The sequence below is a fragment of the Flavobacterium sp. B114r genome, from assembly GCF_056824125.1.
The window spans coordinates 3,806,313-3,921,655 of sequence record NZ_CP124858.1; the positions used below are offsets into that span (position 1 = coordinate 3,806,313).

A 115,343-nucleotide genomic window follows, 5' to 3' on the forward strand; every position below is an offset into this window, starting at 1 on the left:
CGATCGCAAAACAGGGCAGCCTAAATGGATAGCAACAAGAGCAGATCTTGTTTTTGGTTCTAATGCAGAATTAAGAGCAATTGCCGAAGTATATGCAAGTACTGACTCACATGAAAAATTTATAAATGACTTTGTCGCCATTTGGAACAAAGTAATGAATCTGGACAGGTTTGATTTAAAAAGATAAAATTTAAATAAAAAACAATTGAAAAAGAGATGCAATCTAATCAGCATCTCTTTTTTTTTGTCATAGGCAGAACTTTCTAAACTGATGTTTTTTTGACTGCATATACCAGCTATTTTTTTTAGTCGTTATATAAAATAAATTATTCAAATAAAATGCGAATTTGCATATATTTGCATGATTCCAAAAAAATTTTGGAGTATCATAATTTAAATCAAAGGTTTTGTTTAAGAAAAGTATAATCTCCATTTTATTAATTTTATTTGTCACTCTTTGTTTTGGAAATGTAAACGATTCATTACGTCTTAAACTTGACTTTGCCATACAGCATAAAGCGGATTATTCTGCCCTTAAAGACAAAAGAACATCGAAATTAAGAAAAGCTCTAAAAGAAAACAATTCACTCGAGAATCAGTATTTGCTGAATCAAAAATTGTACACAGAATACCGGAAATATAAAATTGATTCTGCTTTATATTTTGTTATGAAAAATGTAAAGCTCTCTGATTCCTTTAATGAAGCAGATTTTAGGACAAATGCTGTCCTGCACCTAGCCAATGTATATTCTGCAAGCGGACGTTTTTTAGAATCTGAGAAACTGCTTAAATCAATTCAAACCAGTACGCTTTCAAAGGATCAAAAAAAGACTTATTTCGAATTTTATATTGAATTTTTTGAGCAATACGCTACTAATAATCCCAGTAAATACTACACTAAACAAATAGATGTTTATAGAGATTCATTACTCTCTGTTTTAGATTCTCAATCCTCAGAATACAAAGTAAATTTAGCCCTGCGTTCAATTAATAAACAGGATTATAGTGCAGCCAAACAGAATCTGGAAGAATTGTTTTATTCTCAGGACCTTAAAAAATCTCAGTATGCAATGTGTGCCTATATTCTGGGCAATATCAGTATGCGCAATAAACAATACGCAGAAGGAATCGATTATTATACGCTGGCAGCAATAACAGATATAGAAACAGCAACAAAAGATCAGGGAGCGATCCAGAATCTTGCGATATACAATTACTATAATGGCAAAATTGATTTGGCTTATAAGTATGCAAAATCAGCTCTTGAAGATGCAGTATTCTGCAATGTAAAATTTAGAACACTAATGATGTCAGAGTTTTATTCGATTATTAATGCGGCATATCAGAAAAAAGCAGAGAAAAATAAAAAGCAGCTTCAAATTTATATTGCCTCTGTAAGTGTTCTCAGTGTTTTTTTAATTGGTTTAATTTTTTACATCTACCGTCAGATGAGACGTTTGTCGAGAGTAAAAAAAGCACTTTCAGACTCGGCACAAGAACTTCAGGAGCTTAATTCTGAATTTCAGGCTGCAAATGAGCAACTCAAAGTATTCAATGAGCAGCTCAACGAATCCAATAATATAAAAGAAGAATATATAGCACAGTTTTTTGATATCTGCTCGTCTTATATTAACAAAATGGAAGATTACAGACGCAAACTTTATAAAAAAGCTGTTAGCAGGCAATTTGTTGATTTGACTAATATTTTAAAATCAAATGATACAATAGATCAGGAACTTCTTGAATTGTATCAAAAATTTGACAGTGTTTTTATTAAGCTTTACCCTGAATTTACCATAGATTTTAATGCACTCCTTGCAGACGGAGAGAAAATTACTCTTAAAGAAGGAGAAATACTTACTACAGAACTCCGCATTTTTGCTCTTGAAAGACTTGGTATTAAAGACAGCGATAAAATTGCTTCCTTTTTAAGGCTTTCTATGAGTACTATTTATAATTACCGAACTAAAATTCGCAATAAAACGAGCTATTCGAAAGAAGAGTTCACTAAAAGACTGGAGAAAACCGGCAGCAGGTCGAATGGGCTTTAAGACCAATCTTTATCTCGCGACATTCCTGTCTTTTCAATACCTAACAAAACCTAAGTCTAAACCTGTATAGGGAATGATGTAGTATTTTGACCGCGTTTTTTTTCTTTTTTCAACTACATTTTTAAGGCGTGGCGACTACTTTTTAAAACATGATACATTGTTTAGTTTATTGATAATGAGTATTTTGAGTGTTTTTGATTTCTACATTTTTATTTTACAATGCCGCATGCGTACTATATCGTTATAGTTTTACAACATCAAGGTTTATCACTATTAAAAATAAACCTGAAGTCGATAAATTATAAATAGATATGAAAAAAAAATTAGCAGCAGTGTTGTTTCTGGCAGCAGCATTTCAAATGAATGCCCAGCAGCAAAAAGATCAAAAAATGGAGGCGTTCGTCAGCGAATTGATGAACCGGATGACCTTAGAAGAAAAAATAGGACAAATGAACCTGCCTAGTGAGGGAGATATAATAACAGGATTGGGCAGCAATACCAATATTGCAGCAAAGATTCGTAAAGGTCTTGTAGGAGGAATGTTCAACATCAAGGGAGTTAAGAAAATCAAAGAGATTCAGAAAATTGCTGTTGAAGAAAGCAGAATGAAAATACCGCTGCTTTTTGGTATGGATGTTATTCATGGTTACGAAACCGTTTTTCCAATTCCTCTTGGATTGGCTTGTACCTGGGATATGAAAATTATAGAGGAATCTGCAAGAATTGCTGCCAAAGAAGCCAGTGCCGATGGTATTAGCTGGACATTTAGCCCTATGGTTGATATTGCCAGAGATCCAAGATGGGGACGTGTTTCTGAAGGAAGTGGTGAAGATCCGTACTTAGGCGGACAAATTGCAAAGGCAATGATCAGAGGATATCAGGGAAAGGATAATACATTTTCAGAAAAATTTAATATTCTGGCCTGCGTTAAACATTTTGCATTGTATGGAGCGGGAGAAGCCGGAAGAGATTACAACACTGCAGACATGAGCCATATTCGTATGTATAATGAATATTTTTATCCCTACAAAGCTGCAGTAGAGCAAGGAGTGGCAAGTGTTATGGCATCTTTTAATGTGGTAGATGCTGTTCCTGCCCATGCTAATAAATGGCTGTTGACCGATGTACTTCGTACACAATGGGGGTTTGATGGGTTTACAGTAGCTGATTATGGGGGAGTAGGTGAAATTGTGAATCACGGACTTGGCAATTTAAAAAACGTATCAGCCGCTGCACTCAATGCGGGACTGGATATGGATATGGTTTCAGAAGGATTCTTAAATACACTTCCTGCTTCAATAAAAGAAGGAAAGGTTGATGTTGCAAAAATAAATCAGGCTTGCAAACGTGTTCTTGAAGCCAAGTATAAATTGGGATTATTTAAAGATCCTTATAAGTTTTGTGATACTAAAAGAGCGCAGAAAGAAATATATACAAATGAAAACAGGGCAGCAGCGCGCAAAACGGCTTCTGAAAGTTTTGTTCTTTTAAAAAATCAAGGAAATATTCTGCCTTTATCCAAAGCAAAAACAATTGCAGTAGTTGGACCAATGGGAGACACAAAGTCAAATATGGTAGGTACCTGGAGTGTTGCCGCGAAACTTGATCAACCGCTTAGTCTGGTTGAAGGATTGCGCGAGACTGTGGGTAATAAAGCTACTGTTTTATATGCGAAAGGTTCTAATCTATTAAGTGATAAGGGAATGCAAAAAGATGCCACAATGTTTGGCAGAGACATTCCGTGGGACAACAGAACAGAAGATGAGCTTATTGCAGAGGCACTTAATGCGGCTTCAAAAGCAGATGTAATTATAGCAGCAATGGGTGAGTCGTCTGAAATGAGCGGAGAATCAAGCAGCCGCACAGATATTGGAATTCCAGCTGTACAAAAAAGAGTTTTGGAGAAACTTTTAGCGACAGGAAAACCGGTAGTGCTGGTTTTATTTGCCGGAAGACCTATGACACTTGTTTGGGAACAGGAAAATGTGCCTGCAATTTTGAATGTTTGGTTTGGCGGAAGCGAATCGGCCAAAGCGATAGGTGATGTACTTTTTGGTGATGTAAACCCGAGCGGAAAATTGGTATCGACTTTTCCAAGAAGTGTGGCTCAAATTCCACTTTATTATAATCATTTAAATACTGGAAGACCAGCATCTGATAAGGGCTTTGAGAAATTTAGGAGCAATTATATGGACGAAAAGAATGCTCCCTTGTATCCATTTGGTTTCGGATTAAGTTATACTACATTTCAATACAGTCCCATAACGTTGAGCGCAACTGAAATGAGCGCTGACGGAACACTTACAGCTTCAGTAAATGTAAAGAACACCGGAGTAAAGGATGGAGCAGAAACTGTACAGCTCTACATCAGAGATATGGAAGCCAGTATCTCAAGACCTGTAAAAGAGCTTAAAGGATTTGATAAAATTTTTCTTAAAGCCGGAGAGTCAAAAATAGTGAAGTTTATAATCACTCAGGAGATGCTTAAATTCTATAACAGCGCACTTGACTTTGTAAGCGAACCTGGTGAGTTTCAAATCATGATAGGAACCAGCAGTAATGATGTACAAACTGCTTCGATTACTTTAAAATAAAAAACCACAATCCGAAAAACTAAAAAACTATGTTATATAAATTATTTACTGCTTTTATAATGCTGTCCGTTTTGAATGTCACGGCCCAGAAGGCATTACCAATATATCTTGATGATTCAAAACCTGTAGAACAGCGTATTGAAGATGCGCTTTCGAAGATGACATTAGAAGAAAAAATTGCCATGGTGCATGCACAATCTAAATTTAGTTCTCCCGGAGTACCTCGTCTAGGAATTCCGGAGAATTGGATGACTGATGGTCCTCACGGAATTCGTCCTGAAGTAAAATGGGATGAATGGCAGCAGGCAGAATGGACTAATGATTCTTGTATTGCTTTTCCGGCTCTTACTGCATTATCTGCTACCTGGAATAGAAATATGTCGCTTTTGTATGGAAAAAGTCTTGGAGAAGAAGCACGTTACAGAAATAAAAATGTAATTCTGGGTCCCGGAATTAATATTTATCGCAGCCCTCTAAACGGAAGAAATTTCGAGTACATGGGCGAAGATCCTTTTCTTGCCGGCCAAATGGTTGTACCTTACATTCGCGGGGTTCAGTCAAATGGAGTAGCGGCTTGTGTGAAGCATTTTGCATTAAACAATCAGGAAACCAATCGCCATGGGGTAAATGTAATTGTAGATGACCGTGCACTTTATGAAATCTATCTTCCGGCTTTTAAAGCAGCCGTTCAGGAAGGAGATGTTTGGGCAGTTATGGGATCATACAATAAATACAAAGGATTGCAAGGATGTCATAATAATTTTTTGCTGCAGGATATCCTTAGAAAAGAGTGGTCTTTTGATGGCGCTGTAGTGGCAGACTGGGGAGGTGTTCACAATACCAAAGAATCTATTTATAATGGTCTTGATATGGAATTTGGAACCTGGACAGATGGCCTTACATGGGGTGCAAGTAATGCTTATGATAATTATTATCTGGCAAAACCTTATCTTGATTTGATAAAGTCCGGCGAAGTTGGTACTAAAGAACTTGATGAAAAAATTAGAAACATAATGCGTCTTATCTTCAGGACCAATATGGACAGGAACAGACCGTGGGGATCTTTTGGTACACCAGAACATGCCGCTGCAGCACGAAGTATTGCAGAAGAAGGGATTGTACTTTTGAAAAATAAGGGAGCAATATTGCCTCTGGATATAAAAAAATATAAAAAAATAGCGGTTATTGGAGAAAATGCTATCAAGATGATGACAGTAGGAGGAGGAAGCTCTTCGCTTAAAGCCAAATACGAGATTTCGCCTCTTAAAGGACTTCAGGCAAGAATTGGCAATGAAGCTCAGGTAACGTATGCAAGAGGATATGTAGGAGATGCCAGCGGAAATTATAATGGCGTAGTTTCCGGACAAAACCTTACAGAAAACCGAAGTGCCGAAGAACTTAAAAATGAAGCGCTGAAATTAGCAAAAGAAGCTGATGTAGTTCTATTTATGGGAGGTCTGAATAAAAGTGATTTCCAAGATAGTGAAGGCAATGATCGAAAAGAACTCGAACTTCCATATGGTCAGAATGAACTAATAAGTGCACTGGCAAAAGTCAATCCAAATTTAATTTATATCAATATTTCCGGTAATGCTGTAGCGATGCCTTGGGAGAAAGAGGTTCCGGCTATTGTTCAGGGATGGTTTCTTGGATCTGAATCTGGTACTGCTTTGGCGGCAGTATTGCTAGGTGATGTCAATCCATCAGGGAAACTAACATTTACTTTTCCCGTTGCATTAAAAGATAATGCTGCACACGCTTTTAACTCATATCCTGGTGGAGACGAGGTTACTTACAAAGAAAGTATTTTTGTGGGGTACAGATGGCATGAGAAAGAAAAAATAAAACCACTTTTCCCTTTTGGATACGGACTTAGTTATACTTCATTTCAATATAGCGACATAAAAGCTGACAAAATAAATATTACTCAGGATGATAAAATTTCTTTCTCTGTTAAGGTAAAAAATACAGGTAAACGTGATGGGGCAGAGGTTGTTCAGTTATACATTTCTGATATTAAGTCTTCACTACCAAGACCTGTAAAAGAACTTAAAGGTTTTGATAAAGTTTTTCTAAAAGCGGGTGAAGAAAAAACAATCACTTTCACGATCGAAAAAGACGCTTTGAGTTTTTTCAATGACAAAGAACATCAATGGATAGCAGAACCTGGAGATTTTCAGGCATTGATTGGAGCTTCATCAGCAGATATTAGAGCTAAAATTAATTTCCGTTTAAAATAATTCAATTAATATAAATCAAAAACAAAAAATAAATGGAAGTTATTTCTTCACAGGGAACCGTTTTCAAGGATTCTAAAAAACATTATGAGATTCTTGACGGGCTTCGGGGTGTAGCCGCTATTCTTGTGGTTGCCTTTCATATTCTTGAGGTTTTCTCAGGTGGCGATCATACTAAACAGCTTATCAATCACGGCTATCTTGCAGTTGATTTTTTCTTTCTTCTTTCTGGTTTTGTAATAGCACACGCTTATGATGACAGATGGAATACAATGTCTCTTACAGGATTTTTAAAAAGAAGACTCATACGTTTGCACCCCATGATAATTGTAGGGATGACACTCGGGGCAGTGTGTTTTTACTTTGCAGCCGGTGCAATGTTTCCCGCAATAGAAGGAACCCCTTTTTGGAAACTTATTTTGGTAATGGTGTTCGGTTGGTTTCTAATACCTGTACCTGGGTCATTAGATATTAGAGGTTGGTCAGAAATGTATCCTTTAAATGGCCCTGCATGGTCTTTGTTCTTTGAATATATTGCCAATATTTTTTATGCACTGATACTACGCAAGGTTTCAAATACAATAATGTGGATTTTGGTTGTTATTGCAGCAATTGCGTTGATACATTTAGCCGTATTTAGTCCGCATGGAGATATTATTGGAGGCTGGTCACTTGATTTTGAGCAATTGCGTATTGGATTTACCAGATTAGCTTTTCCTTTTCTGGCGGGAATACTGCTTCGAAGATTATTTAAATCCGGAAACATTAAAAATGCATTTTTATGGAGTAGTCTTCTTATTGTTGCAATTATGTCATTCCCAAGAGTAGGAGGTTCTGAACACTTATGGTGGAATGGTATTTATGATTCGCTTACAATTATAGTATTGTTTCCTTTAGTTGTATATATAGGTGCCAGCGGAAGTATTAAGAGTGCAGTATCAAAACGTTTGTGCAGTTTTCTGGGCGATATATCTTATCCTATCTACATTACGCACTTTCCAATTTTGTATGTATATTATGCATGGGTATCCAATAACAATATTCAATTAGAAAATTCGCTTGGAGTTGCGTTAGCAGTTTTGATATTCTGCATCATAATTTCTTATGTTTTTCTCAAATTATATGATATACCAGTTAGAAAATGGCTTTCAAAAAAACATCAATAATATATTATAATCCCTTGTTCAATGAGGTTGTCTGAAAAGACGACCTCTTTCTTTTATTATACTAGTAAATTTACAGAGTGTTTCTTGAAAAATGTAAATTTGGGCTAAAATGGTCTTCTATAAACTTTTCTAAAGCTTCTACGAGATCAAAAATGAGGTTAAAATTGCCCAAACGGATTTTAGCGATCCATTTAGAAAAGTTGTGAGCAATAGCAATCAGGCCAAATTCAGTATTTACTTTGGCTGTTTTGGTAAGTGTAAATCTTTTAAATCCTTTGTTTTGCTTGATGTTACCAAAAACCGGCTCTGGTTCAATACATCTTTTACTATAAATTTCCCTGCCCAATTCACTTTCTAAATTCTCTCTTGCCTTGAATTTCAGTCTTTGAAGATTGTGATTAATTTCTATCCGTCTGTTCCCCTTAGCTTTAAAGCATTGCCCCCGCAGAGGACATCCTGCGCAATTTAAAGCCTCATATACCGAATGATACTGTTCAAAACCAGTTGTAGTTTTTGATTTCTTAGTAAAGATACGAGGCATTTGCTGCCCCATTGGACAAACCAAAAAGTCTTGCTCATTATTATGAAACAGGTTTTGTGCGTGGAATAAATTGTTTTTATGCTTACGGGTCTCTTCGATACGGTACATGTTGTAGGGAACAAAAAAATCAATTTCTTTGTCTTCAAGGAGTTGATAATTTTCCTCACTTCCATAGCCCGCATCGGCTATAACTTTTGCAGATTGTTTGCCGTAGTTGCTTTTGAATCCTTCTAAGTGAGTCTTTAATGTGGTAAAATCAGTAGAAGTCTGGTGGGTGGAGTAATGTGTAATAATTTGATTTTCTGTAGAAATCTGAATATTATAACCCGCTTTTAATTGTCCGTTGCCCATATGATCTTCTTTCATGCGCATAAAAGTAGCATCGGTATCGGTTTTCGAATAACTGTTTCTATCCCCCAGAATTTCGAGATGTTTCTCATATTCTTTAAGTTTTACAAGCTGTTCTTTCTCGAGTTTTTGAAGTGATTTGTTCTGCTGTTTACTCAGCTTCTGCTTTTTTTCACTTTGGTTGATCTCGTGTATTTTTTCTTCTAATTTCTTACTATCTACCTTGGTATCAGTTTGGTTATCAGTATGCATAATGTCTGACTCGATAGCCTGACCAATATCTGCCAGAACAGCATCGATTTTTCCCTGAAGCCTGTCTTTATGTTTTTCAACTGCTTTCTTCCACACAAAGCTGTATTTATGTGCGTTGGCTTCTATTTTAGTACCATCAATAAATTGTCTCTCCAGGCTAATGAGCTCTAAATCTACCATCATCAGAACGACCTGGCTGAAAAGTTTTTCGATATTCCCTTTTAATTTTTTTCCTCTAAAGTCATTGATAGTTCTAAAATCCGGCTGAAGTCCTCCCGAGAGCCACATAAAATATATATTCTCCTTCACGGCTCTAGCCAGCTTTCGGCTGGAATAGGTATTATTGAGATATCCGTAAAACAATATTTTCAATAACATCTTAGGATGGTAGCTGGATCTTCCACCGCCTTTAAACTGTGATATAATCTCGGAAATTTCCAACTGTTCAACAACACTGTCTATTAATCGGGCAGAATGATTCTCTGGGATCAGATCATTTAAATTCAATGGAAAAAGATCTTGCTGGTGAACCGAATGAGGCTTAAAAACTGGCTGCATAATCATTGATTTTAGTACTTAAATATAAGAAAAATCAATGTGTAAAACAAAAAAAAACTGCCCGAAATTACTTTTCGGACAGCCTCATTTTTTATATGATTATTTTATACTTAAAAAAATTATACAATTTTAATCCCGCTATTTCTGTACGAATTTAATTTAGAATCAGTACTGGGAAGTTCTGTGATTAATACCGCTACTTCATCCATAGAACAAATTCGAAAAGTCTCTGATGTATTTAGTTTTTCTTCCACAGCAAGAGCCAGCGTTTTTTTTGCAAATTTATGCATGGCTGTTTTTACATCAGCATCACCAGGAAAAGTTGCAGTAACACCAAATGTACTGTCAATTGCGCAGGTTCCCAGAAAATAGCTGTCTGCAATATAAGTACTGATTTCATTACAGGCTTTTGCACCTTCGGTAGTATGAGTTTGAGTATTATATAAACCTCCTAAAAGTATGAGTTTTATATTTTTATGGTTTTCTAAGACCGGAATAAGTGATGTATTATTGGTTATAATAGTAAGTTTTGATTTAATGGGCAGTTTTGCCGCAATACTGCAGTTGGTAGTTCCTCCATCCATAAATATGGTTTGGCCATCCTCAATAAACTGCTGTGCTTTTAATGCAATAACTTCTTTCTTGCCTGTTACATAAGCAGCTCTGTCTACAAAACTCAAAGGGTTTTTGATCACCGGAATAGCGCCTCCGCGAACCTTAGAAAGAAGCCCGTTATTATGCAGTGCTTCAATATCTCTGCGAATCGTATCTTCAGAGACTTCCAATAATATTGCGAGAGCATCAAAGTGAACCCTGCCATCTTTTGAGAGTGTTTCCAGAATCTTTGCAAAACGTTCTTCTTTCAACATAAATGATAATATATGACTGCAAAGATACATTTTTTACCTAAACGATATATTCTATAGAAAGCCCTGTATACCGATCAGATTGATACAGTAGTGCAATAAAATATCTCTTTGGTATAACGTATGCTTTGTACGATTCTTTTTTTAAGTTATCTTCGCCTCTTATATATTTTTGAGTACATATTTACTCAGTTAAAATTCTAATTTGTGAAAAAAAACCATGAAGACGTAGAAGAGAATCAGCTTAAACGTGGGCTGACTAACCGTCACATTCAGTTAATTGCCTTAGGCGGATCAATAGGAACAGGTCTTTTTCTGGGCATTGGTCCAGCGGCTGTATTAGCAGGGCCATCTGTTATTTTAGGATATGCTGTTGCCGGAATTATCGCTTTTTTTATTATGAGACAACTTGGCGAAATGGTTGTCGAAGAGCCTGTATCAGGAAGCTTTAGTCACTTTGCCTATAAATATTGTGGTTCTTTTGCAGGTTTTGCATCTGGTTGGAATTATTGGATATTATATATTTTAGTTTCTATGGCTGAGCTTACAGCCATTGGTGTTTATGTACAGTTTTGGTGGCCTGAAATTCCGCTTTGGGCATCCAGTTTATTTTTCTTCCTGATTGTTAATGCTTTAAATTTTGCCTCGGTAAAAGTGTACGGAGAAACTGAATTTTGGTTTTCGATCATAAAAGTGGTTGCAATTATTGCAATGATCCTCTTTGGTACTTACTTGCTAATAAGTGGTACAGGAGGTGAACACGCTACAATTCATAATTTATATAACGATGGAGGATTTTTTCCTAAAGGTTTCTTCGAAAAAACTACAACTGGTAATTTTCAGGGTTTATTAGCTGCAATGGCGCTAATTATGTTTTCCTTTGGTGGTTTAGAACTAATTGGTATTACAGCTGCCGAAGCAGAAAACCCGGAAAAAAACATTCCAAAAGCAACCAATCAGGTCATCTATAGAATCCTTATCTTTTATGTTGGTGCATTGGTAATTTTATTTGCTTTGTCGCCATGGCAACTAATTACAACAGATAGTAGTCCGTTTGTAATGGTTTTTCAAAACTTAAACGGAATGGAATTTGAGTTGTTTGGCAAAAAAATATTTTTCACAAGCCTTATTGCTAATGTGCTTAATTTAATTGTATTAACTGCAGCTTTATCAGTTTATAATAGTAGCGTATACAGCAACTCCCGTATGTTATATGGTTTAGCAGATCAGGGCAATGCGCCTAAGTTTTTAATGAAGCTAAACAAACAATCAGTACCAATTAATGCCATTTTAATATCTTCCTGTTTTGCAGCGATTTGTATTTTAATAAATAAGATAATTCCAAAAGAGGCTTTTAGTATTTTAATGTCTTTAGTAGTGTCTTGTCTAGTTATTAACTGGGTTATGATTTCTTATACGCATCTAAAATTTAGGCGCGCGAAAGACAAGGAAAACACAAAAACTAAATTTCCTTCGATATTTTATCCACTAAGTAATTACATCTGTTTCCTGTTTTTGTTGGGTATTTTATGCATCATGTGGATCACTAATATGAAGTTATCCGTAGAATTAATTCCTATTTGGCTGGGTATTCTTTTTGTATGTTATAAAGTTTTAAAAACAAAAAAATAACTGGATTTTACTGCATCGTTCTATTTTATAACCCGTTGCGTGTAATTAATTCAAGTTGCTGTTTGTTTGGTATCAAGAGCAAATGTTTTGGAGAAAACGAATTTTTAACGCAGATTTTGATGATTATGCAGATTTAATTTTGATTATAAATAAATCCGCGTACATATCTAAAATCTTTTAAAATCTGCTTGAAACAAAACTAAGCTCTTCTAAATTTGAAGGTTTTCAGCTTATTAAATCCGCAACTTGAATTAATAAAAAATCGTTTAACACATAGAAATATAGAATATAACTTCTCGAAAAAAGGCTTTTTACTTAGTTAAAATACATCGCGAAGCTTCGGGGAAATGGCACTAAGTTATCGAATTAGTAAATAGATAAATAAGTAACCACAAAGTTTGTCATCTCGATGCTGGAGAGATCACACTAGTATTTTAGTTCAAATATTTGCTAATCTTGGTCGAGTTCTTATGTGATCTCTCCTGCGTCGAGATGATAAGATTACAGATTCTGATAGCGTTACTGATACAACAAGTTAATCCACATTCAAAAAACGCTTAATTTAATGACATTGAGCTTCGGGACTTGCTATGTGAGAGAAATGGGTTTCTATGTGTTTAAAAAATAATTTACAATTAATCGTTTATTACATAATTTTGTAAAACATGAAGCAAGTCGCTTCTTACTATTATACTATGAGCAATACATTTTCTGACAACAGCCAAATAGGAGTGGTAGCTACTTTCTCTGATCTTATACATACCAGTTTCAAGGAAGAAATGAATGCACTGTGTTGGTTCAGAAATTTAGATGGCGATTTTAATGAGATTGTATCTCAATTATCATTAAAAGAAAACATAACCGAAGTTTTTCCTGAAGATCTACTCGCACTAAAACTATCAGAAAAGGGAAATATTGCAAGGGAAACAATCCTAAATGATGTACAATTATTAACTGATTTTGGTGCTTCTCCGGCTCTTAATTTATTGAAGTGTTATGATCGTGATGATGAATTTGATTTCATCTCGACAGATGTGTATTCGTTTCATGTTGATCGTTCGCCCATTGCAACAGATGCTTTTTTATGTACGTATCACGGAGCGGCAAGTGATATTATTGCTAATTCGCAAGCCGAGCAAAAAATCCTGATTCCGGAAATCCGAGCCAAGCTAAAAGACCTGCATGAAGGACCAGAAGAAGAATTCGAAGACTTTCTGAAGGAAAATTATTTTGATTTGCATTATCAGGTAAATCCCGATGCAAAACCTGTTAATCTAGGATTAGGACATCTGTGGCGCCTTGCCGTAGATCATCCAAAACAACAAGTATTGCCTTGTATTCATAGAGCACCAATAGAAAATGAAGGCGAATATAGGTTGTTGCTGATTTGTTGAGTGTAAAGAAGTTAATCTAGTTGCAGATAACTTTGTTATTTACCAAAATTAGCCCTTTTAAACTTATTGTACTTTCATCAGAACTTGAATTTAAAAAGATATACCCCTCGTTATTCAAAAGTAGTAAAGCATCTAATACTCTTGCTTGTTTTTCCTTCTCATGAGATATAGTGTCTCTCGCTGGCGTATAAGCATTAAAAACAGTAGTTAAGAGACTTGTCAGTTCTTCTAAAGTGCAACTCATGCCATATCTTTCGGCAAGCACCTGCAAAATTTTTATAAGAAATATTGGTAATGTTTCCATGACAGCAGCTTTTACTTATATATACGAAAACAGACTCAAAATAGATTTTGTAAAAGATTTAAATTGTTATAAGTGTTTGATTAATAATATTTACTAATTGATCTCCCGCTGTGCGAATAATTTTCATGAGAAGCTGTGCAAATGTTTGTGACTTTGCGCAATTTTTTTGTTCCTTAGAAATTATAAACCTGATAGAAGTCTCTCGACTCTTTATCAGATGAACAAAAAGAATTCTGTTTTATGGAAAGTCGTAATTTTTATGTTTTTTTTTGCGTAGTATTGTTAAATATTATTTTACATTATGTAGCGCATATCCTCGCTGGCGCGAGCGCAATGTCATTAAGTTAAGCTTTTTTAAGGACAATTATGGCTAAAAAAATTCGCGCAAAGTCGCAAAGAAAACGGATGTAAACTTGGCGGCTTTGCGACTTTGCGCGAGATCAATTAGACAAAAGCATTATAGATTTTCCTTAACTTAATGACATTGCGCTCGCGCCAGCGTGGGAAAATTATTTCGACTTGCATTATCAGGTTTATCCGGATACAGCGCCTGTTAATTTAGGGTTGGGCCATCTTTGGCGACTGGCTGTAGATCATCCAAAACAGCAAGTATTGCCATGTATTCACAGAGCGCCAATAGAAAATGAAGGCGAATATAGATTGCTGCTGATTTGTTAAGGAATTTTTCGCAAGATTAACTTAGCAGAACATACAAATCACTCATATTAGAATAGTGTATAAAGTTTGAATTAGATAATAATTATATAGCTATAAAATCAATACTTTTATAAAAAAATATTCGATAATCTAATCAATTCCACATAAAAAAAACAACCGTTTAAAACTATGAAAAATAGATTCCTTTTAATTCTTTTATTATCCTCTATCTTTTGCCTGGCTCAGAGCTCACAAGCAGAAACCATTAATATTAAAACCTTAATCGATAGTGCAGCAAATAGAATGATTAAAAAACCTTTAATTCATTCTACTTCAATCGCAATAGTTTATCAGGGAAAAGAATTCATAGGTCATTATGGAGAATTAGAAGAAGGAAAAAATAATTGCCCTGATAATGAAACAATTTATGAAATAGGTTCTTTAAGTAAAACATTTGCAGGAACACTTGCAGCAAAAGCAGTCTGCGAAAAGAAATTGAATATTGCAGATGAAGTCCAGAAGTATTTACCGGAAAATTATCCAAATCTAAAGTATGGAAAACAGCCTATTCTTATAAAACACTTGCTTTCACATACAAGCGGATTTTCAAATATGCTGCCATTTGAAGCAAATATAATTCTGCAGAATTTCATAAATCACGATACTCCTGCAAAAATCAATGAACTTTATAAAAACTATGAACAAAAAGATTTTTTAAGAGATCTTCATAAAGTCAAAATTGATACCGTTCCAGGGTATAAATATTCTTATTCGAGTGCAGGCAGCGAACTTATAGCTTTTATTTTAGAGAAAGTTTATAAAAAAAAGTATGAAAAACTATTAACAGATTACTTGACTAAAAACATTGCAATGCAGAACACAAAAATCACCCTTTCTAATCAGGAAGCCAAAAAGCTTGCAGTAGGTTATCACAGTGATAATAGTGTAATCACGCCGCCAATGCCGAAACTGCCTTGGGGGGGCATCCGGTAATATGAAATCAATAATACCAGATATGGTTAAGTATATTAAGTTTCAGTTGAAAAATAATGAAATCGTTGCTGAATCACATAAAACAATTGTAAAATTTGACAATGAGTTTAGTATTGGTTATTTTTGGAATATCGCTACAGATGATAAAAAGTTGGGCACTTTTTATATACATCACGGTGGAGTGCCACGTTCTCAATGTTATATTTATATAGTTCCAAAATACGATCTAGGTGCGTTTATTATTACTAATCAAAGTGGCACGGATACAGCCAAAGTTATGGAAGATGCACTAAATGAAATATTCGAAAAAATAACAATACTTTAAAAAAGGGACTAAAATTGTTACTGTCTTAAGCCATAATAGATTAAAACTTTTTGTTTCAATGTAGTTGTAACCCACGAAGAATCTTTTTATGCTATTTAACCACTTAAGCAGAAAATTAAACTATAAATTATGACAATGAAATATTTAACCATTATTTTATTTTTTGCATTACTCGGGTGTAAAAGTCCTCAGCAAATCAATAAACAAAATGTTGAAAACGCGATTACAAAAAATGCTCTTCAATTATTAGAAGACAAAAGATTTCATTCGGTTTCGGTTGTAGTGTTTAAAGATGGAGAATCTACAATAAAACATTTTGGAGAATTAACTATTGAACAAGGAAACAAACCAAACGATTCTACACTTTATGAATTAGCTTCTGTAACCAAAACTTTTACAGGTTATGTAGCCGCTAAAGCAGTACTTGATAAAAAAATAAATTTAGATGATGATATTAGAATCTATCTTGACGAACCTTATCCCAATTTAGAATTTAAGGGCGAACCTATTAAAATCAAACACCTCATTACACATACAAGTGGATTCCCTAATTTTCCTATAAAAAGTGAAAATAAAAAGGCCTTTTTTGAAGGATTAAAACTAATCAAAATCGAAACGAAACCGGGAGAAATATATTCCTATTCAAACACAGCTCCGGAGTTGACAGCTTATATACTTGAAAAAGTGTATGAAAAACCTTTTGAAGAATTGGTAATTGAATTTGTTTTGAAGCCAAATAAAATGAACCAAACTAAGTTTACACTAAATGAAAATGATAAAACAAAATTGGTAAAAGGCTATAACGATAAAAATGAGTTAATGCCTAATTTCAATAGAACTTTATGGGGTGGAATTTCAGGATTGCACTCTACAACTACAGATTTAGTGAAATATATGAAATTGCAACTTGACAAGTCAAATCCTGTTGTAAAAGAATCTCATAAAAAATTATATAAAGAAGGTTCTGATTTTTGGGAAGGCTATCATTGGTATATAATAGAAAATGATAACGAATTAATTTACAGACATCACGGAGGTATATACGGAATGCAGAATTGGTTTGTGATTTATCCTAAACAAAATATGGGGATATCGATATTGACAAACACGAGCTTTAATGAAACAGGAGAAATTTTAGAAAAAGTAGTTGATAACTTGTATGATGATATAAACAGGAATAACAAATAAAGCCGATCATCGATGAGTTCTTGTAGAAAGCTGTTGCTAATATCTTCTGACTTCGCGTCCAAAGTCAAAAAGAACATATAAAAATCCCATTTCGTTAGAAATGGGATTTTGATTTTGTGAACTCGAAAGTATAAGTTTTACCTATCGAATAGCAAACCTTAACTTAAGACCATAAGAAACCAATGTCATTTTATTTGTATTGGCAGCATTAAGAACGGTATTGTATTGCAATTTCACAGGTAAAATTTCGTTGTTATATTGAATAATGTTCTGATCTTTTTTATCATAAATATTATTCAGTCCATAATCAAAATAAGCACCAAGATATAAAGCACTTTTTTTGCCAATAAGCTGTTTTACACCAGTTTCAAAGGTAGCGGAGTAAGATATTTTGGTATCAAGATCCTGTTTGTTTTCTTTGACATTGTCTGCGCTTGCAAATCCTGCAAATGCAGGAGTGGGTAATTCGATATTATATTGCGGATAATAACCTGTTGTAGTAAGATTACCAATTTTAGCTTCATAAGATCCGCTGGCTGCAAATCCTATTTTGGCGCCGGCAGCAAGGTATAGTTTTGTCGTTCCTGGAGTTTCGAATTGAATTGCAATGGGAATATTAATATAGGCTATTTTTTGTTCCTCTCTCAAGTCTGTTGCTCTGTATTTAAATTCAAATGATTCATCTTCAATATCAGTAGTTGTATATTGACCTGAAACAGATTCAAAAGAAACGGCAGATTTATACAATTGATATTCGGCACCAATGCCAAGACTCAATCCTTCATTTAAATAATAAGAATAACGTATTCCTGCACTAAATCCATTTCCCGGGGTTAGTTGCCCTGCAGGTAAATCGTACTGCATAAAAGAAGATACGCCACCAAGTACAAAAGAAAATTCATGTTTTCTTTCCTGACTATAACTACTAAGGCTTAGCCCTAAAAATGTTACAATAAAAGGTATAGATGCTATAGAATTGGTTATATGTTTTTTCATCTTTAATTTTATTTAATGCCAGTATTATTTAAGGATAATACTGGCAGTTTTTTATTTTTATTTATTTACAATTACTTTGAATGATTTCTTAGTATCGCTAGTTTCGAGAATCACAATATAGGTTCCGTTTTGTAAGGAAGGAGGTAATTGCATTTGAGTTTTTGCAGTAGATGACTCTATTGTTTGTATTAAACTTCCTGAAATAGAGTAGATGCTTATGTGCATTTTTTCCAATTCCTGTACAGAATAATCGGCATCAATAGTGATAGTTTGTCCTGCCTGAATTGGATTTGGATAAAGTTTGGCCTGAAATGAATTAAGTTTTTGAATTACAGCACTGCAGGTTTGCAGTACCAATCCGTCTTTAGTAGTCATTTTTACGCTATAATTAGCCGTAGCATCGAGAGTATCGGTAATATTATTTCCTGCAGAGTAAGACTGACCTGTACTTATCAATTGACCGTCTTTAAACCATTTGTAGGAAACAAACTCATATCCGCCATTTGTTTGTGGATTGTTGTTTACAAGGAGCACATTATTGAATTTCTGTTGAACAATATCAAAGAAATTAAAACGTCTTTCTACAATTATTACATAATTCTTGCTAATCGTCCCGTCTTGCGAAGTAACCGTTACATCTTGTTTGTAAACCCCAACTTTGGGAGTTTGAATCGTGAATGTACTAGCAGGAAAAACAAGAGATGAATTGTTTTCTGTCTGGATAGTAATAGTTGGATTGCTTTGTCCGCAATCCAGTAAATGATTTATTTGCTGTTGTGGATTTTCAAAGCTTTGATTACCAATCGTAATTTGTGCTATTGAGGCACTACCGTTTGTAATTACAAGAATTTGAGAAACAGTATTGGCAGACAGATAATTATCATTACCATCCTGATGCGCCACAATCGTAATTTCTCCTGACTGAAGTAGCGTTACCAATCCTGAAGAAGAAATAGTTGCAGGAGCAAGGGCAGAGGTATAATTAAAAGTATAAGATACAGGAAGGCCTGAATTTGATTTTCCTTCTAATTGAAAACTATTGTCTTTGCCTATATTTTTAGTGGGCAAATCGTCAAAAGTAATTTGCTGAGCAGCTTTATTAATCTTAATCTCTGCAGTAAGAACTATTGGAGTACAATTAGACATTTGCCAAGCAGGCGTTATCGTAGCAGTAACGGTATAAGTACCACTATTTGTTGCACTATTAGCACTTCCTGTTGCAGGAGTTGTGGTATAAGTTACGGTTGCTCCAGCAGGAAGATTGTCTATTTGAATGGCATGCGGGTTTCCGTCATAGCTAAATTCTTTATTACTAAAGCTAACTTGTTTAAGGGGCGAAGCAATTACATTTATCGTTTGAGTTTGTGTAGTGTTATTATTGCTGGCATCGGTATACTTCCAGGTAATTGTATAACTGCCTTCTGTAGTATAGCTTAAGGGATCATTTGTTGTAGCATTGATTACTCCGTTACAATTATCAGTAGCAGTAGGAATAGCGATATCAGTTGCTAAAACCGCACAATAATTAGTAATATTTGGTAAATTTGTTACATCAGGAACCGGTACAATTACATCAGTAATCGTTGTTATAGTTACAGATCGCGTAATTGTACATAAGTTGGCATCGGTAATAGTTACTGTGTATATACCGTCAGTTAAACCTGTTGCTGTTGCACCTGTACCTCCGGCGGGCAACCATAGATAGGTATAATCTCCTGTGCCACCTGTTACGTTTACAGTAGCCGAACCATTGTTACCTCCATTGCAGGAAACATTATTTTGGGTTGTTGTAGCGCTAAGTGCAAATAATGGCTGAGATATTGTAAAATCCTGTTTAGTTGTACAAAGATTAGCATCTTGAACAGTCACAACATAATTACCTATAGAAAGACCAGTTGCTGTAGCTTCATTACCTCCTGATGGCGACCAAGTATAAGTGTATGGAGAAACTCCACCTGTTATATGTACTGTTGCAGATCCATTGGTTCCCCCATTACAAGAAACATCTATTTGTGAACCAGCTGTAGCAACTAGTGCAGAAGGTTCGCTTATAAGAATATCTTCTAAAGTAAAAGTACAGTTATTATTATCGGTAACCTCTACGCTGTAAGTACCCCCGGCAAGTCCTGATATTCTTTGTGTTGTAGCATCTCCGGCATTTTTGGACCATTTGTAGGTGTATGGAAAAGCACCACCTGCTGCATTAACTGTAACAGATCCATTAGCTGCTCCGGCACAAGATATGTTTTCTTTTGTAGCCACTTTAATTGTTAAAGCTTCTGGCTCTTCAATATGAATATCTGATACAGAACTAGTACACCCATTACTATCTGTAACGGTTACCTCATATGTTCCGGCCGTTAGCCCCGTTGCCGTAGCATTTGTTCCGCCAGAGGGTAACCATGAGTATTTATAGTCTCCCGTACCGCCTGTTACGTTTACAGAAGCCGAACCATTTGTTCCTGCATTACAAGATACATTGGTTTTGGGACCAGCTGTTACAACTAGTGGAGAGGTAGGTTGTGTTATCGTAAAGTTTTCTGTAATTGTACAATCTTTTGCATCTTTTACAACTACGCTATAATCACCCTCAGTTAGTCCTGTTGCCGTAGCTTCTGTTCCGCCAGATGGCAACCATGAATAAGTATAATCTCCTGTACCGCCAGTTACGCTTACTGTAGCCGTACCGGTAGCATCTCCGTAGCACAATACTTCTGTTTGCGTTTTTGTCGCTTTTAAAGCGTCTGGCCCTGTTATCACAAACGATTTTGTGACTTGATTACCATTATCATCTGTCACTTTAACAGTATAAGTGCCTTTTGCAAGTCCAGAGACTTTATCTGATTGATCTTCATCTGAATCATTATCGTTTGATGACCATTCGTAGTAAAGAGATTCATGATCTCCTGTTACTCTCACAGTTGCTGATCCATTATGATCACCAAAACAAGATACATTTTCCTGATCGACAGTTACAACCATGTTATATTGCATTACAGTCAATTTATTTTCTTTTGTAGCATCTGCATATGCCATAAAAGGTATACCAAACTCCGAAACAACCAAAGTAGGAAAAGAGGTCGCGCCTTCTGAGAAACTACTGCTACCTACATTTTCCCAGTTTCCGTTAATAAGTCTCTTAACTGTCGTTTTAAGATTGTCGTTATAATCATTATACCCAATAAAAGGAGTACCGGATCTGTCAAGTACAAAAGAAAGCTGCTGAATTTTGGCTGCCGGAAGAGTATTTCCTACATTTTCCCAGATTGTACCATTCAATCTTTTTACATTAATTTTCGGATTATTATTAGAGTCGCTATCTTGGTACACCACATAAGGTATACTTGCAGCATCGATTGCTAATGAAATATTATCAGCTTTATTATCTGAAAAACCGGAGTTTCCAACGTCTGTCCAATTTGTTCCATCAAATTTTTTCACTGTAATTTTTCCATCATTATCGGCATCTTGATACGCAACGGATGGAATGCCCCCAGCATCAATAGCCAAAGAAATATTTTTTACTTCATTATTGGTAAAACCTGAATCACCTATTCTTTCCCAACTTGATCCATTAAACTTTTTAATAGTTACTTTGTTACCATTACTTGAATCTGCGTAGGCAACAAAAGGAACGCCATTAGAACCAACCGCAGATGTAATAGAACTAATTGCTCCGTTTGAGAAACCGGCATCACCTACATTTTTCCAACTTGTACCATCGTATTTTACGACTGAAGCTTTATTTCCTAAAACTACATCTTGATAAGCCATATAAGGTTTACCAAATAAGTCAGATTTTATACTGGGAAAATTGGCATGACTTGTAGCAGTTGTTTCTCCCAGAGTCTCCCAAGTTGTATTTTCAAATTTTTGAACTAAAATTTTGCCTCCGGCATTAAGATCTGCATATCCTACAATAAGACTGCCCGATAACCCGAAAGTCATTGATGGTGCATCGTTTAATGATGCATTCGAGAAACCTTGAGTACCTACAACGTGCCATTCTCGGGTAGTATTATATTCGGGTGATTCAACATTTAGAACAACAGCTTTTGAGATTACTTCGATTCCATTATTTGCAACTAATCTATATTGATAATTATTCATAGAAACCGGAGCATTATTAATATACATTCTTGCTTTTGTAACATCTCTGTATGTAGCACCATCAACTATAGATGTAAATGTATTTCCGCCATCTGTACTCACTTGCCATTGGTAAGTAAGAGAACTTCCCGTTACAGTAGCACTAAAGCTTGCGGCCTGACCGCCTGTAACCATGCTATTAAGAGGCTGAGAGGTTATAACGGGAATATCAAGATCATATTTCACGACATGAGCCTTGCCTGTTGTTCTGTCATCATAGACTATATAAGGCATTCCCTCTGGATTAAAGGCAAGTGAACCATTTGAAAGAGATAAAATATTATCTGTTTTAATTTTTTGCCAATCTGTACCATCAAATTTAAATAGTAAGTTTTTAAAATCTGAAGTATAGGCATGTATATACGGTGTACCTGTCGGGTCTAAAACTAAACGAGAATATTGCGTTACAATATCAGAAACAAATGCAGCACCTACTGGTATCCAGTCTGTACCATTAAACTTTACTACTTTTATCTTATTACCATTTACTTCATCTCTATAAGACAAGTAAACAGTATTTGCCGCATCAATCGCAACAGTAGTAGAGTGAACAATGCCTACAGAAATTTCTGGTGTACCCACATTTTGCCAGTTTGTACCATTAAATTTTATTACTCTTGCTTTACCACCATTACCTCCATCTCGATATGCAACGTATTCTGTATTAAATGAATCAAATGCGGTAGAAAAATAGATTGCACTACCATTTGAGAAAATAGGAGATCCAACCTGAACCCAACTTGTACCATTAAATTTCTTGGCAGTTCCGTTAAAATTCAATTGAGTATCATAATATACGGCATGAGGCGTATCAAAATTATCAAAAGAAAAGGATATAAAACCTGCTTCTCCTCCTGAAAAACTAGCATTTCCTAATGTTTCCCAATCTACACCATTAAATTTTTTTACAATTCCTCTATAACCTAAGAGATTAGAATAGGAAAGATAAGGCACGCCTGAAGAATTAGTAGCTATAACAGGTTGATTTACCCAATCTGTTGTTAAGCCATCTGTAGGCAGAGTTTCCCAAGTTGTGCCGTTAAATTTCTTTACGACAGCAAAATATTGCTGGTATTCATTTCTTCTATATGATATGTATGGGGTACCTGCAGGATCTATAGCAATAGAGGTAGATTGAACTCCAAGCTCAGAAATGTTTGCTGCTCCAACAAATTTCCAATCACGATTGCCTTCAAGAGAAGGTACACTAACTGCTAACGTTGCAGTGTTTGATAGTTCTATACCAATACTTGCACCAGATAATAGTACCTTATACTGATAACCGTTCATTGAGACAGGAGCTTTACTGATGTTTAAAGTCGCTGTGTTTACCCCACTGTAAACCCCACCATTTGATAACGCAGTAAATGAATTTCCGCCATTGGTTGAAACTTGCCAAAAGTAGCTAAATGAGCCGTTACCAAGCGTCGTAATACTAAAACTGGTAGGCTTTCCTGCGCTAACCGTATGAGATATGGGCTGAGTCCCGATGACTTGCGCTACGGCCGGAACTGCCGTAAAACACAAAAAGAGCAGCATAAGTCCCGTTTTAAAATAAGTTAGTAAGTAATTGTTTTTCATAATTCCTAAAATTGGATTAAAAATGAGTTATAATTTTCATTACAAAACTGAACTATAATAAACCAAAATCATACAGGGGGAAACCCTCATATTTTAGGATATGCTTTTTTATCTCATATAAAAAGATACTTTTGTTCAAAAGAAAAATCCATGTCAGTAAAAAAATATATAATACAATTTCGTATCCTTTTCTTCTTATGTTTATTGATTTTGGGAGCATGTAATAAGCAAAAAGAGGAGACAATTATATATAAAAAACCACTGAAGCTAAATTTTGATGCTACCTGCACCTGGTTAAATGATGTAGAGAATTACAATAAAAAAAATTATCTCTCTGTCTTTTATACATATTATAACCAAAAAATTAAGGAAGGAAAATTTATTGAAGCCAGCAGGGCGATGGAAATTGTAAGCTTAAAAAAATCTTCGCATGTTTCATTTGACAAGCCGTTTATGAATACCATTAACTTTTATTCTAAAAATTATAGAAATAAGGTTCCTGCAATCAATGCTTCTTTTGTAGAAAGCTATTTAGGGGATTATTATACTGATAAAGGCGAATTTGCAAAGGCAATTAGCTATTATACTAAGAATACACTTATTCCGGTTAACGATTATAAAAGCTGTTATAAAAAAGGAGATGCCTATAGTACTATTAGTTGGTGTTATCAATGTATTGGAGATCAAAAATCTGCTTTGGCAGCTAATTATAAGGCATTAGATTATTTTAAACAGACAGATCAAACCAATATTCTACAGACACTTTATGACAATTTTGGAGGAATTTATGAAGCGATGCATGATTATGATAATGCTTTAAAAAATAACAGTCTGGCGATTAAGTATACCAGAGGAGAGAAATACTCGAATGTTTACACCTATTTGTTTAACAGAATCAATATTTACGATCATGCCGGGCAGTATGATAAGATGTATGCATTGAGCGATTCTACCTATCATTCTTTTAAAAAAAGTGGTGAAGTCAATACCTGGATTGAAGTTCCTTTAACACAATATTATATCAAAAAACTCTACCATGAAGGTAAATTCGAAGAATCAAAAAATTTACTGGATGAATTGAAACCTGAGGTAATAGCGCTAAATTCTAATATCACGAATTTAGAATACGATGTTTTAGTAGCTGAATATGAAATAAAAAAGAATAAAGGAATAAAAGACACCAAATTGATTAAAAAAAGTATTCCGATACTTTTGGAGAATCGTCATTTTGGAAAATTACGAGATTGTTATAGCGTCTTATTAGACGATGCTGTTGCAAAAAAAGATTATAAAAATGCTCATTTGTATGCAGTAGAAGGGGCAAAAATCCAGGATAGTATAGCCAGTATGGAAATGGCAAATGCCGTAATTGAATTTGATGTAAAATATAAAACGAAGAAAAAAGAACAGCAAATAGCACTTCAGGAAAATACGATACAAAATAAAAACACCACAATAGCTTTACTGGTTTCGGTTTTAATTGGGCTTGGACTTATTGGTGTGGCACTTGTACTTTTGCAAAAGCAGAGAAAATTAAAAAAAGAAAAACAAAACACACAATTATATACCAAGCAGCTCTTAGAAAAAACAGAAGAAGAACGCAAACGTATTGCAAGTGATTTGCATGATAGTGTGAGCCATGAGTTGTTGAGTTTGAAAAATACTTTTGAAGAAAATGCAGAAAGTACCAATAAGAAAATAGACGGTATTATTAATGATATTCGAAGTATTAGCCGAAATCTTCATCCTATAATGTTTGATAAAGTGGGATTGAAAGCGACTATTAATCAAATGGTAGAACGAACTCAGAATGTTAATGATTTTATGGTTACTGCCGAAATAGATTATAAGGGTTCTTTGAGCTCTGTGGTCGAATTGCAAATCTATCGTATCATACAAGAAGCATTGTCTAATATCATTAAATATGCTGATGCAGTTGCAGCAAGAATTAGTGTGATTGAGTATAAAAGTACTATTGTCATTGAAATAAAAGACAACGGAAAAGGGTTTAATGTTCAGGAAACCTTAAACAATAATCATTCATTTGGTCTGCACAACATTATCGAAAGGAGCAGGGCAATAGGAGGAGAGGCAAAAATTGTTTCAGACCCTAATGGAACAATTATAACTATTGAAATAAAAAAACACCTATGAATGTATTAATAGCCGACGATCATCCCTTTACCTTACAAGGCACCAAAAGTTTTGTAGAAGCATATGGTTATAAAGTAGCAGATACTTGTTCAAACGGAGTGGCAGCCTTAAATTTAATCAAATTGCACCATCCGGATATTGCCATTTTAGATATTAATATGCCGGGTCTCGATGGCTTAGATGTGAGCCTGAAAGTGCAGGAAAGTAAATTAAGGACTAAAATTATTTTACTCACGATGCACAAAGAAATGACTATTTATAAAAAAGCTATAGAATACGGTATTTATGGATATATCTTAAAAGAGCATGCACAAACAGAACTGGAAAAATGTCTTGAGGAAGTTGCAAAAGGAAACCGTTATGTTAGTACTTTTTTAGAAGATGATTTGTTTCAGGATCATTCAAACGATGATAATCTGTTATCTAAATTAACATTATCTGAAAGAAAAATTATTGAACTTATAGCACAACAAAAAACAAGCAAACAAATAGCAGGATTATTATTCCTGTCTGAAAAAACTGTGGAAGGACATCGAAGTAATATCATTGAAAAACTAGGATTGCCAAAAGAAAAAAATATTTTGTTAAAATGGGTTATTCTAAATAGAATATAGATTCCTGAAATATGTAATTAGGCTGAACAATTAGTTTTAGGACAATCTGCCAGCTGAAAAGATGCGGAGTGCAATAGGTACGAGTAGGGAAGCAGAGAGCAACCATTATACAGGCTGCACAGCCAACAGTTTACAATTAATTTTTATATTTGAGGATTAAATAAATAAAATGAGCGAAAAAACGAAACCATATGCCTTAATAACTGGCGCCAGCAAAGGCATTGGAAAATCTATTGCTTATGAAATGGCGAAACTAGGTTATTCGCTATTGCTTGTTGCAAGAAGCGAAGAGGAATTAAAAGCACTATCTGATGATCTTCAAGCTAAATACGGTATCAATGCTGCTATTTTATCGATTGATCTTTCGATAAATAGTGCATCGCTAAAAGTAACCGATTGGATAAAAACGAATAATTATCGAGTTGGCTTTTTAGTTAACAATGCCGGTTATGGTGTGTGGGGCAATTTCAGCCAGTCTTCTCTAACAGATCAGCTTGGCATGATGCAACTTAACATGAATGTAGTGGTAGAACTTTCGCATTTATTAGTACCCATACTTTCACAAGAAAAACAAGCCTACATTTTAAACATATCGAGTACAGCTGCCTACCAGGCTGTACCTACACTAGCCGTTTATTCAGCCACAAAGGCTTTTGTTTTATCGTTTACACGGGCCTTGCGTTTCGAACTTGCCCCAACTTCAATTTCTGTAACCTGTTTTAGTCCGGGGCCGGTTGATACTGGTTTTGCTGAAAGAGCTGGTTTAAACACTTTTAGCAAAATGGCAGAAAAGTTTAATATGCAACCTGATGAAGTTGCAAAAATGGCAGTAAAAGCCATGTTCAGCAAAAAATCTGAAGTGATTCCGGGTTTTACAAATATCATTTCGGTTTATGCTAACCGCATACTACCAAAGGCTTTTATCGAAAAAACTGCCGCCGGAATCTATAAAATTTAATTTTTTCGAAAAAAAAATAAAAAAATATCCTTTGCAAAAGAGAAATTATATTACATTTGTTTTAATATCTACTAATACTATAGAGTATGTCAAATAAAAGAAATAAGTTTAATTTTCCTAAAGACCAAATGCACGCCAATATGCGAATGTGTTGTTGCTGTTGTTGCTGCTAATCTTTTAGATAAAATTATTAAACTTTATTATTTCATTTATTAAATCTATATTATCATGATATCTTCTTATAAAACTTTTACCCTTACTGAGCAATTAACTGCCGAGCAAATTGACTTTTTTAACCAATATGGCTTTATCCATTTCAAAAAATTTATAAATCCTGAAACTGTTTCATCCATCATTGATGCCTCGAAACAAGTACAGCAAAAATGGATTGACAATGACCTTCAAAAAATAAATGGTGTTCCTATTAAATATGGAAAAGATTTAGATGGTTCTCCTATTGTACAGCGTTTTGCTTTTATCAATCAACATCATCAAACCTTAAGCGGCCTTTTACTTGATCCAAGATTTAATAGTTTATTACCATTGGCAGGCGATGAGGCTAGATTAGGCACTGAAGAAAAAGACGGAATGGTTTTCAATCATTATATCAATGGGCCAGAAAGTAAGTTTACTAAAATGGGATGGCATACAGATGGTTTGAGAGATATTTTTTATGGTGCAAAATTAAACCCTATGCTAAATGTGGGTATCCATTTAAGCACTTTACAACCTGAAAATGGCGGTCTTAAGATCATTCCGGGTACTCACAAGCAAAATATTTATCAAATGCTTTTCCGTAAAAAATACTTTTTAGACAATAAAGCTGATCCAGAAGAAGTTTCCATAAATCCGGAGGCCGGAGATTTAACCATTCACGATGGCCGTTTGTGGCACAGAGTGGCAGAATCCTCTATCCGTGGCGAAGAAAGTAGAAGAAGAGTTATTTATATTCCGATTATAGCAGGAAAATATGCTCCTAAAAACGAGAACAGTCCAACGGTTTTCTATCAACGTTTTGCGGGAATTGTTAAATAATATGCTGATTGCCCTCGCATTTAGTTATCTGATCAGATCAGGTAAGCTAAAAAGAACCACTGATTTTTTTAAAAATACCCATAGAAAAATAAAATTAAAGCTAGAATTGGCTATACTATCAGGCTTGCAAATATTGCGTTATTGATGGGACAAGAAACACAAATTGAAGGTTATAGTGCAATTGTGCAAAGAACATTTTCAGACCGTAAGCGAACTAATATTCTAAAAAGGGCAGAACAGTTAACGATTGTATTTTTGCTTCCAAAAGTGCCTAAATTCATTTCGCCAAACGTACTCACTTTAATTGGTACACTTGGCTCAGGATTAGTTTTTTTAGCTTTTGTTTTAGGTACTTACATAGCAAATTGGTATTTGCTTTTGGGTATTATCGGTTTGGTTATAAATTGGTTAGGCGATTCTTTAGATGGAAGATTGGCGTATTATAGAAATATTCAACGCCGTTGGTATGGTTTTGCACTCGATATTATTGCCGATTGGATTGGTATTGTACTCATAGGTTTTGGCTACTACATTTATGCTAAAAATGGCACACAAATAATAGCCTTTACTTTTGTCGCATTGTATGGTTGGTCTATCATCATCAGCCAGTTACGCTACAAAATTACAAATGAATACCGTATAGATTCTGGCTTTGTTGGACCAACAGAACTTAGATTTATTATTGCCTTAATTTTAATTATTGAAGTTTTATTTCAGGGATCAATTGCATATTTGGCTGGTTTAATTACTATTATATTGCTTATAATCAATACTGCTGATAGCTTGAAACTTTTAAAGTTGGGCGATTTAAAGGATAAAACCCACGACTGATATGTTTAGGAAAAAATCCATTATTACTTTTCTGCGAGCACAAGTTGCAGCATTTTTGGGTGGTATTACAGATTATGGCTTGATGATTTTATTGACAGAAGTATTCAAATTGCATTTTACCTTTTCTATTTTAATCTCCGGGACCGTTGGCGCAATTATCAATTTCAGTATCAATAGATTTTGGGTATTTAAAAATCAATCTGGTTATAGCAGCCACATTAATAGTCAGCTTTTTAAATTTGCGTTGGTGGTTTTGGGAAGCATCTCCTTAAAATCATGTGGTACGCTTATTTTGCAAAAAGTATTTCAAATCGATTATAGAATAGGAAGATTAATCACAGATACTTTTGTTTCTTATGGATTTAATTATCCGCTGATTAAATATTGGGTTTTTAGGGCAAACAAAAAACAGATTAATCCAGAAAGTAATTAGGGAAATCCGTTTTTATCAGCGTTTTTGCTTTAGCGAATCAGTAAAATCAGCGTCTAATTTTGACGCGGATAAAACAGATTTACTTCGTAAAAACGCGGATAAAAACGGATTTGATCTGTAATAATTTAAAAGCTTAACTTAATGAGATTGCACGATCCTATCCCGATCCCGAAACTTCGGGACGGGATAGATTTTATGTGTAAAAGAAGAAAACAAAAAGAAACTTAGTTTACATAGCCAACTATGTTTGTTTTAAACAAGTGAAACGCCTTTCTTAAGCGTCCTAAAGCTATGTTTCTATGTGTTAGAATAATTATACCCCAAAGGTTATATAAAAATTTCATTTATGAATAAACTACCATTTAAAAATTTCACAAAATCACTAATCATTATAACGATCTTCGTAAATATGTGTTCTGAAAACCTATTGGCACAATCCAAAAATCCATCGCCATTAAATTTTCCAACGCCCAAAAATATAGATAATATGCTGTTTTATATTCAGCGGGACCCAAATGTAAACACGGCGATATATGCTATAAACTACCAGGAAGATGGAAAAATAGACAAAAGCAATCCCATAAAAGCGTACTGGATTCGATATGCAGAGAAGGGAGAAAAAAAAGATTTAACTTATATGCAACGTAAATTTGCATACGGAATAGAAAGTAAAACGGTAAATAATGAGGAGTTTGAGCTTCAATTTGTATCGTACAAAAAGTTATCCTTAACCTTAAAAAAGATAGATTCAGATCAAAAATACCATGTTTTTGTAAATGTAAATCAGAAAAAAATTCAGGTAGAAAAAATATTTGTGCGCATTGAAGGCGGTTCTTTCTGGTTACCAAATGTAAAGTATGCCGAAGTCACCGGAATTGATGCTTCTTCAAATAAAACAATCACGGAAAGAATGGTATTATAATAAGATATCGGAACAACTATTTATATTTAAATGTAAGTACTTATAAATAACATAGAATAGACATAAAAAAAAGTAGCTGTCTCAAAACTGAGTCAGCTACTTTTTTTTAGTTTGTATTTTCATTAACAATTTTGTAAATTTAATCAGTGTTAAGTAACTGATTATATATGAGATTCAAACATTATAACCAACAACAAACGGTACTTTTGCCTTATTCGTTTGATGATTTAATTCCAGAGAAACATCCGGTTCGAGTAGTTGATCAGATTGTCGAGTCAATAAATATCCAGCCTCTTTTACAAGCCTACAGTAAAGAGGGCAATCCTGGTTATCATCCAAAGATGTTACTCAAAGTGATGTTGTATGCTTATATGACTAATATTTACTCTTCGCGAAAGATAGAACTTGCACTTCGCGAGAATATTAATTTTATGTGGCTTACTTCTATGACTATTGTTGATCACAATACAATTAATAGATTTAGAAGTGACAAACTCAAAGAGAGTTTTAAAGAAATCTTCAAGCAGGTAGTTTTAATGCTGGCATCAGAAGGGCTGGTAAACCTAAAACAAATTTATACAGATGGCACAAAAATAGAAGCTCAGGCTGGTAGGTACACTTTTGTGTGGGGCAACAGCATTAAAACCAACAAAGCTAAAATGCTGACTCAGTTGGAAGAATTATGGAAATATGCCCAAAGCATCAATAATGAAGAGGATCCAAACCCGGAACCAACAGAATTCAAAGAAATCAGTAAAGAGATAATTCAGAAAACTGTAGCTAAAATAGATGCAAAACTCTCCGGTAATGAAAAGGCAAGTTCTAAAGCAAAAGCAAAATTACGCTATATAAAAAATAATTTTACTGCTAATCTTGAAAAGTATGAAAAGCAAGAAGCTATTCTAGGGGAAAGAAATAGTTACAGCAAAACCGACACCCAGGCTACTTTTATGCGCATGAAAGAAGATCATATGCTAAACGGGCAGCTCAAGCCAGCTTATAATACCCAGATATCTACACAAAATCAGATCATCGTTCATTATACCATCCACCAAAATCCGACCGATACCAAAACCCTCAAACCTCATTTAGAAAATTTGGAACAAACCTTCGGCAAGAAAATATTTAAAAAGATAAAAGAGATAACTACTGACGCAGGTTATGGAAGTGAAGAAAACTATGATTATCTGGAGCAAAAGAAGCTCAAAGCTTTTGTGAAATATAATACTTTTGAAAAAGAACAAGATCAAAACTACCAAAAGAAACACAAGGCTTTTAGCAAAGAAAATCTACATTACAACGAGCAAGAAGATTATTATGTATGCCCAATGGGACAAAAAATGCATAAAACACATCAAAACCAGAAAACAACAGCTGCAGGATACACCCAAACCTTATCTCATTATCAGGCCAAAAACTGTGAAGGCTGTTCACTTCGAGGTCAATGTTTTAAAGCTCAGGGAAACAGAAGTATAGAGCGAAACCATAACCTTGAAAGGCATAAACAAAGGACAAGGGAATTACTGCTAAGTGAAATAGGAATACAAAGAAGAAAGCAACGCTCTGCCGATGTAGAGCCTGTGTTTGCCCAACTCAAGCATAATAACGGATTTAGACGATTTTCTTTAAAAGGACTTCAAAAAGTTGAATTAGAGTTCGGATTAATGGCTTTAGGTCACAACTTAAGGAAGAAAATTGCAGCATAAGGGCAATTTTTGCCTCCACTCAAAATTAACCCAATAAAAATCAAAACATCATCAAATAAAAAACCGTCTCAAATTATATGTTTTGAGACGGCTTCTTTTAATTTTGTGACCATTAAGGAAAAAAATTTCAGATATTTTACGGAAAACTTAAAAAAGATTGCCTTGCTATAAGTAGTGGCTGTCTTTGTATGTCTTCAGCATTTTGGTTTGGACGGTGCTTTTAGGGATTAAAGGAAATAGTTCTTTGATTGCAAGCAAAAGTTATGGAATAATTTATTCGAAATAGAACAAACCGCCATAACTTTTTGCACAAAATTTGAAATCGACTCCAGACTGAAGTTTTTTTTTAACCAAATTATCATTTTTAATAGATTTTAGTTGTATCCCAAAAAAGAGTAAAACATTAAAAAAATCTTTTTTTTATGCACTTGATTTTGGTGTATACTAATTAGCCAAGAAACGCAATAGCAATTAAAAAAAAGGGCTCTCTGTATTTTAATATCAGCTATAAGGCTGAATTTGTTAGTGTTTTGCTTCAAAATGTCCCCCAATTTGTCCCCCCTTCTTTTTTTACGGAGGGGTTAATTAAGTACTATTTTTGGCACTTTAGGGATCACATACTTAAAATTAACTTTAAGTTAGAAATATCTAAGATGTCTTTCCAAAGTAGTAATCCTAATTAACCTATTTACGAAACTAGATTTTTCCTTAACTATTATATCCTGACGACAAATAAAAGTTTTAGAGCCATTAATATCAAATTAACTTTATGAAAAAAATTCTACTATTATTTTTTTATTTATCCTTTTATACTTTATACGCTCAAATTCATATTGGTGCATCAGGAGGCACTAGTACCGATTTTGTATTTCCTTGTTATGATGGGTTAGGCTATAGTTATACACAACAAATTGTTCTGGCAAGTGAATATCAGGCAGAGGATGGAACAACTGGACCCATCACGCAAATTAAATGGAAAATTACTGGCGGAGCTGTAAACGCATCTAATTTTAATAATTGGTCGGTTTATTTAGGTCATACAAACAAAACATCATTTTCTTCAGCTTCTGATTTTATTCCTGTAGCTGATCTTACGTCAGTTTATTCTGGAATAGTGACTATTACACAAGATAATCAATGGATAACCATTGATTTACCTACAAGTTTTAATTACAATACCTCTGACAATTTGGTCGTTGCTGTTTTACAAAATGCAGCAGGATCATCGACCCCTTATTTTTCAGCTTATACACCCACAACTATAGGAAACAGGGGAATATTGGCTTATGGTGCTGCGACAGTGAATATTAACAATTTGACAGCTAGTAATATTATTCTTATGCAAACAATTGCTCAAATTCAGTTTACCGGGGCGCTAAAAGATTGCCATAAACCTCAAAATCTAATAGTATCAAATAGTATAAATGGAAATGTAACTTTAAACTGGAGTAACCAACAAAATGCTTTAGATGGTTATTTATATGAATTACGGACTTCAGGGTTACCTGGGAACGGCGGCTCCGGTTTGGTAGAATCCGGAAACATTGCTGCGGGAGTTGTAAGTAAAACATGCAGCAATCCTCCTTTGAATACGAAATTAACCTATTACATTAAGGCTTTGTGTAGTACTAATGAGGAAAGTAATTGGAGTAAAGTTGTCTTTACAATAATTGCACCTCCACAAGCAGCAGCTAATCAAGATTTTTGTATCAATTTTAATGTTAGGTTAAACAATCTTTCTGTACAAGGGGAAAATATAAAGTGGTATGGTGCTGCAACAGGCGGAAATGCTTTGATAAATACAACTGTTTTGACCAATAATACTACTTATTACGCAAGTCAAACCGTAAATGGAGTAGAAAGTATTGAAAGAGTTCCTGTTCAGGTTACATTAAATACTCTTCCTAATTCACCTGTAATTGCTTCACCGTACGTTTATACCAATATAAATGCAACTTTAGCCACCTTAATAACAAGTGCCGCTAATCCTAAATGGTATGTCAGTAATAGTGCTGCTTTTCCTTTATCATCCGGCACCGTCTTAAACAATGGGCAAACCTATTATGTAAGTGAAAACGATGGTGTGTGCGAATCACCACGAACAGCCGTAAAGGTTCAGCTGGATCCAAATAATAATCCGTGTGCTAATTGGGGTACCGGTCCTAATCAGGATTATGATTGTGATGGCGTAATTAACAGCGTCGATTTAGACAATGATAATGATGGTATTTTAGACGATGAAGAACGCGATGTATCTACAACCGCTACTGTATTTAATTTATTCGCACCACCAGCTGAAGATGGTATGATAAAACAATGGAACATTAACATTTCTGGGGCTGCAGGTACAGAGATTAATTTCAGAAATAATTTTTATACAATACCAAATTCTGGTGCATTAACGATTAATGTACCACAAACAGGAATTCCTATAATGCAATTGAATACAGTAGAAAATAATAAAAGTTATATATTGAGCGCAACAGGACCAGTGACTATTGTTCAGGAGTTAACAACCAGTCGTCCTGCAAGTGATTCTTGGATCGTCCTACCAGAAAAGCTTTGGGGAACCGAATACAGATTGTTTACAGATACACAAAGAGGTAATTATCAATACGCAGCTATTTATAGTAATATTGATAATAATCAGATTATAATAAAAAATAAGGAAGGACTCCTTCAAAAAACTTTTACTCTAAATATTGGACAAACTTATTTGCAAGGAGGTAATAAATTGGATATGACTGGTTGGACTATCAGTTCAACCCAACCTTTAGGAGTTATTATGGGAGTCGATGTTGCCTGGACCCCATCTGGTGGAGGTGAGAACCTGAACATAATGTTGTTGCCAACTAATCAGTTAGGTACAAAACATTACATCCCAAATAATAATCCGAATACTACTTACGTAATGGCTGAAGAGCCCAATACTGAGGTAAGAATCGATGGTGTTTTGATTAAAACATTGCTAGATGCGGGTGATGTTTATAATTTTAACGTAGCTCTTACTGATCTTAAAATACTTGAAACAAGTAAAAAAGTTACTGTTTGGCAAGTAACACCCAATAATAATGACCCTTCATGGTTAAATGTTTTGGATGCAAATAAAGCAGTTACCAGCTTTAATTTTACTACACCAAGTTCTATGATTTATTCAAATGTTTTAGCTTTAATAGTAAATACAGCGAGTACTTCTTTAATTCGTGTCAATGGAGCAGCGATTACAGGTTGGGTACCTTTTCCTTCTGATCCATCATCGTCTCTTGTAAAAATAACAAATATCGTCGCAGGTCAATCAATAACGGTTAATTCAACTACGAATCAAGTGCCTATTTTGTCTGCATATACTGGTATAGGAGATGTTATATCCAATGCAACATCACCATCAATAGGTAATTTTAATATTGAGACGGGAAGTTTAGTTATTGAAAATTCATTGGACACTGATAATGATGGAATACCAGATTATTTGGATCTTGATAGTGATAACGACGGCTGTAGCGATGCCAATGAAGCATATAATAGTAAAACTGCCGAAGGCTCAGATGGAAATATGATGTATGGTGACGGAAATCCTCCAGCAGTTGATTCAGACGGAAAGGTAATTGGGGCTAATTATTCAGGAACGAATCCAAATGTTAGAAAACCAGGAAAGAGTAGTAGTATTACGGCACAACCCGAAGATGCTGTTTCAGATGTATCAGGAAGTGTAAGTTATAATGTAAGTATAATGGCTGGTTCTGGCACAACTTTATACCAATGGCAATATAGTGCTGACAAAGGAATTACCTGGAATGATTTAGTCGACACACCAGTCTATTCAGGTACAACAACGCCAACTTTAGTCTTAACTAATATCCCTTCATCTCATCATAATTACGGTTATCGTATAGTGATTAACCAGTCTGATTTTATTTGTGGTGAAGTTTTTTCTGATGCAGCTAATTTATGTCTTGTAACTACATCTCAAGCTCAAATTGTTAATGATAAGTGTGCCATTATAGAAATTGCAGGAAATATTCCTGTACTAGGTACCGGAAGTTGGAGTATTGTAAGTGGTTCTGGAGGGACAATTACTAATGTTAATGAGGCAGAAACTTTCTTTAGCGGAATTCCAGGAACTACCTATGTGCTAAGATGGACAATAACAAACGGAAGTTGTAGCAATTCTAGTGATGTAACAATATCTAATATTCAAACAGCATTAAACAGTGTTCCAACACAGGCAGATGCATTATGTCAAGGTTCAGCAACTGGTTCAGCAACAGCAACTATTACAGGCGGTGTAGCTCCCTACAGTTTTGTCTGGAACAATGGTATTACATCAACAACCAATGAAGCGGTTAATCTAAATGAAGGAACCTATGAAGTAACTGCAACCGATGATAATGGATGTGTCATTAAACAAAAATTTATAATTGTAGTAGCACCAGATATCATCAGCCCAACAGTTGTGACTCAAAATATAGCGGTTCAGTTAGACGCCACAGGAAAAGCAGTTATTATAGCTTCTCAAATCGATAATGGTTCTACTGATAATTGTACTATTGCTACAATAGCTTTAGATAAAACCACTTTTGATTGCACGAATATTGGCGGCAATTCAGTGATATTGAAAATAACAGATGCCTCAGGAAATTCGGATACAGCTACTGCCACAGTTACTGTCGAAGATAAAATTAATCCAACAGCTGTGGCTCAAAATATAACGGTTCAGTTAGACACCACAGGAAAAGCAGTTATAACGGCTTCTCAAATCGATAATACTTCTACTGATAATTGTGCTATTGCTACAATAGCTTTAGATAAAACCACTTTTGATTGCACAAATATTGGCAACAATTCAGTAATACTGACAGTAACGGATGCCTCAGGCAATTCGGATACAGCCACTGCCACAGTTACTGTCGAAGATAAAATCAAACCAACTGTTGTAGCTCAGGATATTACCGTTCAGTTGGATGTCACAGGAAAAGCAGTTATTATAGCTTCTCAAATTGATAATGGTTCTACTGATAATTGTACTATTGCTACAATGACTTTAGATAAAACCACTTTTGATTGCACGAATATTGGCGGCAATTCAGTGATATTGAAAATAACAGATGCCTCAGGAAATTCGGATACAGCGACTGCCACAGTTACTGTCGAAGATAAAATTAATCCAACAGCTGTGGCTCAAAATATAACGGTTCAGTTAGACACCACAGGAAAAGCAGTTATAACGGCTTCTCAAATCGATAATACTTCTACTGATAATTGTGCTATTGCTACAATAGCTTTAGATAAAACCACTTTTGATTGCACGAATATTGGTAGCAATTCAGTAATACTGACAGTAACGGATGCCTCAGGAAATTCGGATACAGTGACTGCCACAGTTACTATCGAAGATAAAATCAAACCAACTGTTGTAGCTCAGGATATTACCGTTCAGTTGGATGTCACAGGAAAAGCAGCTATTATAGCTTCTCAAATTGATAATGGTTCTACTGATAATTGTGCTATTGCTACAATGACTATAGACAAAACCACTTTTAATTGCACGAATATTGGCAACAATTCAGTGACACTCACAGTAACGGATGTTAATGGAAATTCAGATACAGCGACTGCCACAGTTACTATCGAAGATAAAATTAAACCAGCAGTTGTAACAAAAAATATAACGGTTCAATTAGACGCCACAGGAAAAGCAGTTATTATAGCTTCTCAAATCGATAATGGTTCTACTGATAATTGCGCTATTGCTACAATGACTTTAGATAAAACTACTTTTGATTGCACGAATATTGGTAGCAATTCAGTGATACTGACAGTAACAGATGTTAATGGGAATTCAGATACAGCCACTGCCACAGTTACTGTCGAAGATAAAATGAAACCAACAGTTCTAATAAAAAATATAACGGTTCAACTGGATGCCACAGGAAAAGCAGTTGTAACGGCTTCTCAAATCGATAACGGTTCTACTGATAATTGTGCTATTGCTAGAATGACTTTAGACAAAACCACTTTTGATTGCACGAATATTGGAAGCAATTCAGTGGTACTGACAGTAACTGATGTTAATGGAAATTCGGATACCGCCACCGCCACAGTTACTGTACAGGACAAAATCAAACCAACAGTTGTGGCTCAGAATATAACGATTCAGTTAGACGCCACAGGAAAAGCAGTTATAACCGCTTCTCAAATCGATAATGGTTCTACGGATAATTGTGCTATTGCAACAATGACTATAGACAAAACCACTTTTAATTGCACAAATATTGGCAACAATTCAGTGGTACTGACAGTAACAGATGTTAATGGAAATTCAGATACAGCGACTGCCACAGTTACTGTCGAAGATAAAATCAAACCAACAGTTGTGACTCACAATATAACGGTTCAGCTGGATATCACAGGAAAAGCAGTTGTAACGGCTTCTCAAATCGATAATGGTTCTACTGATAATTGTACTATTGCTAGAATGACTTTAGACAAAACCACTTTTGATTGCACAAATATCGGCGGCAATTCAGTGATACTGACAGTAACAGATGTTAATGGGAATTCAGATACAGCCACTGCCACAGTTACTGTCGAAGATAAAATGAAACCAACAGTTCTAATAAAAAATATAACGGTTCAACTGGATGCCACAGGAAAAGCAGTTGTAACGGCTTCTCAAATCGATAACGGTTCTACTGATAATTGTGCTATTGCTAGAATGACTTTAGACAAAACCACTTTTGATTGCACGAATATTGGAAGCAATTCAGTGGTACTGACAGTAACTGATGTTAATGGAAATTCGGATACCGCCACCGCCACAGTTACTGTACAGGACAAAATCAAACCAACAGTTGTAGCTCAAAATATAACGATTCAGTTAGACGCCACAGGAAAAGCAGTTGTAATAGCTTCTCAAATCGATAACGGTTCTACTGATAATTGTGCTATTGCTAGAATGACTTTAGATAAAACCACTTTTAATTGCACAAATATCGGCAACAATTCAGTGGTACTGACAGTAACAGATGTTAATGGAAATTCAGATACAGCCACTGCCACAGTTACTGTCGAAGATAAAATCAAACCAACAGTTGTGACTCACAATATAACGGTTCAGCTGGATATCACAGGAAAAGCAGTTGTAACGGCTTCTCAAATCGATAATGGTTCTACTGATAATTGTACTATTGCAACAATGACTATAGATAAAACCACTTTTGATTGCACAAATATTGGCAGCAATTCAGTGATACTGACAGTAACAGATGTTAATGGGAATTCAGATACAGCCACTGCCACAGTTACTGTCGAAGATAAAATGAAACCAACAGTTCTAATAAAAAATATAACGGTTCAACTGGATGCCACAGGAAAAGCAGTTGTAACGGCTTCTCAAATCGATAACGGTTCTACTGATAATTGTGCTATTGCTAGAATGACTTTAGACAAAACCACTTTTGATTGCACGAATATTGGAAGCAATTCAGTGGTACTGACAGTAACTGATGTTAATGGAAATTCGGATACCGCCACCGCCACAGTTACTGTACAGGACAAAATCAAACCAACAGTTGTAGCTCAAAATATAACGATTCAGTTAGACGCCACAGGAAAAGCAGTTATAACAGCTTATCAAATCGATAATGGTTCTATTGATAATTGTGCTATTGCAACAATGACTTTAGATAAAACCACTTTTGATTGCACAAATATTGGCGGCAATTCAGTGATACTGACAGTAACGGATGTTAATGGAAATTCAGATACAGCGACTGCCACAGTTACTGTCGAAGATAAAATCAAACCAACAGTAGTAGTTCAAAATATAACGGTTCAGTTGGATATCACAGGAAAAGCATTTATAACGGCTTCTCAAATCGATAATGGTTCTACTGATAATTGTACTATTGCAACAATGACTATAGATAAAACCACTTTTGATTGCACAAATATTGGCAGCAATTCAGTGATACTGACAGTAACGGATATCTCAGGAAATTCGGATACCAAAGCAGTAATTGTTACAATAGAAAAAGCGCCATCTCCAAATACTCTCAATTTATTGCAGAAATTTTGCGCAATTGATAAACCATTAGTTTCAGATATTTCAATACCGTATAACGTTTTAAATTGGTTTGCAGATCCATTGTCAACACCGGCGCTTTTATCTCAGGAGGTTTTACGTTCAGGAATTTATTATGCAGAAGTCTCAATTAATGCCTGTAACACCAACCGTATTCCTGTTACTATAATAGTGAATGATGAGGCTGCTCCAAGCGGAAACGCAATACAATATTTCTGCAGAGAGAAAGAGACAGCAATTTCAGATCTTATCACCAATGAAAAAGAAATACTTTGGTACGATACCGCCTCTGGAGGAGTTCCATTAGATAGTGATACATTATTAGAAGATAAACATAAATATTATGCGTCTTACTTTGGTGCAGAGTGTGAAAGCACCAAAAGATTTGAGGTTGAAGTTATTTTTAATTATTGCGATGTCATCATAAAGAATGGAATATCAGCAAATGGAGATGGAAAGAATGACTATCTCGCTATTGAAGGAGTACTAACATTTGCCGACAATCAACTTGAAATTTTTAATACTTCAGGTAGTTTAGTTTATAGCATTACTCATTACGGACAAGGAGATAATTTATTTAGAGGTTTTGCCAATAAAGGTTTAGGTCGCGGAAAAGGATTACTTCCTTTTGGAACGTACTACTACATATTTAGTTTTACGAATAATGAAAATAAACGAGTTACCAAAAAAGGGTTTTTACACCTTAATCCTTAAATCTAAAACCGAATAACAAAATGAAATGCAATTCTATAATAATTTTACTGAACTTATTATTCTCATTTTTAGCAAATGCGCAACAAAACGCCCAATTTTCAGATTACAAGATCAACATGTCCAGCTTTAACCCTGCCTTTGCCGGCTATTATGACGGAAGTATTCTTTTAATACACAGATCACAATTTACAGGAATTGAAGGCGCTCCTGAAACTCAAAACCTGAATATTAATGTACCAATTTCTATATATATGGGAACTGGTTTTAATCTGATAAACGAAAATCTTGGAGTAACTCAAAAGCTGATAGCAACAGCAGATTATTCGTATACAATTTATACTAATGATTACAATATGATAACCTTTGGTTTAAAAGGAGGTATAAGTAACCTTAATGTAAATTACTCCAGGCTTGATCTTGGGCAAGGTAATGACGTGAGTTTCGAAAATAATATTAATAATTTGATCAGACCCCGAATTGGAGTTGGTTTTTTATACAATGCACCCAGTTGGTTTGTTGGACTATCAACTCCCAATTTTATAAAAGAAATTGACGATCCAAGCATCAAAAGCACACCGTTAACAACAAATTCAGAGTTTTATCTGATCACCGGATTTCTAACAACAATTAATAATAATTTGTTGTTTAAACCGTCTATTTTGGCTAAAAAAGCTAAAAACGAACCATTTGTGATTGATCTTGCACTTAATTTTGAATTGCAGGGGAACTTTAGATTTGGAGTTTCGTATCGTTGGGATAATGCAATAACGGCAACGGTAGGCATTAATTTTATGGAAAACTTTCAGGCAGGTTTTACCTATGATCGTAATATAAATGGTTTGGGCGCATATGCTCCCTCATCAAATCAGTTTTATTTAAAATACGTCTTTAAACATGCTAAAGATATTCGTAGAGATAATTTTAGTTTTACGAGTCCAACCAATAACATTGGTTTTTAATGTAAGAATGATTTAAGTTTTTCCGTGTATGTGAAAATTTCTAGGCCTGTCGCATCTGGGAATAACTTTTATCTTTAAAATTTTAAACCAATGGAAAAATGCATATAAAATGTGATTGCTATTATAATAAAGGCTGCATATTTTAAGCCTTAATTAAGATATTTTAATAAGATATAAAAAAGAGGCTGTCCGAAAAGTAATTTCGGGCAGTTTTTTTTTGTTTTACACATTGATTTTTCTTATATTTAAGTACTAAAATCAATGATTATGCAGCCAGTTTTTAAGCCTCATTCGGTTCACCAGCAAGATCTTTTTCCATTGAATTTAAATGATCTGATCCCAGAGAATCATTCTGCCCGATTAATAGACAGTGTTGTTGAACAGTTGGAAATTTCCGAGATTATATCACAGTTTAAAGGCGGTGGAAGATCCAGCTACCATCCTAAGATGTTATTGAAAATATTGTTTTACGGATATCTCAATAATACCTATTCCAGCCGAAAGCTGGCTAGAGCCGTGAAGGAGAATATATATTTTATGTGGCTCTCGGGAGGACTTCAGCCGGATTTTAGAACTATCAATGACTTTAGAGGAAAAAAATTAAAAGGGAATATCGAAAAACTTTTCAGCCAGGTCGTTCTGATGATGGTAGATTTAGAGCTCATTAGCCTGGAGAGACAATTTATTGATGGTACTAAAATAGAAGCCAACGCACATAAATACAGCTTTGTGTGGAAGAAAGCAGTTGAAAAACATAAAGACAGGCTTCAGGGAAAAATCGATGCTGTTCTGGCAGATATTGGTCAGGCTATCGAGTCAGATATTATGCATACTGATAACCAAACTGATACCAAGGTAGACAGTAAGAAATTAGAAGAAAAAATACACGAGATCAACCAAAGTGAAAAAAAGCAGAAGCTGAGTAAACAGCAGAACAAATCACTTCAAAAACTCGAGAAAGAACAGCTTGTAAAACTTAAAGAATATGAGAAACATCTCGAAATTCTGGGGGATAGAAACAGTTATTCGAAAACCGATACCGATGCTACTTTTATGCGCATGAAAGAAGATCATATGGGCAACGGACAATTAAAAGCGGGTTATAATATTCAGATTTCTACAGAAAATCAAATTATTACACATTACTCCACCCACCAGACTTCTACTGATTTTACCACATTAAAGACTCACTTAGAAGGATTCAAAAGCAACTACGGCAAACAATCTGCAAAAGTTATAGCCGATGCGGGCTATGGAAGTGAGGAAAATTATCAACTCCTTGAAGACAAAGAAATTGATTTTTTTGTTCCCTACAACATGTACCGTATCGAAGAGACCCGTAAGCATAAAAACAATTTATTCCACGCACAAAACCTGTTTCATAATAATGAGCAAGACTTTTTGGTTTGTCCAATGGGGCAGCAAATGCCTCGTATCTTTACTAAGAAATCAAAAACTACAACTGGTTTTGAACAGTATCATTCGGTATATGAGGCTTTAAATTGCGCAGGATGTCCTCTGCGGGGGCAATGCTTTAAAGCTAAGGGGAACAGACGGATAGAAATTAATCACAATCTTCAAAGACTGAAATTCAAGGCAAGAGAGAATTTAGAAAGTGAATTGGGCAGGGAAATTTATAGTAAAAGATGTATTGAACCAGAGCCGGTTTTTGGTAACATCAAGCAAAACAAAGGATTTAAAAGATTTACACTTACCAAAACAGCCAAAGTAAATACTGAATTTGGCCTGATTGCTATTGCTCACAACTTTTCTAAATGGATCGCTAAAATCCGTTTGGGCAATTTTAACCTCATTTTTGATCTCGTAGAAGCTTTAGAAAAGTTTATAGAAGACCATTTTAGCCCAAATTTACATTTTTCAAGAAACACTCTGTAAATCTACTAGTATAATAAAAGAAAGAGGTCGTCTTTTCAGACAACCTCTTTTTCTTGTGTGCCCAGCATGGGCGATAACTCTAGGGTGTAAGTCCCGAACACACCTTTACAGTGGGAAGTGTTAGCTGAATGCAAGGGTGTCCATCGCGAGGTGGAATCTGAAGGAAGCAATAGGCAAACTCTTGGCCTGACGGAGAGAAACTATATACAAGGCCAGAAATGTTGGATAAAGTTGCAAGCCAAACTGAAGTCCCAAACTGTACGGAAGCATGATGGTAAATATAGCAGGCATATGAGAGGAAAGTTATCGTTCTTACCTGGGGAGGTCTTATAGACATAGGGAAGTTTTTTTTTACAGCACTATGGATTAACAATTGCTATAAGAAGTCAGCAGAGGTCATAGTAGGTACTGGAAATGAGTACTGAAGGACTGAACTTAATTAAGTGAGTAGTAAATGAATGTTACCCATGAAGGAACGAATGCAGAAAATATCAAAGAATTTTGATAACTGTCTTGGGAAGGATAGGACGGAATCCGACAGCTACCAGGGAGTGCAGACCTTTATTGGGATAGCTGAAAACAACCTCACAGAAGTACATTTAGGTCAGGGGAAACTCTTAGAGCTAATCCTAAGTTCCCCCAATATGAATCTGGCTTATAAAAGAGTCAGATCCAATAAAGGAAGTTTTGGAATAGACAAGTTGTCCACTGAGAATTTATTAGAATGGCTCTTAGAACATAAAGAGTCGTTGATTGAATCGCTAGAGAACGGGAAATACAAACCTCAGGCCGTTCGAAGAGTTGAGATACCTAAAGAGGGAGGTAAAACAAGGTCACTTGGTATCCCTAGTGTTGTAGACCGCCTAGTCCAACAAAGTATTGCCCAAATCCTAACCCCTATTTACGAACAAGAATTCCTTACAAGCAGCCATGGCTTTAGACCTAAAAGAGGGTGCCATACTGCTTTGAAAGAAGTAGAAAATCACCTCAATGATAAGTACAGTTATGTAGTGGATCTAGACTTAGAGAAATTCTTTGACACTGTGAATCACAGTAGGCTTATAGAACTACTATCAAAGAAAGTCAAAGACCCACGAGTGATATCACTTATCCATAAATATCTCAGAGCTGGTGTTGTTGTGGGGAACAAATTCGAAGAAAGTGTACTGGGTGTTCCTCAAGGCGGTCCATTAAGTCCATTGTTGAGCAATATAATGCTTCACGAATTGGATAAAGAGCTGGCTAGACGCGGACATCGATTTGTACGTTATGCAGATGATTGCTTAATCTTCTGTAAAAGCAAGAGAGCATGTCTTGGTGTCAAAGAAAGTATAACTGCGTTTATTGAAAGCGTATTATACTTAAGGGTAAACAAGGAGAAAACTACGGTTGGGTATATAAAAGGAAAGAAATTCCTTGGATATAGCTTCTATAACAAAAGTAAAGGGAAATGGGGGCTATGTGTACATCCAAAGAGTTATAGTAAACTCAAAGACAGGTTAAAGGAAATTACTAACCGCAGTAATGGTATGGGGTATCAAAAGACCAAAGAACTCTTACGATATTACTTGCAGGGTTGGGTATCCTATTTTAAACTAGCCGATATGTCAGGCAAGATTAAACGTATAGATGAATGGCTTCGATTTAGAATACGAATGTTGATATGGAAAAGCTGGAAGAAGATAAGTACTAAATACAACAATCTTCGAAAGATTGGAGTTAAAGACAATCAGGCTTATCAATGGGCTAATACTCGAAAGGGATATTGTCGAACTGCGCTGAGTCCAATTCTACAAACAACTCTATCAACACGAACACTAAGCAAAGCAGGATATACGTTCCTGACTGACATGTACCTAAAATGTATCGTAAATTAAGAACCGCCTTGGTACGGATCCGTATGCCAGGTGGTGTGGAAGGTCACCTAGGGAACTAATCCCTAGGTTCCTATCCGATTGGTGATGTTTACTTCACAATTTGCAAATCATTTTTATGAACGATTTAAAGAAATTGGCGTACTTCTAAGTTAATTTATCATAATGCAATAAACCATGATTCTGTCACAAAACTTATGCGGGATAAAAACTGTATTATTTGCCTTAGCCCTTTATAGCAGAGAAGGTATCAAGTCCACAAAGTTGAACGTATACTTTTTCCATAATCATTAACATATTAATATACTTTCGTTATCATTTCATCTATTGGCAGACGAACTTTTTTCATAGTTGCCATGTAGTCTTTTTCCAAATCACGGTATCCTAATGCAAGGATAACTGCAGCATGCAGCCCTTTTTCTTTCAAGCCCAAAACTTCATCGATAGTGGCGGCATTAAATCCTTCGATAGGAGTGGCATCCACTTTCAATTCTGCCGCAGCAATAAGTGCTGTTCCTAGTGCAATATAAGCCTGTTTGGCAGCCCAAAGTGCTTTTTGTTCTGCGTTAATAGCGCTAAAATAGGAATGCAATCCATTTCTAAATCCTGATAAGGCACCAGCATCAAGACCTCTTTGCTTTTCTGTCATTGCCATGTAATCGTCAATATAAGTCGAAGACATATCATTGAATGCAGCAAAAACCAACAAATGAGAGCATGAGGTAATCTGTCCGTTATACGAATCAGTACCTAATTTTTTTTGGATTTCCAGGTTGCTTACAACAAAAACGCGGTAAGATTGCAGACCGCAAGAAGATGCTGAAAGATTTATAGCCTCTAAGATCTGATCGATCTTCTCTTCTGTTACTTTAATGTTATTGTACGCTTTTGCGGCGTAGCGCCATTTTAAATTTTCTATCAAATTCATTACTATGTCAATCTTAAATTTTGGCAAATATAAATGATATTATTTTCTTTTTCGAGTTTTTGAAGCGCTCTGGGAAACTCCAAGTCAATCATCTTAGGCTACTAAAGAATATTTATCTGTTTTACTTCATTATTATATTTGTTTAAAGATTAATAATCTTTAATAATTTATGTAAAAAGAATAATTAACTGATTTTATGTATAAATAAAAATATTTAATCTTTTATATTCAAATTTGCAGGGTAAAAAAACTAAATATCACCATCAAATGAAAGCGAACATACAAGAAGATAGGGGAATAAACGAAAAGCAGAATATTGAAAACACCCAGAATACAATCCAGAATGATTTTGCATTCACACTAAAGAGCACTTGTTTAGATGAAAACTATCATCCCTCAAGTCAAACGCGTTTGACAACCAATTTTGCAAACCTGGCCAGAGGAGGTAATCGCCAACAAAACTTACGTAATGCATTAAATATGATTAACAATCGATTCAATGCATTGGCTCACGTGGACAATCCAAAAGCTGATCGTTACCTTGTAGAACTTGAAATCATCACAGTAACGATGAGTATTGATGATAAGAATGGTATTAAGAATCTGCCGTTGATTGAAGTTTTAAAAACGAATATTTTTGACCACAAGACTAGTCAGCGTATCGAAGGTATTGCCGGAAATAATTTTTCTTCTTATGTTCGTGATTATGATTTCAGTATTTTATTGATCGAGCACAATAAAAATAAATCTAATTTTTGTCTTCCTGAAAATTTTGGTGATTTGCATGGAAAACTGTATAAGTGCTTTGTCAGTTCAGCCACTTATAAAGAGCACTTCAAGATGTCACCGATCATTTGTCTAAGTGTATCGAGCAATAAAACTTATACTCGAACTGAGTATCAGCATCCGGTTCTGGGTTTTGAGTATCTGCAGGATCAGTATTCTATCACTGATGAATATTTCTCTAAAATGGGATTAAAAGTTCGTTTTTTCATGCCTCAGAATAGTGTGGCACCGATGTCTTTTTATCATTCCGGAGATCTGCTTGCTGATTATACTGATCTTGGACTAATCAGCTCAATCAGCACGATGGAGACTTTCCAGAAAATTTATCGCCCTGAAATCTACAATGCAAATTCAGTGGCTGGGAAAATCTATCAACCTAATCTTAAACACGAAGATTATTCATTGACCCGCGTGGTTTATGACCGCGAAGAGCGCAGCCAATTGGCTGTTGAACAGGGTAAATATGCAGAAGAACATTTCATTAAGCCTTATAAAAGTCTCCTGGAACAATGGTCTGCTAATTTTACCCTTTAATTGATTACAACACATTAAAATTATACTATTATGAAGAAATTATTATTACCCACCTCAATTGTTGGAAGTTTACCCAAACCTGCCTGGCTTGCACCACCCGAAAAACTTTGGTCACCATGGAAATTAGATGGCGATCAGCTATTTGAAGGGAAACAAGATGCTTTACGCATTTCTCTGCACGAACAACAATTGGCAGATCTGGATATCATTTCTGACGGTGAGCAGACACGTCAGCATTTTGTAACGACTTTTATCGAGCATTTAAGCGGTGTAGATTTTGAAAATCGTAAAACAGTAAAAATCCGTAACCGTTATGACGCGAGTGTTCCAGTGGTGGTAGGTGAGGTTGCACGTCAAAAAGCAGTTTTTGTTGAAGATGCTAAATTTTTACGTAAACAGACTAACAAGCCTATAAAATGGGCATTGCCAGGTCCGCTGACAATGGTAGATACCTTGTACGACGACCATTATAAAAGCCGGGAAAAATTGGCATGGGAATTTGCGATAGCACTCAATGAAGAAGCAAGAGAACTTCAAGACGCAGGGGTAGATATTATCCAGTTTGATGAACCTGCATTTAATGTGTTCTTTGATGAAGTAAACGATTGGGGAATGGCAGCATTAGAAAGAGCCATTGAAGGTTTACACTGTCAAACTGCGGTTCATATTTGCTATGGTTATGGAATACAGGCAAATACTGATTGGAAAAAGACATTAGGTTCAGAGTGGCGACAATACGAAGAAATTTTCCCGAAAATTCAAAAATCTAAAATTGATGTGGTGTCTTTAGAATGTCACAACTCTAATGTACCTTTAAATTTAATGGAACTTGTTCGAGGTAAAAAAGTAATGGTAGGTGCCATTGATGTAGCAAGCAACACTATCGAAACACCAGAAGAAGTAGCTGATACGCTGCGTAAAGCTCTTGAGTTTGTAGATGCCGAAAATCTTTACCCTTCTACAAACTGCGGTATGGCCCCACTATCTCGAAACGTAGCCAGAGGCAAGTTAAGTGCTTTAAGCGCAGGGGCAGAAATTATACGTAAAGAACTTGGGATTTAGTCTCAATTTATTAATTAGAATAGGATTTCCTTGCCTCATGCGTGCTGTCCGTAGAATTTAGCAGAGCGAGTCTGCGGACAGACTAATGAATCTAGAGAATCCACGTTTATCTGCGTAAGACATTTTTGTAATCTTGACTCTACGGACGAATAATATTTAAAACACATTGAAGAAATTATTAGAAGTATTAAAAAAAGTAGGTTTCGACGGTTTCCTGTTAATGATAGCCACCATGATTCTGATGGCTTATTTTTTGCCAAAGCCAGGCATGATCAAAGAACCTGTTTCGCTGGAGGAGATTGCCAATGCTGGTGTTTCCTTGATTTTTTTGTTTTATGGCATGCGACTGAGTGTTGAGAAACTAAAAGCCGGACTTTCTAACTGGAAAATGCACATTGTCGTCCAGTTGACCACCTTTTTATTTTTTCCGCTCATTGTTTTGGCATTTCGCCCGTTGTTTGTCAATAACGGCTTCGAGCTGCTTTGGCTTGGTGTATTTTTTCTGGCAGCATTGCCATCCACAGTTTCCTCTTCGGTGGTGATGGTTTCCATCGCTAAGGGAAACATTCCCGCAGCCATTTTCAATGCTAGCATTTCCAGTTTGATTGGAGTAGTCGTTACGCCTATCTGGGTTGGGCTTTTTATAGCTTCTGCGACAGGCAATTTTGATGTTACTCATATCGTCATAAAGTTGATTCTTCAAGTCTTGCTGCCTGTCATCATTGGCATAAGCCTCAATTCCCGTTTGGGTGCCATTGCCGAAAAATACAAGAAACAGCTCAAATATTTCGATCAGGCAGTTATTCTAACGATTATTTACACGTCGTTTTGCAAGTCATTTTCCGAACATCTTTTTGAAGGCTTCACCGCCCTTGAACTTGCCGGACTCGCTGCAGGGATGATGGCGTTGTTTTTTGCTGTATTCTTTTGTGTCGGATTACTCAGCCGCTTGCTTGGTTTTTCAGATGAAGACCGTATTACTGTCTTATTCTGCGGGTCTAAAAAGTCATTGGTACACGGCACCGTTATGTCAAAAGTACTTTTTCAGCACAGCACCATCACTGGCATCATATTGCTGCCGCTCATGCTTTACCATGCCTTGCAATTGATTGCCGCTAGTATCATCGCTCAGGGTATGGCTCGACGAAAAGAAGTATAATTTTATTTATGACGTGGCCTTTTATCTTTTTTCGATCAAGGGCATCAAGGATAACTCTCCCTGCTATAAAATAATGCCTTTTAGATTTTTATACTGTGAAGATCAATGCTGCAGTATGTTATGTTTTTAACTTGTGTAAAATAAGATTTTTGTATTGTTTTTGGTTATATTTGAAGAATTTTATTCTGTTTTAGAAATAAATTAAACCTGTTTAAAGTAAAATATTCTATGGAACAAATAGATGATATTGATCTTCAATTATTAAATATACTGCATGATAATTCTAAGTATACAGTAAAAGAGCTTGCTAAGATGGTAAATCTTTCGGCATCGCCTGTTTTTGAGCGAATTAAAAGATTAGAAAACAGTGGCTATATTAAGAAGTATATAGCACTCCTTGATGCAGAAAAATTAAACAGGGGATTCATCGTTTTCTGTAATATCAAACTTAAACAGCACGATCGTAATATCGGAAATCAGTTTGTTAGTGATATTATGAAAATAGAAGAAGTTGTGGAATGTTACAATATCTCTGGTGATTACGATTTTTTAATGAAAGTTTCTGCTAAAGACATGAAGCATTATCAGGATTTTGTTTTTAATAAATTGGGATCAGTTGAAAGTATAGGGAGTACTCAAAGTACCTTTGTTATGTCGGAGATAAAAAATATGTATGGATAGTTCTGCGATGGCTTATTTATTTGAAATTCGTTTCCTGACTTCGTGTCCGTAAATAATGTTCTAAAACAAAAAAGAGACTTTCAAAGTCTCTTTAATAGAATTAATATATATTGACAAATAATTATTTATTAATCAATTTTTCAAGCCTCACCATCATCTCATCTTTTTCTTTCAGCATACGCTCGTATAACTCAATTTTTTCATCATATAATTGAACAATTTTGTCAACAGGATTGAAAGAGGGTTGGTAGCTAAATCCAGAGGCGACAGCGTTATCCTTAAAATCTTGGAATGAATAAGTATTTGCAATTACATTCACCGCTTGTTATTCATCAAAATTCTAAATAGCTTCAACAGGAATTTTTAATGCATCAGAGATTTTATTAAGTATACACTAGTATTAAGTATTCCGATTTTTTTAGTTTCTAAAGTGTCTTTAAGGTCTGAATTCTAAAATTAACAATTGTGACAATCTTTTAATCCAGTGGCAAAACTATCCTGTCCTTAATTTTAGATGACCATTGAACCTGCCACATACGTCCATCAAGCTGATCAATCAAAATGAAATTATATATATTCGTCGTTGGATAAAGAAAGAATCTGCCATTTTTTTCTTCTTCGGCTGAAACACGAGGTGTTAAAAATAAAGGAGATTCAAATTTTCCTTTTCCCGCATCCCATTGCACCTGCCACATTTGCCCATTTTTTGTGTTTAACTTAATAAATGTCCCAATATTATAGGTTGAAAAAAGGCGATACACAATATCGTTATCAGGCGAAACGATAGGAGTTGTGGTTGTTTGATTTTGTGCAAAGACAGTCATTGCTGTCAAACTAATAATTAGAGAAAATAGCATTTTATTCATATCGTCATTTCTATTTATTCGATTATTATTTAGCTCCTTGTTTTAAACTTGCGTTACGTTCTTCATTAATCGCGAATACCATTCAGTATCTTAGCGAGGCCAGTAAGTACGGAGCCTATTATGTTTTGTAAAGATAAAATTTCTTAACAAACGTAAACATTTTTGATTATAAAAAAGCATAAGACAATTTTTGTCGTGGTGTTTTTACAATGCTTTAATTTATTTTATTTGCCTGAGAACTGTCACCGTTTGCTTTCCAAATTTCAATCGATTTACCTTCTCCTTTAGGAAAGATGAGTTTCAAAGACTTTTCAGGAATTAAAAATTGATTTTCGGCAATGGGGATTAGCTGGTATCTGTCTGAGTTGATCAGTACAAAAAGCTTATCATCCTCTTTTGTAATTATCAAAAAATTTCCTTCCCAGTCAAACTGACCTGTAAATTGCTTTAATGACTTAATATCAATTGAGACTGCATCATAGAATTCGGGACGGAAATAATCCCATTTATATTCCTCGGCTACTGCACGCTGGATACAATCAAATAGATCCTGAGTATTTTCACCATTGCTCATCACGATAACAGCCTGATCATTATCAACTGATCCAAATATAAAGGAAGTAAAGCCATGACTGTGTCCATTATGCCTGAATACGATATCATTTTTATAGGTCCAAAGTGAAAATGCAAGTTTATCTTTATCTTCTCCTTTGTTAAAAACGTTTTTGCTCATTTCCTCAGATAATAGGATGTGCGACTCTGTTTTATAGTCTTTTATTAAAGAAATAACGAATTTTCCCAGATCATCGGGTGTTGTCCAGATTGCGCCTGCCGCTCCAAACGGATATATTTTACGCGGGAACGGACGTAGATTTCCGGAATATCCAGTTGCTACCCTGTTTCTTAACTGCTCAGGAAGTGACTGCTGAAAAGTACTGTTTTTCATCCCGCACGCGTTAAACACAAGCTGATCTACAGCATTGGCAAAGGATTGGCCACTTGCATCTGCAATCAGTTCTCCAACAATTAAGTAACCGGTGTTAGAATATTTACGGGTCTTTCCTGGCTCATTAAAAAAACGAAGTCCCGGATCAACAGAGGGGTTTTTACCATTCAGCATCTGTTCAAAGGTTGGAATAGAGTCCTTTTCCATATATTCTGACCAAAGTTGTCGGTCCAGACCAGAAGTGTGTGACAGTAATCTTCTTAAGGTTACTTTTTGTGTTTTTGTAAACTCGTTTTCGGGCATCTTCCATTCGACCAGTTTTTCATTTATATTTTTATCTAAATCCAGTTTACCTTTTTCCACAAGATTTAAAGCAGCAACTGCTGCAACAGGTTTGGCCAGAGAGGCTCCCGCAAATACCGTGTTGACATTTACCTTTATTTTTTTTTCAATATCGGCATATCCATAATCTGCAGACCACGCCATTTTGCCCTTATCAATAAAAATAATTCTTAACCCGGGGATGTTGTCGCGCTTTAAAAAATCAGAGATTGACATTTTTTTAGTCTGTCCTTTAATGGAATAAATTGGAATCAGATTGTTTTCTATATTTTTAAAATGCTTAAGATCTGTTTCTTTTCCGGACACATTATTCTGGGCTTTTGCAGTCCAAAATAAAACACACAATATTAATGATGCTAAAAATCGAGTTTTCATAATTATATTTTTCCGTTAATGATGATTGAAGTTATTAATAAGACAGTTAAATACTGTTTTTGTTACATCAAAATGATTTATAAGTAGGTTCTAAGGTCAAAAAAAAATAAAACTCCGAAGTTATTTGATTTTGGAGTTTTACAATTTGGTTTGGATACCCTGTTAGGCAATATCATTAAGTTAAGTTTTTAAAAGTAAAATTATTGTAACTCAAACCCGTTTTTATCCGCGTCAAAATTAGACGCTGATTTGAGAGTTAGATTATAAGATCTTAAACAAGTTTGAATTTCTTAACTTTACATAATGAAACAGAAGATAATAAGAGAAGTTTCCAAGTTTAATAATGAACTGAAACTGCAGGGGTTTAAAGCATTCCAGATAGAAGATGATGGTGCTGAAACCAGAACTTACAGCAGAAAAGAATTCTTTAAGATCTGCTTAACTACAGGGAAAAGTAAGATTCATTATTCGGATAAGACCTATGAGCAGGAGGGTACGATTCTCTTCTTTGGGAATCCACACATTCCATATTCCTGGGAAACAATCTCCACGACTTATATTGGTTACACTATTTTATTCTCGGAAGAGTTTTTTAAAAACTCCGAGCGTTCTGAAAGTCTGCAGCAATCGTCTTTTTTTAAAATTGGAGGAACACCTGTTTTGAAAATAACAGAAGAGCAAAGAGGCTTTCTTAATACTATTTTTCATAAAATGATTACGGAACAAGAAAGTGATTATCAATTTAAAGATGAATTGATTCGCAATTACATCAGCCTCATTATACACGAATCTCTAAAGATGGAACCTTCTGAAAATTTCGAACAAAATAAGAATGCATCTTCCAGATTGTCATCTGTGTTTTTGGAATTATTAGAAAGACAATTTCCAATTGAAACCACTTCGGATCCACTTCAATTAAGAACAGCACAACATTATGCACAACATTTGAATGTGCATGTCAATTACCTGAACAGGGCTGTAAAAGAAGTTACAGGAAAACCGACAACGACTCACATTGCCGAGCGGATTATTACAGAAGCCAAAGCGCTCTTGCTCCATACTGATTGGAGTGTTTCGGAAATCGGTTACGCACTTGGGTTTGATTATCCAACTTACTTCAATAATTACTTCAAAAAAAATACCGGCACTAATCCCTCTACATTTCGTTTGTCAGAAGTTTGAATTTCTTAATCTTTGGTTTGATAATCATTACCGCCTTGCTTAAAGGCGGTCTTACCTTTGTATTGATTATTTAATTCAAATATTATGTCAGATACAAACCCAATTTCCAATGCCGCACCATTTCAAAAAGATATTTTTGAGAGACTTTTAGCTGGTGAAACCATATTTCCCGACGATTCGCAAATAGGCAGATTGAGAGATGAAGCATTTGCTTTGAAAGCGCTGCTTAATCAGATGAATAATGCTGTAAATCCTGAAGAAATCACGCAGATACTAAGCAGAATTATAGATAAAGAAGTTCAGGATGTTTCCGTATTTACACCTCTTTATATCAATTACGGAAAACATATTACAATTGGTAAAAATGTATTTATCAATTTTGACTGTACCTTTTTAGCATTGGGTGGAATTATTATTGAAGACGATGTTTTAATTGGTCCGAAAGTCAGTCTTATTACCGAAAATCATCCATTAGATCCTGAGGAAAGAAAAGGACTAACAGGTAAACCAATTCTCATTAAAAAAAATGCATGGATTGGTGCCAATGCTACGATTTTATCCGGCGTAACAATTGGAGAAAATGCAGTTGTTGCAGCAGGAGCAGTCGTATCTAAAGATGTTCCGGATAATACTGTCGTTGGTGGGATTCCTGCAAGATTCATTAAAAATATTCAACTTTAAAAGATATAATTATGAAACTGAAATTTTTATTGACAGTTATCGCTATTCTTTTTGCTTTTTCTTTTTGTAATGCGAGCTGCAAAAGTAACAATGAAAGAACACCAAGACACAATAATAATAGTAAAATGAAAATTACAATTGGTACAGCAGTTTTTACAGCAACATTGTACAAAAAACCAAGTGCAGCTGCATTGAAAGTAATGCTTCCAATTACCGTAGATATGACTGAACTGAATGGTAATGAAATCTATTGCGATTTACCTGGTCGGCTTCCAATAAATTCTTCAGTTGGAGGAGATATAAAAGTGGGTGATCTAATGCTTTACGGAAACAATGTGCTGGTGCTTTTTTATAAAAGTTTCAACACTTCCTATAGTTATACAAAACTCGGATCTATAGACAATCCTGCAGGACTAGCTTCTACATTGGGTGCCGGAAATGTAGTTGTGAAATTTGAAAATAATTAAAATCATTATGAAAAATATAAAATTGAAAACAATTCAGAATAAAATAAAAAAAACATTCGCCATCGCAATATTATTCCTGATATCAGGGCAATTATTGGCACAAAAAGAAAAATCAAATTCAGAAAAAATGGATACATCAAAAGAACATTATACATTCCGGCTTAGTGACAAAGTAACACGTCAAAAAGTGAACTTCAAAAACCGTTACGGAATTACATTAAGCGGCGATTTGTACCTTCCGAAAAATGCAGGAAACGAAAAATTGTCTGCATTAGCAATCAGCGGACCGTTTGGAGCTGTGAAACAACAATCATCTGGACTATATGCTAACCAAATGGCAGAACGTGGTTTTATAGCTTTGGCTTTTGACCCATCCTATACAGGTGAAAGTGAAGGGGAACCACGAAATTTAGCATCTCCGGAAATCAATACAGAAGATTTCAGTGCTGCGATTGATTTTTTAGGATTACAAAAAATGGTGGATAGAAATAAAATTGGAATCATAGGGATTTGTGGTTTTGGAGGTTTTGCTTTAAACGCAACAGCTATTGATAAACGAGTAAAAGCCGTTGCTGCGACAAGTTTGTATGATATGACCAGAGTGATATCAAAAGGATACAATGATTCAGTAACATTAGAACAAAGAACCCAAACACTGGAAGCTTTGGGTGAGCAGCGTTGGAAAGATGCTGCGAAAGGAAAACCGGCAGATGGTCCAAGAAATTTACCGGAAAAATTGAAAGGCGACGAACCACAATTCGTAAAAGAATATTTTGATTATTACAGAACTCCGCGTGGTTTTCAAGTTAATTCTGTAAATTCAAATGGAGCTTGGCTCTTAACCAATGCGATATCTTTTATGAATATGCCAATATTGGCTTATGTAAAAGAAATTTCGCCAAGACCAATACTTTTAATCGCAGGAGAAAGTGCGCACTCAAGATATTTTAGCGAAGATATTTTTAAAGTAGCAAATGAACCAAAAGAATTAATAATTATCCCAAATGCAGTTCACATTGATTTATATGACAAAGTAAATGTAATCCCTTTCGATAAGTTAAAAAGTTTCTTTAATGATAATTTGAAGTAATATATCCGATGGCGATTTGACACAAACTCAAACAGGGTGGATAAAGCAAATTGATAACCTCTAAAAGCCATTTTTGATTTTGGAGGTTTTTTTGCATTCAAAAAAAAAAAATTACGGGACAGATTTCTGCTTCCTTTAGTTCTCGTCTTGATTCAAACTAACTTTATTATTTGGGTGAAAAAAAGGCAACAATTGTCTTCAATTGGCATCTTTTGTCTGTGGTGACAAAAAACTATAATTATCTATTCGAAGTTTTACGAAATGAAGATAAAATAATTTTTGAAGCTCGTATAATTATTACAAAGACGATTGAAGATAAATAATATTAATTTTTTGTAAGCTGGTTTAATTTTTACTAACGACCAGTTTGGAAACATCTTACCCCAATTTGGAAACAGATCGTATGGCTTAGTTTATGGAAATTTGCAGTGTAATTTAAAATACTATAAAAATGCAAAAAACAATTTTCATTACAGGAGCTTCTTCAGGTTTAGGAAAAGCTGCTGCTAAATTATTTCAGTCAAAAGGATGGAATGTAATCGCTACTATGCGTAATCCGGAAAAAGAAACAGGACTCAATCAATTGCAAAATATTACAACTGGTTGCCCTTGATGTTACCAATCCTGAACAAATTCAAACCACAATAAATAAAATTAACGCTGTATATAATGTCGATGTTGTGTTTAATAATGCGGGGTACGGATTAATGGGCGCACTGGAAGCTTTTACCGATGAGCAGATCTTAAAACAGCTCAATACAAATCTTCTGGGTGTAATCCGGGTTACTAAGGCATTTATTCCTAATTTTAGAGAAAAGAAAAGCGGCTTGTTTATCAGCACAACTTCAATGGGTGGTTTTTTGGCATTTCCATTGCATTCTATTTATCATGCATCCAAATTTGCTGTTGAAGGATGGTATGAGGAAATGTCCTTTGAATTAGTAAGCAATTTAGCTAAGACTAAAAAGAGCTGTTTGCCGACAGCTCTTTTAAATATAAATAAATTTTAGAATGACTTTTTTAATTTTTATAGGTTTTACCTGTAAGTCAGTATTTTTGAAATTTGATTTCTTACTCGATCTTTTTTCAGATTTTTTGGTGCCATTTTAATAAATTAGAATTCATTTGAAATGGACAGCATTTAAATTTTTTATTCAAACACTCAGAAATGCAAAAAGTAGGTGTTTGAAGGACAAACACCTACTTTTTGCATTTAATTAAACTATTTTATGCTTTAACAGACGCTCGGTTTAACTCAGTGAGTGCATTGAAGATCATAAAAAACTTTGATACTTATTTTTTTTCAGCCTGAAAAAGATCATCTGAATTATCTGTAATAGGAATATATAATCGTTCCCAAACATCACTATCGACCATATCCCAGCTATGGCCTTTTCCTTTAATGTCTTCCGCGAGCAGCACTACACCAGGTTCTATTATAAAAGTACTTCCATCTGATACCTTAAATTTAATTTTACCTTTTACAGTTATTACATATTGTTTTCTTGGTGCTGGATGTGCATTTTTTTCCCACGCTTCGGTTTTATTACTGTACCAGAATGAAGCAGTATTCATATGCTTTAATGATGGTATAGAACCTTTTTCGAAGGAACAGGTGCCATCAGGATTATTGATAAGGCGGTAAGCAGGAATTTCCGACGCTTCTTCAAGAGCTTTTACCTGAACTTTTTTGTGATCTTGTGCATAATTGCTGTTTGCTGACATAAAGGCTACAGTTAGGATAAATCCTTTTAATAAGTTTTTCATTTTGATATTAAATTTAAAAGTAATAATTATTTTGTTATTGATTGATTGTATACAGAATCGTGAACCATCATTTTATTAAAGAATGGTTTGTATTTTGCCACCAGAGCAAGATGTCCGTCAAGCTTACCATACGTTTCTAAGTCTTCAAGAGAGTCAAATTCCATTGAGGCATTGTAGGTAAATGAATTGTCCATGACAGGTCTGGGAGTCGAGTTTGCAGGTCCGCCATAACGTACGTTTTTTACATAAGGCAGTTTTTTAAGCCCTTCAAAAAAGTTTTGAAACTCTTTTACCTGCGCCTCTGTAAGTTCTGGCTTAAGCCAAAATAGGAGGTAATGAAAATAAATTGTCTTAGGCTGAGGCTCTGTTTCATTTGTGTTATTTGCCAATACTTTTCCTCCTATAAGCGAAAGTGCTCCGGCACTCGCTGATGTGATAATAAAATTTCTTCGTTGCATACTATTTAGCTTTTAATTAAAATCGATTCTGTATTTCAAAACAAACTGCCATTTTCGGTCTGATACATCGGCTAGACCGGCATTGTTCAAAGTATAAATGGGACGGTTCTGAGCATCAACCGTAAGTCGTGATGACATGCCATTCATTAATAATGATACACCAGCATCATAAGTCAATGCTTTGTCGTGAAGACCGTCAAGATCTGAAAGCATCACACTTGCAGCCGGCTGCAGCTGCAGATTGTTTTTGTCTTTGTTGAAGTAGGGGAGTGTACCGCCAATTTGTACGTAATACGTATTACCGGTTCCTATCACAGGCGAATTATTTCCTGCACCATTAAGACTGCTTGCAGCTGTATTTACGCCGCTTGCAGGATTACTTACACCCGAGTAACGTACATAATTTGGACCATAATTATTATTCATAGCCATGGCGTAAGCACTAAAAGAGGTACCTCGGTCTTTGTTGATAGGCGTATCGTAGAAAAGGTCAACGGCAAAACTTTTTTCGTCATCATTGATGGTGCTTTTCGTTTGGTCTAAATGCCATAGTGCATTGTGCATGTATTCAAATCCTGTACCCAGTGCAAGTACTTTCTTTTTACCGCTGTAGGTTCCGGAGTGAAATGGTGAAGAATTGTTTTCTGATTCAAAGAATTCATATTTAAAATACCCTGAATAATCTTTATTAGGACTCGTTTTACTAAATGCGGCAACATTGTATTGCGGATCTGTACTTACATTAGTATACGGATCTGCGATTACCAAACGGTAATCTAATTTGCCTATTTGTCCTTTTGCATAAATACTTAATTCCCGAACTGTTTCATCAGATATTCCGGCATTTCCCGTAGCATAAGACGGTAGATCGTATAATAAAGTATTCAAAGGGCCGGTAGTAAATCTTGATAATCCTCTCCAGGTAGACCTACCTGCACCGGCAGCAATTATATCGCTGAATTTGTATTCTGCATAAGCATCCAGAAGCTCAAATGCAGGTGTTGTTTTAGAGGCAACATTTACGTTAGTTAAACCACCCTGCAATACAAAGGTAAAATTCTCAGTAGGCTGGTAAGCCATTTTTACCCTTACCCTTCTTAGTGATAAATCTGAAATACTATTGACCTGTTCACCATTTACCAAACTTCCGGGGTTAAGCTCTGCGTAACGCGCCCATATCTCTGCGTAACCGCTAAAGGAGATCGATCGTGTTTTTTCGTCGTTTAGATAATGTGTAAGTGTAGGGTTTCCAAAATCGTTCTTTTTTTGGGCACTTACCGTATTGATTGCCCCTGCAAGCAGAGAGAAACAGATCCCAATTTTTAAATAACTTGTTTTCATGTATCGTTAAAATTTACATTTTGTTTGGTAGTGATCACTACTTGTTTTTGACATGACAAAGGTAGATTCAGCATAGTCTTTGGGTTATTAGAAAAGTATTAGAAAGGCTATAGAATGTTATTAGAAAATTAGTTGATTTGATATTAAGTTGTTTAAATTCAAGCGTTTAAGTTTGTGGTTTACAGGGCTTGCAGTTAGTAGTCTTTTAGAAAAAGAAAATATTGTCGTAAATTTGATCTCGATTTTAAAATCAACGAATACAGATGAAGATATTGATAGTTGAAGATAACAGTCGGGTTTCTGCCCTTCTTAAACGAGGGCTCGAAAGTCAGGGTTATCAGGTATATATTGCAGAAGAAGCAGAGGAAGGTCTTGTACTTTTAGAAAAGATTGATTTTGAATTGATTATCACAGATATTATGCTGGGAATAATGGATGGGATAACGTTTTGTAAAAAAATACGTAATTCAGGAAAAAAAGTCCCAATAATCATGCTTACGGCACTCGGAACCATTGACGAAAAGATTGAAGGATTTGATGCGGGCGCGGATGATTATCTCGTTAAGCCTTTTGAAATACGTGAACTTTATGCAAGAGTTAAGGCTTTACTGCATCGCAAGCACGATTCAGGAAATACTTTAGAAGAAGCATCACAACTAATTTATAATGATCTTGTTATGGATAAACGGACCAAGGTTATCTGTAGAGAAGGACAGACTATCAATCTTACTCCAAAAGAGTTCAATCTCCTGCATTTTATGATGCAAAATCCGGAAAGACTTCTCACGCGTGATGAAATAGCAGATAATGTCTGGGGCAATAATTTTGATACCGGAACCAACTACATCGACGTTTATATAGCCTATCTCAGAAAAAAAATCGACAAAGGTTTTGATCAAAAACTAATTCATACCAAAGTAGGGATGGGATTTATTTTAAGCAATAAAATATGAAATTAGTAACCCGTACCGCTCTTGCTTATGCTATTCTAACGGCTTTTATACTTTTTGTTTTTGCCTACAGCGTGTATTTTGTATCTGAAAAAAACAGAAAAGATGAATTTTTTGACCGGCTTGATTATAAAATCATCTGGCGCGCAGAGTTTATATTTGACGCCCAAATCAATAAAAACCTGATAAAGTTTTTGCACATTAAAAACAAGAAAGTGCTTAATGAGGCAGATATAAGCGTGTACGACAGCTACTTTCATCTTTATTTTTCAGATAATATGCCGCCGCTTGGTAATCAAAAGATATTAGAATCTATAAAAAAGAAGCAGTCTTTAAACTGGTCGGATGATAAATACCAATATCGAGGTGTTTTATATATAGATAATAATAGGGAATTTTATGTAATAGGCAGGGCGGTAGATATTTCTGGTCTCAATCATATCAATGCTTTCAAAGAGAACCTGCTTTATGTCTATTTTACCTCTATAATCCTGATCTTTATAATTGGTTTTGGGTTTTCTTACTATACCTTAAAACCTTTAAAAGATATTATTTTCCAAATTAGAGATATATCAGAGCATAATCTGAATAAACGCATCGTAGTACCAAAAGCAAAAGATGAACTTTATGAGCTCACTCAGACTTTTAATGCGACTTTTAACCGGTTAGAGAAATCCTTTAATAACCATCGAAATTTTGTAACCACAATATCGCACGAATTCCGTACACCTCTGTCTATTTTGATAGCAGAAATTGAACTTGGAAAAGAACTCAATCAAACTGTTGAGGACTACAAAATATCATTAGATAATGCTTTAGAAGAAGCAAATCATGTTTCTCAGCTTTCAACTGCCCTTCTTGATTTTGCACGTGCTAACTATGACAGGTCTCAAATAAAAATGTCGGATATCAGAATAGATGAAATCCTGGTTGATGCCAAGCTTAATCTTTTAAATAAGAAAGATGTCAAATACAAAATAAGCATAAGTTATAGCACCTTAGACTATACTGATGAGAATTTTTACAACTATTTCGGTAATCCATACTTGTTGCAATCAGCCTTTTCGAATATAATGGAAAATGGATGTAAATATTCTGCAGATCATTCCTGCCACGTAGACATTAGCGGTGCTGCAGATGAAATTGTCCTGACTTTTTCTGATAACGGAATTGGTATTCCTGAGGGAGATTTAGAACAGATCTATGATTTGTTTTACAGGGGAAAAAACAAAAGTTATGAAAACGGTTATGGCGTGGGGCTCTCTATTGTTAAACAAATTATTAACCTACATAACGGTTCAATCGATGTGAGTTCAACTGTTGGAAAAGGAACAAAATTTACAGTTACGCTTCCTATATAGTTATGATAACAAGAGTGACATTTATAGTTATCATGTTTCTACTTTTGAATTAATTTACTTTGAGCACTACTGTAATGTATCTCATTAAAGAAAGATTAACCAATTCGTTTTTAAAATCCATGATAATTGTTTACTTTGCTTTGAGAGATTCGACTAGGAATTGGTGACTTATAAAAATTGCTATAATTTATTGAGTTTATTTACCAGATAACTTATCGTTTGTGCAATACTTTCAGCAGGAATAGAGAAATCATTTTCGATCCAATTTTTGATGACAGCAATACTTCCTTTTTCGCCAAATTGGTATGCCATTTCAGTAAAAGGCTTTACTTCGGCAGTAAGTTCTATTTGATTTTCAACTGGAAAATTATTGCGAACACTTCTCAGGATCCGCGACAGAATTCCGCTTCCATCCGCTTTGGTAAACACAATTTTACTCATCTGCTTATCGCTTTCCAGTAACTGGCAGCTGAGCAGTATCACATCATCCATATTGGTGCTTGTACGCAAAACCGCTGAGAGTTTTTCAAAAACATCATCTTCTATTTCAAGCAGTATATCCAGCGGAATATTATAATGCCTATAAAATGTATTGCGGTTGACATCGGCTGTTTTACACAGTTCGGTTATGGTAATTTCGCTCAATTCCCTCTCGTGCAGCAAACTAAATAATGCCTCGCGCAATATTTTTTTAGTATACTGAACCCTTCTGTCTTTTCTTAAATCCATCACAAATTATTTTATATACGCTACAAAAGCATTAGTCTTTGTTCGCTAATGTACAGTTGCATCCTTTTTTGAAACAACAAATACATTCTTCTTTAATAGTTTTACGTAGTAATTAAAAAGAACACAACGTTAAATATTGAACATATTGTATAACAAATATAGCTTTTTCATCAAAATTTAAGCGGATTGAAAAGGACAATGTTAAATTTAAAAAAAATGGAAAATAAGATATCACGAAAAAAAATACTGCTGACCGGTGCATCTGGAACTGTAGGATTTGAAACCTTGCAGCATCTGGTTCAGCATACGGATTATGAAATAACGGTTTTTGATGTAAAAACCCAAAATTCGGTAAAAAAACTGGCTCCCTTTCGATCTCGGGTAGAGATTATGTATGGCGACATCAGCAATAGAGATGAAGTGCTAAAAGTTGCAAAAAATAAGGATGTAGCGATCCATTTGGCAGCAGTCATTCCACCTCTTGCAGATATAGATCCAGAGATGGCTTACAGTGTCAATGTGAAAGGGACCGAAAATCTTATTTACGCCTTAGAGAAGAATTCACCGGATTGTTATCTGATTTTTAGTTCCAGTATTTCAGTTTATGGTGACCGGATGAAGAATCCCCAGATAAGTAGCACTGATATTTTGCAGCCCAGTCCCGGTGATCAGTATGGAGAAACAAAGGTGTTGTGTGAGTCGTTGATTGTGAAATCCAAACTATCATGGAGTATTTTTCGTCTGGCTGCAATTATGGGGAACCATAAGATATCGAAATTGATGTTTCATATGCCGCTAGATACACCAATGGAAATCTGCACGCCAAAAGATACGGGAAGAGCTTTTGCTAAAGCAATTGAAAACCAAAAAAAACTAGAGAAGCAAATATTCAACTTAGGAGGGGGAGAGGATTGTGTTATTACTTATAGATCTTTTCTGGACAAAATGTTTGCTGAATTTGGCTTAGGCGAAGCTGATTTTCCTGAAAAGGCGTTTGCAGAGAAAAATTTTCACTGCGGGATTTTAAAAGATGGTGAAGATTTAGATAATATTCTAGGTTTTCGACAGCAAAATTTGAATGATTATTTCGAGATGGTACGCCAGAAAATTCATCCTCTCCAAAAAAAGATCACCTTTATATTTAAAAGTATTATAAAAAAATGGCTGCTCTCACAATCAGAACCCTATCAGGCGTTTAAAAAAGGGAGCGTTAAAAAAATGAATCACTTTTTTAACCAATTAGAGAAAGAGAAGTTAGAAAAGGTTCTATTGTAAATCCTAAATAATATTACTTATGAAAATTAAAATGATAAGCTTGATAGTACTTTTAATAGTTAATTCAGCACTGTTTGCACAACATAATTTCAGCGTTGAAGTGTCAGGCATAGAACCCGGCAAAGGATCTGTTTTTTTTGGATTGTATGATAAAGAGAAAGGCTTTCTTGATAATGAGTCACAGATTGCCACCGCAAAAGTAAAAGCTACAGAAAATAAAGTGGTCTACACGTTCAAAAACCTACCGGATGGCGATTATGCTATTGCTGTTTATCAAGACTTGAATAATAACGGAAAATGTGATAGAAATATGATTGGTTATCCGATAGAAGGATTTGGATTTTCTAAAAATTATAAACCAAAACTCTCAGCACCTAATTTTGATGAAGTAAAAATTGCAATTAACCAGTATGCTAAAACCAGTATTGCATTGATTGTAAAATAGAAGATCGTTGCTTAGTTATGGGAATTACATATTGTTATACTCTGCTGCTCATGACTACATTAATATCTATACAGGCGGGCTTTAAATTTTCTTTTAGGAATTGCAAAGGGTGAGCCCCGTCGCATAAACGTAAGTTTTTAGTTACGTGATTAAGTGTAAAAAAAAGGCGCCAATTGTCTTCAATTGGCGCCTTCTGGTTTTTGTGACCTCGACGGGACAAATTTCTATAAATTTTATGGATGATTTGAAGAAATTGGCTTACTATATGTAGTACCTGTCTTTCATTGTCTTTGTAAATTTGGTTTAGATGTCCTGTTGGGGATTGATGTAAAATATTTTTAAACATTGATGCACTTGTTAAAATAATAACCTCCTAAGTCATTTGATTTTGGAGGTTTTTTTGATTCAATAAGTATTTCGATTTTGTTATAAGATATATAACCCTGAATTTACAGAGATTCTGATTCTAATCCTCAAGAATTAATAGGTGTTTGTTTTCTATAATCTTTTCTAAATGTTTAGGGTAATTTTTTAAATCTTTAGCAATATCTCCATCTTTAAATATATCAAAACAGTTATAACCTTTTAAAATTTCTACACCGCAAAAACGATAATTGCTTGTAATATTTAAAAATAAATCTTCGGTTCCTTTCCCTTGCATTAAAGATTGTAAAGGATTGTCAAAACTTTCAGCGGGTGCATTGAAAGTAGCAGAAATCATAAATTTTTTTCCCTGCATTTTTCCACCTGTCCCGTATTGCTTGGTTAAGTCTTCTCTGGTTCTTCCGTCGCCTGACAGAAACTTTTGACTGTGTAATCCGCTGTTAAAAACTTCATCTACATATTTTTTATATATCCACGGTGCACCAAACCAATTGACTGGTGTTTGAAGAATGACAATATCAGCTTGGAGATGTTTTTCTACTTCTTCATCTGCGTCGTAGCCGTCTTCTACTTTCGTTTCTATAATTTCAAAATCTTTTGATTCAAAAAAATCTTTAGCTTTTTGGTTGAAAGCATCGTTTAATAATCCTTCTGACCAATTGGGATACGTTAAATGTGTATTGATTAATAATACCTTTTTCATCTTTATTATAATTTCCTGATTTTGTAATTAAATAGTATAATCTATTGAACTCATATGTGCTTCGCCCATACGATCGCCATATATTGGGAATTTTGTAAAACAGATTTCTATACTTTGAATATCTTCTTTTGTTAAATGAATTTTTGACGCGCCAAGATTTTCCAATAAATGTTCCTCAGTACGGGTACCAGGAATTGGAACGATATTCGGACTTTTAGCAAGTAACCACGCCAGGGCAATCTGAGATGGAGTTGCATTCTTTTTTTTAGCATACTCTTTTAACCACTCTATCATTGGCATGTTCAGTGGTAAAAATTCTTTTGAAAAACGAGGAAAACCCGAACGGAAATCTGATTCTTTATCGTATTTAGTGGTTGTGTCGTATTTACCAGTCAAAAAACCCGCACCAACAGGAGCCCACGCGACAAATCCGATACCTAAATCTTCACAGGTTTTAAGCACTCCATTTAATTCGACATTACGTGTCCATAATGAATATTCCGACTGAACAGCGGATACTTTTTGAACGGCATGTGCACGCTGAATTGTTTTTGCACTTGCTTCAGAGAGTCCAAAATGCAAAACTTTGCCCTGTTGAATAAGCTCCTTAATAGTGCCTGCAACTTCTTCGATTGGCACGTTAGGATCAACTCGATGTTGGTAATATAAATCAATATGATCGGTTCGGAGACGTGTAAGTGATTCTTCAACAACTTTTTTGATTCGTTCAGGTCTGCTGTCTAATCCTGCAGTACCATCAATTGCGAACCCGAATTTTGTGGCAATCTTGACTTCATTACGAAAAGGCTCAAGTGCTTCGCCAACAAGTTTTTCATCTGTATAAGGACCATATACTTCTGCTGTGTCGAAAAACCTTACTCCATTTTCAAACGCCGTACGTATGGTTTTAATAGATTGTTGATGATTTGCAGGTGGGTTGTAATTTCCGACCATATTCATGCATCCAAGACCAATTTCTGAAACTTCCAGAGTTCCTAGTTTTCTTGTTTTCATATTGTTTGTTTTTTTATCGTTGATTTGTTTTGAATATGATGAAGTATTTGTTGCAGACAATAAGTTTGGTGCAATTAGCAAACCCGCACCAACAACTGCTGTTTGCTGAATAAATTTCCTTCTTGAATTTTCTTCGCTTTTCATATTGTATTTTTTAATGATACAAATTTAGATTTAGCGTAAGGAAGCAAAGGAAACCGATCACTAATAAAAAGGAAACAAATTACGGATAACAAAAAAAAACACCATCTTACGAAGGCGTTTTAGTATTAATTTGGACAAGTTGCAGTCGGTATTCTTTTGGCGTGAGATTGACCTGCTTTTTGAAGAATTTTGAAAAATAATTGGGATATTCAAAACCTAATTCATAAGCTACTTCTGCGGTTTTCATTTGAGGATTTTGTTCCAAAAGCTCCTTCGCTTTTTTGATAACAAATTCATGAATAGTTTCAAGTGTAGACTTTTGAGTAAAATGTTTTACAATATCACCCAAATAATTAGCGGTTAGTCCCAATTTATCAGCAAAATATTGAACATTTGGAATTTGAGGGACAGGTTGATTGTAATAATCAATTAAACTTTGTTGAAAATCAGATATGATGTGATTGTATTGTTTAGGATCGGTTAAAAACTGTCTTTTGTAAAATGCTTCAACTAACGAAATCAAAACATTAACGTAGGAAAGTAGAACCGAAAAATGTTTTTTATCGCTTTCGTAATATTTTATCATTAATTTAAAAACCAGACTAATCTCTTGTATTTCTTCTTCTGTTAAATATAATGCCTCGTGTTGTCCGTAGTCTAAATAAGTCTTAAATAAAAAACGGTTTTCCTCAATTATTTTTTTGGATAGCTGTAAATACATTCCAGTATATGTTGGTTCAACATCCCAGCCTGTAGTCAAAACTAACTCAGGACTATTAAAAAATACAGCATTAATTGGTTTCTCTGTGGGTGTAATTTTACTCTTAAAATTTATTTTGATTGAAATTCTGTAAAAATCAACCATTACCGCTTCTGATTTTAAAAGCATGTTTGGCGGGTCATAATAGCCAACGTCAATGTCATTGTCCAATGGTTTGTCCAACCCTATGTAATCATTGTACGATTTGAAGTCTTTGAAAAGTTTCATTTGTAGTTTGTTTTTGATTCTGATGAAAACTTCAGATCAATTGATTGTAGACATTAAAATTGCAGTAATGAAACAATTATTATGTCTTTATGCAAAAAATTAGTTTCTTATGAGGCTAATATAAGAAATATCTTTGCGATAATTGGTTTCTGGTCTAAAGGTGGGTAGATGTTTAATAAAATTATTTTTTTTAAATTTTCTTCAAATCCTGCGAAAAATGTTTTGTAAACATGTTTGTAAGTTCCAAAATAATTTTAGAAATCTTTAAGTTAATTGGATGAAGCGCGTTTGTTTTATGAAAGCGCATAAGGGGCTATTAAATAATAGAAAAGGCATAAAAAAATCCCATTTCGTTAGAAATGGGATTTTAATTTGGGACCTCGACTGGACAAATTTCTATAAATTTTATGGAAGATTTAAAGAGATTGGCTTACTACTGGTAGGGGATGTCTTTGTACGGCATCATAAGTTTGGTTTGGATGTCCTGTTGGGGATTGAGACAAAAATGTATTTAGTTTTATATATGATTTTGTCACAAAATGTAATCTGATGTTTTTATTTAAAGTAAAAAAATAAAAACTTAATTTTTTGTGGTAAAAAAGTAATCCACTCCATATTGTATTTGCATTTTGAATTGCATTATAATAAAAGTGCCAATGCAAGTAAGGCTATAAAAAACACCTGCCATGGATGATATAAAACGGAAAGTTCGAAAGAACTGGATACTAGGCAACAAACTCGACTATAATTAAATTAAAGTTTAATTTCTAAGAATATATTCAAAATTATACGTATTTTGGATCAGGATGATACTATATCAGTTTTTTTGAAATACCAGTTAAAACCACTGGCGAATTACAAGAGTTTATTGCAGCATTTAGCAATAAAGAAAATCTGCCAGATGCTATTACTTTTTTAGCAAATAATTAAGATCAATCGATCGTTTATCTGTGACACCATTTTTTTGCTGATGGTTTATATCTTACTTAGTTTAAGTGGAATCTTATCGTTCACGAATAATTATAATTTTAAGGATCGTAAAATACTAAAATACAATGTTCAAACATCAGGGAAACAAAAGAAATCTAAGACATAATCTTAAAATAGCCTCTTTATTATCATTTGTTGCAGGACTGGTAAATGTAGCGGGTTTTTTGGCAGTTCAAAAATTAACAACCAATGTTACAGGACACTTTGCTTTTTTTGTAGATGAGATTTTTAAACTTAATTTCAAGCAGGGATTTATTTACTTTCTCTATATCTTCTTTTTTTTCCTGGGATCTTTTTTTTCAAGTTTACTCGTTGAGTTTCTCTTGCGAAAAAATGAAAAATACACTTATGTAATTCCAACAGCAATTGAAAGCATAATTTTGTTCGGGATTGCTGTCTTTGGAGAGCATTTAATTATACAGAATCCTGACTTTATAGCCTATACCTTATTATTTGCAATGGGTTTACAGAATTCTCTGGTCACAAAAATATCTAATGCTACTGTAAGAACAACACACCTGACAGGGCTTTTTACAGATTTGGGAATCGAATTATCCCAACTGTTTTTTTATCATGAAGATTCCTTTAGAAAAAAGCTGTTTGTCTCGATAAAATTACGAATGACCATTATTAGCTTTTTTTTTACAGGAGGAATAACAGGTGGAATTTTTTATTCTAATATGGGATTACATGTTTTATTAATAGGAGTTATGGCTTTGCTTTTAGGACTCTTATATGACAGGATCAGGTTTAGTGCTTTTTTATTGCAAAGGAAGTACAGAAGACGTATAATGCAGTTTAAAAGCAAATAGCTTTAGGTTACAGCAGCTGGTTTAATGCTACTTGATTAAAAAATCAGTCTATTTTGACTTGCAATAATTGCTCTAATTGCTTTTTGTCTTTGATATAAATATTCCTTTTATCTATTTCGATACAGCCTAGTTCCTTGAATTGTTTTAGGCTTCTGCCCAGGCTTTCTTGTGATGTTCCGATAAGGTTCGCCAGATCATCACGCGTCAGGTCTATGCCTTTTACTATTGGGGAGTTTCGATTGAACCTGTTTTCCAAAAGGAGTAAAAACAGCGCCAAACGTGCATTCTGGTTCTTTTGTGCCAGTACAGCAATGATGTTGGCCAGAACACCAAATTCGTGACCGATGTTTTTAATGAGTTTTTGCTGCAAGGCAGGAATTTCATTAAGCAGTCTAAGGAAATCTTCCTTAGCTATAAAATTTACTTTTAAATCTTCGAGAGCCTCGCACGAGTCCTGATATCGTTCCTGTCCAAGCAGGGCATGATAACCCAGTACATCTTCCTGGGTATAAATGTAAAATATTTGTTCCTCACCGCTAAAACCCCGTTTGAATTTTTTGGCTTTGCCTTGCTTTATCTGATAGATACCAGTAGGGATGCCCCCTTCATAAAAAAGCATACTGCCCTTTTTTATAACAAGAGGTTCCATAACGTTTTGAACAGCCTGATTTTCTGACTCCGTTAGGTCTTCAAAGAGCAGGTTACTCTGGAAATCAAATTGGGAAAAGAAATCTTTCATAAAACAAATATAACATTTATTAATTAAATACATAACATTTGTTATATATTTGTAAAAATTAGCTGTGCTTCTTACGTTTAATTAAGTAAGTCAATAGCGAAGGTTAAATAACGAAAATAAAGTTGAACCAAGGAAAGTCTGCGTGGAACTTTTTTTCAAAAATTTACAGTATGATGAACGAAAATAAAATAAGTATTCAAAACGGCAGACTCGTCGTGCCTTCCCATCCTATAATTCCTTTTATTGAGGGAGACGGCATAGGGGCGGATATTTGGAAAGCTTCAAGATTGGTTTTCGATGCTGCAGTTCAAAAAGCCTACGGGAGCAGCAGAAAGATCCAGTGGAAGGAAATATATGCCGGTGAAAAAGCTTTTGAAAAAACAGGAAACTGGCTTCCGGACCAGACTATTAAAGATATTGAGGAATTTCTGGTGGCCATTAAAGGGCCCTTGACCACTCCGCTTGGCGGCGGTATGCGATCACTGAATGTTGCGCTGAGACAAAAACTGGATTTATATGCCTGTGTACGACCTGTAAAATGGTTCAAAGGGGTACCTTCTCCGGTAAAAGCGCCCGAAAAAGTTGATATGATTATCTTTAGGGAAAATACCGAAGATATTTATGCCGGCATCGAATGGATGGCAGGAACTTCGGAGCTGGAAAAGGTAAAAAACTTTCTTATTGATGATATGGGGGTTAAAAACATTCGGTTTCCCAATACAGTATCCATTGGTATTAAACCAGTTTCCAAAGAAGGAAGTGAGCGCCTGATAAGAGCAGCTCTCAAGCATGCCATTGATTTCAGGAAGGACTCTGTGACTATCGTGCATAAAGGAAACATTATGAAATTTACCGAAGGACAGTTCAAAGAATGGGGCTATCAGTTGGCTAAAGACGAGTTTGGAGCCAAAGAGTATGAGGGAGGTCCGTGGCTTATTATGGAAAAATACGGACATAAAGTAATTATAAAAGATGTAATAGCAGATGCGTTTTTACAGCAGATCATCTTAAGGCCTGAGCAGTATGATGTGATTGCTACACTGAATCTTAACGGTGATTACATCTCTGATGCCCTGGCCGCTATTGTAGGAGGAATAGGGATAGCGCCCGGAGCCAATATCAATTACGCCTCAGGGGTTTCTATTTTTGAAGCCACGCATGGTACGGCGCCTAAGTATAAGGATCTTGACAAGGTAAATCCGTCTTCTGAAATCCTTTCAGGGGTCATGATGCTCGAGTATATGGGCTGGCAGGATGCGGCCGATCTTATCGTAAAGGGACTAAAAGGCGCAATCGGCAATAAAATCGTTACGTATGATTTTGAGCGTTTGATGCAAGGGGCAACCCTTGTGAAATGTTCTGAATTCGGCCAGGCAGTTGTCGATAATATGTAGTATGTTTCATTAGCTGCTTAATCCAGACAGCTCTTAATTGGGCTCTCTGGATTAAATTATAATAACTTACCTGACCCATGAGAGAAATAACAAAATTATACAACATTTTTGCATTAAAATGCCCTCGATGTTATAAGGGGAATTTATTTACCAGACCGGGGCTTTTTGTTTTTAAGTCCATTTTAAAAATGCCCGAGAGGTGCGGGCACTGTCATCAGGATTTCAGGATTGAGCCCGGATTTTATTCGGCTTCGCTATGGATCAGTTATCCCATAGTTTTAATCCTTTTTGTGCCCATGATTTTTTTTGGGTTTCTTTTGAAAGAGGCATACTCCCTTTCTTTGGAAATGATGCTGGGATTTTTTATCATCATTTGTTTTGGACTTCAGATTCCAATAATGCGTATTTCAAGGGCCCTCTTGCTTCATTTTACCATCCATTATGTGGGCAGCGGCAATAAATAAGTTTCCTTAATCTTTTTTGCATTATTTGCAATTTATAGCTACTCCAAGACTGAACATATTGCCTCTAAAGCCCCGGGGATAACAGTAGTAAACAACAGATTAATTGTTCATTTCAATTACAAAAAAAAAATAGCATAAAAAATTAAATTGACTTGTATTTTTTATTCCATATTTTGGTTTTCAATACAAACATTTTCATCGTTAATTTCTTGTTTTTTTAGGCTCCGCTCTTACTTTGGTGGCTTATCTTTTTACGAAAATATAACTTGTCAATTATAAAGTACATTTCATAATTATTCTTTGTCATTTATTTCAAATTCTTTCTCATGAGGGTCTGAATATCGACCTAAATCCTTTTGGTATGCTTTTCTGGTCTTTGCAATCTCTATGAATATAAAGACTATCATTACCAATAGTACAACCCCTGTAAGGGATAAAGCGATCCAGATTTCTAGCATGATTTTATTTTTTTAAGTATGTTTTTATGTGATATTTATTGTCACAAATTTGCTTGGTATTTATTGGTTATATAGTGATAGATCTCACTTACACAAGTGACTTTTAACATGTCTTTATTGTAATGGCTGTAGAGAATTGGATCAACTTTAGAATTTAAGAGCGGTTTTACCAAATCCGTTTAAGTTCCATAAGTTTTAATAGAACAAATCGTATCAAGATTAATTGTAAGCGGCCTGACAAGCTTGCTGGGGAATTAGCGCTATATTGTTGCTGTATTTTGTGTTAAAGGCAGGGTAACAATGAATTCTGCTCCATTATCTTTTTCACCGGTAGCCGTAATGTTACCGTTATGTCTTTTGGCTATTTTTCTGCAAAGTGCCAAACCAAGCCCGTTGCCTTCGTACTGGTCTTTGGAATGCAGTCTTTCAAAGGCATTAAAGATCTTCTCGGCATGAATAATATCGAGTCCAATACCATTGTCCTTAATTGTTATTTTGGCCAGGTCAATACCCTGATTATTTACCACAGCAAATGATATAATAACCCTCGGGGGCTCGTCTGCTTTTGAGAATTTCAGTGCATTATGGATCAGGTTGTAGAAAAGCTGCTGGATCAGTATAGGAGCCCCTTCTATATCGGGAAGCTCGCTTGTAATTAGTATGGCCCCCTTTTCCTTTATGATGAGTTCTAGATCTGTTTTGATACTTTCGATCAGCTCATTTAGATTTATCTTTTCAATGGGCTGTGTTTTTTTATCCAGGGTAGAGTAAGCGAGAATGCCCTCTATGATGTTCTGCATCCTCTGCGCGGACTGTTCTACCTTTTGCAGGAATCTTTTTGAGTTTTCATTAAAATCAGACTTGTATTCATTTATTAAAAGACTATTGAAAGTCTTGATTTTTCTAATAGGTTCTTTCAGGTCATGACTCACTACATTGGCAAAATGCAGCAGATCATCATTGGATCTGCGAAGCTCCTGTGTTCTCTCGGCGACCTGTTTTTTTAGTTCCTCTTCAAATTGTTTCTGCTCGTGGATATCCTGTATAATCCCGATAAGAGTGCCGGGAGTTCCATTTTCGTCCTTGATGATTTTACCATTAATCTTAACCCACTTAATGGTCTGGTCGTCATTTATGATTCGGGCCTGATAGCACATTTTTCCGGTAATTAGGGATTCCTGATGTGCTTTCTCGCGCAGGGACTGATCCTCGGGATGCAGTTTGGCTATAAGCTCTTCATTGGCTATTTCCCTGTCGATGGACCAGATGGCATTGAAATTTCCTGACGTTTTGATTTCCCTAGTGGCAAGATCTATTTCATAGGTGCCCATTCCCGAGGATTCAATGGCCATTCTAAGCCTTTCCTCGGCCCTTTGGGTCTGTTGTTTTGCCAGATGCAGGTCAGTGACGTCCGATCCTGTATTCATGACGGCATAGATTTTTCCCTGTTGATCAAAAAGAGGGATAAAGCTGTAATTAAAATAGTACGTTCTTAAAGCCCCGTCAATCATTAAATCGACCTGTTTGTCTTTTGCGTGGAAAGCAGTTCCGGTTTTAAGTACGCCTAATGCCTGCTGAAAAAACGGCTGGTTTTGAATTTCAGGAAGGACATCCATATAGTTTTTGCCAATTACCTGATCTCCTTTGCCCCAAGCCTGCATCATAGCGGGGTTGGCTAATTCTATTTTTAATTCTTCTCCTGTGTATACAGCGGTAGGCAGAGGGGTATTATCCACAATGTCCTTCAAAAGCAATAGGTTATCATACATTAGTGGCGGGATTTATTTTTACGAATGTATTATAGATTCTCACTTTTTTAGTTACACTATTTTAACAAAATTTTTCATTATTCTAATATAGTATTTTTATTAAAATTTATTTTAATGATTATGTCTTGATCTCAGACATGCTTCTTGATGCATCATAGAATAAGCAGGATTCATTATTGAGGTAAACCCTGACGCAGGGCCGCATCAATTATAAAAATGAAATAAAAAACTCAAATTCAGTCAGTTCTAATTTAAATAAAGGTACATTTGAACAATTAAATACATTAAAATGCAAGAAGGTACAGTAAAATTTTTCAATGAAGAAAAAGGATTCGGATTTATAACTCCTAATAATGGAGGTGCCGAAGTTTTTGTTCATGCTTCAGGTCTATCAGAAAACATCCGTCAGGACGATGAAGTACGATATGACGTAGAAGAAGGCCGTAAAGGTCCAAACGCAGTAAACGTAGTTGTAGCATAACCATACTATCACAGTGAGTTTTTAAAGGCACCTCTAATCAGGTGCCTTTTTATTTGTACCGGGGATCAGTTTGGGCTATAAAAACTGCTTAAACCTGGTAAACAAAGGCATTAATATTCATCCCTGCACCAACAGACGCAAACAGAATAATATCTCCGGTTTTTATTTCATGTCCGGGCAGTTCCCCTTTTGAAATTAAATCATACAGGGTAGGGATTGTGGCAACACTGCTGTTTCCCAGAAATTTAATAATCATGGGCATAACATCTTTCGGAGGTGTTTTTCCATAGAGCTTATAAAATCTGTTGGCGATGGCCTCATCCATCTTTTCATTGGCCTGATGTATTAATATCTTTTTGATCTGATCGATCTCAATTCCTGCTTTCTCTAGGCAGCTTTTCATTGCCTGGGGCACTTGGTTTAGTGCAAACTCATATATTTTTCTTCCATGCATCTTAATATACCTTACATCCTGATCTTCGGCGGGGTCAAAGGAGCTGCCAAAGTAGAGGTAGTCTGTCTGTTCAAGGGTAAAACTCGCACTGCTGTGAGACAGTAAACCTTTATGGGTGTCTGATAATTCAACAATTGCCGCCCCGGCGCCGTCTGCATATATCATGGAGTCCCTGTCATGTTTGTCTACAACACGCGAAAGGCATTCGGCGCCGATAACCAGACATCTTTTGGCTATCCCCGACTGCATGTAAGCATTAGCGTGAATCATGCCCTCAATCCAGCCCGGGCATCCAAAAATGATATCCAAAGCAATACAGGCGGGATTTTGAATCTTTAACTTGTTTTTGACCCGGGACGCCAAGCTGGGCAGCATATCGGACTGTATGGTATTATAACGCACATCCCCAAAATTATGTGCCAATATAATGTAGTTGATACTCTCCGGGTCAATTCCGGCGGTATCAATAGCCTTTTGGGCGGCTATAAAAGCCAGGTCAGATGCAGCATAATGCCCGGGCGCATAACGGCGCTCCTCAATTCCTGTAATGGCAGTAAATTTCTCGATACTGCGTTCTCTGGAAGAATTCAATGACCTGCCATTTTCATCCAGAAAATGGTGGTTCTCAAAGTATTTATTAGAGACTCTGATTTCGGGAATACAACTGCCGGAACCTATAATTCTCATATTCATATTTCCAAAATTTAGTCTGCGAATTTATTAAACAGAACTATTTTTCAAAAATGTTTTTTCTTTTTTTTTTAATTTGGAATCTAGAGGCGAGCAGGCGCTTGAATACCTGATCCAGAGCACCATCACTCAAGGCAATAAGTAACTATTAATGTGCCAAGCCTCTTATGAAACCCCAATAGCGGGCTTGTTATTATCAAAAGGCTGTCATTACTATTCCCAGCCGTTGTGGTATCTGTTGTAAAGTCAATGATCTTTCCCACAGAAATAAAAAAAATCCCTAGTGCTTTTGTTTGTTGGCAAAATTGCCGCCCATTTATTATTTGCCACTGCGCTTTATATCTAAATTTGCTAATGATTATAAGATTATTGATTTGTAGCAAATTTTATTATATAATATATAGTATTTTTGACCATTCTAACCCCCTTCAAGATGATAAGTTCTGAAAATCCAGCCCTAACCCCTAATGACTCAGAAGAAAAGGAGCCGGTAAAGATTATATTGGCCGAAGATGATAAAGACGACCAGGAATTATTTATCGATGCCCTGGATGCGGCTGATGTCCCTTCTGAGGTAACTACCGTTGAAAACGGGCAGCAGCTCTTGGACGCCTTAAAAGATAAGTCCCAGCCCGATCCGGATATTATTTTTATCGATATCAATATGCCCGTTAAAGGGGGCAGACAGGCGCTCGCTGAAATAAAGGGCGATAAAGAGCTTAGGGACATTCCCACCGTTATGCTCTCCACCTGGGACCATCCTTCGGATATTGAAGATACCTTTGATAAGGGGGCGGACCTCTATGTCCAGAAGCCAAATTCTTTTGCCGGCTTTGTGCTGGTGCTAAAGAAAGTCTTCTTTCTCCACTGGGCCAAAGCTTTATTGAGACCAGTTATAAGTTTATTTTTTGTTTCTGAAAAGAATATATCTCACAAGGATTAAATAATCCGCTTTTCTCTCTGCATATTTTAATTCGGACTTTATCCTTGCAATAGCTATAATTGATTGTGTAATTGGAATGGGTATGTAATACTATAAAGCCAGTATGGAGTAATTATAAAAAAGTATTCCAATTTCGAATTCCCTCTTGACTGGATTATCCTCTTCCGGTTCAATGGTTTCAAAGGCTGCGCTTTGAGCCTCATCGCTCTTTTGGGTATCCATATCAGTTTCAAACCCCTTAGAAGGGTCATTCTCTATAAGGTCCTTTTCTATGTCCTTCCCGGTTATGTCTTTGGGGTCGCTGTCGGGTTCCTTACGGGGGCTCTCCGAGTCATAGGGGTTGCTGTCATGACCTGTGCTTTTTGGGTCTTTGTTTTGGTTTTGAGAATTACGGTTGTCCTTGTCATAATTTTTCGTTGTATCTTTTTTGGTTTGATATTATTTTTTTGGAGCTTTTTCCCGCTATCCGTTCCAATCTTTTGTGCCGAACCCCGGCACAAAAGGATTTCCACTGCTATCGGGGCTAGGGAGTATTGCACAATGCTATTATAGCAGTTTGGGACTAAATTAGGATCTATTATTGGATTTTCCACCTGAAATATCAAACAGGTGAAGCACGGAGCTTTAGGCAATAGGCGAAGTAAATTATCTCAAATTTTAAAATAAACTTTCTATAAAGCCAATTGTCCAAATCCGTTGTAGCATCTATGTAAAAGCATAACTTAGAGTTACTAAAAACGAAGATTATGCCATTACAAGATGCCTTAATAAAACCAAAGATATTCATTGGTTTAGATATTCACAAAAAAAGCTGGAGCGTTTCCATTCAAACTGATCTCTTTTTTCACAAAACCTACTCGATGCCTTCTGTTGCCGAGGATTTATTTCAATATGTGGAGCAGACATTTCCTAATCACGATGTGGATCTAGTTTACGAAGCAGGTTGTTGCGGGTTTTCTGCAGCCCGCTATTTTTTAAACTTAGGTTGGCACGTTTTGGTAGTCAATCCATCCGATATCAAAACAGGAGACAAGGAAAGATATCAAAAAACAGACGCGTTAGATTCCAGAAATCTGTCCAATCAATTAAAGGCAGGGGTTCTCAGGGGAGTTTATATTCCTACGGAAGAACACGAACAGTTTACGACTTTGGCTCGCCATAGAACCCAAGTCACCAAGAAACTCCGACAAAGCAAATTGCATATCAAAAGTATGTTGCTCTTTCATGGGATAGCGATACCTACAGAATTTGATAATTCAAATTGGACCAAAGATTTTATGGTATTTAATAGACCACAATGGAATAAACTTTTACTGAATCTGAAAAAACAGAAAAACACAACTGATCTGGTCTTGTTTACCAAATGGGATCGTTTCAGCAGAAACGCCGGAGATGCCTATCAGATGATAAGTTTATTAAGAAAGTTAGGTGTAGAACCTCAAGCGATTGAGCAACCTCTTGATTTGGCAATTCCAGAAAATAAAATGATGTTAGCTTTTTACTTAGCGGCTCCTGAAGTTGAAAACGATCGTAGGGCTTTAAATACCTTTCATGGAATGAGAAGGGCGAAAAAAGAAGGTAGATATATGGGTATTGCACCGTTTGGATATGCTAATAAATCCAAAGAAGACGGAAGTAAATATATAGCACTTGTTGAACCTGCCGCTTCTGTTATGCGCTGGATATTTGAAGAATTGGCTAAAGGAATATTCAATACAGAGCAAATATATCATATGGCTTGCAGAAGAGGATTTAAAAGAACTAAAAATAACATGTGGGGCCTAATAAGAAATCCTGTTTATTGTGGTAAAATATTTATACCAAAATATAAAGATGAAGAAAGCAGATTTGTTACAGGGCAGCATGAGCCACTTATTTCTGAAGGCCTTTTTTATAATGTACAAGATATCTTAGATGGAAAATCACGCCTTTACAGACCTAAAATTAAAACTGTCGTTGATTTTCCGTTAAGAGGCTTTTTTATCTGTCCAAAGTGCCAAAAGAAGCTGCAAGGAAGTAAATGTAAAGGAAGACACAAATACTATCATTATTACCACTGTGAAGCGCAATGTAAGTTTAGAATTAACTCAGAAATCGCCAATGAACTTTTTATTGAAGATCTTAATAAGTATCAGCCTATAGCTGAAGTTAAGAAATTATACAGCTCGATTTTATATGAAACACATCGTGATCTCGCAAATAATGCCGGCGAACAGAAAAGAAGACTTGTAGAACAGATAAAAGATTTTGAACTCAGATTAAGCAATGCAAGAGATCTTCTCCTTACATCAAAAATTGAAGCTGATGATTATAAGGGATGAAGCGCAAAGCTTGGGGAGGAAATGTCAAAATAAAATAAGAACTTTGTAATCTAAGAATTTTATATGACCCCTATAGAACTTTTGAAGTTTATGCTTCCTGATTTTTTAGTAGAACATTTTGAAGTAGTTTCATCTACTAATAGCGAAGAAATATTACACCTCTATTTTGAAGAGCATGCTAAACCTCCAGAAGAGTTTAGTGATCTTCAATTAGTCTCAAAGGGTTTTCAAGATGAGATTACCATACAGGACTTTCCTCTGAGGGGTAAGTTCGTGTATTTACATATCAAAAGACGTCGCTGGACTAATAAAAATACAGGTGAGATCGTTAAAAGAGATTGGAATTTAGTAGCTAAAGGAACCCGCATGACTCAAGAGTTTGCGGCTTTTTTAAAAGAAATTAATAGATAAAACTGCTATTGACTGTCGTACCATTGGAGGTTTCTTTGGAGTCAATGGGAAAAAATTACAAAGACAATACAAAAAATTTTTAAGCTCCTTTAGTACGTGGGCTCCACGTGAACATGCACATGAGTGGATTATTTATCCTGAAAATATAGGTACTCACTTGTCAATTGATGAAGTAGCCTTGTCTCAGGGTGAGCTTTTTACTATTGTAACCAATAAGGAAGCTAGAGGTAAAAAAGGATGCCTAGTTGCTATTATTGAAGGGACAAAGGCAGATCAGGTCATTGAACATATTTGTAAAATTAATTACAAAAAAAGAAGTTGGGTTCAAGAAATAACACTTGACATGGCTAATTCCATGAAATTGATTTCCAAAAAATGTTTTCCAAAAGCGGTACAGGTTACCGATAGATTTCATGTTCAAAAATTAGCTCTAGAAGCATTACAGGAGATTAGAATAAAATATCGTTGGGAAGCTATGGATACTGAGAATCGATTGATATTACAAGCGAAAAGAGAAAACAAAACTTATCTGCCAGATCTTTTATCTAATGGAGACTCTGTAAAACAGTTGCTCGCCAGAAGTAGATATGTTCTTTATAAATCCCGCGATAAATGGACCGAAAGACAAAACGAACGAGCCCAATTGTTATTTGGCTTATATCCAGATATTAAAAAAGCATACAGTTTAACCCAACAACTACGAGGTATTTACAACAATAATAACAATAAACACATTGCGATGACCAAACTGGCACATTGGTACAGGAATGTAGAGGAGTCAGGGTTTAAAAATTTTAATATTCTTTTAAATACCATAACGGTTAATTACCAGTCAATCTTAAACTATTTTGACAATAGAAGTACAAATGCTTCAGCAGAATCTTTTAATGCCAAAGTAAAAGCATTTAGAAGTCAATTTAGAGGAGTACGAAAAGTAGATTTTTTCTTATTCAGATTATCCAATCTTTTTGCGTAATCCCCAACTTTTGCGTTTGATCCATTATAAGCTAATGAAAGATGACTATGGTGCACGAATTGCAAACCTTGAACGTGAGCTATCAACAGTCACTAAAGATAAGCATAGTATTGAAGAGCTACTGATAAAGGGGGTTGACAACCTTATCAAGCTTAGTGATTCATATTTGAAAAGGGATTTATCTGATGCAAGAAGCCTAATTGGTTTAGTTTACCCCGAAAATTTCACAATTCACGAAAATAAAGTACAAACCACTAGAGTGAACAAAATAGTGGAGTCTATTTATCTCATTAACAAACTGTTAAAAGCAAAAAAAAACGGGACAAAAGATGATTTTTATCTTTTGTCCCGAGAAGTGACCTCGACTGGATTCAAACCAGTAACCTCTTGAGCCGTAATCAAGTGCGCTATTCAGTTGCGCCACGAGGCCTTTTTTGTTTGCAATAAGCTTATTTTTTGTACCTTTATTGTGCCCTTATTGCGGGTGCAAAGATAGGAATAAATGTGAGATATCCAAGCATAAAATAACATAAAAATGAAAAAAAATGAAGATTGAAAATTATATACGTGATATTCAGGGATTTCCAAAAAAAGAAATTTTGTTTAAAGACATCACTCCGTTACTAAATGATGCGATAGCCAGAAAAGAGGCGCTTTCTATTTTAGTAGGATCGCTAAACGGACAAAATATAGATAAGGTTGTAGGAGCAGAGAGCCGGGGTTTTTTCTTTGGTATATTATTGGCTCAGGAATTAAATGCAGGTTTTGTTCCTGTGAGAAAACCCAAAAAACTTCCTTATGAAATAATATCGGCTTCTTATGAACTGGAATACGGTATAGATAGTTTAGAGATGCACACAGACGCAATAAAAAAAGGCGACAGGGTTTTGATTCATGATGATGTTTTAGCGACAGGAGGGACAGCGAAGGCTGTTTGTGAACTTGTAGAAAAATTAGGAGGTGAAATTGTACAATGCAATTTCCTGATGGAACTTAGTTTTTTAAACGGAAGAGAAAAAATTAAGGAACATCCAATTTTTGCTGCTATTACCTATTAAGGATAGAAATTGTCAAAAATAAAAAATCCCAATTCTGAAATAATTCAAAATTGGGATTCTTATGTTTTGTAGAAAACGATCTTATCTCAAAGTAGCTCCAAGTTCCGTCTCGAAAGTTTGTTGCAATTTAGACATGATTTTGTCAATTTGAGCGTCAGTAAGCGTTTTTGTATTGTCCTGAATGGTAAAGCTCAAAGCGTATGATTTTTTTCCTTCCGGAAGCTTTTCACCTTCATAAACATCAAATAAATTGACATCTTTCAAAAGTGACTTTTCAGTTTGCTTCGCCAGATTAAAAATACTTTCATAAGTGGTGCTTTTATCAATCAATAAAGCAAGATCTCTACGAACTTCTGGATACTTAGGAATTTCAGTATATTTAATTTTTCCCGTGATGATTTTCAATACCAAATCCCAATTAAAATCAGCAAAATATACATCCTGTTTGATTCCGAAATGTTTTAGTATTGATTTTTTTACAACACCCATTTCTACTAATGTGTCATTGTTGTAGCAAATCGCAGTTCCTTCTGAAAATATATCGGTTTGCACCGGCGCATTAGAAATTTTGTCAATTCCCAAACGGGCAAGAATTCCTTTTACATATCCTTTTAATAAAAAGAAATCAGTAGTTTTTTGTGGGTTTGTCCAGCTTTCTCTATTTCTGTTTCCGGAAACCAATAAAGTCAGATGTTTGTGTTCTTCGTATCCGTTAAGATATTTATGATATGACTTACCGTATTCGAATAATTTTAAATCAGAATTTTTTCTGTTGATGTTATATGAAATAGCCTCTAAACCAGAAAACAATAATGACTGGCGCATGGTAGCCAAATCACTGCTTAAAGGATTTAGCATAGTAACATTATGCTCTTCTTTTAATACGGTTGATAATTTAGCATAAGCTGCTGTAGTCAACGAATTGGCCATCATTTCATGAAAACCTTGCGAGTTTAATTGAGACGCAATTACATTTTGTACTTTATAATCTTCAGTTCTAGGCGAATTAGAAACTGTTGCATTGAATTTTTTTGAAAAGTTAATGTTGTTATAACCGTAAACTCTCAGGATTTCTTCAATTACGTCAATTTCTCGTTGTACATCTACACGATAAGCCGGTATTGTTAAACCTAAACCAGAATCAGAAACGCTGTTTACTTTAATATCTAAAGAAACTAATATCTTTTTGATTGTATCTTTTGGAATTTCCTGACCAATAATTTTAGAAACATGACTAAAGTTTAGTAAAACAGAAACATCTTCTGCTTTTTTAGGATATACTTCTACAACATCAGATGTCAATTTACCGCCAGCGACCTCTAAAATTAATAGAGCAGCACGTTTCAATGCATATTCAGTGATAGTTGGATCAATTCCTCTTTCAAATCTAAAAGAAGCATCCGTATTCAATTGATGTCTTTTAGCTGTTTTACGAATACTTACAGCATCAAAATAAGCACTTTCTAAAAATATAGTAGTTGTACCTTCAGTTACACCTGATTTTTTTCCACCAAAAACACCTGCAATACAAAGAGGACCTTTTTCGTCACAAATCATTAGATCCTCTTTATGCAATGTTCTTTCAACATCGTCTAAAGTGACAAATTTTGTACCTTCAGGAACCGTTTTTACAATTATTTTTCCGTTAATTTTTGCAGCATCAAACGCGTGAAGAGGTTGACCTAATTCGTGTAAAACATAATTAGTAACGTCAACAATGTTATTTTTTGGAGTTAGTCCAATAGCTTTTAAGCGATCCTGTAACCATGCAGGAGATTCTTTTACAGAAATCCCTGAGATTGTTACTCCGCAATATCTTGGTGCTAGAAGTGGCTCTTCTACATTTACATCAATTTTCAAAGTACGCATGTCAACCCTGAAGTTACTTACAGACGGAGTAATTAATTCGATATTGACACCGCGTTGCAACATTCCGGCTCTTAAATCACGTGCTGTTCCAAAATGACTCATTGCATCTGCACGATTAGGAGTTAATCCTATTTCGAAAACTTCATCATTTACAACTTGAAATACTTCTGATACTGCTGTTCCGGGTGCCAATGCAGCATCCAGAACCATGATTCCGTCGTGACTTGTGCCCAATCCTAGTTCATCCTCAGCACAAATCATTCCGTGACTTTCATGTCCGCGAATTTTTCCTTTTTTAATAGTAAATTCAACACCATCTTTATCATATAAAACAGTTCCAATAGTAGCTACCGGTACTTTTTGTCCTGCTGCAACATTCGCCGCTCCACAAACAATTTGTATAGGAGATTCTAAACCAATATTTACAGTAGTAATCTTTAATCTGTCTGCATCAGGATGTTTCTCACAAGTAAGTACGTGCCCTACAACAACACCTATTAAACCGCCTTTAACCGATTGGTATTTTTCGACCACTTCTACTTCAAGACCTAAATCTGTTAATAGTTCTGAAGTTTGCTCAGAAGTCCAGTCTGTTTTAATAAATTGTTTTAACCAGTTATAAGATATTTTCATGTTAACTTTTTTATTCTTTGTATAAGGATACAAATATAAGGATTGCGTGTGGTAGTAAGAAACAATTTATTTGGTTTTTTCGAGCTGTTTTTATTCAGTATTAAAGTTTCTGTTATTGAGTATTCTACATATTTACTGCTAATATTTTATTAATTTATAATTAAATATTAGTTATAAAAACGAATGTGAAATATTTGTGCTACTATGTGAATGAATAGTGCTATTCTGTTAAGAAGTATGAAGGTAAATTTGAAATGAATCAAAAACATAATATCATGAGCAATACCATCCAAAGACCTGAATTTAAGGCGAAATATGACAATTACATAAACGGCAAATTTACCGCACCGGTTAAAGGCGAATATTATGATGTTCTTTCTCCTATTGATGGAAAAGTATTTACAAAGGCCGCACATTCAGGCAAAGAAGATTTAGAATTAGCTGTAGATGCCGCATACGAAGCATTTAAAACCTGGGGAAAAACATCAGTTACAGAGCGTAGTATTTTATTAAATAAGATTGCACAAAAAATAGAAGATAACCTAGAGTATATTGCTACAGTAGAGACTATTGATAACGGAAAACCAATTCGCGAAACACTTGCTGCAGATATTCCGTTGGCAATTGATCACTTTAGGTATTTTGCAGGCGTAATTCGTGCTGAAGAAAGTTCAATTGCAGAACTTGATTCTCAGACAGTTTCTATTGCTTTAAGCGAACCATTAGGTGTTGTTGCCCAGATAATTCCATGGAATTTCCCAATTCTGATGGCAGTCTGGAAAATTGCTCCGGCATTGGCCGCAGGAAATACAATTGTTTTAAAACCCGCAGAAAGTACTCCAATTTCTATTTTAGTACTAATGGAATTAATAGGAGATATTCTGCCTCCCGGAGTTTTGAATATCGTAAATGGCTTTGGTGCAGAATTAGGCCGTCCGTTAGTGACCAACAAAAAAGTTTCTAAAGCCGCTTTTACTGGTTCTACCACTACAGGACGTTTGGTGATGCAATATGCTACAGAAAATATTATTCCGGTTACTCTGGAACTTGGTGGTAAATCTCCAAATATATTCTTTCCGTCAGTAGCAGATCATGATGATGACTTTTTTGACAAAGCAATCGAAGGCGCTGTTTTATTTGCCTTAAATCAAGGTGAAATATGTACTTGTCCGTCAAGACTATTAATTCATGAGGATATCTACGAAAAGTTCATTGCAAAAGTTATCGAACGTACGGAAGCAATTATTGCAGGAAATCCGTTAGATAAATCAACAATGATTGGTGCGCAGACTTCATTAGTGCAGAAACAAAAAATCATGTCCTACATTAAACTTGGCAAAGAAGAAGGTGCAGAATTGTTGACAGGAGGAGATGAAAATCATTTAGGAGGAGACCTTGAAGGCGGTTATTATATCAAACCAACTTTGTTTAAAGGGAATAATAAAATGAGAATTTTTCAGGAAGAGATTTTTGGACCAGTACTCGCAGTAACAACATTTAAAACTACTGAAGAAGCTATAGAAATCGCCAATGATACTATGTATGGTTTGGGAGCAGGAGTATGGACACGTGATGCACATGAAATTTATCAGGTTCCAAGAGCGATCCAATCAGGTCGTGTATGGATCAATCAGTATCATTCTTACCCAGCGGGAGCACCTTTTGGAGGTTATAAACAATCCGGAATTGGTCGTGAAAATCATAAAATGATGTTAGGACAATACCGTCAAACCAAGAATATGCTGATTTCATACGATAAAAAGAAATTAGGTTTCTTCTAAAAATAAATTACAACCCCTATATAAATTAGAGAGCAATATGTTAAACAAAAGTGTATTGTTCTCGCTAATAAATCATCTATATGCTACCTAAAACTATGAAAGCCGCAGTTATTAGAGAATTTGGTTCTCTTTTACAAATTGAAGAAGTCGAAGTTAAACGCCCGGGAAGAAATGAAATTCTTGTAAAAGTAATTGCAAGTGGAGTTTGTCATACTGATTTACACGCAATTGAAGGAGATTGGCCGGTTAAACCGAAAATGCCATTAATTCCGGGTCATGAAGCTGTAGGATATGTAGTTGCTTTAGGGCAGGACGTAAAAAATGTTAAAGAAGGAGATGCAGTTGGTGTGCCATGGCTTTATAGTGCATGTGGTGGTTGTGATCAATGCATAACGGGTTGGGAAACATTATGCGATACACAGCAAAATGGAGGTTATAGTGTAGATGGAGGATTTGCAGAATATGTAATTGCAGATGCAAGATATGTTGGGATTTTACCATCTAATGTGAATTTTATGGAAATGGCACCAATACTTTGCGCAGGAGTAACCGTGTACAAAGGACTTAAAGAAACCGAAGTAAAACCTGGTGAATGGGTTGCAATTTCAGGAATTGGAGGTCTTGGACATGTTGCTGTACAATACGCAAAAGCAATGGGAATGCATGTTGCAGCAATTGATGTTGCCGATGATAAACTTGATTTGGCTAAAAGACTTGGAGCAGATTTAGTAGTAAACGCAAAAAATCAAAATCCTGGAGAATTCTTAAAGAAAGAAGTCGGTGGAATGCACGGGGCATTGATTACCGCAGTTTCTCCTATTGCTTTCAAGCAAGGTCTTGAAACATTAAGAAGAAAGGGTACAATGGCACTCAACGGACTTCCTCCGGGAAATTTTGATTTATCAATTTTTGATACTGTTTTAAACAGGATTACAATTCGAGGTTCAATTGTAGGAACTCGTAAAGACATGAAAGAAGCAATTGAATTTGCTGTTGAAGGAAAAGTCAAAGCTACCGTTACGCCAGCAAAACTGGAAAATATTAACGAAGTTTTTGACAAAATGAAAAAGGGGCAAATTGAAGGACGAGTCGTTCTTGAAATTGCAAAAGCATAATTAAAATCATAAAAGTAACAAGCTTATAGTATTATAAGTTTGTTACTTTTTTAAATTATTAGAATCATGATAAAAAGACTTGACGCCACACAAAAAGCTATTGATTTAATAAAAGTTCTAAAAGAAAAACACGGTAATTTAATGTTTTACCAGGCTGGAGGCTGTTGTGAAGGTACACAACCACAATGTTTTGAAAAAGGCGGATATTATCAGCGTATGGGAGATGTTTGTATAGGAACTATTGAAGATACTGAATTTTGGGTCGACAAGGATTTATTCGAATATTGGAAACATGCGCATTTTACATTAACGGTAATAGACGCTTTTGGAGTAGGGGGCTTTTCACTGGAAACTCCTTTAAAAAAAACATTTCAAATTGAATATCGAATTTTTACTGAAGAAGAAGAGAAAGATCTTGAACCGGTTAAGTTTATTGATTAAAGAGCAGTTCAAAGAAACGGAGTTGTAAATTAATAAAGTTTTTTTGTCCATTATATTCACTAAAAAATGATAAAAAATAACATTTAAATCGTTTCGAAAAATGAGTTATTTCTATTATGTTCAAGAGGCTGTCCGAAAAGTAATTTCGGGCAGTTTTTTTTTGTTTTACACATTGATTTTTCTTATATTTAAGTACTAAAATCAATGATTATGCAGCCAGTTTTTAAGCCTCATTCGGTTCACCAGCAAGATCTTTTTCCATTGAATTTAAATGATCTGATCCCAGAGAATCATTCTGCCCGATTAATAGACAGTGTTGTTGAACAGTTGGAAATTTCCGAGATTATATCACAGTTTAAAGGCGGTGGAAGATCCAGCTACCATCCTAAGATGTTATTGAAAATATTGTTTTACGGATATCTCAATAATACCTATTCCAGCCGAAAGCTGGCTAGAGCCGTGAAGGAGAATATATATTTTATGTGGCTCTCGGGAGGACTTCAGCCGGATTTTAGAACTATCAATGACTTTAGAGGAAAAAAATTAAAAGGGAATATCGAAAAACTTTTCAGCCAGGTCGTTCTGATGATGGTAGATTTAGAGCTCATTAGCCTGGAGAGACAATTTATTGATGGTACTAAAATAGAAGCCAACGCACATAAATACAGCTTTGTGTGGAAGAAAGCAGTTGAAAAACATAAAGACAGGCTTCAGGGAAAAATCGATGCTGTTCTGGCAGATATTGGTCAGGCTATCGAGTCAGACATTATGCATACTGATAACCAAACTGATACCAAGGTAGACAGTAAGAAATTAGAAGAAAAAATACACGAGATCAACCAAAGTGAAAAAAAGCAGAAGCTGAGTAAACAGCAGAACAAATCACTTCAAAAACTCGAGAAAGAACAGCTTGTAAAACTTAAAGAATATGAGAAACATCTCGAAATTCTGGGGGATAGAAACAGTTATTCGAAAACCGATACCGATGCTACTTTTATGCGCATGAAAGAAGATCATATGGGCAACGGACAATTAAAAGCGGGTTATAATATTCAGATTTCTACAGAAAATCAAATTATTACACATTACTCCACCCACCAGACTTCTACTGATTTTACCACATTAAAGACTCACTTAGAAGGATTCAAAAGCAACTACGGCAAACAATCTGCAAAAGTTATAGCCGATGCGGGCTATGGAAGTGAGGAAAATTATCAACTCCTTGAAGACAAAGAAATTGATTTTTTTGTTCCCTACAACATGTACCGTATCGAAGAGACCCGTAAGCATAAAAACAATTTATTCCACGCACAAAACCTGTTTCATAATAATGAGCAAGACTTTTTGGTTTGTCCAATGGGGCAGCAAATGCCTCGTATCTTTACTAAGAAATCAAAAACTACAACTGGTTTTGAACAGTATCATTCGGTATATGAGGCTTTAAATTGCGCAGGATGTCCTCTGCGGGGGCAATGCTTTAAAGCTAAGGGGAACAGACGGATAGAAATTAATCACAATCTTCAAAGACTGAAATTCAAGGCAAGAGAGAATTTAGAAAGTGAATTGGGCAGGGAAATTTATAGTAAAAGATGTATTGAACCAGAGCCGGTTTTTGGTAACATCAAGCAAAACAAAGGATTTAAAAGATTTACACTTACCAAAACAGCCAAAGTAAATACTGAATTTGGCCTGATTGCTATTGCTCACAACTTTTCTAAATGGATCGCTAAAATCCGTTTGGGCAATTTTAACCTCATTTTTGATCTCGTAGAAGCTTTAGAAAAGTTTATAGAAGACCATTTTAGCCCAAATTTACATTTTTCAAGAAACACTCTGTAAATTTACTAGTATAATAAAAGAAAGAGGTCGTCTTTTCAGACAACCTCTACTATGTGTAACGGTTAGTAAAGCTTCTATGAGAATCTAAAAAGGACTCCAATTTATTACCAAAGGCAAAATGCCATAATCGACTGCGAGAAATCTTTGACACTTGGCAGTTCTGGATCCTTGTGCCTTTTAAAGAAAATTAATTAACATACAGTAATTGATATTGCTTAGGAGTAATTCCCTCGTGTTTTTTAAACAACCTGATAAAATAATTTGCGTCTTCAAAACCGGATAAGTAGCAAACTTCATTTATTTGAATTGCAGGGTTTCGAAGTAATTTTTTAGCTTGTTTTATTTTTTCATTCAAAATATACTCAATCGGACTCATGCCTAACTCTCGTTTAAAGAACCGATAGAAAGATGCTGTGCTCATACAAGCTTTGTCACTCAGGTTTTTAAGGTTTATATTTTCTTTTAAATTGAGTTTAATAAATTCAGTTACTTCAAAAATCGGATTGTTGGATTGAATTGCAATTCCATCATCAATCGATTTTATCGTTTGTGTTTGTATAATTCGGATTAGTAATTCCTGCAAAGTCAAGTCAGCAAGAGCGTCTTTGGTAATAGAAGTTCCCATGCATTCCTTAATCAGTTTATTGATTGTTGAAGCAAGATCTACATTATTGTAAAAGAAATAGTTTTGATAATTTAATTGCCAATAAGCATCAGCACCTTCTTTTGGATAACGCTCGTTTAGAAAGTTTAATGTCTCTGTTATTTTAGGTTTGTCTATTGCTAATGCAAGGCATTGGGTGGGATTTTCTCTGGAAGCTTCAGGAAAATCAATTTTCATTTCTACGTTCGACGGAATAACCACTGTTTCGCCTGGCAGATAATCAAATCCGGGTTCATCAAAAAGATGCATTACTTTTTTACCTCTTAACATACTGGTTACCACAAAATCATTGAATTTTAAAGGAACCAGGTTCGAAGATTCGTAGGTTTCGAAAATATTTAGTTCACAATGGTTTAGTGTATAAACGGTCCTGTTTTCGATAAGAGTTTTTAATGATTTTTTATTTGATAATTGCGGAGGATTGATTAAAGCACGTTGGTTATTCATTGTGATTAAATTTTAAGTAAAGACTTTAAATTTAATAAAAATTTTAATAGAAAACTTACATTTAACGTTTAATTAAATGAGTTCTTCAACATGTTTTTTTATGTTTTCTGCAATTTTTTTGGTAGGCAAATCATTTTCATCGTCACCAAAAGGATCTTCAATTTCTTCAGCGATAAGCTCTAAACTAGCCAATACATAAAAAATGAAAACAACGACCGGAGCAACAAAATAACCCAGACTAATAGAATAACCAAAAGGTAATGTCATGGTGTAAAAGAAAATGAATTTTTTTATAAAAGCGCTGTAAGAATAGGGGATAGGAGTGTTTTTTATTCTCTCGCACGCTCCGCAGATATCAGTAAAAGATTGTAATTCTTCATTTAAAATAATAAGTTGATCCCCTGTGATTTTTTTAGCATCATATAAATCGTTGATCTTATGAAACATCATTCTTTTTACCTGATTCGGTTTATGTTTATGATGATCAATTTCAAGATCTACATCTTCAAAAAGTTGTTTGCTCGTTTCAGAATCATGCAAATGTTTGTGTAAAATTGAAGCATAAGTGGGAATGAATTTTCTGAAAAACTTTCGATCGTTTTCATCTTTAAGCATTGCCGAAAGTTTGATAGCCAGATTACGGCTATTATTCACGAGACCTCCCCATAATTTCCGACCTTCCCACCAACGATCATACGCTGTATTGGTTCTGAAAACAAGCAATAACGAAATTACAAATCCTAACATTCCGTGCATAATTGGAATGTTGTGGATGTAATCGTTTTTACCAAATTTAAAATACGCGATTTCAAGATATCCGATAATACAGGAATAAATTCCGATAGCGATCATAATCGGAAACAGCTTTCTTACGGTATCTGATTTATGAACATGGAATATAAAAGTAAACCAATCTTTTGTATTATATGAGATCATTGATGTTTGTTTTGAAACAAATTTACTTTAAAAATTAATATTTCCAGCCAATTCTTTTAAGGCAATTTCGGATAGTTTCGCTTCATATTGTGCATTACTGTAACGTACTTTTGCGTTAACATAATTTAATTGAGCTGTTCTGAAATCCAGAGTTGTAATGGTTCCAATTCTAAATTTGTCCAGCGTGATGTCTAAATTTTGTTTTGCAATTGCTTCGTTATCTTCTTCAAGACCAATTAATTCCAGATTGGTCAAGTACGTTTGAAAAGCAGTGCTTAATTGTGTATTTAGAATCATATTTTGCTGCTCAATCGCAATTTGAGAATTTTCGATTTCCAGTTTTGCTACCTTTTCATTTCGGTGTTGGTTAAAACCATCAAATATATTCAGAGTAGCGTTAAAACCATAATTAAAACCTTTTGACGAAGCTTCACTTGTAAAACCTAAACTAGATTGCGTTTCAGAAAAATTGTAACCGGATGTTAAGTTTACTATCGGATATCGATTTGCTTTTACCTGTTTTAGCTGTAATTCGGCAATTCTTTTGTTGATGATTTGCGATTCTAAAGCCGGGTTCTGTTTCCGTGCTAATTCCATTAAATCAATCAAAACCAATTTATTATCAACTTTTACCAAATCAGTTACAGTAAAGTTAATTTTAGGGTCACGGGCTAAATATTGATTCAGTAATATTTTGGCATTCGCATAAGATTCCTTTTGTCTTAACAAGGCTACCTGATCTGAATTTAAATCTACCTGAGCATTTAATACCTCAAGTTTCGATGCTTTTCCAATGCTGAAACGATTCTTGGCTAATGTTAATCTTTGTTTTGAGATTACAATTGTAGTATCTAAAGCAGATAATTGCTGTTGTTGCTGTACTAAATCATAATAAGCCGAGTTTACCTGACCAATTTTCATTAAAATGGTTCTTTTTAATTCCGCATCGCCTAATTTTTGCAACTCTTTTAACTGGTCTAATCTGGCAAACATTTTCATACCGTCAAAAACAGTCCATCCTAAACTTACACCATAATTTAAACTATTGTTTTTAGCATTGTTTAAGGATGTCGAAGTTCCATCCTGACGTGTTTGTGATGAATTTGTGACACTGTTATTGTCTGTAACAGATGCTGTAGCTGTTGGTAGCATACCTGCGTTTCCAACAGTTACATTGGTTTCTGTGATTTTCGTATTGTTTTTGGCGATCTTAATTTCAAAATTATTTTCCAAAGCTATTTTCATAGCGTCTTCAATAGTCAGGACATCCTGAGCGCTGCTTTTTGCTATGCAAAACAAAAATAAAACGATACTTATTAATGTTGTTTTAGTTTTCATGTGATGAATTGTTGGCTGCGAATTAAGCTTTAAGACGAAATTCGCTGTCTATATTTTTTCAAATTTTTAATATCTATTTAATGCTCTCTCTTTCATATTCTTCGATATGATCAAACTCAGGATAATGTTTTCGGGCTTTAGACCACATTAAGTAAATCGCCGGAATTACAAAAAGGGTCAATGCCAATGAGAAAATAGTTCCTCCAACAATAACAACTCCCATTCCGATTCTACTTGTAGACGCTGCCCCAAGAGACATTGCAATAGGTAATGCTCCTAAGGCAATTGCTAAACTGGTCATCAAAATTGGACGTAAACGCGCTTCTGATGCTTCAAGAATTGCTTCGAGTTTTGGTTTTCCCTGTTCTCGTAACTGATTTGCAAATTCTACAATCAAAATACCATTCTTGGTCACCAAACCAATAAGCATTACGGTACCAATCTGACTGAATATATTCCAGGTTTGATTGAACAGCCATAAGGAAAATAAAGCTCCTGCAACTGCCATTGGTACTGTAAGGATGATAATTAAGGGATCAATGAAACTTTCAAATTGTGCCGCCAAAATCAAAAATATTAATAATAACGCTAATCCAAAAGCAAAAGAAGTGTTAGAGCTGCTTTCGACAAAATCTCTTGATTCTCCACTTAAATCTGTTGTAAAACTTTCGTCCAGCACTTTTGCTTTTATTTTATCCATTTCCTTAATACCATCGCTTATACTTTTTCCCGGTGCCAAACCTGCTGAAACAGTTGCTGACATATAGCGGTTGTTGTGATACAATTGCGGTGGATTACTTTGTTCTTCCACATTTACAACATTATCCATCTGGATTAGTTCTCCTTTTTTATTCTTAACAAACATCGAAGTTAAATCCAAAGGTTTAGAGCGGTCTTTTTGATCAAATTGACCAATAACCTGATATTGTTTTCCGTTTTTAATGAAATAACCAAAACGTTGTCCGCTTAATGAAAGTTGCAAAGTCTGAGCGATATCAATAATTGAGATTCCTAGGCTTTCTGCTTTTTCACGATCGATGCTCACATTGATTTCAGGTTTATTAAATTTAAGGTTAACATCAGTGACAGAGAAAACATCACTTTTGCCCACTTCATCCATAAAAACAGGAATCTTCTCTCTTAATTTTTCAAAATTAGGAGCCTGGATTATATATTGAATCGGTAAACCTCCACGTCTGTTAACGGCAATTGTAGGTTGCTGAATAACCGATGTTTTAGCATCCGGATATCTCTTGGTCATTTTTGTTAACTGATCTGCGATTTCTTTTTGAGACCTGTTTCTTTCGTCCGGTTCTTTTAGCGACAACCTGACAAAACCGCTATTCGTTGACGAAGATCCGTAACCAGGCGAAGTAATTACCAAACTTACTTTTTTCTCAGGAATCGAATCATCTACCAATTTAGAGATTTCCTGCATAAAACGATCCGTATATTCGTATGATGAACCTTCAGGAGTTGTCATTCGCATGGTAACAGAACTACGGTCATCATAAGGAGCAGTTTCTTTTGGGAGTATTGTAAAGAATAAATAAATGATTCCAAAACAAGCAATAAGAATAGGGAAGGAGATCCATTTTTTTTCCATGAATTTACTTAATGCACTTGCGTAACCACTATTTAATTTTTCGAAAAATGGTTCAGTTCTAACATAGAATTTTGATTTTTTCTGTTCTCCGCCTTTCATTAAATAAGCATTTAGCATTGGCGTCAAAGTCAGGGATACAAAGGCAGAAATTAATACCGCGGCACCAATAACGACTCCAAATTCCCGAAAGAGTCGACCTACGAAACCTTCCAGAAAAATTACAGGCAAAAATACTGCAGCAAGCGTTACCGAAATAGAAATTACAGCATAGAAAATTTCGTTAGAGCCTTTGATTGCAGCTTCAATTGGCGACATTCCTTCTTCGACTTTTTTGAAGATGTTTTCAGTAACAACGATTCCATCATCAACAACAAGACCCGTTGCCAAAACAATAGCCAATAAAGTCAATACGTTGATTGAAAACCCAAAAAGCCACATGATAAAAAAGGTAGCAATCAAGGAAACCGGAATATCAATCAATGGCCTGAAAGCAATTGCCCAGTCTCTAAAAAACAAGTAAATAATAATGATTACCAAAATAATCGAAATTCCTAAAGTCTCTGCAACTTCAAGTACAGATTTCTTTACGAAAATAGTATTATCAAGCGCAATATTTAGTTTAATATCTTTTGGAAGATCTTTTTTTAAGGCGTCATATTTTTTGTAGAATTCAGATGAAATATCAAGATAGTTGGCTCCCGGCATTGGCACAATAGCCAGACCAATCATAGGTAGTCCGGATTGACTTAATTTTGTTTCGATATTTTCAGGACCTAATTCTGCACCTCCAATATCGCTTAAACGAACAATTTTGTCTCCGTCCGTACGGATAATAATATTGTTGAACTCTTCCGGTTTAGAAAGATTACCAACCGTTTTTACCGTTAGCTCCGTATTATTTCCGGTTAGTTTTCCTGAAGGCAATTCGACATTTTGCGCGTTTAATGCATTACGGACTTCGGCTACAGTACAGCCATAAGCAGTTAATTTTACAGGATCAATCCACAAACGCATTGCATAACGTTTTTGTCCCCAAATTTGCACACCGCTTACACCGGGAATAGTTTCTAATCGTTGCGAAATGACATTTTCGGCGTAATCACTTAATTCTAATGCACTTCTGGTATCACTTTGAACCGTCATTGAAATGATTGCATCACTGTCAGCATCAGCTTTTGATACGACCGGCGGAGCATCTATATCCTGCGGTAAACTCCTGATCGCTTGCGAAACTTTATCACGAACATCATTTGCAGCTTCTTCCAGGTTTTTATCCAGATTAAATTCGATAGTTATATTGCTGCTTCCCTGATTACTCGATGATGTAATATTTCGGATTCCGTCGATAGCATTTACAGCCTTTTCGAGAGGTTCAGTAATTTGCGATTCGATAATGTCAGAATTGGCTCCTGTATAATTGGTTCTAATAGAAACCTGTGCGGGGTCAATTGAAGGAAATTCCCTGACACCCAAAAAAGTATAACCAATGAAACCGAATAAAATAATCAAAAGATTCAGTACAATAGTTAAAACAGGTCTTTTTATACTTGTTGTTGATAAACTCATTATGAAGTAATATTTTAGATTTTAGAGTTGAGATTTTAGAATAAAGAAAATAGAGTACAGATTATAGATTTAAAATTTAAACTCATAATTCATAACTTATAACTCAAAACTATTCTTTGACTTTAACTTTTATAGGTGCATCATTTTTTAAGGACATAACACCACTAGTAATCACTGTATCTCCGGCTTTTAATCCTGATAAAATCAAAATAGAAGCATCTGTTCTCGTAGTGGCATCTACCATAACTTCTTTGGCTTTGCCCATATTAGCAATGTATACTTTTTTACCGTTTTGCACTGGTACTATTGCTTCTGTAGGAACAACAATTGCATCTTTAATAATATTTAAAGGTAATTTGACATCAGCGAATGTTCCCGGAAAAAGCTTTCCGTCAATATTGTCAGCAATGGCACGAATTTGCAAAGTACGTGTTGCAACTGCTACTTCTGGTTCGATGGCATAAATCTTTGCAGTATAAACTTTATCTGAACCGGAAACCTTAAACTCAATTGATGATCCGGTTTTTACTTGTGAAGCGTATTTTTCAGGTATAGAAAATGTAATTTTTAATTTTCCGGTATTAACTAATTTGGCAACTAAAATTGTTGGCGTAATATAGGTACCCGGAGAAATAGAGCGCAAACCAATTTTTCCTGAAAAAGGAGCCTTTACAGAAGTTTTGGCAATTTGAGCCCTGATTAATTGACTTTGCGCTTGTGCTGATGCGTGATCTGCTCTTGCTACATCAAGTTCTTCCTGACTAATCGCTTCCTTTTGAAGTAATAATTTGGCTCTTCTTTCGTTTTCTGCAGCCAAACCTTCTCTGGTTACAGCCTGTCTTAATTGTGCTTTAAGTTCAAGATCATTAACCTTAAAAAGGACCTGACCTTTATTGACATTACTGCCTTCATTAAAGTAAATTCCTTCGACTATTCCAGAAACTTCGCTATGAATTTCTATCTGCTCGTTAGCCTCAATAGACCCTGAAAGTGATAAGTTATTATCGAAAGTAGCTGTTTTAACAACTATTCCGGTTACCGAAGTAGGTTTGTCTTTGTCTCCAAAATTTTTAGACTCTTCGTTTTTCTTTTTGTTAGAAACTATTCTGTAGGTTATAAATCCTCCGATGCATATAATCAGTAAGGCGTAAACAAGGTTTTTTACTTTCATAAAATTGAGTAAATGTTTTTTTTGGGTGTGTTTTTAGTAAGCTTGCAAATTTAACTTTTTGAAACGAAAACGAAAGATGTTAGGTTTTATTTAACACTTGATTAATGTTAATTTTAAATGTCTTTTAACAGCTATTTATTTTAAGTTTTTGTAATTGGACATAGTTTTTAGGAAAAGGTTTAAAATGAATTCGATTTATTTTGGAAATAATTAGAGAATCAGATTCAAATTGAAAACTATCAAACTTTTTATGTGTTTTTACCTATGTTTTTTTACTGCAATGAAGTGTCTTTTTTAAGCTTTGTAGTTACTAAGTCGTTAGGTTTTTGAGTTTGTGATTCTAAATCCTGAAATGGTGCACTTTGCTGAAATAAGATTTTAGTATTTAATCTTTTTTTATTTAGAACCTTTGTAGCTTAACTAATATAATTCCAGATGTTTTTCTTTTTTGTCAATTCAATAAAAATAGCTTTCAGTATAGCATGTTCCGGTTTTTGTAATGGCGCATCTTCTTTAAGAATTTTCAAGGCGTAGTTTCGGGCAAGACCCAAAATGTCCCGGTCACGAACAATATCCGCAATTTGAAGGTTTAAAACACCACTTTGTTGCGTTCCCATTAAGTCACCCGGACCCCGGAGTTTAAGATCGACTTCGGCAATTTCGAAACCATCATTCGTCTGAACCATAGTATCCATTCGGGTTTTACTGTCAGAACTTAATTTATAGCTCGTCATTAAAATACAATAACTTTGTTCAGCTCCACGGCCAACACGGCCACGTAACTGATGCAATTGTGATAACCCGAAACGTTCTGCACTTTCGATAATCATAACACTTGCATTAGGTACATTTACCCCAACTTCTATTACGGTTGTGGCGACCATTATGTTCGTTTTACCTTCAGAAAAGCGTTTCATTTCAGCATCTTTATCTGCCGGTTTCATTTTTCCGTGCAATATCGAAATTGAATATTGAGGTAACGGAAAATCACGCGAAATACTTTCGTAACCGTCCATTAGATCCTTAAAATCCATTTTTTCAGATTCCTGGATCAAAGGATAAACGATATATATTTGTCTTCCCAGAGCAATTTCGTCTCTTAAGAATTTCCATACTTTAAGGCGGTTACTGTCAAATCTGTGTACAGTTTGAATTGGTTTTCTGCCGGGAGGTAATTCATCAATGACCGAAATATCTAAATCCCCGTACAAACTCATAGCTAATGTCCTTGGAATTGGAGTAGCTGTCATCACGAGAACATGTGGCGGAATCTCGTTCTTTTTCCACAGTTTTGATCTCTGTTCAACTCCAAAACGATGTTGCTCATCAATTACAGCCAACCCAAGGTTTTGAAACTTTACCTTATCCTCCAGTAAAGCATGCGTGCCAATTAAAATATGCAGACTTCCGTTTTCAAGTTCTTCATGGATGATTCTTCGGGCTGCAATTTTAGTCGAGCCTGTAAGGATTTTTATATTGATGTTTAATGTATTGGCCAGTTCTGATAATCCTATAAAATGCTGATTTGCCAGGATTTCTGTTGGGGCCATCAGGCAAGCCTGAAAACCATTGTCAATTGCCAGAAGCATGCTTAAAAAAGCAACAATAGTTTTTCCGGAACCCACGTCACCTTGCAATAATCGGTTCATTTGGGCATTACTTCCCATGTCTGAACGGATTTCTTTAACTACTCTTTTTTGCGCATTTGTAAGCTGAAAAGGCAGATGATTCTGGTAAAATTCATTAAAAAATTCACCCACTTTTGTAAATGGATGTCCTTTTATTTTATGTTTCCTAATCAGATTTTTAGTAATTAATTGCAATTGAATAAAGAACAATTCTTCAAATTTTAATCTAAATTGTGCTTTTGCCAAAGCTTCAGTACTTTTAGGAAAATGTATATTGAATAAAGCGGCTCTCTTTGAAATCAGCTTTAACTCTTCGACTAAATAAGGCGGAAAAGTTTCTGTAAACAAAGCCTGTGTTTCAATAAACAATTGCTCCATCATTTTATTGATAGTGCGGTTTGAAATACCTCTGTTGGTCAGGGTTTCAGTCGAAGGATAAACAGCTTGCATGGCTGAACGAAGACTTTTTTCATGCTCGCTTAGCAATTCAATTTCCGGATGCGCCATACTAAACTGACTTCCGTAGAGAGAACATTTTCCAAAAATTACGCAAACTTCATTTAGTTTCAAACTTTCACGTATCCATTTATGTCCCTGAAACCAATTCAGGTCTATTTGTCCTGTATCATCCACGAAAGTGGCCACCAGACGCTTTTTGTTTTTAGCAAACTCAACAGTTTTGACATTGATGATTTTACCTATAATCTGAACTTCAGCACCTGTATTTTGAAGTTCATTAATTTTGTAATAACGGGTTCTGTCAATATATCTATTCGGAAAAAAATTAACTAAATCTCGATATTTATGAATACCCAGTTCCTTACGAAGCAATTGGCCACGATTGGGACCAACACCTTTTAAGTATTCAATTGGGGTTTCAAGGAGATTATTAAACATTAATTTATTTTAGATTATTGATTTAAGAATATGGAAAAAAGATTTTGATCTGTTTTCTATGCTCTATTTTCTATTCTCTTTTAGTAAGCGAAGATAGATTTTAATTAGGAAATTTAAAAGTGTTATCAGATCTCAAAAATAAAAATCTGAAAATTATAATGATGATTTTTTAGTCTTATTGTAGTTTTTGATTTAATCGAAAAGCCTTTAGTAATAAGGTACAAAAAAAATTAATAATATATAAGCGTTATTTTTTTATTAAACGAAGCAACCATTTAACACAATAAGAATCTATTAAATATACAAAGTCTTAAAAACTAAAATAAATGAAAAAAATAGGGATTGCAGTCATTCTAATGTTAATTTTCATTTCTTGTTCAAATGAAAAAGCAAAATCACCAAAGGTATCTGATTATCATGGAAAATGGGAACTAATTGAAGTGACAGGTTTTAGACCGGCCAATATTATCTTTGATAAGTTAGGCTGGCAGGAATCTTATGTTTTTAATACTGATGAAACATTCACAAAGACAAGAACAAAAGACAACAAAACAACTACTGCCACAGGTAAATTTGCAGTTAAAAAGCTCGATAATGAAACACATTTTGAATTAACTTATGAAGAAAACAATGATATTATAGGGACTTGCACTGGAAATTTAATCGAGGATCTTTCTATTAATAAAGAAGGATTACTGGTAAATTCATGGCAAATGTGCGACGGCCCGGGATTGATATATAAAAAGTCGAAATAAAAAGCTGTAAGTTTGCAGGGATATAAAAGAGTATTTAATTTTAAGTTATTGAATGCTCTTTATTTTTTTTATTTTAATTTTTAGAAATGACAACACATTTAGCGCTTTTAAGAGGAATCAACGTTTCCGGCCACAATATGATGAAAATGGAAGCCTTGAAAACCATGTTAGAAAATATTGGTTTTCAAAATGTGCGAACCTATTTACAATCCGGAAATGTCTTTGTTGACACCGACGAAGAAAGTGCTTCGAAAGTGGGTTTTATGATCAAACAGGAAATTTTTAAGGTTTTTGGACATGAAGTTCCTACAATTGTCATTACCAAACAAGATCTGGAATTGTGTTTTAAGAATAGTCCATTTTTAAAAGAAAAAGAACTGGACATGAAAAAACTTTATGTCGCTTTTGTCTCTGTAGCTCTAAAAAGTGAAAATATAAATGACTTAAAAATCAGCCAGTTTAAACCTGATGAAGCGAGTATTGACGGAAACAGGATTTTTATTAAATACGCTGTTGGAGCAGGAAAAACAAGATTCGATCAAAAATATATTGAGAAAAAACTAAATGTTACAGCGACTATTAGAAACTGGAATACGGTTACTAATTTGTTGGCGATGTATTCTGAATGAGAAAATAAAATAGTTTTGCTGCGTATTTCATGAAGTTCGACAAATCTAGATTTGCAAAAAAAAAGTAAAATTAGCAGCATTTTTTTTAAACTATCAAATCACAATACCAAAATCCAAAATCAAAAGGATTACTTGTATTAGCATCACAAGCAGTATTAGAAGAATCTTGAATTTTAGGTTTTTCGTATTTGCGATAAACGATTTCTCCTATTTCAAATTTTATTGGTTCTGAAAAAATAGGACCGTCAAAAGTAAAGGTATGAAATTCGCCATTTTCACCACAAACATCTACATTTTTAGGTAAATCGTTTATGAATTCCTGATCGATAATTCGGCCAGCAAAACTTTTATCCAGATATTGTTCATTTACGCAAACTACAATTGTTTTAAAACCGAGTGATATAAATTCCTGAATTAAGTCTTTGGTTGGGATTTTCCAAAGAGGAAAAACACCTTCAAAACTAATTTTACCCAATTGATCTTCGCGGTATTTACGTAAATCTTCCAGAAAAATATCTCCAAAAATTGAATGTGTAATTCCTTGATTTTTAAGCTCTATTAAAGTTTCGGTCAGTACGTTCTCATAAACTTCCATCGTGGGCATTTCCGGAATCTGCAAAATCTTTAATGGCAATCCGATACTTTTTGCTTGCGCTTCAAGTAATTCAATACGAACACCATGCATAGAAATTCGTTGAAATTCCTGATTGACACTCGTTAATAAATATTCGATTTTATAATCAGGATCCTGTATTATTTTATATAAAGCCAAAGCAGAATCTTTTCCGCTGCTCCAGTTAAATAAGGCTTTTTTTGGTGTTGACACTTCGTAATAATTTTCTATTGTAAACATACAAATTTCATTCGATTTGTTAGCGAAACCTTTGTAACTTTGGGATTTTGCCTTCAAATTCATTTCAATGAAATACATCTTTTTATTTATTACCAGTTTCGTTTTTGCGCAACAAACTAAATTCGTTGATTTTAAATCGGTTAACGGACAATTAAAATTAAACGCAACCGAAAAATCCGTTTCAGGAACGGTTGTTTATCAATTTGATATTCTAAACCCTATTGATACGATTAAAATCGATGCTAAAAACATGGAATTTTCTCATGTTCAAATTGATAATAAAGACGTGCTTTTTATCAATACAGGCAAAGAATTGCAAATCATCAGTAATTTTCAAAAAGGAGAGAAGCATCTTACTTTTGAATACTCAGCAAAACCTAAGCAAGCTTTGTATTTTGTAAACATTGAAAATTCTGAAGTTCAAATCTGGACACAAGGACAAGGAAGATATACGAGTAACTGGTTTCCGAGTTTTGATGATGTCAAAGAAAAAGTGATTTTTAGTTTGGGAATTACATATGACAAGGATTATCAGGTAGTTTCTAACGGAATTTTAAGCGAAAAGAAATCAAACGGAAATTCAATTCATTGGCAATATCGCATGGAAAATCCAATGAGTTCCTATTTATTGATGCTTGCTATTGGCAAATACGACAAGAAAGAATTTAGGGCAAAATCTAAAATTCCGTTAGAATATTATCTTGAAAATAAGGATACCAATCGCTTTGAACCAACCTACAGATATTCAAAACGTATTTTTGATTTTTTAGAAAAAGAAATAGGAGTGAAGTATCCGTGGCAAGTTTATAGAGAAATTCCGGTTCGTGATTTCTTGTATGCCGGAATGGAAAACACCACTACCACACTTTTTGCAACTCGTTATGTAGTGGATTCAATAGGTTTTGAAGATCGTAATTATACAAATGTTGATGCTCACGAATTGGCACATCACTGGTTTGGCGATCTAATAACGGCAGAGAACAGTACACATCACTGGCTTCAGGAAGGTTTTGCAACTTATTATGCTGCATTGGCTGAACGGGAGATTTATGGCGACGATTTTTTCTATTCAAAATTATATCAGACAGCGCAGCAGATAAAATTTGCTTCGAGATCTGATACTATTCCGGTTTTGAATGCTAAGGCAAGTTCATTGACTTTCTATGAAAAAGGAGCGTGGGCACTATTTGTTTTGCACGAGTCTATTGGAGATAAAGCCTTCAAAAAAGCCATAAAAAGTTATCTGAAAAAGTACGCTTATCAAACTGTTAATACACAAAATTTCTTTGATGAAATTAGAAAAGTATCCAATTTTGATTTGGAAAAATTTCAGAAAACCTGGTTGGAATCTACCGCTTTTGATACCCCGGCGGCGAATGCTCTATTGAGTAAAAACAAAGCAATTCAGGTTCGGTTAGAAGTTGATAAGCTAAAGAAAACGCCATTGGTCGAGAAACAGGATTTTTTAAGAAAGACTTTAGAATCGGATGTTTATGAGTCTGTAAAAGAATCGATTGTAAGTCAAATAGAAAGTGAGAAATACGAAGATAAAAAAGAATTATTACAGGTCGCTTTGCAAACTAACAATATACAAGTTCGTCAGGCTGTTGCTGCTTCGTTGAGTAAAATTCCCGAAGGCTTTAGAATTGAATACGAAACTTTGCTGAACGACAAATCATATCAGACCCAAGAAGTTGTCCTGTATTATTTATGGAAAAATTTTCCTGATCATCGCACAGAATATCTGAACAAATCAAAAAACTGGATTGGTTTCAACGATTATAATCTTCGAACTTTATGGCTTTCATTGGCTTTGTCGACACCAAATTATAGTGATAATCCAGAAGATTTAGTTTCGGAGTTAATTGCTTTTTCTTCCACAAAGTACGAAGCTACAACGAGGCAAAATGCACTTGAGAAACTTCTTTCTTTCAAAATTATAAACGATCAGGTATTATCAAATTTGGTAAATGCAACTACACATCATATGTGGCAATTTTCTAAATTCGGAAGAGACTCCATTAGGTTTTTATTAAAAAATTCCGAAATGCGTGCTTCGTTTGAAAGAATTTTGTCTAATTTGAACCCCGATGAACAATTTCAGCTGAATCGTTTGTTGAAAGAATAAGGAACAAAGAATATAGAATAAAGAATATAGAGAATAGAACAAAGAATATAGAATATAGAACAAAGAATATAGAATATATAGAATAGAAGTAAGAGGATAAGTAATCAATTAGAGCGCATAGAAAATCTTTGCTCTATATTCTATTCTCTAATCTATTTTCTAAATAATTACAAAACCTACAATATATTTATGAAAGCATTGGTTATTTCTGGCGGAGGAAGTAAAGGAGCGTTTGCTGGTGGCGTAGCGCAGTATTTAATAGAGGAAAAAAAACATGAATATGATTTGTTTATAGGAACTTCTACAGGAAGTTTACTTATTCCGCATCTGGCGCTTGGTCAGATAAAAAAAATTCACTCCGTTTATACTAATGTTACAATGAGCGGAATCTTTAATATTTGCCCATTTGTAGTTAAAGTTAAAGATGGAGTTGATATTGTTACAATCAATCACTTCAATGTTTTACGTCAGTTTTTTAAAGGAAAAAGAACTTTTGGAGAAAGCAAAGGACTGCAGAAATACATTAAAGCAAACTTCTCGTTATCAGATTTTAACAAGCTGAAAAAACAGCATTGCGATGTTGTTATTACAGTAACCAATTTTACTAAAAACGAATCGGAATATAAGTCTATAAAAGATTGCACATATGATGAGTTTTGCGATTGGTCATGGATTTCGAGTAATTATGTTCCGTTCATGAGTTTGGTAGAAAAAAATAACTACGAATACGGAGATGGCGGATTTTCTAGTTTAGTTCCTATTCGTGAAGCTATTAATCGTGGTGCAACAGAAATTGACGTAATCATTCTGGAAACGGAAGTTAATATGACCAAAACGGTTATTGGTAAAAATCCGTTTTCTTTAATGATCGATTTGTTCCGAATTGCCTTAGATCAGGTTGAAAAACACGATATTGCTATAGGAAAACTAATGGCAAACAATAAGAATGTAAAGCTTAACTTATATTACACACCAACCAGACTCACTGATAATGCACTTATTTTTAATAAGGAAGTAATGAAAGAATGGTGGGAACAAGGCTATGAATATGCTCAGAATAAGTCTGAGGTAATGAGTGATAACAGGTAATTTATTTAATTGTAAAAAAAAAAAACAGATTCAATAAAAATGAGTGAATTTAGACATAGTGTTTGCGAACCAACAAAGCCAAAAATTATTGAAAAGGGAAAGATTGATTCTTCGGAAATAATAAAAACATTTCAAAATTTTCCATGGAAATTACATCTGGAAGAGATGGAAAATGCAAAGAACGTATATCATTCACCTTCGCTTGAGTTTGAAAATTCAGGCAATAGAAATGCCCTGTCAATATCTGCTGTTGGTAAACCTGATAAATATGAATTTTATGTATTTTTTAAAAGAGCTAAAATTCAAAAAACCTGGTTTGGCTTAAGTGAAAAACTCAACAAAAATTTCATTTCTGAATTGACAGATCAAAATGAAGAAAAAACAACAGAAATATTAAAAGCTTTGGCTGATAATGATTTGGCTTTTTTAGAACAAAATTTTCAATAATAACCTGTTTTTAGAATTCAGATTGACATTCAATACGTGTTTTAAAATGAAAAATATAACCTTACTTCTGTACTTCTTGTTTTCTTTAAATACATTCAGTCAGGACAATTTATGCAGAACTTCGATCTGGAATAATGCAGCACTGTTTCAAAAAAACGAACTAAACAAATACACAAATAATGATTTTTCTGTTTTATGGAATAAAACAGAAAACAAGTATGTCTACGGCGTTATTGGTGACAATTACCAGAGAATATTAATAAAATTTATTTCGATTAAAAGAAATGATAAAAATAAAAATGAATACATTGTTAATGGCAAATCGCAGGTTAAATCAAATATATGTGATTTTGCTGGGACAATAACAATTACAAAGATACAAGAACTTAAAAAAGTGAAATTCGGACTTGATGATGAATATAAAAATTCAGGTATAAAAAGCCAGGGATTATTGGTGGCCAATTATAAGTTTGTTGAAAATAAAAATCAAAAAAACACAGGAGAATTTCAAGGAAAGCTAGCAACTATATTTTATGTAGATAAAAATGGTTTTATTAAATACGATGATATTGAAATTCATAAAGATAGCTATTTCAATAATGCATTTGTAGGCACTTGGAAATCTAATAATTCCGGCAAAGAAAAAGTATGCAATTGGGGAGATTATCGTGTACCTAATACAAATTGCGATTTTGATATAGGAGCAGGGGAATTAAGTATATCAAAAAAATACATAAAAAATGGCTGGGTAGATGAACCACATCAAAAATGGTGGAAATAAAAATTTGACAAGATAAATAAAATCATAATCAATCTTGTCAAACTGCAATTTTACCACAATCCGGCAACTTCATTCTTAATATAGCCTAAAGCAGCATTACTTGGAGATTGTTTCTCTAATAAATCATTCAAAAGTTTCTCACGCAACTTATCTGCATTTTCTACACGATCGCTCATAGCTGCTTTACGGATAATTTGGATAGTCGAATTTTTGGCAGTTGTAATAATTGTCCAACATTCGTCAGACATATATATTTGCTGTGTCAGATTGTGTTCAAATTCATGCTCGATCTGATCGATTAGAAAGTTTTCGTAATCATGCTTTTCGTTAGAAATTGGCGCAATTCTTATAAGTAATTTCGTCAGGTTAATACGCTCTAAAAACAATGTCATTCGCTCATAAGCCTGCAAGCGTATTGGTAAAGATTCTTTATGCGCTTCCTTGTTCAATAAAAAATTGTGCTTTTTATCATTGTTTTTTATATGTAATTCAAAAAAACTGTAAGCAACAAATCCTGTAACAATAGCTGGTAAAGTATAACTGGCCAATTCTATAATTCTTGTAAAATCCATTTGGTTCAAATTTTCAACAAAAATATAATTTTTAGGGAGAAATCCACTTTAAATTAATTGTAATAAACAAAACGGAAGTCTACTTTTGTACATTACTTTCAAAACTGCCTGAAATACAATATTAATGGATTCATATATTATAATTTTACTTTGCTTGGCTGCTTTCGCTGCGGGATTTATTGATGCAATTGTTGGCGGTGGTGGATTGATACAGACACCAATGGGATTAATTTTATTACCCAATTTACCAGTTTCAACAGTTATTGGAACGTTAAAAATTCCGGCTTTTAGCGGAACTGCTTTTGCCGCATTTCAATATATGAAAAAAGTTGTGATTCAGTGGAGGTTGCTGTTGATCATGATGTGTTTAGCCGTTCCGTCGGCATTTTTAGGTTCAACTTTGCTAACGATGGTAAGTAATGATTTTATGAAGCCGCTTTTGCTGGTAGTATTGTCTTTATTATTTGTTTATACCTATGCAAAGAAAAATTTTGGGCAGCATGTTGCAAAAGATCATTCTCCTGCAACACAAATATTTTATGCCGTTATTATTAGTATAATTGTTGGTTTCTATGACGGATTTATTGGTCCCGGAACCGGTAGTTTTTTTGTAGTGGCTTTTATTGCTCTTTTAGGCTTTGATTTTTTGCATGCTTCAGCAAATGCCAAAATGGTCAATCTGGCTACTAATTTTGGATCTATATGTTTGTTTATGATAAAAGGAAAGATCATTTGGTCAATTGCAATTCCTATGGCAATTAGCAACGGACTTGGAGGATGGCTTGGTGCTAAATTAGCAATTAATAAAGGAAATGGCTTTATTAGGATTTTCTTTTTAATTGTAGTAATCGGTACATTGATACGATTTGCCTATGATGTATTTTATAAATAATTTTTGGTCTAAATAATTGATGTAAGGCATTATAACTTATAGCTCAAATAAATATTTTAAATTTGATTTAGAGAAGTATTACAAGTAATACAGATTAAATGGACTTATATTACTTATATGGTTTAAAAAAACAGCATCCCTTTTAGAACCTTAATAACTTAGTAGCTATTTCAATCAATAATTCTTATTTTTGCACTAATTATGGAGAAAAATTTCATGCAAAAGTACATTGACCAACTCAATGAAGCACAAAGACAGCCTGTTTTAAAGAAAGACGGGCCAATGATTATTATTGCTGGTGCAGGTTCAGGAAAAACTCGTGTTTTAACAATTAGAATTGCTTATTTGATGGCTCAGGGCGTTGATGCATTCAACATTTTGTCGCTTACTTTTACCAATAAGGCCGCCCGTGAGATGAAACACAGGATATCTGATATTGTAGGAGCAACGGAGGCAAAAAACCTTTGGATGGGAACTTTTCACTCGATTTTTGCACGTATTCTTCGTGCGGAATCAGATCATTTAGGTTACCCATCGAATTTTACGATTTATGATTCTCAGGATTCGGCAAGACTAATTTCTTCTATTATAAAAGAGATGCAGCTTGATCGCGACGTCTATAAACCAAAACAGATTCTGGGCAGAATTTCAAATTATAAAAATAGTTTGATTACAGTAAAAGCATATTTTAACGATCCTGAATTGGTCGAGGCTGATGCAATGGCAAAAAGACCAAGATTGGGAGAGATTTATCAGCACTATGTAGATCGTTGTTTTAAAGCAGGAGCAATGGATTTTGATGATTTATTGCTGAAAACCAATGAGCTATTAACTCGTTTTCCAGAAGTATTATCCAAATACCAAAACCGTTTTCGCTATATATTGGTTGATGAGTATCAGGATACAAATCACTCACAGTATTTGATTGTAAGAGCGTTGTCAGATAAATTTCAGAATATTTGTGTTGTTGGCGATGATGCGCAGAGTATTTATGCTTTCCGTGGAGCGAATATTAATAATATTTTGAATTTCCAGAAAGATTATGAAGGCGTAATAATGTTCCGTTTAGAGCAAAATTACCGTTCAACGCGAAATATAGTTGAAGCGGCAAATACTGTAATGGAGCACAATAAAACCAAACTTGATAAAATAGTCTGGACTGCAAATGATTTTGGTCAAAAAATTAAAGTCCACAGAAGTTTAACAGATGCTGAAGAAGGTCGATTTGTAGCGAGTACGATTTTTGAACAAAAAATGCAGAACCAGCTTCATAACGGTTCATTTGCGATTTTATATCGTACCAATGCACAATCCCGTGCAATGGAGGACGCTTTAAGAAAACGTGATATCCCGTATCGAATTTATGGCGGATTGTCATTCTATCAACGTAAAGAGATTAAAGATGTTTTGTGTTATTTACGTTTGGTAATTAATCCAAAAGATGAAGAGGCATTGGTTCGAGTAATCAATTATCCGGCACGTGGAATTGGTGATACGACTGTTGAAAAACTGACAATTGCTGCCAACCACTACAAACGTTCGATTTGGGAAGTGATGGTGAATATTGATAAAATTGACTTGAAATTAAACACAGGAACGAAAAATAAAATCAATGATTTCGTGACGATGATCCAGAATTTTCAGGTGATTGATCAAAATCAGGATGCTTTTTATATTACTGATTATGTTGCCAAGAAAACAGGATTAGTTCAGGAGCTTAAAAAAGATGCTACACCAGAAGGTATGGCAAAAATTCAAAACATAGAAGAGCTTCTAAATGGTTTAAAAGATTTTACTGAAGGACAAAAAGAAATTGATGGTGCGAGAGGGGCTTTGTCTGAATTTATGGAAGATGTAGCGCTTGCGACTGATTTAGACAAAGATACATCAGACGAAGATCGTGTTGCGCTGATGACAATTCACTTAGCAAAAGGACTTGAATTTCCTCATGTTTTTGTGGTTGGTATGGAGGAAGATTTGTTTCCTAGTGCAATGAGTATGAGTACGAGAAGCGAATTAGAAGAAGAACGTCGTTTATTTTATGTAGCTTTAACTCGTGCAGAACATCAAGCATATTTAACTTATGCACAATCGCGTTACCGTTGGGGAAAATTAACAGATAGTGAACCTTCACGTTTTATTGAAGAAATTGACGGACAATATCTTGAATATCTGACTCCTGCAGAAAGTAATTACCGATATAAATCGCCAATTGATGGGGATATCTTCGGAGATGTAGATAAATCAAAATTACGTTTGGCAAAACCCATTGGATCAACTCCACCTGTGAAGCACAATGGAAATAGCGAACCCAAAGCGGATCTTAATATTCGAAAATTGAAACCGGTTGCCAGTAATAATCAGAATAGTTCAGCACCTAATTTGTTTGATAATAGTTTAACTATCGGCAATGTTGTAATGCACGAACGTTTTGGGAAAGGTGAAGTTGTGAATTTAGAAGGGGTAGGTGCCGACAAAAAAGCGGAAATAAAATTTGAAGTTGGAGGAATCAAGAAATTGTTGCTAAGATTTGCTAAATTAGATGTCGTAGGATAAGAAAAGAATATAGAAAAAAAATGGAAATATATTTTAAAAAGTCAATTTTCGATCATCAGATTTGATTTTTCAGCTTAATAATTTTTCGTAATTTTTCAAAAGAATAAATATCTTTTTAGTTTAAGATTAAATCTATTTTCAATTGGAATTTTGTTATTTACTTAAAAAAAATAAAAGGAATAAAGAGTAGTCTTTATTCCATAATCTAACATCTTTATTTTAAAAAATGGCTGAGTTCATAAAAATATACCCCGATAAACCTAGTGAAGCTGCAATTGCCAAAGTGGTAAAAGTGCTTCAAAACGGAGGTTTAATAATTTATCCAACAGATACCGTTTACGGTTTAGGTTGTGATATTACCAATTCTCGTGCTTTAGAAAAAATAGCGAAAATAAAAGGAGTTAAATTAGAGAAAGCTAATTTCTCCTTTATCTGCCACGATTTAAGCAATCTCTCTGATTATGTTCGTCAGATTGATACATCTACTTTTAAGATTTTGAAAAGAGCATTGCCTGGACCTTATACTTTTATTTTGCCAGGAAATAACAATTTACCTAAAGAGTTTAAAAAGAAAACTACTGTAGGTATTCGTGTGCCGGATAATAATATTGCGCTAGAAATTGTTCGACAATTAGGAAACCCAATTGTATCGACTTCTATTCGTGATGAAGATGATGTAATTGAGTATACTACAGATCCGGAATTAATTTTTGAAAAATGGCAAAATCTAGTTGATCTCGTTATCGATGGAGGTTATGGTGATAATGTGGGTTCTACAATTATAGATTTATCAGAGCATGAACCAGTTATTATTAGAGAAGGAAAAGGAGATATTGATATTTTGTAGTAAACAACTATATAAGAATAGCTAAATAAGGATTTTGTAAAAAAATACTGAAATTGTATAATAATCTAAAATAAATAACTAACTTTAGATTAGTTAAAATTTAGTTAGTTTAAAGATAATGCTATTCTTAATTTATATTTAATTGGTTATTAAAAAAGTTAAGGATACATAAAAGCAGGTCAATTGACCTGCTTTTTCTATTTAATAAAGTATGTAAAAAACGTAGATTATTTCGATTGTTTTTTCATTTCTTTTTCAATCATATCATAAAATTGATCGATTTTTGGCATAACAACAATACGAGTTCTTCTGTTACGAGCTCTGTCGTCCGGAGTATCATTAGCTACTAATGGTACATAAGAACTTCTACCAGCTGCGATTAATTTAGCAGGGTTAACTCCAAGATCATTTGTTAATACACGAACAATAGAAGTAGAACGTTTAACACTTAAATCCCAGTTGTCTAACAAAACTCCGTTGCTTTTGTAAGGAACGTTATCTGTGTGACCTTCAACCATACATTCAAAATCAGGTTTGTCATTTACTACTTTTGCAACTTTAGCTAAAACACTTTTCGCTTTATCAGTTACATCATAGCTACCACTTTTAAATAATAATTTATCTGCGATAGAAATAAATACTACACCTTTTTCAACATTGATTTCGATATCCGGATCGTTGATTCCAACAGCCCCTTTTAAACTTGTAACTAATGCTAATGTTACACTGTCTTTCTTAGTTAATGCATCTTGCAATCTAGATATTTTTAAATCTTTTTCTTTTAAACTTTCTAAAGATTTTTCAAGATTCTCTGCTCCTTTAGTAGTCAATACTGTTAAGTCCTTAGAAGTACTTATTAAGTCTTGATTATGTGCTTTATAGCTTTCAGCTGTAGCTGCCAATCCTGCTTTTTCCTCTAAACAAGAATTTAGTTTTACGGTGCAAGAGTTTAATAAATCTTGGGTTTCTTTGTTCTTAGCTTCTAATGCTGCGTACTGCTTTTTCGATACACACGAAGTTAAGGCCATTAATACTGATAGTGCGATTACTATTTTTCTCATAGGTATTATATTTAATTAAACGTTGATTACAAATTTAGTTCTTAATATTTTGATTACTGTTAAAGATTTCTTTAAAAACGAGCAATTTCTTTATGTAATACAAGTAAACGGCACTTTTTACGGTATAGTATTTTTGTATTTGAAAATCTTTGCGTTCCCTCAGATATTTTAAAGATATACAATAAAATGAAAAATGCGCTTTTAGGATTGCGAAAGTATGTTTGAATTTTCCTTGTGTAAGAAAACGGATACCTGCGATACCATCTAAAACCATTCTGAAGAAAATAACAAAAAACAAACCTTTTTTAGGCAAATTTTTGACAAGCATCAATAATGAATTTCTAAAATTCAAATATGTTTTTTTAGGATTTCCGTGTTGTAGGGTTGCACCTCCAACATGATAAACAGTCGATCCTGAGTTGTATTTGATGATATGCCCCTCGTTTGATGCGCGCCAGCATAAATCGATTTCTTCCTGATGCGCAAAAAAGCTTTCATCAAAACCTCCTAATTCACGATATACTTCACTTCTAATAAAAAAGCAAGCGCCTGAAGCCCAGAAGAGCTCACAATTATCATTGTATTGACCATTGTCCTTTTCAATAGTATCAAAAACACGACCGCGGCAAAACGGAAAACCATACTTATCTATAAATCCTCCGGCAGCACCGGCATATTCAAAGTATTCCTTATTTTTAAAATCAAGAATTTTAGGCTGAATTATAGCAGTTTGTTTTTCACTATCAAAAGTTTCAATAATGGGTTTCAGCCAGTTTTCAGTTACTTCAATATCTGAATTTACCAAGGCATAAATTTCAGCATCAATATGTTGTAAAGCATCATTATAGCCTTTTGCAAAGCCATGATTACCAGTGTTTACAACTATTTTAATGGTAGGAAAATTTAATTTGATAAAGTTTATAGAATCGTCTGTCGAAGCATTATCAGCGACATAGATTTGGGCACCTTCTGAAAACTGAACAATTGAGGGTAAAAATTGTTCCAGCAATTTTACTCCATTCCAATTTAAAATGACAACAGCTATTTTATTCAAAAGTAATTTTATTAATTTTTAGTATTATTTTATTCGTTATAATCTGGTAAATTTCTTAAAAAGAGATATTTTTCATTTTCAAAATCCATTTGACAATAAAAATGATTCAGACCGTTTGTAACATGCAAAAATCGTGCCTGCATTGTCATATTATAACGGGCAATCTGATCAAAAGTTGCCTGAGAAATTTTTACACTAGGCGCTTTACATTCTACCAATATATGTATAGAGCCATCAGTATTAAAGACTACAACATCGTATCTTTTTCTTAATCCGTTGACTGTTAAAACTTTTTCGACGTTGATTAAGGATTTAGGGTACTTTTTTTCGTCAATTAAATAATGAACGACATGCTGACGCACCCATTCCTCCGGAGTAAGAATGATAAATTTTTTCCTGATTTCATCAAAAATAGACACTTTATTTTCGCTATTTTTGAATCGGAAAGTATAAGAAGGAAAATTTAATTGCTGCATAGCGCAAAAATATAAAATAGTTTGAGGTTTCAAATTAAAGTTTTAACTAATTGAAGCCAGAATGTGAAACCCCAAACTTGAAATAAGATTATTGAATGGACGAAGTTGTAAAAATTGTTAATGATATCAAGGCCGGAAATATAAAACCAATTTATTTTTTAATGGGTGAGGAACCTTATTACATAGATAAATTATCAGAGTATATTGAGCAGAACGTACTTTCGGAAGAAGAAAAAGGATTCAATCAAACGGTATTATACGGAAGAGATGTTTCTGTAGAAGATATCGTTTCAACGGCTAAGCGCTATCCTATGATGTCTGATCGCCAGGTTGTTATTGTAAAAGAAGCACAGGATTTATCGAGAACAATTGATAAAATAGAATCGTATGTAAATAATCCAATGGAATCTACGGTTTTGGTTTTTTGCTACAAATACAAGACACTTGATAAACGTAAAAAAGTAACCAAACTACTAGCTCAAAAAGGAATCGTTTACGAAAGTAAAAAATTATACGAAAACCAGGTTGGTGACTGGATAAAGCGTGTTCTTGCTGGTAAAAAATATACAATCGATCCCAAGGCAAACGCTATGTTGGTTGAATTTTTAGGTACAGATTTAAGTAAAATTAATAATGAACTGGA

The 115,343-nt window shown here is 34.8% G+C and carries 89 protein-coding genes, 1 tRNA gene and 3 pseudogenes (2 of these 93 cut by a window edge); 60 read left to right on the forward strand and 33 right to left on the reverse strand.

What is annotated here, in order from left to right; all coding sequences use genetic code 11:
• From katG to QLQ94_RS16160, 5 genes are all read left to right on the forward strand, one after another.
• Positions 1-187 carry the 3' portion of a catalase/peroxidase HPI gene (gene katG / locus QLQ94_RS16140; protein WP_427402874.1) on the forward strand. The gene continues 2,090 nt to the left of window position 1, outside the view, so only the last 187 of its 2,277 coding nucleotides appear in the window; the start codon falls outside the window, past its left edge; the stop codon is at positions 185-187.
• A gap of 220 nt (positions 188-407) precedes the next feature.
• Complete coding sequence (locus QLQ94_RS16145; protein WP_482497809.1) at positions 408-2,051, forward strand: DUF6377 domain-containing protein; 1,644 nt, start codon at positions 408-410, stop codon at positions 2,049-2,051.
• A 311-nt stretch (positions 2,052-2,362) separates the two neighbouring features.
• Complete coding sequence (gene bglX, locus QLQ94_RS16150; protein WP_482497811.1) at positions 2,363-4,645, forward strand: beta-glucosidase BglX; 2,283 nt, start codon at positions 2,363-2,365, stop codon at positions 4,643-4,645.
• A 29-nt stretch (positions 4,646-4,674) separates the two neighbouring features.
• On the forward strand, positions 4,675-6,885 hold the full coding sequence (locus QLQ94_RS16155; RefSeq protein ID WP_482497813.1) for a glycoside hydrolase family 3 C-terminal domain-containing protein: 2,211 nt from the start codon (positions 4,675-4,677) through the stop codon (positions 6,883-6,885).
• A gap of 32 nt (positions 6,886-6,917) precedes the next feature.
• Positions 6,918-8,048 carry an acyltransferase family protein gene (locus QLQ94_RS16160; RefSeq protein WP_271337295.1) on the forward strand — a complete coding sequence of 377 codons (1,131 nt, stop codon included), beginning with the start codon at positions 6,918-6,920 and terminating at the stop codon, positions 8,046-8,048.
• A gap of 70 nt (positions 8,049-8,118) precedes the next feature.
• On the opposite strand, the gene QLQ94_RS16165 is transcribed toward QLQ94_RS16160, so the two are convergent.
• A complete protein-coding gene (locus tag QLQ94_RS16165) occupies positions 8,119-9,753 on the reverse strand; it encodes an IS1182 family transposase (RefSeq protein ID WP_072959494.1) in 1,635 nt (544 codons plus the stop codon).
• 113 nt (positions 9,754-9,866) lie between these two features.
• On the reverse strand, positions 9,867-10,616 hold the full coding sequence (locus QLQ94_RS16170) for a DeoR/GlpR family DNA-binding transcription regulator (protein WP_427402877.1): 750 nt from the start codon (positions 10,614-10,616) through the stop codon (positions 9,867-9,869).
• A gap of 204 nt (positions 10,617-10,820) precedes the next feature.
• On the opposite strand from QLQ94_RS16170, the gene QLQ94_RS16175 reads away from it, so the two are divergent.
• Both QLQ94_RS16175 and QLQ94_RS16180 read left to right on the forward strand, forming a co-directional pair.
• Entirely contained in the window at positions 10,821-12,245 is a 1,425-nt protein-coding gene (locus QLQ94_RS16175) for an amino acid permease (RefSeq protein ID WP_271338432.1), read from the forward strand.
• A 695-nt stretch (positions 12,246-12,940) separates the two neighbouring features.
• Positions 12,941-13,639, forward strand: a complete 699-nt coding sequence (locus QLQ94_RS16180) for a DUF1826 domain-containing protein (RefSeq protein WP_482499985.1) — start codon at positions 12,941-12,943, stop codon at positions 13,637-13,639.
• A 16-nt stretch (positions 13,640-13,655) separates the two neighbouring features.
• Here the strand turns inward: QLQ94_RS16180 and QLQ94_RS16185 are convergent, their stop codons facing one another.
• Positions 13,656-13,943 carry a hypothetical protein gene (locus QLQ94_RS16185; protein ID WP_271338431.1) on the reverse strand — a complete coding sequence of 96 codons (288 nt, stop codon included), beginning with the start codon at positions 13,941-13,943 and terminating at the stop codon, positions 13,656-13,658.
• 504 nt (positions 13,944-14,447) lie between these two features.
• Here QLQ94_RS16185 and QLQ94_RS16190 point away from each other — a divergent pair.
• The 4 genes and pseudogenes from QLQ94_RS16190 to QLQ94_RS16205 all read left to right on the forward strand — a co-directional run.
• Positions 14,448-14,621: pseudogene (locus QLQ94_RS16190) on the forward strand (DUF1826 domain-containing protein); the annotation flags it as partial.
• A gap of 168 nt (positions 14,622-14,789) precedes the next feature.
• Positions 14,790-15,593 carry a serine hydrolase domain-containing protein gene (locus QLQ94_RS16195; protein WP_271338430.1) on the forward strand — a complete coding sequence of 268 codons (804 nt, stop codon included), beginning with the start codon at positions 14,790-14,792 and terminating at the stop codon, positions 15,591-15,593.
• A 1-nt stretch (position 15,594) separates the two neighbouring features.
• On the forward strand, positions 15,595-15,918 hold the full coding sequence (locus QLQ94_RS16200; RefSeq protein ID WP_271338429.1) for a hypothetical protein: 324 nt from the start codon (positions 15,595-15,597) through the stop codon (positions 15,916-15,918).
• Positions 15,919-16,053: 135 nt separating this feature from the next.
• Positions 16,054-17,106 carry a serine hydrolase domain-containing protein gene (locus tag QLQ94_RS16205; protein ID WP_482497816.1) on the forward strand — a complete coding sequence of 351 codons (1,053 nt, stop codon included), beginning with the start codon at positions 16,054-16,056 and terminating at the stop codon, positions 17,104-17,106.
• Between the two features lie 141 nt (positions 17,107-17,247).
• Here the strand turns inward: QLQ94_RS16205 and QLQ94_RS16210 are convergent, their stop codons facing one another.
• Together QLQ94_RS16210 and QLQ94_RS16215 are read right to left on the reverse strand one after the other, a co-directional pair.
• Complete coding sequence (locus tag QLQ94_RS16210; protein WP_271338427.1) at positions 17,248-18,102, reverse strand: outer membrane beta-barrel protein; 855 nt, start codon at positions 18,100-18,102, stop codon at positions 17,248-17,250.
• Positions 18,103-18,159: 57 nt separating this feature from the next.
• Complete coding sequence (locus QLQ94_RS16215; protein WP_271338426.1) at positions 18,160-23,832, reverse strand: T9SS type A sorting domain-containing protein; 5,673 nt, start codon at positions 23,830-23,832, stop codon at positions 18,160-18,162.
• A 150-nt stretch (positions 23,833-23,982) separates the two neighbouring features.
• On the opposite strand from QLQ94_RS16215, the gene QLQ94_RS16220 reads away from it, so the two are divergent.
• The 12 genes from QLQ94_RS16220 to ltrA all read left to right on the forward strand — a co-directional run bounded on the left by QLQ94_RS16220 (position 23,983) and on the right by ltrA (position 46,014).
• Complete coding sequence (locus QLQ94_RS16220) at positions 23,983-25,986, forward strand: tetratricopeptide repeat-containing sensor histidine kinase (RefSeq protein WP_271338425.1); 2,004 nt, start codon at positions 23,983-23,985, stop codon at positions 25,984-25,986.
• On the forward strand, positions 25,983-26,600 hold the full coding sequence (locus tag QLQ94_RS16225; RefSeq protein WP_271338424.1) for a response regulator: 618 nt from the start codon (positions 25,983-25,985) through the stop codon (positions 26,598-26,600). The genes QLQ94_RS16220 and QLQ94_RS16225 overlap by 4 nt, the downstream gene beginning before the upstream one ends.
• Positions 26,601-26,769: 169 nt before the next feature.
• A complete protein-coding gene (locus tag QLQ94_RS16230; protein WP_427402883.1) occupies positions 26,770-27,558 on the forward strand; it encodes an SDR family NAD(P)-dependent oxidoreductase in 789 nt (262 codons plus the stop codon).
• Positions 27,559-27,786: 228 nt separating this feature from the next.
• Complete coding sequence (locus QLQ94_RS16235) at positions 27,787-28,593, forward strand: phytanoyl-CoA dioxygenase family protein (RefSeq protein WP_271338422.1); 807 nt, start codon at positions 27,787-27,789, stop codon at positions 28,591-28,593.
• Between the two features lie 144 nt (positions 28,594-28,737).
• Positions 28,738-29,424, forward strand: a complete 687-nt coding sequence (locus QLQ94_RS16240) for a CDP-alcohol phosphatidyltransferase family protein (RefSeq protein WP_271338421.1) — start codon at positions 28,738-28,740, stop codon at positions 29,422-29,424.
• Between the two features lies 1 nt (position 29,425).
• Positions 29,426-29,857: a GtrA family protein gene (locus QLQ94_RS16245; RefSeq protein ID WP_271338420.1), complete on the forward strand. Its 432-nt coding sequence runs from the start codon at positions 29,426-29,428 to the stop codon at positions 29,855-29,857.
• A 346-nt stretch (positions 29,858-30,203) separates the two neighbouring features.
• Entirely contained in the window at positions 30,204-30,779 is a 576-nt protein-coding gene (locus tag QLQ94_RS16250) for a DUF4833 domain-containing protein (protein WP_482497819.1), read from the forward strand.
• Positions 30,780-30,946: 167 nt separating this feature from the next.
• Positions 30,947-32,485, forward strand: a complete 1,539-nt coding sequence (locus QLQ94_RS16255) for an IS1182 family transposase (protein WP_482497821.1) — start codon at positions 30,947-30,949, stop codon at positions 32,483-32,485.
• Between the two features lie 769 nt (positions 32,486-33,254).
• Positions 33,255-41,282 carry an Ig-like domain-containing protein gene (locus tag QLQ94_RS16260; RefSeq protein WP_482497822.1) on the forward strand — a complete coding sequence of 2,676 codons (8,028 nt, stop codon included), beginning with the start codon at positions 33,255-33,257 and terminating at the stop codon, positions 41,280-41,282.
• 20 nt (positions 41,283-41,302) lie between these two features.
• On the forward strand, positions 41,303-42,241 hold the full coding sequence (locus tag QLQ94_RS16265; RefSeq protein ID WP_271338773.1) for a PorP/SprF family type IX secretion system membrane protein: 939 nt from the start codon (positions 41,303-41,305) through the stop codon (positions 42,239-42,241).
• A 261-nt stretch (positions 42,242-42,502) separates the two neighbouring features.
• Positions 42,503-44,137 carry an IS1182 family transposase gene (locus QLQ94_RS16270; RefSeq protein ID WP_072959494.1) on the forward strand — a complete coding sequence of 545 codons (1,635 nt, stop codon included), beginning with the start codon at positions 42,503-42,505 and terminating at the stop codon, positions 44,135-44,137.
• Between the two features lie 644 nt (positions 44,138-44,781).
• Positions 44,782-46,014 (forward strand): group II intron reverse transcriptase/maturase, encoded by a 1,233-nt coding sequence (gene ltrA / locus QLQ94_RS16275; protein ID WP_271338779.1) that lies wholly within the window; start codon positions 44,782-44,784, stop codon positions 46,012-46,014.
• 295 nt (positions 46,015-46,309) lie between these two features.
• Here the strand turns inward: ltrA and QLQ94_RS16280 are convergent, their stop codons facing one another.
• Positions 46,310-46,939, reverse strand: coding sequence for a nitroreductase family protein (locus tag QLQ94_RS16280; protein WP_427403135.1), 630 nt, complete (start codon positions 46,937-46,939; stop codon positions 46,310-46,312).
• Between the two features lie 267 nt (positions 46,940-47,206).
• On the opposite strand from QLQ94_RS16280, the gene QLQ94_RS16285 reads away from it, so the two are divergent.
• The 4 genes from QLQ94_RS16285 to QLQ94_RS16300 all read left to right on the forward strand — a co-directional run bounded on the left by QLQ94_RS16285 (position 47,207) and on the right by QLQ94_RS16300 (position 51,161).
• Positions 47,207-48,259 carry a DUF1852 domain-containing protein gene (locus tag QLQ94_RS16285; protein ID WP_427403134.1) on the forward strand — a complete coding sequence of 351 codons (1,053 nt, stop codon included), beginning with the start codon at positions 47,207-47,209 and terminating at the stop codon, positions 48,257-48,259.
• 30 nt (positions 48,260-48,289) lie between these two features.
• On the forward strand, positions 48,290-49,321 hold the full coding sequence (locus QLQ94_RS16290) for a methionine synthase (protein WP_427403133.1): 1,032 nt from the start codon (positions 48,290-48,292) through the stop codon (positions 49,319-49,321).
• Between the two features lie 166 nt (positions 49,322-49,487).
• Positions 49,488-50,480: a bile acid:sodium symporter family protein gene (locus tag QLQ94_RS16295; protein WP_271336572.1), complete on the forward strand. Its 993-nt coding sequence runs from the start codon at positions 49,488-49,490 to the stop codon at positions 50,478-50,480.
• Positions 50,481-50,708: 228 nt separating this feature from the next.
• Positions 50,709-51,161, forward strand: coding sequence for an Lrp/AsnC family transcriptional regulator (locus QLQ94_RS16300; protein ID WP_083694586.1), 453 nt, complete (start codon positions 50,709-50,711; stop codon positions 51,159-51,161).
• Between the two features lie 121 nt (positions 51,162-51,282).
• Here QLQ94_RS16300 and QLQ94_RS16305 read toward each other — a convergent pair.
• The 3 genes and pseudogenes from QLQ94_RS16305 to QLQ94_RS16315 all read right to left on the reverse strand — a co-directional run.
• Positions 51,283-51,552, reverse strand: a pseudogene (locus tag QLQ94_RS16305) (XRE family transcriptional regulator); the annotation flags it as partial.
• 85 nt (positions 51,553-51,637) lie between these two features.
• Positions 51,638-52,027, reverse strand: a complete 390-nt coding sequence (locus QLQ94_RS16310; RefSeq protein WP_271336573.1) for a hypothetical protein — start codon at positions 52,025-52,027, stop codon at positions 51,638-51,640.
• Positions 52,028-52,241: 214 nt separating this feature from the next.
• Positions 52,242-53,690, reverse strand: a complete 1,449-nt coding sequence (locus QLQ94_RS16315; protein ID WP_271336574.1) for a serine hydrolase domain-containing protein — start codon at positions 53,688-53,690, stop codon at positions 52,242-52,244.
• Positions 53,691-53,993: 303 nt separating this feature from the next.
• On the opposite strand from QLQ94_RS16315, the gene QLQ94_RS16320 reads away from it, so the two are divergent.
• From QLQ94_RS16320 to QLQ94_RS16340, 5 genes and pseudogenes are all read left to right on the forward strand, one after another.
• Complete coding sequence (locus tag QLQ94_RS16320) at positions 53,994-54,872, forward strand: helix-turn-helix domain-containing protein (protein ID WP_482497826.1); 879 nt, start codon at positions 53,994-53,996, stop codon at positions 54,870-54,872.
• A gap of 84 nt (positions 54,873-54,956) precedes the next feature.
• On the forward strand, positions 54,957-55,553 hold the full coding sequence (locus tag QLQ94_RS16325; protein WP_271336576.1) for a DapH/DapD/GlmU-related protein: 597 nt from the start codon (positions 54,957-54,959) through the stop codon (positions 55,551-55,553).
• Between the two features lie 11 nt (positions 55,554-55,564).
• Positions 55,565-56,020, forward strand: a complete 456-nt coding sequence (locus QLQ94_RS16330) for a cyclophilin-like fold protein (protein WP_482497828.1) — start codon at positions 55,565-55,567, stop codon at positions 56,018-56,020.
• Between the two features lie 7 nt (positions 56,021-56,027).
• Entirely contained in the window at positions 56,028-57,110 is a 1,083-nt protein-coding gene (locus QLQ94_RS16335; protein ID WP_271336578.1) for an alpha/beta hydrolase, read from the forward strand.
• Between the two features lie 451 nt (positions 57,111-57,561).
• Positions 57,562-58,051: pseudogene (locus QLQ94_RS16340) on the forward strand (SDR family NAD(P)-dependent oxidoreductase); the annotation flags it as partial.
• Positions 58,052-58,403: 352 nt separating this feature from the next.
• Here the strand turns inward: QLQ94_RS16340 and QLQ94_RS16345 are convergent.
• The 3 genes from QLQ94_RS16345 to QLQ94_RS16355 are packed head-to-tail and all read right to left on the reverse strand — an operon-like array spanning position 58,404 to position 60,676.
• Entirely contained in the window at positions 58,404-58,877 is a 474-nt protein-coding gene (locus QLQ94_RS16345; RefSeq protein WP_271336579.1) for a cupin domain-containing protein, read from the reverse strand.
• A 26-nt stretch (positions 58,878-58,903) separates the two neighbouring features.
• Positions 58,904-59,335 (reverse strand): Dabb family protein, encoded by a 432-nt coding sequence (locus tag QLQ94_RS16350; protein WP_271336580.1) that lies wholly within the window; start codon positions 59,333-59,335, stop codon positions 58,904-58,906.
• A gap of 12 nt (positions 59,336-59,347) precedes the next feature.
• The gene (locus QLQ94_RS16355; RefSeq protein ID WP_271336581.1) at positions 59,348-60,676 is read right to left on the reverse strand and encodes a hypothetical protein; all 1,329 of its coding nucleotides are present in this window, start codon (positions 60,674-60,676) and stop codon (positions 59,348-59,350) included.
• Between the two features lie 263 nt (positions 60,677-60,939).
• On the opposite strand from QLQ94_RS16355, the gene QLQ94_RS16360 reads away from it, so the two are divergent.
• Together QLQ94_RS16360 and QLQ94_RS16365 are read left to right on the forward strand one after the other, a co-directional pair.
• Positions 60,940-61,629 (forward strand): response regulator transcription factor, encoded by a 690-nt coding sequence (locus tag QLQ94_RS16360; protein ID WP_482497830.1) that lies wholly within the window; start codon positions 60,940-60,942, stop codon positions 61,627-61,629.
• Positions 61,626-62,987: a sensor histidine kinase gene (locus QLQ94_RS16365; RefSeq protein WP_427402678.1), complete on the forward strand. Its 1,362-nt coding sequence runs from the start codon at positions 61,626-61,628 to the stop codon at positions 62,985-62,987. Before QLQ94_RS16360 ends, QLQ94_RS16365 begins: the two co-directional genes overlap by 4 nt.
• Positions 62,988-63,167: 180 nt before the next feature.
• Here QLQ94_RS16365 and QLQ94_RS16370 read toward each other — a convergent pair whose 3' ends face one another.
• Positions 63,168-63,716, reverse strand: coding sequence for a TetR/AcrR family transcriptional regulator (locus tag QLQ94_RS16370; RefSeq protein WP_271336583.1), 549 nt, complete (start codon positions 63,714-63,716; stop codon positions 63,168-63,170).
• A gap of 216 nt (positions 63,717-63,932) precedes the next feature.
• Here QLQ94_RS16370 and QLQ94_RS16375 point away from each other — a divergent pair, with 216 nt between their 5' ends.
• Together QLQ94_RS16375 and QLQ94_RS16380 are read left to right on the forward strand one after the other, a co-directional pair.
• On the forward strand, positions 63,933-64,991 hold the full coding sequence (locus tag QLQ94_RS16375; RefSeq protein ID WP_271336584.1) for an NAD-dependent epimerase/dehydratase family protein: 1,059 nt from the start codon (positions 63,933-63,935) through the stop codon (positions 64,989-64,991).
• A gap of 19 nt (positions 64,992-65,010) precedes the next feature.
• Positions 65,011-65,436 carry a DUF2141 domain-containing protein gene (locus QLQ94_RS16380; RefSeq protein ID WP_271336585.1) on the forward strand — a complete coding sequence of 142 codons (426 nt, stop codon included), beginning with the start codon at positions 65,011-65,013 and terminating at the stop codon, positions 65,434-65,436.
• Positions 65,437-65,902: 466 nt separating this feature from the next.
• Here the strand turns inward: QLQ94_RS16380 and QLQ94_RS16385 are convergent, their stop codons facing one another.
• The 3 genes from QLQ94_RS16385 to QLQ94_RS16395 all read right to left on the reverse strand — a co-directional run bounded on the left by QLQ94_RS16385 (position 65,903) and on the right by QLQ94_RS16395 (position 68,669).
• Positions 65,903-66,523, reverse strand: coding sequence for an NAD(P)H-dependent oxidoreductase (locus tag QLQ94_RS16385; protein ID WP_482497833.1), 621 nt, complete (start codon positions 66,521-66,523; stop codon positions 65,903-65,905).
• A 27-nt stretch (positions 66,524-66,550) separates the two neighbouring features.
• Positions 66,551-67,681 (reverse strand): aldo/keto reductase, encoded by a 1,131-nt coding sequence (locus tag QLQ94_RS16390; RefSeq protein ID WP_271336587.1) that lies wholly within the window; start codon positions 67,679-67,681, stop codon positions 66,551-66,553.
• A gap of 106 nt (positions 67,682-67,787) precedes the next feature.
• Positions 67,788-68,669, reverse strand: coding sequence for a helix-turn-helix domain-containing protein (locus QLQ94_RS16395; protein WP_271336588.1), 882 nt, complete (start codon positions 68,667-68,669; stop codon positions 67,788-67,790).
• A gap of 1,055 nt (positions 68,670-69,724) precedes the next feature.
• Between QLQ94_RS16395 and QLQ94_RS16400 the strand changes: the two genes are divergently transcribed.
• Positions 69,725-70,471 (forward strand): YoaK family protein, encoded by a 747-nt coding sequence (locus QLQ94_RS16400; RefSeq protein WP_482497836.1) that lies wholly within the window; start codon positions 69,725-69,727, stop codon positions 70,469-70,471.
• Positions 70,472-70,514: 43 nt separating this feature from the next.
• Here QLQ94_RS16400 and QLQ94_RS16405 read toward each other — a convergent pair whose 3' ends face one another.
• Complete coding sequence (locus tag QLQ94_RS16405) at positions 70,515-71,210, reverse strand: Crp/Fnr family transcriptional regulator (protein ID WP_482497838.1); 696 nt, start codon at positions 71,208-71,210, stop codon at positions 70,515-70,517.
• A 122-nt stretch (positions 71,211-71,332) separates the two neighbouring features.
• Here QLQ94_RS16405 and icd point away from each other — a divergent pair, with 122 nt between their 5' ends.
• Positions 71,333-72,604 (forward strand): NADP-dependent isocitrate dehydrogenase, encoded by a 1,272-nt coding sequence (gene icd / locus QLQ94_RS16410; protein ID WP_482497840.1) that lies wholly within the window; start codon positions 71,333-71,335, stop codon positions 72,602-72,604.
• Between the two features lie 188 nt (positions 72,605-72,792).
• Entirely contained in the window at positions 72,793-73,068 is a 276-nt protein-coding gene (locus QLQ94_RS16415; protein ID WP_482499987.1) for a DUF983 domain-containing protein, read from the forward strand.
• Positions 73,069-73,361: 293 nt separating this feature from the next.
• Here QLQ94_RS16415 and QLQ94_RS16420 read toward each other — a convergent pair whose 3' ends face one another.
• Positions 73,362-73,526: a hypothetical protein gene (locus QLQ94_RS16420; protein ID WP_482497842.1), complete on the reverse strand. Its 165-nt coding sequence runs from the start codon at positions 73,524-73,526 to the stop codon at positions 73,362-73,364.
• 260 nt (positions 73,527-73,786) lie between these two features.
• Positions 73,787-75,295 carry an ATP-binding protein gene (locus QLQ94_RS16425; protein ID WP_482497844.1) on the reverse strand — a complete coding sequence of 503 codons (1,509 nt, stop codon included), beginning with the start codon at positions 75,293-75,295 and terminating at the stop codon, positions 73,787-73,789.
• A gap of 289 nt (positions 75,296-75,584) precedes the next feature.
• Here QLQ94_RS16425 and QLQ94_RS16430 point away from each other — a divergent pair, with 289 nt between their 5' ends.
• Positions 75,585-75,776, forward strand: coding sequence for a cold-shock protein (locus QLQ94_RS16430; RefSeq protein ID WP_395325689.1), 192 nt, complete (start codon positions 75,585-75,587; stop codon positions 75,774-75,776).
• An 88-nt stretch (positions 75,777-75,864) separates the two neighbouring features.
• On the opposite strand, the gene QLQ94_RS16435 is transcribed toward QLQ94_RS16430, so the two are convergent.
• The gene (locus tag QLQ94_RS16435; RefSeq protein WP_482497846.1) at positions 75,865-76,923 is read right to left on the reverse strand and encodes a 3-oxoacyl-ACP synthase III family protein; all 1,059 of its coding nucleotides are present in this window, start codon (positions 76,921-76,923) and stop codon (positions 75,865-75,867) included.
• A 430-nt stretch (positions 76,924-77,353) separates the two neighbouring features.
• Between QLQ94_RS16435 and QLQ94_RS16440 the strand changes: the two genes are divergently transcribed.
• The 5 genes from QLQ94_RS16440 (at position 77,354) to QLQ94_RS16460 (ending at position 81,962) form a co-directional block, all read left to right on the forward strand.
• Positions 77,354-77,863: a response regulator gene (locus QLQ94_RS16440; RefSeq protein WP_482497848.1), complete on the forward strand. Its 510-nt coding sequence runs from the start codon at positions 77,354-77,356 to the stop codon at positions 77,861-77,863.
• A 746-nt stretch (positions 77,864-78,609) separates the two neighbouring features.
• On the forward strand, positions 78,610-80,184 hold the full coding sequence (locus tag QLQ94_RS16445; protein ID WP_482497850.1) for a recombinase family protein: 1,575 nt from the start codon (positions 78,610-78,612) through the stop codon (positions 80,182-80,184).
• Between the two features lie 63 nt (positions 80,185-80,247).
• Entirely contained in the window at positions 80,248-80,595 is a 348-nt protein-coding gene (locus QLQ94_RS16450; protein ID WP_427401293.1) for an ISAon1 family transposase N-terminal region protein, read from the forward strand.
• 22 nt (positions 80,596-80,617) lie between these two features.
• On the forward strand, positions 80,618-81,571 hold the full coding sequence (locus QLQ94_RS16455; protein ID WP_482499945.1) for an ISAon1 family transposase: 954 nt from the start codon (positions 80,618-80,620) through the stop codon (positions 81,569-81,571).
• Between the two features lie 34 nt (positions 81,572-81,605).
• Positions 81,606-81,962, forward strand: a complete 357-nt coding sequence (locus QLQ94_RS16460) for a hypothetical protein (protein WP_482497852.1) — start codon at positions 81,606-81,608, stop codon at positions 81,960-81,962.
• Here the strand turns inward: QLQ94_RS16460 and QLQ94_RS16465 are convergent.
• A tRNA-Arg gene (locus tag QLQ94_RS16465) sits at positions 81,928-82,001 on the reverse strand. The genes QLQ94_RS16460 and QLQ94_RS16465 overlap by 35 nt on opposite strands.
• Before the next feature lie 115 nt (positions 82,002-82,116).
• Here QLQ94_RS16465 and QLQ94_RS16470 point away from each other — a divergent pair.
• Positions 82,117-82,629: an adenine phosphoribosyltransferase gene (locus QLQ94_RS16470; RefSeq protein ID WP_271336593.1), complete on the forward strand. Its 513-nt coding sequence runs from the start codon at positions 82,117-82,119 to the stop codon at positions 82,627-82,629.
• Positions 82,630-82,710: 81 nt separating this feature from the next.
• On the opposite strand, the gene pheT is transcribed toward QLQ94_RS16470, so the two are convergent.
• Complete coding sequence (gene pheT / locus QLQ94_RS16475) at positions 82,711-85,131, reverse strand: phenylalanine--tRNA ligase subunit beta (protein WP_271336594.1); 2,421 nt, start codon at positions 85,129-85,131, stop codon at positions 82,711-82,713.
• A 275-nt stretch (positions 85,132-85,406) separates the two neighbouring features.
• On the opposite strand from pheT, the gene QLQ94_RS16480 reads away from it, so the two are divergent.
• The 4 genes from QLQ94_RS16480 (at position 85,407) to QLQ94_RS16495 (ending at position 90,307) form a co-directional block, all read left to right on the forward strand.
• Positions 85,407-86,912, forward strand: a complete 1,506-nt coding sequence (locus QLQ94_RS16480) for an aldehyde dehydrogenase family protein (RefSeq protein WP_271336595.1) — start codon at positions 85,407-85,409, stop codon at positions 86,910-86,912.
• An 80-nt stretch (positions 86,913-86,992) separates the two neighbouring features.
• A complete protein-coding gene (gene adhP / locus QLQ94_RS16485; RefSeq protein ID WP_482497854.1) occupies positions 86,993-88,027 on the forward strand; it encodes an alcohol dehydrogenase AdhP in 1,035 nt (344 codons plus the stop codon).
• A gap of 66 nt (positions 88,028-88,093) precedes the next feature.
• Positions 88,094-88,468, forward strand: a complete 375-nt coding sequence (locus QLQ94_RS16490; protein ID WP_271336597.1) for a DUF779 domain-containing protein — start codon at positions 88,094-88,096, stop codon at positions 88,466-88,468.
• Between the two features lie 204 nt (positions 88,469-88,672).
• Positions 88,673-90,307, forward strand: coding sequence for an IS1182 family transposase (locus QLQ94_RS16495; RefSeq protein WP_072959494.1), 1,635 nt, complete (start codon positions 88,673-88,675; stop codon positions 90,305-90,307).
• Positions 90,308-90,494: 187 nt separating this feature from the next.
• Here the strand turns inward: QLQ94_RS16495 and QLQ94_RS16500 are convergent, their stop codons facing one another.
• From QLQ94_RS16500 to recG, 6 genes are all read right to left on the reverse strand, one after another.
• Positions 90,495-91,418: an AraC family transcriptional regulator gene (locus tag QLQ94_RS16500; RefSeq protein ID WP_271336598.1), complete on the reverse strand. Its 924-nt coding sequence runs from the start codon at positions 91,416-91,418 to the stop codon at positions 90,495-90,497.
• Between the two features lie 72 nt (positions 91,419-91,490).
• The gene (locus QLQ94_RS16505) at positions 91,491-92,354 is read right to left on the reverse strand and encodes a bestrophin family protein (protein ID WP_271336599.1); all 864 of its coding nucleotides are present in this window, start codon (positions 92,352-92,354) and stop codon (positions 91,491-91,493) included.
• A 27-nt stretch (positions 92,355-92,381) separates the two neighbouring features.
• Positions 92,382-93,692, reverse strand: a complete 1,311-nt coding sequence (locus QLQ94_RS16510) for a TolC family protein (RefSeq protein ID WP_271336600.1) — start codon at positions 93,690-93,692, stop codon at positions 92,382-92,384.
• A 73-nt stretch (positions 93,693-93,765) separates the two neighbouring features.
• Positions 93,766-96,864 carry an efflux RND transporter permease subunit gene (locus QLQ94_RS16515; RefSeq protein WP_271336601.1) on the reverse strand — a complete coding sequence of 1,033 codons (3,099 nt, stop codon included), beginning with the start codon at positions 96,862-96,864 and terminating at the stop codon, positions 93,766-93,768.
• Positions 96,865-96,973: 109 nt separating this feature from the next.
• Complete coding sequence (locus tag QLQ94_RS16520; RefSeq protein ID WP_271336602.1) at positions 96,974-98,035, reverse strand: efflux RND transporter periplasmic adaptor subunit; 1,062 nt, start codon at positions 98,033-98,035, stop codon at positions 96,974-96,976.
• Between the two features lie 416 nt (positions 98,036-98,451).
• A complete protein-coding gene (gene recG, locus QLQ94_RS16525; protein ID WP_271336603.1) occupies positions 98,452-100,560 on the reverse strand; it encodes an ATP-dependent DNA helicase RecG in 2,109 nt (702 codons plus the stop codon).
• Positions 100,561-100,886: 326 nt separating this feature from the next.
• Between recG and QLQ94_RS16530 the strand changes: the two genes are divergently transcribed.
• Positions 100,887-101,315, forward strand: a complete 429-nt coding sequence (locus QLQ94_RS16530) for a hypothetical protein (protein WP_271336604.1) — start codon at positions 100,887-100,889, stop codon at positions 101,313-101,315.
• A gap of 86 nt (positions 101,316-101,401) precedes the next feature.
• Positions 101,402-101,944: a DUF1697 domain-containing protein gene (locus QLQ94_RS16535; protein WP_271336605.1), complete on the forward strand. Its 543-nt coding sequence runs from the start codon at positions 101,402-101,404 to the stop codon at positions 101,942-101,944.
• 85 nt (positions 101,945-102,029) lie between these two features.
• On the opposite strand, the gene QLQ94_RS16540 is transcribed toward QLQ94_RS16535, so the two are convergent.
• Entirely contained in the window at positions 102,030-102,797 is a 768-nt protein-coding gene (locus QLQ94_RS16540; protein WP_271336606.1) for a Dph6-related ATP pyrophosphatase, read from the reverse strand.
• Between the two features lie 67 nt (positions 102,798-102,864).
• Here QLQ94_RS16540 and QLQ94_RS16545 point away from each other — a divergent pair, with 67 nt between their 5' ends.
• From QLQ94_RS16545 to QLQ94_RS16560, 4 genes are all read left to right on the forward strand, one after another.
• Entirely contained in the window at positions 102,865-104,925 is a 2,061-nt protein-coding gene (locus tag QLQ94_RS16545; protein ID WP_482497859.1) for a M1 family metallopeptidase, read from the forward strand.
• A gap of 189 nt (positions 104,926-105,114) precedes the next feature.
• A complete protein-coding gene (locus QLQ94_RS16550; protein ID WP_271336608.1) occupies positions 105,115-106,014 on the forward strand; it encodes a patatin-like phospholipase family protein in 900 nt (299 codons plus the stop codon).
• A gap of 39 nt (positions 106,015-106,053) precedes the next feature.
• Entirely contained in the window at positions 106,054-106,461 is a 408-nt protein-coding gene (locus QLQ94_RS16555) for a hypothetical protein (protein WP_271336609.1), read from the forward strand.
• A gap of 46 nt (positions 106,462-106,507) precedes the next feature.
• Entirely contained in the window at positions 106,508-107,242 is a 735-nt protein-coding gene (locus tag QLQ94_RS16560) for a hypothetical protein (RefSeq protein ID WP_271336610.1), read from the forward strand.
• A 50-nt stretch (positions 107,243-107,292) separates the two neighbouring features.
• On the opposite strand, the gene QLQ94_RS16565 is transcribed toward QLQ94_RS16560, so the two are convergent.
• On the reverse strand, positions 107,293-107,814 hold the full coding sequence (locus QLQ94_RS16565) for a DUF7935 family protein (RefSeq protein ID WP_271336611.1): 522 nt from the start codon (positions 107,812-107,814) through the stop codon (positions 107,293-107,295).
• 124 nt (positions 107,815-107,938) lie between these two features.
• Here QLQ94_RS16565 and QLQ94_RS16570 point away from each other — a divergent pair, with 124 nt between their 5' ends.
• The 3 genes from QLQ94_RS16570 to QLQ94_RS16580 all read left to right on the forward strand — a co-directional run bounded on the left by QLQ94_RS16570 (position 107,939) and on the right by QLQ94_RS16580 (position 112,109).
• Positions 107,939-108,706, forward strand: coding sequence for a sulfite exporter TauE/SafE family protein (locus QLQ94_RS16570; RefSeq protein ID WP_271336612.1), 768 nt, complete (start codon positions 107,939-107,941; stop codon positions 108,704-108,706).
• Between the two features lie 216 nt (positions 108,707-108,922).
• Complete coding sequence (locus QLQ94_RS16575) at positions 108,923-111,262, forward strand: ATP-dependent helicase (protein ID WP_271336634.1); 2,340 nt, start codon at positions 108,923-108,925, stop codon at positions 111,260-111,262.
• Positions 111,263-111,488: 226 nt separating this feature from the next.
• Positions 111,489-112,109, forward strand: a complete 621-nt coding sequence (locus tag QLQ94_RS16580; RefSeq protein WP_271336613.1) for an L-threonylcarbamoyladenylate synthase — start codon at positions 111,489-111,491, stop codon at positions 112,107-112,109.
• A gap of 227 nt (positions 112,110-112,336) precedes the next feature.
• Here the strand turns inward: QLQ94_RS16580 and QLQ94_RS16585 are convergent, their stop codons facing one another.
• The 3 genes from QLQ94_RS16585 to QLQ94_RS16595 are packed head-to-tail and all read right to left on the reverse strand — an operon-like array spanning position 112,337 to position 114,700.
• The gene (locus QLQ94_RS16585; protein WP_271336614.1) at positions 112,337-113,170 is read right to left on the reverse strand and encodes an OmpA/MotB family protein; all 834 of its coding nucleotides are present in this window, start codon (positions 113,168-113,170) and stop codon (positions 112,337-112,339) included.
• A 34-nt stretch (positions 113,171-113,204) separates the two neighbouring features.
• Complete coding sequence (locus QLQ94_RS16590) at positions 113,205-114,224, reverse strand: glycosyltransferase family 2 protein (RefSeq protein ID WP_482497863.1); 1,020 nt, start codon at positions 114,222-114,224, stop codon at positions 113,205-113,207.
• A 29-nt stretch (positions 114,225-114,253) separates the two neighbouring features.
• Positions 114,254-114,700, reverse strand: a complete 447-nt coding sequence (locus QLQ94_RS16595; RefSeq protein WP_482497865.1) for a type I restriction enzyme HsdR N-terminal domain-containing protein — start codon at positions 114,698-114,700, stop codon at positions 114,254-114,256.
• A gap of 95 nt (positions 114,701-114,795) precedes the next feature.
• Here QLQ94_RS16595 and holA point away from each other — a divergent pair, with 95 nt between their 5' ends.
• A protein-coding gene (holA, locus tag QLQ94_RS16600; protein ID WP_271336617.1) for a DNA polymerase III subunit delta crosses the window boundary here: on the forward strand, positions 114,796-115,343 show its 5' portion. It continues 457 nt past the right edge of the window; the window shows 548 of its 1,005 coding nt (coding positions 1-548); its start codon is at positions 114,796-114,798; its stop codon lies beyond the right edge, outside the window.

Excerpts from the sequence above, each read along its gene's own strand:
- bglX (WP_482497811.1), top strand. The coding sequence starts at position 2,363 with ATGAAAAAAAAATTAGCAGCAGTGTTGTTTCTGGCAGCAGCATTTCAA.
- QLQ94_RS16155 (WP_482497813.1), top strand. The coding sequence starts at position 4,675 with ATGTTATATAAATTATTTACTGCTTTTATAATGCTGTCCGTTTTGAAT.
- QLQ94_RS16160 (WP_271337295.1), top strand. The coding sequence starts at position 6,918 with ATGGAAGTTATTTCTTCACAGGGAACCGTTTTCAAGGATTCTAAAAAA.
- QLQ94_RS16165 (WP_072959494.1), bottom strand. The coding sequence starts at position 9,753 with ATGATTATGCAGCCAGTTTTTAAGCCTCATTCGGTTCACCAGCAAGAT.
- QLQ94_RS16170 (WP_427402877.1), bottom strand. The coding sequence starts at position 10,616 with ATGTTGAAAGAAGAACGTTTTGCAAAGATTCTGGAAACACTCTCAAAA.
- QLQ94_RS16180 (WP_482499985.1), top strand. The coding sequence starts at position 12,941 with ATGAGCAATACATTTTCTGACAACAGCCAAATAGGAGTGGTAGCTACT.
- QLQ94_RS16185 (WP_271338431.1), bottom strand. The coding sequence starts at position 13,943 with ATGGAAACATTACCAATATTTCTTATAAAAATTTTGCAGGTGCTTGCC.
- QLQ94_RS16195 (WP_271338430.1), top strand. The coding sequence starts at position 14,790 with ATGAAAAATAGATTCCTTTTAATTCTTTTATTATCCTCTATCTTTTGC.
- QLQ94_RS16200 (WP_271338429.1), top strand. The coding sequence starts at position 15,595 with ATGAAATCAATAATACCAGATATGGTTAAGTATATTAAGTTTCAGTTG.
- QLQ94_RS16205 (WP_482497816.1), top strand. The coding sequence starts at position 16,054 with ATGAAATATTTAACCATTATTTTATTTTTTGCATTACTCGGGTGTAAA.
- QLQ94_RS16210 (WP_271338427.1), bottom strand. The coding sequence starts at position 18,102 with ATGAAAAAACATATAACCAATTCTATAGCATCTATACCTTTTATTGTA.
- QLQ94_RS16215 (WP_271338426.1), bottom strand. The coding sequence starts at position 23,832 with ATGAAAAACAATTACTTACTAACTTATTTTAAAACGGGACTTATGCTG.
- QLQ94_RS16220 (WP_271338425.1), top strand. The coding sequence starts at position 23,983 with ATGTCAGTAAAAAAATATATAATACAATTTCGTATCCTTTTCTTCTTA.
- QLQ94_RS16225 (WP_271338424.1), top strand. The coding sequence starts at position 25,983 with ATGAATGTATTAATAGCCGACGATCATCCCTTTACCTTACAAGGCACC.
- QLQ94_RS16230 (WP_427402883.1), top strand. The coding sequence starts at position 26,770 with ATGAGCGAAAAAACGAAACCATATGCCTTAATAACTGGCGCCAGCAAA.
- QLQ94_RS16235 (WP_271338422.1), top strand. The coding sequence starts at position 27,787 with ATGATATCTTCTTATAAAACTTTTACCCTTACTGAGCAATTAACTGCC.
- QLQ94_RS16240 (WP_271338421.1), top strand. The coding sequence starts at position 28,738 with ATGGGACAAGAAACACAAATTGAAGGTTATAGTGCAATTGTGCAAAGA.
- QLQ94_RS16245 (WP_271338420.1), top strand. The coding sequence starts at position 29,426 with ATGTTTAGGAAAAAATCCATTATTACTTTTCTGCGAGCACAAGTTGCA.
- QLQ94_RS16250 (WP_482497819.1), top strand. The coding sequence starts at position 30,204 with ATGAATAAACTACCATTTAAAAATTTCACAAAATCACTAATCATTATA.
- QLQ94_RS16255 (WP_482497821.1), top strand. The coding sequence starts at position 30,947 with ATGAGATTCAAACATTATAACCAACAACAAACGGTACTTTTGCCTTAT.
- QLQ94_RS16260 (WP_482497822.1), top strand. The coding sequence starts at position 33,255 with ATGAAAAAAATTCTACTATTATTTTTTTATTTATCCTTTTATACTTTA.
- QLQ94_RS16265 (WP_271338773.1), top strand. The coding sequence starts at position 41,303 with ATGAAATGCAATTCTATAATAATTTTACTGAACTTATTATTCTCATTT.
- QLQ94_RS16270 (WP_072959494.1), top strand. The coding sequence starts at position 42,503 with ATGATTATGCAGCCAGTTTTTAAGCCTCATTCGGTTCACCAGCAAGAT.
- ltrA (WP_271338779.1), top strand. The coding sequence starts at position 44,782 with ATGAATCTGGCTTATAAAAGAGTCAGATCCAATAAAGGAAGTTTTGGA.
- QLQ94_RS16280 (WP_427403135.1), bottom strand. The coding sequence starts at position 46,939 with ATGAATTTGATAGAAAATTTAAAATGGCGCTACGCCGCAAAAGCGTAC.
- QLQ94_RS16285 (WP_427403134.1), top strand. The coding sequence starts at position 47,207 with ATGAAAGCGAACATACAAGAAGATAGGGGAATAAACGAAAAGCAGAAT.
- QLQ94_RS16290 (WP_427403133.1), top strand. The coding sequence starts at position 48,290 with ATGAAGAAATTATTATTACCCACCTCAATTGTTGGAAGTTTACCCAAA.
- QLQ94_RS16300 (WP_083694586.1), top strand. The coding sequence starts at position 50,709 with ATGGAACAAATAGATGATATTGATCTTCAATTATTAAATATACTGCAT.
- QLQ94_RS16310 (WP_271336573.1), bottom strand. The coding sequence starts at position 52,027 with ATGAATAAAATGCTATTTTCTCTAATTATTAGTTTGACAGCAATGACT.
- QLQ94_RS16315 (WP_271336574.1), bottom strand. The coding sequence starts at position 53,690 with ATGAAAACTCGATTTTTAGCATCATTAATATTGTGTGTTTTATTTTGG.
- QLQ94_RS16320 (WP_482497826.1), top strand. The coding sequence starts at position 53,994 with ATGAAACAGAAGATAATAAGAGAAGTTTCCAAGTTTAATAATGAACTG.
- QLQ94_RS16325 (WP_271336576.1), top strand. The coding sequence starts at position 54,957 with ATGTCAGATACAAACCCAATTTCCAATGCCGCACCATTTCAAAAAGAT.
- QLQ94_RS16330 (WP_482497828.1), top strand. The coding sequence starts at position 55,565 with ATGAAACTGAAATTTTTATTGACAGTTATCGCTATTCTTTTTGCTTTT.
- QLQ94_RS16335 (WP_271336578.1), top strand. The coding sequence starts at position 56,028 with ATGAAAAATATAAAATTGAAAACAATTCAGAATAAAATAAAAAAAACA.
- QLQ94_RS16345 (WP_271336579.1), bottom strand. The coding sequence starts at position 58,877 with ATGAAAAACTTATTAAAAGGATTTATCCTAACTGTAGCCTTTATGTCA.
- QLQ94_RS16350 (WP_271336580.1), bottom strand. The coding sequence starts at position 59,335 with ATGCAACGAAGAAATTTTATTATCACATCAGCGAGTGCCGGAGCACTT.
- QLQ94_RS16355 (WP_271336581.1), bottom strand. The coding sequence starts at position 60,676 with ATGAAAACAAGTTATTTAAAAATTGGGATCTGTTTCTCTCTGCTTGCA.
- QLQ94_RS16360 (WP_482497830.1), top strand. The coding sequence starts at position 60,940 with ATGAAGATATTGATAGTTGAAGATAACAGTCGGGTTTCTGCCCTTCTT.
- QLQ94_RS16365 (WP_427402678.1), top strand. The coding sequence starts at position 61,626 with ATGAAATTAGTAACCCGTACCGCTCTTGCTTATGCTATTCTAACGGCT.
- QLQ94_RS16370 (WP_271336583.1), bottom strand. The coding sequence starts at position 63,716 with ATGGATTTAAGAAAAGACAGAAGGGTTCAGTATACTAAAAAAATATTG.
- QLQ94_RS16375 (WP_271336584.1), top strand. The coding sequence starts at position 63,933 with ATGGAAAATAAGATATCACGAAAAAAAATACTGCTGACCGGTGCATCT.
- QLQ94_RS16380 (WP_271336585.1), top strand. The coding sequence starts at position 65,011 with ATGAAAATTAAAATGATAAGCTTGATAGTACTTTTAATAGTTAATTCA.
- QLQ94_RS16385 (WP_482497833.1), bottom strand. The coding sequence starts at position 66,523 with ATGAAAAAGGTATTATTAATCAATACACATTTAACGTATCCCAATTGG.
- QLQ94_RS16390 (WP_271336587.1), bottom strand. The coding sequence starts at position 67,681 with ATGAAAAGCGAAGAAAATTCAAGAAGGAAATTTATTCAGCAAACAGCA.
- QLQ94_RS16395 (WP_271336588.1), bottom strand. The coding sequence starts at position 68,669 with ATGAAACTTTTCAAAGACTTCAAATCGTACAATGATTACATAGGGTTG.
- QLQ94_RS16400 (WP_482497836.1), top strand. The coding sequence starts at position 69,725 with ATGTTCAAACATCAGGGAAACAAAAGAAATCTAAGACATAATCTTAAA.
- QLQ94_RS16405 (WP_482497838.1), bottom strand. The coding sequence starts at position 71,210 with ATGAAAGATTTCTTTTCCCAATTTGATTTCCAGAGTAACCTGCTCTTT.
- QLQ94_RS16415 (WP_482499987.1), top strand. The coding sequence starts at position 72,793 with ATGCCCGAGAGGTGCGGGCACTGTCATCAGGATTTCAGGATTGAGCCC.
- QLQ94_RS16420 (WP_482497842.1), bottom strand. The coding sequence starts at position 73,526 with ATGCTAGAAATCTGGATCGCTTTATCCCTTACAGGGGTTGTACTATTG.
- QLQ94_RS16425 (WP_482497844.1), bottom strand. The coding sequence starts at position 75,295 with ATGTATGATAACCTATTGCTTTTGAAGGACATTGTGGATAATACCCCT.
- QLQ94_RS16430 (WP_395325689.1), top strand. The coding sequence starts at position 75,585 with ATGCAAGAAGGTACAGTAAAATTTTTCAATGAAGAAAAAGGATTCGGA.
- QLQ94_RS16435 (WP_482497846.1), bottom strand. The coding sequence starts at position 76,923 with ATGAATATGAGAATTATAGGTTCCGGCAGTTGTATTCCCGAAATCAGA.
- QLQ94_RS16440 (WP_482497848.1), top strand. The coding sequence starts at position 77,354 with ATGATAAGTTCTGAAAATCCAGCCCTAACCCCTAATGACTCAGAAGAA.
- QLQ94_RS16445 (WP_482497850.1), top strand. The coding sequence starts at position 78,610 with ATGCCATTACAAGATGCCTTAATAAAACCAAAGATATTCATTGGTTTA.
- QLQ94_RS16450 (WP_427401293.1), top strand. The coding sequence starts at position 80,248 with ATGACCCCTATAGAACTTTTGAAGTTTATGCTTCCTGATTTTTTAGTA.
- QLQ94_RS16460 (WP_482497852.1), top strand. The coding sequence starts at position 81,606 with ATGAAAGATGACTATGGTGCACGAATTGCAAACCTTGAACGTGAGCTA.
- QLQ94_RS16470 (WP_271336593.1), top strand. The coding sequence starts at position 82,117 with ATGAAGATTGAAAATTATATACGTGATATTCAGGGATTTCCAAAAAAA.
- pheT (WP_271336594.1), bottom strand. The coding sequence starts at position 85,131 with ATGAAAATATCTTATAACTGGTTAAAACAATTTATTAAAACAGACTGG.
- QLQ94_RS16480 (WP_271336595.1), top strand. The coding sequence starts at position 85,407 with ATGAGCAATACCATCCAAAGACCTGAATTTAAGGCGAAATATGACAAT.
- adhP (WP_482497854.1), top strand. The coding sequence starts at position 86,993 with ATGCTACCTAAAACTATGAAAGCCGCAGTTATTAGAGAATTTGGTTCT.
- QLQ94_RS16490 (WP_271336597.1), top strand. The coding sequence starts at position 88,094 with ATGATAAAAAGACTTGACGCCACACAAAAAGCTATTGATTTAATAAAA.
- QLQ94_RS16495 (WP_072959494.1), top strand. The coding sequence starts at position 88,673 with ATGATTATGCAGCCAGTTTTTAAGCCTCATTCGGTTCACCAGCAAGAT.
- QLQ94_RS16500 (WP_271336598.1), bottom strand. The coding sequence starts at position 91,418 with ATGAATAACCAACGTGCTTTAATCAATCCTCCGCAATTATCAAATAAA.
- QLQ94_RS16505 (WP_271336599.1), bottom strand. The coding sequence starts at position 92,354 with ATGATCTCATATAATACAAAAGATTGGTTTACTTTTATATTCCATGTT.
- QLQ94_RS16510 (WP_271336600.1), bottom strand. The coding sequence starts at position 93,692 with ATGAAAACTAAAACAACATTAATAAGTATCGTTTTATTTTTGTTTTGC.
- QLQ94_RS16515 (WP_271336601.1), bottom strand. The coding sequence starts at position 96,864 with ATGAGTTTATCAACAACAAGTATAAAAAGACCTGTTTTAACTATTGTA.
- QLQ94_RS16520 (WP_271336602.1), bottom strand. The coding sequence starts at position 98,035 with ATGAAAGTAAAAAACCTTGTTTACGCCTTACTGATTATATGCATCGGA.
- recG (WP_271336603.1), bottom strand. The coding sequence starts at position 100,560 with ATGTTTAATAATCTCCTTGAAACCCCAATTGAATACTTAAAAGGTGTT.
- QLQ94_RS16530 (WP_271336604.1), top strand. The coding sequence starts at position 100,887 with ATGAAAAAAATAGGGATTGCAGTCATTCTAATGTTAATTTTCATTTCT.
- QLQ94_RS16535 (WP_271336605.1), top strand. The coding sequence starts at position 101,402 with ATGACAACACATTTAGCGCTTTTAAGAGGAATCAACGTTTCCGGCCAC.
- QLQ94_RS16540 (WP_271336606.1), bottom strand. The coding sequence starts at position 102,797 with ATGTTTACAATAGAAAATTATTACGAAGTGTCAACACCAAAAAAAGCC.
- QLQ94_RS16545 (WP_482497859.1), top strand. The coding sequence starts at position 102,865 with ATGAAATACATCTTTTTATTTATTACCAGTTTCGTTTTTGCGCAACAA.
- QLQ94_RS16550 (WP_271336608.1), top strand. The coding sequence starts at position 105,115 with ATGAAAGCATTGGTTATTTCTGGCGGAGGAAGTAAAGGAGCGTTTGCT.
- QLQ94_RS16555 (WP_271336609.1), top strand. The coding sequence starts at position 106,054 with ATGAGTGAATTTAGACATAGTGTTTGCGAACCAACAAAGCCAAAAATT.
- QLQ94_RS16560 (WP_271336610.1), top strand. The coding sequence starts at position 106,508 with ATGAAAAATATAACCTTACTTCTGTACTTCTTGTTTTCTTTAAATACA.
- QLQ94_RS16565 (WP_271336611.1), bottom strand. The coding sequence starts at position 107,814 with ATGGATTTTACAAGAATTATAGAATTGGCCAGTTATACTTTACCAGCT.
- QLQ94_RS16570 (WP_271336612.1), top strand. The coding sequence starts at position 107,939 with ATGGATTCATATATTATAATTTTACTTTGCTTGGCTGCTTTCGCTGCG.
- QLQ94_RS16575 (WP_271336634.1), top strand. The coding sequence starts at position 108,923 with ATGCAAAAGTACATTGACCAACTCAATGAAGCACAAAGACAGCCTGTT.
- QLQ94_RS16580 (WP_271336613.1), top strand. The coding sequence starts at position 111,489 with ATGGCTGAGTTCATAAAAATATACCCCGATAAACCTAGTGAAGCTGCA.
- QLQ94_RS16585 (WP_271336614.1), bottom strand. The coding sequence starts at position 113,170 with ATGAGAAAAATAGTAATCGCACTATCAGTATTAATGGCCTTAACTTCG.
- QLQ94_RS16595 (WP_482497865.1), bottom strand. The coding sequence starts at position 114,700 with ATGCAGCAATTAAATTTTCCTTCTTATACTTTCCGATTCAAAAATAGC.